This is a genomic window from Arcanobacterium ihumii, assembly GCF_900604515.1.
In the GTDB taxonomy this organism is placed as follows: Bacteria; Actinomycetota; Actinomycetes; order Actinomycetales; family Actinomycetaceae; genus Arcanobacterium_A; species Arcanobacterium_A ihumii.
The window spans coordinates 57,672-173,014 of sequence record NZ_UWOS01000002.1 but is presented as its reverse complement, the minus strand read 5'-3'; the positions used below and the strand labels follow the sequence as shown (position 1 = coordinate 173,014).

The following is a 115,343-nucleotide window of genomic DNA, read 5'->3' as shown; positions in this document are numbered from 1 at the left end:
CGCTTGATCACCGGTTAGAATCGGGTGATACGGTTGATATCATCACCGCTAAATCTGATGACGCGGGTCCCTCACAAGGTTGGATGGACTTTGTTGCAACGCCTCGTGCTCGAGCAAAGATTAAATCTTGGTTTACTCGAAACCGACGCGACGAAGCAATCGAAATTGGCAAAGAAAAGCTAGCAAAGACGATTCGACGAAAGAACGAGCCTGTTCAAAGGCTAATGTCTCACGAGACGTTGAAAGCTGTTGCGCAAGACTTCACCCGTACCGATGTCTCTGATCTTTACTCGGCAATCGGCGAAGGGTCAATTTCGGCGGAGACGGTGGTTCGCCGAATTATTTCTTCACAAGGTGGTCAAGCCGGCGTCGAAGAAACGATGTCTGAGGCAGTTACACCAACTCGGATCCAGCATCGGCGTGAGGGAAATGCGTCCTCGGCGGTTGTTGTTTCAAATTTGGACGACGTCGATGTTCTAGTCAAACTTGCTAAGTGCTGTACTCCGGTACCACCGGATAAAATTGTTGGATTTGTGACTCGCGGTAAAGGAATTTCAGTGCACCGTGCAGACTGCCCGAATGTGGATTCCTTGCGTCGCGAACCTGATCGTTTCATTGATATTGCATGGGACGGTACTCCTGAGGGAGTATTTTTGGTTCAGGTACAGATTGAGGCACTCGATCGTAAGGGACTGTTGGCAGATGTTACCAAGGTGCTTAGTGAGCACGATATTAATATGATCTCTGGGTCTATTAACACTTCTAGTGAGAGGATGGCACGTTCGAATTTCATTTTCGAAATTTCGGATCCACGCCACCTCGACCGGGTATTAAAGGAACTTCGAAAGATCGAGGGCGTCTACGATGCATATCGTATTACTGCATCAAAGAAAGACGCTCACCGTCGCGTCATGTCTTAATGACGCCACGTATTTTCTGAATATTGTAGCCTCATTTCTTGATAGTTCCACGTGCATTGAAAGTAAAAATATCGCGGGGGAGCTGCCTTAATATCGCTTGTAGGCGCCGTTTACCCGGAACGGAATGGATTTCGCTTGCTGCATTTTCTACGCCGTCGTAGGTGGCACCTGCACGTATTAACTTCGGTAAATAACTAATTCCGGATTCTAGATCGGCTACTAGGAGTTCGACTACTGTTCGATCGGCGCTCATCAGTTCAACTCCCGCTAGTGTCAGGGTGTGACAACCGGGGATTTTGCGCCTTGAGCATGATGTTCGATGCTTTGAATCTCGACGTACTACGAAAGGTCCTTGTGCCAATTGAGGAGTTACTAAGCCGGTGTGAATCCAAAGTGCTGAATACTGGGTAAGAATATCACCTGGATGTATAAGCGACCTGTATGCGAAAGCACGGAACTGGGCTGAGGAACAGTACTCCAGCAGGGCAAAATAACGCCCCGAAGAAAGCTCTACAAAGTGATCACTGCGGAATCGAAAGTCGTTGAGGTCAGCTAGGTTTTTAGCCTCGATAGTTGGAAACTCTGCCATTTCCAACTTATATCAAAGTTACTAATATGGGTGGGGTTGGTTTCCACAACTGTGGAAACCAACCCCACCCGAAAATTTACAGGTCTAAAGAAACCGCTCGTGGTTTACTAGTCGCTGTTTAGTTCTCGAGAACAGCCTTGAGCCATTCTTGACGAGCTTTAAGAGCATCTTCGTATTCCTTGACCTTCTTGGTGTTACCTTCAGCTTGAGCCTGAGCTAATTGAAGCTGAAGCTCAGCAATAAGCTGCTCGAGCTGCTGCGCCATACCAGAGGTGCGCTCTTGCTTGTCCGGGTCCGTCTTTGCCCACTGTTCGTTTTCAGCATCACGAATCACGCGTTCAATCTCACGAAGCCGGCCTTCGGTGCGAGCAACATCTGCGCGAGGTACACGACCGATAGAATCCCACCGCTCACCAATGTTGCGTAGCTGTTCCTTAGCGGTTGCTACGTCTTCGATCGGGAGGAGTTTCTCAGCTTGTTCAAGAAGGACTAGTTTCTGCTCAAGGTTGGCGGTGAACTCTTCATCCAAAGCTGCGTTGTGCGAGGTACGGGCATCGAAGAATACCTGTTGTGCTGCGCGGAAGCGCTCCCAGAGGCGATCGTCGTCTTTGCGAGTCGAACGACCAGCACGCTTCCACTCATCCATCAGTGTGCGGTACTGAGCAGCGGTTGAGCTCCAGTCCGTTGAGGTCTGAAGGGCTTCTGCCTCCGCGATTAGTACTTCCTTGCGATGAATGGTCTGTTTGTGCTGGGACTCAAGATCGGAGAAGTGTTGGCGACGGTGACGATCAAACTGAGTACGTGCTGAAGAGAAACGCTTCCAAAGGGCGTCTTCAGTTGGTCGATCGATTCGTGCGCCGTGACGCTGGGCGTGCTTCCACTGGTCAAGGAGCTGATTGAGCTGCTCGCGTGAATTGCGCCAGTGAGTTTTTTCTGGGTCTTGATTTGCAATTGCCTCTACTTGTTCAACAATCGCGGTGCGTTTAGCAAGGGCTTCGGCCTTTGCTTGCTCGCGCTCAACGGCAACTTCGGCAGCGCGTTCCTCGATCTTGGTGTCGAGTGCAGCCACTCGTTTTTTCAGATCTTCTACGTCACCAATAACTGCGGGCTCTACAAGCGAATCGTTGAGCGACTTCAATGACTTTCGTGCTTCTTCAGGTGAAATCTTCGCTACTCGTGACTCAAGCAACGTCACCTGAGCTTTGATATCTAGAAACCTGCGTACGTAAAGCCCAAGGGCATCTTCTTCGGTACCACCGGCAGCATATTGCCCAACGATGCGTTCTGGCTCTGAACCAGAAGAACGTAGCCAGACGTTACCTTCGTCGTCGACTCGTCCCCATTTAGCTGCGGCAGCTGCGTCTGCGTCGTCAACGTGCGGCACCGGCGCGGCAACTTTAGCTTCCGGGCGTGGAAGTGGAACTGGGATCTTTGGACGGGCATTTTCCGTGGATTCGGTCATCTTTGATGCTCCTTAGAGGACGGGGTTGGCTTCGCCACACCGTACGCGTAATTCTCAGAAATTATTGTACGCAGATTTTCGGGTAAATGCAGTCAACCACGCATTTCAGGTACGGTTATCTTATGATCATCTTGCGTTACAGTGAAACCTTCCTCGAAGCGAATACCTATATAATTGCCGACGATGCCGAAAGAGTCGCGCTCGTCGTTGATACCGGAGCTGGATCTGCAGCATGGATTCAGGCGGCGCTAGAGGAGCACGAACTGACCCTTGGCGCTGTTCTTTTGACGCATGGTCATGCTGATCATGTGTGGGATGTGTCCGCTGTTGCTGGTGATGAGCCTGTTTATGTGCCAAAGCCAGATCTCTATTGTCTTGAAAATCCACTTGAGTACTTGGGAATGCCACAGTTTGCAATTGCCTTTCCTCGAATGGGGATTGATGAGTGGAAGAAGCCGGAGAATCTTCAGTCGCTTCCAGAGCAGTACTATTCTGAGTCGATTGAGATCGTCCCAGGGGTTACCATTCGTGCAATCGCGACACCCGGTCACACGGAAGGATCTTCGGTTTTCTTGTTCGCGGGGCGTGCGAGCTTTGCTGGACCACATGGCATCGGAAATACGGATCGCGACGAAACTTATATGCTTTCGGGCGACGTCATCTTCAACAACGGAATTGGGCGGACTGATCTACCTGGGGGTGATGACCAGAAAATGGCATCATCGCTGCGTTTCCTGGTTCAGGTAATTAAGCCTGAAACCATTATTTTCCCAGGTCACGGACCGCAAACCTCAATGTTCCATGAAACGCGCCACTCAGAATTTCTGCATGCGGCAATGAGCTAAGGCTCATGAGCAAACTTCGCAAATCCGATTTAGCTCCGCAACCGCATCATGATTTTGTACACTGAATTAATAACGGAATGTTCCAGATTCCTCGATCTCTCTAAAGAAATGAAATAATAGCACCATGGCAAAAATTGCACCTTTATCAGGATTTCCAGAGTGGTTACCAGCAGGTCGAATTGTAGAGCAACAGGTATTAGATACCTTGCGTTCAACTTTCGAACTCCATGGATTTTCTGGGATCGAAACGCGCGCGGTGGAACCCGTTTCGCAACTGCTCAGCAAGGGGGAGACCTCTAAGGAGATATATCTTCTTAATCGTCTTCAAGCGGGAGAAAACGATCGTGATGCACAACTCGGTTTGCATTTCGATCTCACAGTGCCACTTTCACGCTATGTTCTTGAGCATGCAGGGCATCTGGACTTTCCTTTCCGTCGCTATCAAATTCAGAAGGTTTGGCGCGGTGAACGTCCGCAAGATGGACGCTTCCGTGAATTTGTACAGGCAGATGTGGATGTGGTTGGCCAAGACACCCTATCTTTCCATCATGAAGTTGAGCTTCCACTCGTTATGGTGGATGCGCTTTCTAAGCTTCCGATTCCGCGCGTCGTCATTAAAGCATCTAACCGAAAACTTGCTCAGGGGTTCTACGAGGCTATCGGGATTGAAGACGTTGAAGAAACTTTGCGTGTGATCGACAAGCTGGACAAGGTTGGTCCACAGGTAGTCGTTGAGATGCTTGCAGAGCGCGTGGGGGCATCGGAAGAACAAGCGAAGCTAGCGCTCAAGCTTGCTGAGATTCGTGCAACCGATGGCAGTTTTGCAGATGAAGTGAAAGCACTTGGATATACCAGCGAACTGCTTGAAACCGGTCTTGAAGAGCTCGTGAACCTAGTTGAAGGTGCAAACGAGCTCATTCCAGGAGCGATCGAAGCGGATCTAAAGATCGCTCGTGGCCTTGACTACTACACGGGTTCAGTTTATGAATCTGTTTTGCTTGGTCACGAAGACCTCGGCTCGGTTTGCTCGGGTGGTCGCTATGACTCACTAGCTAGCGATGGTAAGCGAAGCTTCCCAGGAGTAGGGCTTTCCATCGGTGTCTCGCGTATTTTGGCACGAATTATTGGACGGGGCGTCGTTGAACCTACCAGAAAAGTACCGACGACAGTTTTGATCGCTGTGAATGATGAAAGCGAGCGTCGGCACGCGGAAAAGACGGCAATGAGTCTGCGTGCACGTGGTATTTCCACCGAAGTCTCACCGAACTCAGCAAAATTTGGCAAGCAGATCAAGTACGCCGATAAGCGTGGTATTCCATTTGTTTGGTTTACCACCGACGACGGTGAACAGGTTAAGGATATCCGCAGTGGCGAGCAGCTCAGCGCCGATCCAACTGCTTGGGTGCCAGCAACCGAAGATTTGCATCCATGTTTGATAAACCCGGAGCTCTAAATGCTTGACGCTTCTGTACCAGATTCAGCCGAAAATCCGGTTCCGAGTGTGCTTCATGATTTACGAAGCACACTCAATCTGGTGCGCTTTCCTTTTGCGATTGTAGGTAGTGACGATGCGCAAGAAGCGTGGAGAGATGTCAATCATCAGCTAGATGACTATATTCTTCCACGTTTTTCCTCGCTCGATGCTCCGTTGCTTGCAGTGGTTGGAGGCTCTACAGGATCCGGTAAATCCACGTTGATTAACTCGCTCCTGAAGGAGAACCTGACGAAGGCATCTGCGCTTCGCCCAACGACTCGCATTCCCACACTTATTTGCCATCCTGATGAAGCTCATTGGTTTGAGTACGCTCGAATTCTGCCAGATTTGGCGAGGCGCACGGGGAGCGATGCCGAAATGGCGGACGACGCCGGTGCGGGTACCGACGTTTCGCAGCGCGTCTTAGCAAATGGTAGCGAGATTTCAGTAAACGCGGACGGTGAACGTGCGATTATGGAAATTGCGGTAAAGACCTCAACTCTTGTACCGCGGGGGATTGCTCTGCTTGATTCGCCTGATATTGACTCGGTTGAGCGTGCAAATCGTGTTTTGGCTGCGCAATTGATGGCAGCAGCTGATTTATGGATTTTTGTTACCACTGCGCATCGGTACGCCGATGCGATTCCATGGGTGATGCTCGATGATGCAGCGCGGCGAAACTTAGTAATCGCTGTGCTTCTTAACCGAGTACCGATTGGTGTAGGCGTTGAGGTGCGAGCGGACTTAGACCGCAAACTTAGCGAACGTGGTCTTTCGCACGCTCCCTTATTTACGATTGCTGAATCTGATCTAGGGGAGCACGGGCAACTTCCTGAGCTGGATATTGTGGCGATCCGCGATTGGATCGCTGGGATTGCACGAGATACCGCTGGGCGGAGTCTTGTGGCACGGCAAACCCTGATGGGCGCGGTTACGCAGCTTGCTGACCGCGTCGAGGAGGTTCACCAAGGGTACGAAGAACAACTTTTACTTTCACGGAAACTCACAGACACGCTCGATGGTAATATCGAAGAAGCGCGCAGAGCTATGGTTGAAGAACTCGGCAGTGGAGTCTTGTTGCGCGGTGAAGTCCTTCGTACCTGGCAGGATTTGGTTGGTGCCGGGCAAATAACGCGCAAACTCGAAACCCAAATTTCGATGATTCGCGATCGTATCACCAGCTTCTTTACTACAAAGAAGCCGAGTGTTTCGAACGTCGAAGCAGCTGTTGAAGAAGTAACCTACACGATGGTTGTTGCCCATTCACAGCAGGCAGTGTTGCGCACTTTTGAGACTTGGTCGAAGCACGAAGGCACGGATACTCTGGTCGAGACGGTTCGTAGCAGGGTTCGCAGCGAAGACGAGCGAAAGAAAACCGCTGAAAGACTTGTGCGTGATTGGCAGGTGCAACTTTTGGCGATGATTCGTGAACGCGGCGAGTCCAAGCGAGCCATGGCACGAATTGTCTCACTTGGCATCAATGCGGTTGGTGTGGCACTGATGATCGTAGTCTTCGCCTCGACCGGTGGTCTGGTGGGCGGAGAAATCGCTGTGGCGGGTGGAACGGCTGTTGTCGCACAGCGAGTGCTCGAAGCGATTTTTGGAGACGATGCAGTTCGAAAAATGACGGCAGACGCCCGTGATGATTTTGATCGGCGCGTTAGTGAGTTCTTAGCGACGGATAAGAATGTGTTTATCGATGAGCTTGCTAAGCGAAGCGTCAGTGAGCAGGTTTTGGATAAGTTGAAAGAAAACATGGAGGATCTTCATGGCGCGATAACGACGAGGAAGATTCGATCATGAGTATTTCGTTTGCAGAAGGGATCACAAATTTAGAACAGATCCTTGAACTTTCTCAAGGTCGAATTGAAGCGAAGAAGACGGACGATATTGAGGCGTTTTTGGACTATAGTGCCAAGCGTCGTGAACACGGAGTTGAGCACGCCGTCGTTGCCTTCGCTGGTGGTACCGGTGCAGGCAAGTCCTCGCTGTTTAACGCGGTCACAGGGATAGAACTTGCAAGGGTTGCTCCAACGCGCCCAACGACCTCCGAAGCCCAAGCAATTTGCACGAAGCCAGTACCTGAATTACTTGATTGGCTGGATGTTCGGATCCGGCACGTTGATCCAGCATTTTCGAAAACTCTTGGGCTTCCTACCGGCAAGGGTTCGGCATCGGTAATTATGCTTGATCTTCCTGATATTGATTCAACCAACGATCACAACCGTATGATTGCTGGCAAGCTCGCCGAAAAAGTCGATGTTTTAGTTTGGGTGCTTGATCCACAAAAATATGCGGATTCGATTGTGCATGACGATTATCTTTCGTCGATGAGGCACCACGCCGAAGTTACGGTTGTGGTCCTCAACCAGATTGATATGCTCAAGCCGGCTGAAGCTCAGGCAGTAGTGGCTGACGCTGAACGCCATATCCGTGCCCACGGCATTAATGTTGAGGTTGTTCCTACTTCTGCTGTGCAGGGAACTGGGATAGTACAGTTACGGTCAAAGATTGGAACCGTAGTTCGGCGCAAAAATAATGCTTATTTGCATATGTGTGCACAGATCAGGGATATTTCTGAGTCGCTTTTAGAAGAAAACAAAGGACCTGATTCGGGTATTGAGACTAAGAAGATTACAGTTCAAGGAAGCACCTTGGTGAATCCTCTGGGTAAAGCTCTGGGAATTGACCGAGTGGCTGACATCCTCTTCGATTCTTGTGTATATCGTGGTCAAAAGAAAACGGGATGGTTCTTTACCCGCTGGATCCTTAAAAATAAAGTCGATCCACTTAAACGTTTCCGGCTCGATCTTGGTACCAGTTCACGTACAAAGAACGACGGCGGTGAGAGTGATGATCCTTTGCTTAAGATACCTATCATCGAAATCAATCCTGCTCATCATGCACAATTTGATAATAGCGTTGGTGAGTTTGTTCGAAATTCTTTGGAAGATCTACCACGCAACTGGCGAAACGAAGTGATTGCTGATCTTAAGGCAAAAGGGGAGGATCTTTCTTCGAAGCTAGCTTTGATTGTTAAGAACTCGAACTTTGCTGATCAACGCAACCCAGGTTGGTGGATAATGGCAAGCTTCGTGCAGTGGCTCTGTGGTCTGCTAACGATCGCAGGGCTTGCTTGGATAGGTTTGCTGGTCTTTGGACCCCTCATCCAAATTCAGCTTGCTGATCCACCAAAGGTAGATATTGCTGGAATCGTAAAGATCGGTGTACCTCTTTTGGTTTTGCTTGGTGGAATCTTAGGAGGGGGACTAGCTGCTTTGATTTCACGCATCCTAGTTAGGCGCAGGGCACGCAGAATCAAACGACGCTTCATCAAGAACACTCAGAATGCTCTGCGTGTGGAACTTGATAAAGAGTTGTTTGCACCCCTCTTTGCCTCAATCGAAGAGTTCAATGAGTTCCTTATCCTGGCGCGGTCTTTGGCGAAGGTAGGTAAATAATCCGCTACTAGGTTGACTATTGAGCAGATGAACTTTTTCAAATACTGAATAAAACCAGTGGTGGGGTGAGAAGATTTGGGCTGTTCAGCCCAAATCTTCTCACCCCACCACTTCCGATTAAGTATTGCTTAAGCTAGAGTTTCTCAAATCCAGCTTGAGCACATCACCAGCGGTCGTTATCACGGAAGGAACGACGTCCACCACGATCATTTCCGCGATCATTGAATCGCGAACCGCGTCGATCACCACGGCCGAATCCGCGCTCACGATTCTCATCGCGGAATCCACGGCTCGATCGCCTGTCTCCAGCTTGTTCACCTCGACCAGAAGAACGTAGCTTACGGCGGTCATCACCGAATTTACGGTCTGCGCGGTACTTGCGGAACTCAGGATCGTCATTACTTGACCCAGCAACTGGGCGATGGCCAGGTCCGTGATCTTCTGCAATATTAAGCATGCGTCCGGCTACGCGCGCCTTACCAATGCGGCGGCGAGTCTGTTCATCGAGTTCATGTTGAAGTTCAACGAGTGAGAACGATGGGAAGATATCGATCTTTCCGAGCTGTGATCCAGCAATTCCACCTTCTCCAGTGATTGCACCAACAATGTGTCCTGGAGAAACGCCGTCACGGCGGCCAACTTCGATACGGTACATGGTGCCGGTTCCCTCAAAGGTGGGCTTGCGTTTGTCTCCGCGACGCTCGCGGCGCTCACCACGGTCATTTCCACGTGAACCGCGTTCGCGACCGCCGTCGTCGAACTTAGCGGTAATGAACTCAGGTTCGTCGTTAGCCTGCGGCCCTGGATCGCGAACTGCAAGAGCCAAGAGCGCCTTGATTAGGTCTTCCTGGGAAAGTGGAGATTCGGACTCGCTCTGAGTCTCATTAAACTTTGCAAGAACGTCTTCGTAGACGTGGAGGCGTCCAACTGCGTGGCGCTCAATAGCCTTATCAACAATACGCTGAGCACGAAGAGAGGAAACTTCAGCAGGAGTTGGAAGCTCAACTTCAGCCATTCGGGCACCAGTAACCTTTTCGATGCGGCGAAGGCGGGTACGTTCCTTAGGAGTTACGAAAGTAAGAGCAGTTCCTTCGCGGCCGGCACGTCCAGTGCGGCCGATACGGTGAACATAAGTGTCGATTTCGCGAGGAACGTCAAAGTTAACAACAAGTCCAATGCGCTCAACGTCAAGACCACGAGCTGCGACGTCGGTTGCAACAAGTACGTCAATCGTTCCGGCGCGAAGACGCTCAACTAACTTCTCGCGATCCTTTTGCTGTACGTCACCTGAGAGTGCCGCTGTCATTACACCGCGGGCGGTGAGCTCAAGAGATAGTTCTTCGGCTGTTGCGCGGGTACGAACGAAAACGAGCGCAGCATCGGCGTCGGTAGTTGCAAGTACGCGAGAAAGCGCACCAATCTTGTGGCGCATAGGAACGACCGCGAAAGTTTGGGTAATGGTGTCAACTGTCGAAGCCTGGCGCGATACAGTGACTTCCACCGGGTCTTTGAGGTGGGACTGTGCAACACTACGAATCGAACCGGGCATCGTGGCGGAGAACAGGGCGGAGATACGCTCATTGGGCAATCCAGAGGCGATCTTCTCTACGTCTTCAGCGAAGCCCATGCGAAGCATTTCGTCTGCTTCGTCTAGAACGAAGTAGCGAACCGTTTCGAGCTTGAGCGCACCACGATCGATAAGGTCCATTACTCGGCCTGGGGTACCAACAACTACCTGGGCACCACCGCGAAGCGCGCCGAGCTGTGGACCGTAGGAGGTTCCACCATAAACAGCGACGACGTCAAGTCCACCAGTCTTGGAAGCGAAAGTTTCGATTGCTTCGGCACCTTGCATCGCAAGTTCGCGGGTAGGTGCGAGCACGAGTGCCTGAACTTCGCGAAGCTCAGGGTCCGTGTGTTTGAGCATCGGGAGCGCGAAAGCAGCAGTCTTTCCAGTACCTGTTTGTGCAACGCCGACGACGTCACGTCCATCGATGAGGTGTGGAATAGCTTGCTGCTGGATTGCGGTTGGGGTTTCATATCCCATCTCGGTGATTGCCTGCAAAATTGTTTCGGGCAGGTTTAAGTCAGCAAAAGTTACGGAATTATCCGACATTAATACGTCCAAACGTGATTGATTTTCGGGCCTTGGCGGATTCGAGGTCCAAGCTCGCCGCATTGCCGAAAAACACACACATTACACACGCAGTCGGCAAAGGCCATGCGCCACTTTGGCGCGTTACAAGCATATAAGGCAGATAACGATAAATGCGATAATTGCCGTGGTGAATTGCCGCACGTAAACAATTTTTGCTTGGATATGGACCTTTAATTGGCGCAAATACCGCCGCTGTTAGGCGTTTTCATCTGAAACCGGCGTCACGGGTGTGATGCGTCTAACGAGCCACAAGGCAATTAAGAGCATCGAACACGAAAAGCCTATTGCCCACGTAAACGCATGGTTATTAAAGGACTGCGTAAGAGAGAACAGAATTCCTGCGTAGGCAATCAAAATTGCCGATCCCAAGGTATCAGAGATTTGCAGTGCAGACGATGTTTTCCCGTGAAGCTTTTGAGGGGTGAGAGCTAGGGAGTGGACCGTCATCGCCGGATAGGAGATTCCCAATCCGGTACTTGCGATTAGCCAGCCAATGAAGACGACTTCACCCGGCAGAGAAGGGAAAACACCCAAGATTGTAAGAAGCATTCCAACCAGCTGTAACACGGCGCCGACCAGCGGAAGCCGATTGCGTACTTGAGGGTTATGGACTCGTCCCTGCCACCATGAACCTGCAGCCCAAGTAATTGATCCAACCGTCATAACAAATCCGGCGGAGGTAGGAGAGAAATGGTGAATTTCTTTAAGCATGAGCGGCAAGAAAAGTTCAACCGTTATGTAGGTTCCATTAATAAGCCCACGGAAGAAGATCGAAGCTGGTAGCCCGCGTTGCCCGCTGAGCGTTCCGGTAGGTAGAAGCGGACGGATAAATCCGAAACACGCCAGTGAGCTTGCAATGATGAGCGCATAAGTAAGGGGAGTGAAGCCTGTGGATTCTGTTCCCGAAAGGACCTGTAGTAATGCCACTGAGATTCCGGTGAGCACTGCAAAGATTGCGATACGAGGAAGCTGAGGTACTCGAAGCGGATCATTGATCGGTGGGAATTGCTTTACCTTCGAATATCCAAAAGGAGCAGCCAGTATAATCAATACAGGCGTGATTCCAAATACCCAGCGCCAGTGGAAGTAGTCAACAAAGATACCGGCAATTACCGGGCCGATAAGAGAGGGAAGTACCCACGCAGCTGCAAATGATGCAAAAACTGCCGGTTGTTTCGGTCTAGGGATATAAGCACTCACCATCACGTATAGCGGAACAATTAACAGCCCAGAACCAAGACCTTGTACAGCACGTCCAACCACAAGGATCGCGCTACTAGTTGCAATAGTTGCAATTACTAGACCCGCTACAAAAAGCATAATTCCGGTATAGAGAACTTTTTTAGGACCGCGAGCATCGCACCAAACACCAGCAATCGCCGTCGTAATTAATTGGGAAGCCAGAGCGATTCCAGAGGTGAGTGCGTAATAGCGAACGCCCCCGAGGTCGGCAACTACGTAAGGCATCGCCGTCGCAACAGCGATAACTTCGAAGGCCACCAGGGTGATCAAAGAAACGGAAATAACACGTAACCAGAATTCTAAGTTTTCGGTAAGGCGAGGAGCCGGCTTACGGAGTCGGCGTGAGATTCGGCGGCGCGCTGAAACATCGGAGCGCGAGCGGGAAGGTAAATCCTGTGATGATTTGATACCGTGCTTCCGACTTTTCTTGAGTACGTGCTGATCTTCTTGACCGTTGAACTGAGAATTAGTCACTCTTCTATTGTCTTGGGAAAACAAAAGGTTTAGCAAAGGCATAGCTTGTGACTTATAGCTCCCTAGACGGCAAACAGGAGTACAAGTTTTGTGGTCAAAGCGCGGAAGCGTAGAGTTTATTTCGTGCACGTTTCCCGTCTCGATACGTGCTGTAACCCGCTCGTCTCGCGGGTGATAACGAATAACTGAAAAGAGGTCGATGTGCTTCGCACACGAATGGCAGGATCACTGCGAAAAGAAGATATTGGCTCAACCGTTACGCTCACTGGTTGGGTAGACCGACGCCGTGACCACGGTGGAATCGCGTTCATTGATCTTCGCGATGCTTCTGGAATTGCGCAGGTGACGATCCGTGCAGAGGTCGCTCACGAACTGCGATCCGAATACGTTATTAAAGTTGTTGGCGTAGTTAACAAGCGCCCTGAGGGGAACGCCAATGCTGCGCTTCCTACTGGTGATGTTGAAGTAGAAGCCACCGATATCGAGGTTCTGAACTCAGCAGCTCCACTTCCGTTCCAGGTATCTGATCACGCCGAAGACGCCGGATCCGTGAACGAAGAAACTCGCCTCAAGTACCGCTATCTTGATCTGCGTCGCTCCTATGAACAGAATGCGATTCGTCTTCGCGCCAAGGTTTCCCAGGCTGCACGCCGTGTGCTTGATGGTCACGACTTCGTTGAAATAGAAACTCCAACTTTGATTCGTTCCACTCCGGAAGGCGCACGTGACTTTATTGTTCCAGCCCGCCTGGCTCCTGGTTCGTGGTATGCGTTGCCACAGTCTCCGCAGCTGTTCAAGCAGCTCTTGATGGTTGCAGGCATGGAGCGTTACTACCAGATTGCTCGTTGCTACCGCGACGAAGATTTCCGCGCGGATCGCCAGCCTGAATTTACTCAGCTCGATGTCGAAATGTCCTTCGTGGATCAAGACGACGTAATGGAAGTTGCGGAGGATATCCTCAAGAACATCTGGTCGCTTATTGGGGTAGAGCTTACAACTCCTATTCCACGGATGCCTTTCCGTGAGGCGATGGAGCGTTTCGGTTCAGATAAGCCAGATCTTCGTTTCGGATACGAGCTCGTTGATCTCACCGAATATTTCGCGAATACGCCGTTCCGCGTATTCCAAAATCCATATGTTGGTGCAGTTGTTATGCCTGGTGGTGCCTCGCAACCACGCCGTACTTTTGACAAGTGGCAAGAGTGGGCAAAGGCTCGCGGTGCTAAGGGCTTGGCGTATGTAACGATTGCCGAAGACGGAACACTTGGTGGTCCGGTTTCTAAGAACATCTCCGAAGAAGAGCGTGCCGGACTTGCTGAAGCAACCGGAGCGAAGCCAGGGGATTGCATCTTCTTCGCAGCTGGTGAGCCAACGGCTTCGCGCGAATTGCTTGGCGCAGCACGACTCGAAATAGGAAAGCGTTGCGATCTTATTGATCCAGATGCGTGGGCATTTGTGTGGGTTGTTGATGCTCCGTTGTTCAAACCAACTAAGGATGCTGAAGCAGAAGGCGACGTTGCCGTTGCAGGTGGCGCGTGGACCGCAGTTCACCATGCCTTTACTTCACCAAAGCCAGAGTGGCTCGATGAGTTCGATAAGAACCCAGGTGAAGCACTCGCTTACGCCTACGACATCGTATGTAACGGAAACGAAATCGGTGGTGGCTCAATCCGTATCCATCGCCGCGATGTACAAGAGCGAGTATTCAAGGTAATGGGCTTGGATCAGGAAGCCGCTCAGGAGAAGTTCGGCTTCTTGCTCGATGCGTTCAAGTTTGGTGCACCACCTCACGGTGGAATCGCTTTTGGCTGGGACCGTATCGTGGCTTTGTTGACCAAGGCTCCTTCGATCCGTGACGTCATTGCTTTCCCGAAGATCGGTAACGGTTGGGATCCGATGACGGACGCTCCGGCACCAATCACTGCTTTGCAACGCAAGGAAGCCGGAATTGACGCTAAGCCAAAGAAGAAGGACAAGGAATCTGAAGGTTCCAAAAAATAGTCTGTTTCTGAGGAACATTCGAAGTTGAAGTAAACTTCTTAACACTCAAGGGCGAGGGTTTTCCTGTGTGCATGAGCACTGGTAGGAAACCCTCGTCTTATAGTTCTAACAAGGAGAAATATGGAACTGTTGGCCGGAATGCGTAGCCCTTTTTGGCAGTTTGAGATTCAACCAGAACTTAATGATGCGCAGGATCGGATCATCTTTTCCTATGGTGACGAGCACTGCGCGGTGACGATCCTTGAGACACGCGAATCAAATGAATCTGGGACTAAGTATGAAGGAACTGCATTCGGCCAGCCACAACAGGTTATTGAACAGCTCAAGCAGATTCCTGAGCAGTTTCTCGGTGATCTGGAACTGATGATGAATCGCGATGTTTATGAAGCAATGGACGATGAGTTGCGCGCGAAGTTTGGCACCCACTGGGGCCACGAGTGGGAGTTTTTCTTTGCTACGGAACCGATTCCGTCTGTGAAGGGAGACGACGCCGTTCGCGTTATCAAATCTGGTACGGAAGAGTATCTACATGAACGCGAAGCAATTCTGGCTGTTTTGAAGAAAGCTAATCCGATCTCCGAAGCGGTGCAAAACGTCGATAAGCTTGACTGGTTCGTGATTCCGGCTGACGGTGGAGCTCAAGACTCCAAACTTGCCTGCGTTATGGGAGCTCACGAAAATGACGGAAAGATGCATTTTGCGGGCCTTGCCACGGATCAAGACTATCGCGGGCGAGGCTTGGCGAGTGCCGTCATGGTTGCCACTGTTAACTACTGGCTTGAGCAGGGCAAAGTCATTCACTTTGGTATGTGGGGCTGGAATCACCAGGCTCGTAAGCTTTACTTACGTCTAGGGCTTACTCGGGGAGCGCGCCTCATTATTGGTGGCCCACGCCCGTTTAAGGATTATTCGAGCCTGGCCGTTTAAGCGTTGTTAGAAGCCGGCTTTAAGCCGTTACGCGCGTTGTTTGTAGTGGTCAGTGTACGATCTTGAATCGTTCGTAGAACTTCATCAGGAATTTTGGTGCCCACCAATTCCACTTACCTAGTAGCGTCATAAGAGCCGGTACTAGCAACATTCGAACTAGGGTTGCATCAACAAATACGATGATTGCCAGTGCAACTCCGATCTGCCTGATTGGGAGCAGATCACCGAAAATAAAGCCAATGAATACCGCTATGATAATTGCGGCGGCTGCGGTGATGATACGACCCGAACGTTGCAGTCCCTTCTCTACGGCGGCATCGTTTGAATTGCCTGCATCCCAATATTCTTTGATCCGGGCAATCAGGAATACTTCGTAGTCCATGGCGAGTCCGAATCCGAACGCTGCTGCACACGCCACCACGAAGGTTTCGATTCCTAAGGTCTGGGGGAGTCCCAAGAGTCCGTGGTCAAAGATAAACACGGTGATTCCGATCGATGCTACCAGCGAAAGTGTATTGATTAATAACGCCTTGAGTGGTGCGATCACTGATCCAGTAAGAAGGAAGAGCAATACAAACACTGAAACCACGATGATCGCGATTGTGTAAGGTGCACCGCGCGTGATTTCATCGATAAAGTCTTTCTGGACTGCCGCGGCTCCTCCAACATGGGTGGGATATCCGGCGTCGTACTCACGCAAATCTTCAACGACCTTGGTGACTTCTGGACCGACCGGATCTTCGGTGTTGACGAACAAGTTTATAATCGTGCCTGCATCAACGGTGATCGGTGTGGCAACTTTGGAAACTCCAGGGATGGCTTCGATGTGTTTGACTAGGTTTTGGACATCCTTTTCTGGTGCGTCGGCTAGGACGGTGACAGAAGGGGTGCGTAGGGCAGGGTAGTCGGCTTCAATCGTGTTGAGAACCGCCATTTCTTGACCGACTGGAATGTACTCAACGAAGTTTGAGCGCATCTTGAGATCACCGATCGGAATTGCTGCAACTATGAGCAACGTGGTTATTCCGATCAATACCGGCCACGGCCGTTTGTGAACCCATTTTGCGAGGTTAGAGAAGAATCCAGTTTCAGTAGTGGCGTCTCCAAAGCGCTTGAAGAGCCGGTTAAAACCAGGGACTTGGTTGAGTGGCGAAGGATGCAAGAGCTTCTCGCCGGCAACTCGGATTAGTGCAGGGACAAGCGTAACCGCTGTAAAAACGGCAAAGATTGTTACCACGACGCCACCCACCGCGATCATTTTCAGCATTGGTGCGTCCATGACGAAGAGTGATGCAATTGCGAATGCGATGGTGATTGCAGAGAACGAAACTGTTCTGCCGGCGGTGGCAATTGTTGTTTCGACCGCTTGGACGATGATTGAGCGGGTCTGCTCGGGAAGCTCTTTTGACTGGGAATCATAACCGTGGCGCGCGAAGGCAAGGAAGATTTGTTCGCGATAGCGCGAAACTACTAGAAGGCCATAGTCGATTGAAAGTGCAAGTCCAATGATCGTGATGATGTTTAACACGAAGGAATCGACGTTGGTAAAAAACGTCACTCCCCAGACGATTCCCATGGTAATGGCAATTGATGCAATGGCTGATCCTAGGGGAAGACCTGCGGCAATCACACCCCCGAAAACGAATAGCAGTAAGAACAGCGCAACTGGAAGGCCAATTGTTTCGCCTCGCACGAGATCCGATGCGACTTGGTCTAGGATTGCGCGTTTAATCAAAGTGCTGGAAATATAGCCGAGGGATCCATGGGGATCAGCTGCTTTCACTGTGGTTTCGAACTCGTTAAGTTTATCGACGACGGCGTAGTGAGCTTCAGTTTGTGCGCCCGGTTCGAGTTGAATGACTAATGCGTAACCATGCTGCGTCATGAAGTCATTTGCAGGGTTTGGAATCTGGGCGAACTGTGCATCAATTTGTGCGGTGGCTTGAGGTGATCCGCCCGCGGCGGCGAGCGCACCGACGCGTTGTTGTTCTAGTTCTGCCTTGAACTTTGCATCAATCGAAACTGGGTCGATAACTTCTTTAACGCCGTCGATCTTCTTGACGCTGTTTCGGAAATCGGTGATATCGGCCTGCATTTGAACAGTGTTTACGCCGGTAATGATCGCGGTGATGGTCTCGCCATTCTTTTCGGCAGACTGAGCCTGAATTACGGTATCGGATTCCGAACCTGGAACCATGGATTTTGAGGATTCCATGCGCTCAAATAGATTTCCCTGGCTGAAACCCCACAGTGCACTGGTTGCTCCAGCTACCATTAGTATCAGCCAGAGAATGATAAAGAACAAGGGCTTGCGAGACACCTTGCGACCTAGGAATCCGAACATGTTGATATTCTATAGGCGGGCGACCAAATGTGACTACAGCTTAATTAGATTTTTTGGGTTTCAAACTTGTCTTTTGATGTTATCGGTTTGATGATATCATCATCCTGTGCGTGGTAAACGGAGGTGGTTGTGATGGCTGAGCAAATATTGATACGTGATCTTCCAGCAGGTACGAAGCAGGCGCTAAAAGCGCGTGCTCGGCAAAATCGTACCTCGATGGAAAATGAAGCAAGGAGGATTTTGTCTTCGGTTTTGTGTGCTGAACGCCCATCGATTGCTTCATTACTTGCGCAAGAAATTCCTAGTTGCGAGGCGGATTTTGATTTCGATCCACCGCGGCTTGGCATTGGCTCACGTGAGGTTGCTCTGTGAAGTATCTTTTTGATACCAATGTGATTTCTGCTTTGCGTCGCCCTGAGAAAAATCAATCGGTGTTTGATTGGGCGAAAAATGTTCCTCCAGAAGATACATATATTTGTTCGTTAACTGTGGCAGAAATTGGTAGGGGAATTAAAGCTATTTCGGCAAAGGACGAATTGCAAGCCCGAATATTGACCCAATGGTTCGAAGGTCAGGTTTTACCAGCATTTTCGGGTAGGATACTTAGTTTTGATCTTGATGCAGCCTTGATATTTCGTAATTTTGATGTTCCGGCAAAAGCTCCCATTGATGATGCCTATATTGCGGCAATTGCACAAGCGCATGGGTTAACAGTTGTGACAAGAAATACGAAACATTTCTTGTCACTCGGGATTGATGTTATATGCCCGTGAGTTTATACGAGTTTTATCGGAATTAGTCGGTATCATTTAGTCGAACGTGGAGCTAAGGGCCGTGATAGGCGATAAACTCTGTTCCTAAAGATTGTTTGATTCTTACTTTGATACCGATGACGAAAAGGTTGCACTATGGTTCCGACCACCCCTGAGGCACAACGCGCCGAACTCCACAAAATGATTTGGCGAATTGCTAATGATTTAAGGGGAAGCGTTGACGGTTGGGACTTTAAGAGTTACGTGCTCGGTATGCTGTTTTACCGCTTTATCTCTGAGGATATGACCCAGTACCAGGAGAAACTCGAGCACGAGGCTGGAGATGTATCTTTCAAGTATGCAGAATTACCAGATGAACTTGCCGAGCAGGTACGTAAAGACACGGTTGAAGAAAAAGGCTTCTTTATCCTTCCTTCGCAGTTGTTTGAGAATGTGCGTAAGTCTGCACACCACGACCCAAATCTCAACGAAACTCTGTCGAAAGTATTTAAGAGTGTCGAAGGTTCCGCACTCGGCACGAGTTCGGAAAGCGATCTCAAAGGCCTCTTTGACGACATTGACGTAAACTCAGCCAAGCTTGGAAATACTGTAGATCGCCGAAATGCGAAGCTCGCTAATATTCTTGATGCGATTGGCGATCTTCCGCTTGGGAACTTGCAGGATAATTCAATTGACTTGTTTGGTGATGCCTATGAGTACCTGATGCAGATGTATGCCTCGAGCGCCGGCAAGTCTGGTGGCGAGTTTTTCACTCCGCAAGAAGTTTCTGAAGTGCTAGCGCGTATTGCTGCCCACGGTAGGAAACAATTGAATAAGGTTTATGATCCAGCGGTTGGTAGCGCTTCTCTGCTGCTTCAGTTCGCGAAGCTTCTTGGTGTTGAAAATGTGCGTGGATTTTATGGCCAAGAAATTAACTTGACCACCTATAACCTTGCTCGTATCAACATGTTCTTGCACAACGTAAACTTCGAAAAGTTCAATATTGCATTGGGCGACACGCTTATCGATCCTCACCATTGGGACTATGAACCTTTCGATGCGATCGTTTCGAACCCTCCGTACTCGATTAAATGGGCTGGCGATGCAAATCCGCTTTTAATTAACGACGAACGATTTGCCCCGGCAGGTGTTCTTGCTCCAAAATCTAAGGCGGACCTTGCATTTACAATGCATATTTTGAAGTGGCTCGCGGTAGACGGCACGGCAGCAATTGTTGAGTTCCCTGGAGTACTTTATCGCGGTGGTGCAGAGCGCAAGATTCGTAAGTACCTTATCGATAATAACTATGTTGACGCCGTTATTCAGCTTCCGCCTGATTTGTTCTTTGGAACCACGATTGGTACCTGCATTATCGTGTTACGTAAGTCTAAAACAGACAACTCGGTTTTGTTTATTGATGCTGCAGATATGTTCTCAAGGATAGGGAATAAGAACAAGCTGCTAGCCGAGCATCGCGATGCGATTGTGGAACGTTATTTTTCGCGTGACGACGTCGATTACGTTTCGAAGCTTGTTTCCAACGCGGACATTGGCGATAACGACTACAACATTGCGGTGTCTTCTTACGTTGAAAAAGAAGACACTCGCGAAGTTATTGATATCGAGAAATTAAATGCGGATATCGAGCAGATTGTTGCGCGACAAATGGAACTTCGGACTGCGATTGATGCCATTGTTGCGGACTTAGAAGGTACAAAATGAGCAGGATTGACGATCTAATCAAAGGCCTCTGCCCAAATGGTGTAGAGTTCCGTCGCTTGGCAACTTTAGGTACACGCAACGCCGGAATTTCAATTACTGCGGCGAAGATGAAAGAAATAACTGTTCCTGATGGTGAAATACGCGTTTTTGCTGGGGGTAATACGATTGCCGATGTCTCATATAATAGCGTACCAAGTGATCGCGTAATAGAGTCTCCGAGCATTATAGTCAAGTCAAGGGGGCATATTGGTTTCACTTATTACGATAAACCATTTACTCATAAATCGGAGTTGTGGTCATACTCGTTAAATGATCCATGTATCAACCAGAAATTCGTATATTACTACCTGCTAACCCAGGTAGATTTCCTTTCCAAGAAGGCAAAAGCTACCTCGGTTAAATTGCCACAATTATCGATTACCGATACGGACGATTTGAATATCCCAATCCCTCCATTGGAAGTCCAAGAAGAAATCGTCCGAATTCTCGACTCTTTCACGCAGCTGGAAGCGGAGCTGGAAGCACGGAAGAAACAGTATGCCTACTATCGTGATTCGCTATTGACCTTCCCTGAATTCGGGGGGGGGCAGCTGACATTGGCTGATATCGTGACAAAGGTTTCAAGTGGAGCAACACCAAAAGCAGGATCAACGAAGTATTACTATAGTGGCACTATTCCTTGGCTGAGGACGGGCGAGGTCGATTTTCAAAATGTATACGATACCGAGATAAAAATAACCCAAGCTGCCGTTTCTGAAACCGGCGTAAAATTGGTTCCATCTAATACGGTCGTTGTCGCAATTTCAGGTGCAACAGCTGGAAAATCTGCTGTTATTAAAGTACCGATGTATACGAATCAACACTGCTGTAATTTGCAAATAAATTCAAAAGTTGCGGAATATCGGTATGTATTTTACTGGCTGGCGGCGCATTATGAAGAGCTCAAATCTTTAGGTAGAGGGGCACGGAAAGACTTGAATGCGTCAGTTATTAAGAGTTTCCCAATTGTCTTACCTACTTTGGAGGATCAACATCGGATTGTTTCTATTCTTGATAAATTTGATGCTTTAGTGAATGACATTTCGTCTGGTTTACCTGCGGAAATTGAGGCGCGCCGCAAACAATACGAGTATTATCGCGATAAGTTACTAAGCTTCGAGGAGCTTCCGGCATGATTGAAGAAGTCCAGCAAACCCCTGGCGCGGCGCGAAAATATGATCCGATTGCTTCGAGTGACGAATCGACCATTGTTGCTGAATACGTACCTGACTCCAAGGCTGAGAAAACCTATCAAAGTGAAGCTCAACTAGAGTCTGAATTTATTAAGATTCTTGAGAGCCAAGCATATGAGCGTCTCGTGATTACTTCGGAATCAGATCTGATTGTCAATCTTCGCAAACAACTCGAAATCTTAAACGGCATCATTTTTTCTGATACTGAATGGACTCAGTTCTTTCAAAAATCAATCGCTCGTGCTAACGCAGGAATCGAAGAAAAAACACATACTATTCAAGAAGACCATGTGAAGATTCTTGAACGCGAAGATGGAACGATTAAAAATATTTCGTTGATCGATAAAGAAAATATTCACAACAATCGGCTTCAAATTATCAACCAATACGAAGTTCCTAGTGCAGTGGAAGACACTCTTCGAGGCGGTCGCTATACAAACAGATATGACGTAACGATATTGGTAAACGGATTGCCCGTCGTCCACGTTGAATTAAAGCGTCGGGGTGTAGACCTACGCGAAGCGTTCAACCAAATTAACCGCTACCAGCGCGATAGCTTTTGGGCTGGTTCGGGATTATTCGAATATATCCAACTTTTCGTGATCTCTAACGGTACGCTCACCAAATACTACTCGAACACGACTCGCAATAGTCACATTAAAGAGAACCAAAAGCGCGGTTCTGGGCGTAAAACGTCCAATAGTTTTGAATTCACTTCATGGTGGGCAGATGCAAGTAACAAACCCATCCAAGAATTGACTGATTTTGCAAAAACCTTCTTCGCAAAACACACAATCCTCAACATTCTCACCAAATATTGTGTGCTTACCGCAGATAAGACGCTTCTCGTGATGCGGCCATACCAAATTGTTGCTGCAGAACGAATCCTGCAAAAGATAAAAATCTCAGTGAATTATCCAAAAAAGCTGGGCACCCCAGATGCAGGTGGATACATCTGGCATACCACCGGATCAGGAAAAACGCTAACATCCTTTAAAACAGCGCAACTAGCAACAAAGGTTCCCAGCGAGACAAGGTACTTTTCGTCGTCGACAGAAAAGACCTCGACTACCAAACCATGCGTGAATATGAGCGATTCGAACCCGGAGCGGCGAATTCGAACGCAAACACCGCCGTCTTAAAACGCCAGCTAGAAGATCCAAAAGCTCGAATCATCATTACGACTATCCAAAAGCTATCGGGATTTATCAAGAGCAATAAAAACCATGACGTTTTTGGAAAACACGTGGTCATCATTTTTGATGAATGCCACCGATCGCAATTTGGTGACATGCACGTAGCAATCACCAAATCGTTTAAAAAATACAATATGTTCGGCTTCACGGGTACGCCAATCTTCGCAGCAAATGCGGGTAGCGGGGGAGGAACAAACCTCCGAACTACCGAACAAGCTTTTGGCGATAAGCTGCACACCTACACGATCGTAGACGCGATTACTGATAAGAACGTTCTTCCATTCAAAATCGATTACATCAATACCGTTAAATCCGGCTTGGTGGAAGACAAACAAATTTCGGCTATCGATACCGAAAAAGTATTGCTCTCGCCTGAACGAATTAGCCAAATCGTTCAGTACACGCTGGAGCATTTCGATCAAAAGACTAAACGGGAAACATCGTACCAACATTCCGTTGTGGTAAATGTTCCTGAGTCCACGCGAAATAGAAAGCAACAAGAAGCAATTAGCCAAAAGAAACGTGTATATGGCTTTAACGCTATATTTGCAACCGCTTCTATTCACGCTGCGAAGAAATACTACGAAGAATTTGCGCGGCAACAAGCCAATCGGCCTGACGACAAACGTTTAAAAATCGGCATGATTTACTCGTACGGAGTGAATGATGAAGTTGATGGACTGCTTGAAGATGAAGCCTTTGATGCTGAAGAATTAACGCCAGATGCACGTGTATTTTTAGACAACGCAATTGCGGATTACAACGCAATGTTCGGTACCTCCTACGACACTAGCGCCGATAAATTCCAAAACTATTACAAAGACCTATCGATGCGGCTCAAGAACCGCGAGCTTGATTTAGTAATTGTTGTGAACATGTTCTTAACAGGCTTTGACGCAACAACACTAAACACACTTTTTGTGGACAAGAACCTGCGAGCACACGGACTCATCCAGGCATTTTCACGAACCAATCGAATCCTGAACTCGGTTAAGACATGCGGAAATATCGTTGCGTTTAGGAACCTAGAACCCGAAACAAATTCGGCCCTCGAACTTTTTGGAAATAAAGATGCTCGAGGAATTGTGCTGTTGAAGTCGTTCGCAGAATATTACGATCAATATTCGCAAAAACTTGCTGAATTCACTGAACGATTCCCGCTTGGAGAGCAAATTATTGGGGAAGAAGCTGCAAGAGAATTCATTAATGAATTTGGAGCTATTCTGAGGCTCAACAATATTTTGACTGTCTTTGATGAATTCGCGGAGCAAAACCCACTTAGTGAACGCGATTTCCAAGACTATCGCAGTATTTACTTGGATATCTACGCGGAGATGCGGCCTCGAATCGAAAAAGAAATCGTTAACGATGACGTAGTTTTCGAAATCGAGCTCGTTAAGCAAGTCGAAGTAAATGTTGACTATATCTTGTTGCTGGTTGAAAAATATCGTGCGAAGAAAGGCGACGGAGAAGATAAAGAAATCCGAGCCGAAATCTCGAGAGCATTGGCTTCTAGCCCGTCGCTTCGTAACAAACGTGACTTGGTGGAAGAATTCGTCGATTCCATATCTGCAAAGAGTGATGTGGACACCGAATGGGCCGCTTTTATTGCTACACGGAAGGTGGCAGAACTCGAAGATATTATCGAGCGTGAAAATTTGAAGTCTCAACAGGCTCGAGAGTTCATGAATTCAGCTTTTACATATGGTGAGCTTCAAACTCGCGGTACCGAAATCATGAAGATTTTGCCTCCTGCGTCGCGGTTTGGAAATACCTCAGGTGAAAGCGCGAGCGACAAGAAACGCCGCGTAGTAAGCGTGTTGACGGATTATTTCAACCGGTTCTTTGGGTTGAGTGAGAGCTAAAATTTTAATATCGAGCTGAAGGATCGGAATTATGGCTGAGTTGCAAGACCTTGATGTGCAGGAATTTGCAAGTACTCGTGATGATCCAAACCGTTCAGCAAAACGAACCTATAACCGATTACTGAATTCCGGATCTTTACTTTGGATAAATGAGGCTCTGGGTGCTGATCCTTACCGTGTAAAAGAAGCGGCGAATGCAGCTGGTAAAGTCACCGACTACCGTGCTCGTTGCAAAATTGTACGTGAATACTTTCCATGGGATTCTGTGATTGAACTAGTGAATCAATTCTTGTTGGACAATCCAAATCAAAAACCTGTTTCACGAAACCGTAACATTATGCGGCAGGCTCGTGAGCACCGTCGTCGTAGATAGAGAGCAATAATTGGGTAGGTATTATCTTTAGTATCCCTTGTTTTTAGGCGGAAAAGCCCTTATTGTAGAAACGTACCTACAATTAGGAGGCTCGAAATGACAGTCACCATTTCTGCGCGGGAATTTAATCAAGACGTAAGCGCCGCGAAGCGTGCCGCGGCTGACGGGCCAGTAGTGATTACGGACCGTGGAAATCCCGCTTTCGTTTTAATGTCGATCGACGATTATAAGAAAATGTCTGTGGTGGAAGACAACCTCATTTCTTTGCTTTCTATGCACGAGGCTTCGGAAATCGAAATCGAATTTGAAAAAGCTCAGCTCGATTTGAAAGTTCCCGAATTCTGATGTTCCTACTAGACACGAACGTGATCAGCGAAATTAGAAAACCACAATCACGTATTGATGCAAACGTTAAGCAATGGTTTGAAGATAAGTCACCGCTCGATTGCTACCTTTCCTCAACAACTATCTACGAAATCGAAATGGGAATCGTGCAGGTGAACCGTAAAGATAAGCCTCAAGCTGCCATCTTGCGGTACTGGTTGGAAAACCACGTTCTTGCGGCTTTCGAAAATCGCATACTTCCAATGGAGACTGCGGTAGCACGCGCAGCTGCTAATCTCCAGAAACGCAGAACTTTGCCGTACCGTGACTGCATCATTGGAGCTACTGCGTTAGTGAACGGTTTAACGATGGTTACGCGAAATGTGGCGGACTTTGAATCGATGCCAATTTCCTTAGTGAATCCTTGGATCGGTATAGAAGAGAATGATGAGGATGTTCGTTCCGTTTCTGAACTTGCCGGAAGCCTCTTCAGTGGCTCTAATGCGCCTAGGATTGAAGAAATCAACGAAGCCATTGAGCTCGGTGCGATTTCAGGTTTCGATAAGGATGAAGCTAACTGACGCCTAACTACTAGATAGGCATTTCTAAAGTTCCTTAACATCCCAAACCAGCTACTATTGAACCGTGGATCTTTTTTCAGACGCAGCACTTGATGATTCGGGCGTGCCTAACCATAAGCATGCCCCTTTAGCTGTGCGTATGCGTCCGCGCTCGATTGACGAGGTCCTCGGGCAAGACCACCTCCTCAAACTAGGCCAACCACTGCGCCGCCTGATCGAAGGAAACGAAAACGGTGCGCCGTCGTCGATCTTCTTGTGGGGGCCACCCGGAATCGGAAAAACCACTCTCGCATATTTGTGTGCTGGGGCGTCTGGCAGGGCGTTCAATGAAATCTCCGCCGTCTCCGCCGGAGTGAAAGAACTGCGCGCCGTGATCGACGATGCCAAACACAGGCTCTTCATCGACGGCAAAGAAACAATCCTGTTTGTGGACGAAGTTCACCGCTTCTCGAAAACCCAGCAAGATGCGCTACTCCCAGCCGTCGAAAACCGCTGGGTGATCCTGATTGCTGCAACCACGGAAAACCCGTCCTTCTCCGTGATCTCACCGCTCCTTTCGCGCTCACTGCTCCTCACACTCCATCCGCTGTCCGAAGCCAACATTGAAGAACTGCTTACCCGCGCACTCACCGACGAACGCGGCCTTAACAACAAATTCTCGATCACCGACGACGCCCTCGATGCCATCATCCGCTTCGCCGGTCAAGACGCACGCCGTTCGCTTACCATCCTCGAAGCCGCTGCTGGTAAAGCCGCGGACAAGCCTAAACTCAGCACCAATGAAGGTAAGCCCGCGTACGAAATCGATATTGCCGACGTCGAAGCCTCGGTTGACTCCTACGCCGTACGTTACGATCGCGACGGTGACCAGCACTACGACGTAATCTCTGCCTTCATCAAATCCATTCGTGGCTCGGATGTTGACGCTGCAATGCACTACCTAGCCCGAATGTTAGAAGCGGGGGAGGACCCGCGGTTTGTGGCACGACGCCTCATGATCTCCGCAGCGGAAGACGTTGGTATGGCAGATCCATCCGCGCTCCAAACTGCAACCGCGGCTGCTCAATCAGTTGCCCTAGTTGGAATGCCAGAGGCGCGAATTATCCTTGCCGAAGCCGTGGTCCACCTGGCAACGGCTCCGAAGTCGAATCGCGCCTACAACGCAATTAATAAGGCAATCGCCGACGTGCGTGAAGGTAAGATCGGACCGGTTCCGATGCACTTGCGCGATAAGTCAGTGAAATCCTCGCGTATTGCTGCTCAGCAGAGTGGAAAAGACCGCGACTATATCTATGCCCACGACGAACCGAACGCAATCGCTCGCCAGCAGTATCTTCCGGACGAAATGGTGGGCACTGTATATTACGAGCCAAGTGATCGCGGATATGAGGCAAACGTCACCAACCGTTTGGAACGGATCAATAGAGCGCTAGGTAAGCAATAGTGCTAAAATGTACGAGTTGCTCTCCGTACAGGAGCACAACAAACCTGGGGTCTTAGCCAACTGGGTTGACCCCACAGCTTAGGCTGTGCCAATTAGTCGACAGGAGATCTAAAATGGCTGGAAATCGTTCCCGCAAGGCTGTTCGTCAGTCCCGTGCGCTCGGAATTGCTCTCACCCCAAAGGCTGAGAAGTACATGCAGCGCCGCCCATACCGTCCAGGTGAGCACGGTCGTGGCCGTGTCAAGGAATCCGATTACTCGGTTCGTTTGAAGGAAAAGCAGCGTCTGCGCGCTCAGTACGGCATTCGTGAAGCTCAGATGCGTAAGGTCTGGGAAGAAGCACGCCGCGCTGAAGGTATGTCCGGTGAGAACCTCATCGAACTTCTTGAAATGCGTCTCGATGCTCTTGTGCTTCGTGCAGGCTTTGCTCGCACCATTGCACAGGCACGTCAGGTTGTTGTTCACCGCCACATCTTGGTTGATGGCCAACTCGTTGACCGCCCATCCTTCCGCGTAAAGCCAGGACAGATTGTTCAGGTTAAGCCACGTTCACAGGCGTCGTCGCAGTTCATGGTAGCTGCTCAGGGACAGCATGCAGATGTTCTGCCACTCGTTCCTGACTACCTCAAGGTTGAACTTGAGAAGCTTCGCTTCGAACTGGTTCGCCGTCCAAAGCGTGCTGAAGTTCCAGTAACGTGTGACGTACAGATGGTCGTCGAGCACTACTCTCGATAAGATCTTCATAACAGCGCGCTACGGATTTGTCGTAGCGCGCTGTTTCATATCTATTTGCAAGATAAGGTTAGGTACATGGGACCGGTTACGCTTGGCCAGATTGCAGGAATAATCGCTGCACTTGGTTTTCTTGTACTTGTTTACTTTTCGATTCGCCCGCTTATTAAGCTGGGTGGAGTTTTAGATCGCCTTTCGGAATCGCTCAAAGAGCTCACCGAACACACTTTGCCTGCGATCGATGAAGCTGCCAAAACGGTTGCCGAGGCAAACAACCAGGTGAAGAAGCTGGACGCGATTACCGACGCCGCCGCTCGCACCTCCGAAGATATCTCGGCTATGACGACGCTCGTCACCTCAACGGTTGGCGCACCATTCCTTGCGGTTCGTCGCGGTGCGGAGAAGATGAAAGAAGCTTTCGGCAAGCCCGGTGAAGCGACTGCGAAGCCGAACAGGGATACCCAAAAGATGAGGGAACCGGTTCGCGAACCTGCTGATCAGGGAGAAAAACCACATAACGCGTCCGCATCGGGTTTCAACGAAACCGTAGCGCCGTCGTCGTACTAGAATTAGTCTCAGTTTGAGCTCAGAGCCTTTTAGAAAAATCGAGGAAATAAATGCGTAGTGCAGAAATTCGGAATCGCTGGTTGGAGTACTTCCGTAAAAACGACCACGAGATCGTAGACAGCGTTCCTTTGGTATCGCCAGACCCGTCGATTTTGTTCACAATCGCCGGAATGGTTCCATTCATTCCTTACATCGTGGGCACCGAACCTGCGCCATTCCCTCGAGCCGCCTCGGTCCAAAAGTGTATCCGTACCAACGACATCGACAACGTCGGCCGAACCACCCGCCACGGCACGTTCTTCCAGATGTGTGGAAACTTCTCTTTCGGCGACTACTTCAAAGAAGGCGCAATCGACCTCGCTTTCGGCCTTCTCACCTCATCAATCGTCGACGGCGGTTATGGTCTTGACGGCGATCGCCTGTGGGTCACGATCTGGGAAGAGGACCAGGTATCTTTCGATGCCCTCACTAAGAAGGTTGGACTCGATCCTAAGCACATCGTTAAGCTCAAGCGTGAAGAGATCTTCTGGTCTACTGGCCAGCCAGGTCCAGCAGGTCCATGCGCCGAAATCCACTACGACCGCGGTCCAGAATTCGGCCCTGAAGCCATAGGTGGAACCGTTGATCCAGGTGGCGATCGTTACCTGGAAATCTGGAACCTCGTATTCGACGAATTCTTACGCGGCGAAGGTGAAGGCAAGAACTTCCCACTGCTTGGCAATCTCGATCAGACCGCGATTGATACTGGCGCCGGTCTCGAACGCATTGCTTACCTGCTCCAAGGCAAGCAAAACATGTACGAAACCGACCAGGTTTTCCCAGTTATCGCTGCTACCGAGGAAATGACCGGCAAGAAGTACGGCGCCAATGAAGAAGACGACGTTCGCATGCGTATTATTGCCGATCACGTCCGTTCTTCGCTTATGTTGATTGGCGACGGTGTTCGTCCAGGTAACGATGGCCGCGGTTACGTTTTGCGCCGCCTTATCCGCCGGGCGGTTCGTTCGGTTCGTTTGCTCGGTGTTGATGAAGTTGCACTTCCACATCTCTTGCCTGCTTCGATGAACGCGATGAAGGAAAGTTACCCAGAGGTAGGGATCGACTTTGATCGTATTTCTCAGATTGCCTACGCAGAAGAAGATGCTTTCCGCCGCACGCTCAGCTCCGGAACTCAGATCTTTGACGTAGCAGTTGAGAAGGCTAAGAAGACGGGAACTGGGCTTCCAGGCGAAGCTGTCTTTACTCTCCACGATACTTACGGATTCCCGATCGATCTAACCCTTGAAATGGCTGCTGAAAAGGGCATTAATGTTGACGAGCAGGGTTTCCGCTCACTCATGCAAGAGCAGAAAGACCGTGCTCGCGCCGATGCCCAGGCTAAGAAGAGTGGTCACGTTGACGCGACTGTTTATCACGAAATCCAGGAGAAATCCGGTGGAGCAACCGAGTTCTTGGGCTACACCGACTCCGCTGCGGAAGGCCGCGTTCTTGGAATCTTGCTTGACGGTAAGCCAGTTGCTGCCGTCGAAGGACCTGCGGAAGTAGACGTCATCCTTGACCGCACGCCATTCTGGGCGGAACAAGGTGGCCAGCTCGCTGACCGCGGTGAAATCTCGATTGCCGGTGGCGGTTTAATGACCGTTGATGACGTTCAGATGCCGATCAAGGGTCTACACGTTCATCGAGGCACGCTGAACGAAGGCAAAATCGTCTTGGATGACGTCGTCTACTCACAGATCGACACCGACCGTCGTGGGCAGATTGCTCGTGCGCACACCGCAACTCACATGATTCACAAGGCGCTTCACGAACACCTTGGAGAACAGGCAACTCAGGCAGGTTCGGAGAACTCACCGTCTCGCCTGCGATTCGACTTCCGTCACGGTTCGCAAATCCCTGCGGATGTCATGGCCTCAATCGAAGCACGCGTTAATTCCCAGCTTCAGAACAACTTGGAAGTCACTGATCAGCAGATGAGCATCGACGAAGCTCGCGAATCGGGTGCTATGGCTTTGTTCGGTGAGAAATACGGCAAGGTTGTGCGCGTCGTTTCTGTTGGTGGAGACTGGTCGCGTGAGCTTTGTGCAGGTACGCACGTTGGTAGTTCAGGTGAGATTGGTTTGGTTTCAGTTCTTGGCGAATCCTCCATCGGTTCAGGGGTTCGTCGCATCGAAGCTTTGGTTGGCCGCGATGCATTCGCCACCGCAGCTAAGGAGCGTGCTTTGCTTTCCCAGCTCGGCACCCTCACCCACGTTCGTCCCGAAGAGCTTCCAGAGCACATCGATTCTCTTCTCAACAAGCTGAAGAATGCTGAAAAGCAGATCGCTCAGCTTCGTAAAGAGAAAATGAAGGCCTCCTATGCGTCGATCCTTGAGTCAATTGAGTCCATTGGCTCGACGAAGTTCGCAACCTATAACTTCGGTGAAGTTTCCTCGGCTGACGAAATCCGCAACGCTACCACCGATTTACGTAACCAACTCGCTCAATCCAGCGCAGTTGTTGCTCTCTTCGGCATCGTAAAAGATCGTCCAATGGTTGTTATCGCAACCACGGAGCAAGCGCGTGCAGCTGGAATCAAGGCTGGTGCCTTGGTCTCGGTAGCTGCCAAGATTCTTGGCGGTGGCGGTGGCGGAAAGGATGACCTCGCCCAGGGCGGTGGCGCCGATTCAGCTAAGATCAGTGAGGCAGTTACTGCTATCCAGGACCGATTGGCCAATTTGTGACGGAAAACGTTGTATATCCGCCCGTACGTCAGCTACGCCGAGGTGTTCGAGTCGCAGTTGACGTAGGCGGAGTGCGCGTAGGCGTAGCTAAAACCGATTCAAGTGGGATTTTGGCAACGCCGGTGGGCACCTTCCAGCGTGGAAAAAACGACTTAAGCGCCGTCGTCGATCTGGTCAAAGAGTCAGACACCCTTGAAGTCTATGTGGGCCTTCCCAAAAACATGGATGGAACCGAGGGGAAGACGGCGAAAGACGCACGTAAGTGGGCGCGCCGAATCTCGCGTATGGTTGCTCCGGTTGCTGTTCGTCTAATCGATGAACGACTAACAACGGTGAGCGCACACCGGCTCCTCCACGAAAGCGGCAGACGTGAAAATACACATAGAATTGTTGTTGATCAGGTCTCTGCAGTTATTATTTTGGAAAATGCATTGGAATTTGAGCGCAATACCGGCGGACTTCCCGGAATAGCTCTGAACGGAGAGTCTCATGACTGACTTCTTTAGCGGTCACGAAAGTGAAGCCGATAAGCGACGCCACCGAGCGGAGATCATGAAACGTCGTAACCGACGTCGAATCCGTACTGGTATTTCGCTCGCAATTGTGACCGGACTTGTGGTATTTGCTGGTGTAGTGGCGTGGCCATATGTTGCAAACGTATTTTCTAGCTCATCTCAAGAAGACTACTCGGGTCCGGGGGAGCAAGCCGTCGTCATCACCATTCCTAAGGGTGCCAGCGGTTCAGAGATTGCAAAGATCATGAAGGAAAAGGATATCATTGCCTCTGAATCCGCATTCGTAGAAGCGTTCAACAACAATCCGCGTTCGGGATCAATTCAGCCGGGAAGCTACTCTATTAAGAAGAAGATCTCTGGTGCAGATGCAGTAGCTGCACTGCTTGATCCCGCTTCGAAGGCAGAAATCAAGGTCACGATTCCTGAGGGCTTTACAATTAAGCAGACTAAGGATCGACTGTCCAATGTACTCAGCCTTGAGAAGGCTGAGGTCGAAAAAGCTATGGCAGACACCAATGCACTTGGTTTGCCACCCGAAGCTAAGGGAAATCTTGAAGGCTGGATTGCGCCACTAACCTACACCTTTGCTCCAGGAATCAATGCTCAAGATGCGCTCAAGCAAATGGTTGCCAAACGCGTAAAAGAACTTGAAGGCTCTGGAATTGCCAAAGACCAGTGGGAGCGCCAGATTATTATCGCCTCGATTATTCAGCGTGAGGTTAACTGGCCAGATTACTATGCGCAGGTTGCACGCGTTATTGAAAACCGTTTGAATGACCATACCCAGGTAAACGGATACCTCCAGATGGACTCAACCGTGATGTATGGAGTGGGCAAGACTTCGGGCATTCCAACGAATGCGGATATTCAGAATGATAATCCGTTCAATACATATAAGCATCCGGGTCTGCCAGCTGGTCCAATTTCGAATCCGTCAATCGCTGTTATCAAGGCAACGATCAACCCACCAAGTGGAAACTGGCTGTACTTCGTGACTGTTAACTTGGACAACGGTGATACGAAGTTTGCTGCAACTCTTGAAGAACATAACAAGAACGTTCAGGAATTCAGGCAGTGGTACTCCAAGAACAAAGGCTGATAGTGCCAAATCATGACTGAGCTGAAGAAAGCAGGCGTGGTTGGCTCTCCGATCAGCCACTCAATGTCACCTATTTTGCATCTAGCTGATGCCGAATACCTCGATTTTGGGCGATATGAGGTTGCCAAGGGTGGTCTTCGTGAATTTGTTGTTCAGTGCGATGATTCCTGGGCAGGCTTAGCTGTGACGATGCCTCTCAAGCAAGAGGCACTTGCCATGTGTGATATGGTTGATGGCCTTGCAAAAGCAGTAGGTTCTGTTAACTCAGTTGTTTTTCAACCGACAGGTACGACGACGATGCTTGTAGGTTTCAACACTGACGTGGCAGGTATCGTTCAAGCTGTTCGTGAAGCTGGCGGATCGACCCGAATCTACGAGCGTGTTGCAATTTTAGGCTCTGGAGCGACGGCGAGTTCAGCTTTAGCCGCTGGCATCCAACTCGGTGCTAAAGAAATCACAGTGTGCGCAAGGCGTCTCGGTGGTCCCGGTGTTTTTACGGCTGCACATTCGCTGAATATCGATATTTGCTCGGTATCGCTTGATCACGCTGCAACACACCTAATCAACTGTGATTTAGTTATATCTACTTTGCCTGCTCATGTAGCAGATTCACTGGCTCAAGAACTACGCGAAATAGACAGTTCAGTTTCATTTGTGCTTTTAGATGCAGCCTACGATCCTTATCCAAGCGCGCTCGTTTCTGTAGCACAGGAGCGAGGGGCAGTGATTGCTCCGGGGTGGCTAATGCTTCTCCACCAAGCGGTAGATCAGATCCGGCTCTTTACCGGGAAAACTCCAGATGTTGACAAGCTTCGGTTAGCTTTGTCAGCTGAATTAGCTTCGCGTGGAGTAACTGACGTTTACTGCGGCTAACCTCGTCTATGGTTCATATAGCTTGGTTCTTAATCAGCTAATGCTCTCTACACAGCCTGCGAGTGCTCGTAGTTATCCACAGTTACCAAACAAGTACGCATACTGCCTACCTCTGTGGATTCTTTATGTTGAGGCTAATCCAGATTCATAGTCTGGATTCATGAACACATTTCCCCTAAATGTCCAGGTAAGTCAAGTGCTATCGGTTAATACCATGGTTATAACCGGTTCTCTCGGATTTTGGTGTACCGTTCTAGGATCTTATCTCAATGGGGTTGGCATAGCACCATCTATTACCCTCGGTTTCTTCTTTATACCGCTGATAATTAACGCGCTTATAGATTTCAAAACACGTGAGCTTGTAGTGGCATTTTCCAATCTGGCCGGAGTTCTGGCAGTTATCCACCTGGTCATCCTTGCAAACCTAAATTCTATAAATTTTGTGACGTTGTTTGTTGATATAGGCGAAAGTATTGTGCTGATCTCGCTTCTCTATTTGCCCACGATATTCGTAAGCAGAGCTCGCAGTGATATGCCGGTGCTTGGCAGAGGCGACGTTCGCCTATTCTTCGTTAGCGCAATTGCACTTTCGGGCTATGGAACAAGCTTGATTCTTGTCTTTTACATAATCTGTTCTCTCGCTGTGCTCACTATTTTCGGGGTGCGTTCTGCGGTGAATCTTCTACTGCGAGGGCGGTCAGGTTTCGCACAGTCGTATCGGTTGGCTTTCGGACCGGTAATTATAGGATGCCTTTGGGTCCTATTAGTGGCGATTATTCCGAACTGGAGCAGCCTTTAGGATCTCTTTGAACATTCCTAAGCAGTGCATAGAGACGCCCTTTAAATCTCACGGAACGACTTGTTAAGAATCGAGGTGTATTACATGGCAGAATAATACTCATGATGCGTTGGAGTACTGCAGGTGAATCACATGGCCCGTCACTCGTTGCCCTCATTGAGGGTATCCCAGCAGGGGTGGAACTTACCTCGGCTGATATTGCTCACGCACTTTATCGTCGTCGTCAAGGATACGGACGCGGTAGCAGACAGAAGTTCGAACAGGACGCTCTACGAATACTTTCTGGCGTAAGACATGGAAAAACGCTCGGTTCTCCAATTGCTATTGAAATTGGAAACTCTGAATGGCCTAAGTGGAAAATCGTTATGAGCGCCGATCCTGTTAATTCGAAAGATTTGTTGATCGACGCTGGTACGGGTGATGAACGCGAAATCGCTCGCAATAAGAAGCTAACTCGTCCCCGCCCTGGTCATGCTGACCTTGTGGGTATGGAGAAATTTGGTTTTGACGATGCTCGAAACGTCTTGGAGCGAGCTTCCGCACGTGAAACTGCAGCGAGGGTTGCCCTCGGAAAGATAGCAAGTAATTATCTAGAGCAAGTTGCTGGGATTACTGTGGTCTCACACGTTGTGCAGATCGGAACAGTCAAGGCAGAAGATGGCGCTCGACGCCCAGGTCCAGACGATCAACGAAAAATCGATTCATCCGAAGTCCGCACCCTTAATCCTGACCTCGAACAACGGTATATTGACGAAATCGATGCTGCACATAGCGATGGAGACACCTTGGGAGGCGTCGTCGAAGTGATCGCCTATGGGGTACCGGCGGGAATCGGCACATACACAGTTGATGACCAACGCCTAGATGCAAAAATCGCAGGCGCGATGATGTCTATACAGTCGGTAAAAGGCATCGAAATTGGTGATGGCTTCGCATCTGCTGGTCGACGAGGAAGCCAAGCACACGACGAAATCATAATTAAAGACGGTGAACTATCGCGGCTGTCCAATCGTGCGGGAGGTATAGAAGGTGGAATGGCGAATGGTGAGCCTTTATTCGTACGTATTGCTTTGAAACCGATTTCGACGGTGCCACGTGCGCTTCGTACAGTAGACCTTGCCACCGGCGAACCGGCAACCGCACTACATCAGCGTTCAGACACCACAGCGGTGGTTCCGGCGGCAGTGATCGCCGAAGCAATGCTGTCACTCGTTTTAGCTCAAGCCGTGCATGAAAAGTTTGGTGGAGACTCTGTTGCCGAAACCAAACGAAATATCGAAGCTACATTGAACGCAAACGCAAAGATTAAGACAAATGCTAATGCGGAGGTGCGCAAATAGTGGCACCACGAGCTGTTTTGATTGGCATGCCCGGAGCAGGGAAGTCGACCGTTGGCCGGCTACTCGCTGAAAAACTCCACGTTCCATTCGCTGATTCTGACTTTTTGATTCGCCAGCAAACTCAACGTTCGATTGATACGATTTTTAAGGAAGACGGTGAAGCTGCGTTTCGCGAACTCGAAGCTCAAGTGATTGTCCAAGCTCTACGAGATTTTGATGGGATCCTTTCCCTTGGTGGTGGCGCGGTTCTAAGTGAGGCTGTTCGCGAGGCACTGACGGACGCAAGAGTTCTCCTGATAAACGCCTCAGACGAAGTACTTGTACAGCGAATAGTTAATTCGCGAACCGTGCGACCGCTGCTTCAACGAGAACCTGAGGAAACGATTAAGAGATTGCGTAAAGAACGAATGGGACTTTATGTAAGCTTGGCGAGCCATACTATTTTCTCCGATTCGAAGCCAGTTGCACACGTAGTTAACGATGCCTTCCGAACTGTAGTTGGAGCAGAAAGAACTGTTTCGGTAGGCGGATCCATCCCGTATAACGTCCACGTTGGTTCACATTTGTTGCCGCGCTTAATCAGTGAAGCAAGCAAATTCGAATCAGTTATGATTGTTTGCTCTCCCGACGTCCTGCATTTAGGAAATCGTCTCGATTCCACGTTGCGTGAATCGGGGGTGAAATCATGTTTGTTTGAAGTTCCTCGTGGCGAAGACGCTAAAGAATCTCACGTGCTTACTCAAGCGTGGGATTTTGCTGGTGAACATGGAATCGGTCGTGACGGCGTCGTCGTTGCAATAGGAGGGGGAGCGACGACGGATCTGGGTGGATTCGTTGCTGCCACCTGGCTACGGGGTATCGGTTTGATCCAGGTGCCAACCACTTTGCTGAGCATGGTTGATGCGGCGGTCGGAGGAAAAACCGGTATCAATACGAAGTTTGGGAAGAACCTTGTGGGAGCTTTTTATCCACCTAAGACCGTATTGTGCGATGTTGATTTGCTTTTGACTCTTCCTCATGAGGAATTGCTCTCTGGCTTTGGTGAAATCGTTAAATGTGGATTTATCTCTGATATGAGTATCCTTAACTCGATTGCCGAATATGGAACTGCGCTTGTAAGCGCGCAGCATCCGGCTTTGATCTCGATAATTGAGCGTGCAATTGCAGTTAAAGCGCGAGTTGTAAGTGAAGATCTACGAGAATCCGGTTTACGCGAAATCCTTAACTATGGACATACTTTGGCACATTCCATCGAACTAGCTGAAAACTACACGTATCGACACGGATTTGCGGTGTCAATCGGATGTGTATTCGCCGCCGCTTTGGCTGAAGCTGAGGGGATTGCAGAACCTGGATTTGCCGAACTGCATCAAAATGCTTTTGCTTCCATCGGCTTGCCTGTGAATTATCAGAATGCAGATCCACAGACTTTGCTTGCCTCTATGTATTCAGATAAAAAGGTTCGCGGTGGAAAACTCCGCTTCGTTGTGCTTTCTAATATCGCTCAACCACGTATTTTGGAAAATCCAAGTAAAGAAGCTCTGGACTACGCGTTCAAGATGGTCACGCAGTAAACATCGCAATTACGTCAATAATGAATTTTATTAGTTGAACCTAGCTTTGGCTATTAAGGTGGAGTGGTGATCGTCTTTATTATTGGTGCACCTGGCACTGGAAAAACATCCGTTGCAACTGAACTTCAGAATTCTGGTTGGACGGTTGCGGATCTTGACGATAATTTGTTGGCACAAGGTATCAGCCCAGCAGAATTCGTGCTGGAAGGTAAACACACAGAACTAGAAGCTAGCTATCATCAGCTGCTGACTTCCTTAATCGAAGACGTAAAACGTGAACCTGGAGAAAAATACGCCATTGTACTGCCTTCTAATTTCGTAGTTACGGAAGGATCTAGTGACTGTAATCCAAAGTTGCTTCAGACCTTGGCACGCATTCGGGATACGACGCCGATGTACGCCGTGGGCCTCGAAACAAACCTTTCCAAGCTCGTCCTCCGGAACGGATTAATAGGAAACCGCGGTGTAAATCCTGTGATGCCGCGAAAGAGCTTGCGCAACCTCTACGAGCGCTTCAGCGAGGCGGTTTCGCCACTGGTTAACTTGTCCTTAGATTCTTCAACGCAGAGCGCAGCGGAGCTTGCAAAAATTATCGACCAGGAATATAGATGCTAACGGTCACATGACCAAAACAACCCTTGGTGAAGTTGTTTAGAAGGCAGATTAATCGCCGTTGCGTTATTCGCCACTCATTTTGACTGGAATTTCCCACTTTTCGACGTGAAACAGTTATTCTAGTAAAGGAAATTTTTCGGCATGCGCTCCGGGCGCAGAAGAGTAAGGACTCACATGGCTACAACCAACGATCTCAAGAACGGTATGGTGCTCAAGATTGATAACCAGCTTTGGCAGGTTGTGGAGTTTCAGCACGTTAAGCCAGGTAAGGGCCCAGCTTTCGTGCGTACCAAGCTCAAGAATGTTCTTTCTGGAAAGAACGTAGACAAGACTTTCAACGCAGGCGTTAAGGTTGAAACCGCTACCGTTGACCGTCGCGATATGCAGTATCTCTACAATGACGGTACCGACTACATTTTCATGGATCTCGAATCCTACGAGCAGCTTCCAATCTCCGCTGAAGTTGTAGGCGAGGCAAAGAACTTTATGCTCGAGAACCAGAACGTTGTTGTTGCAACCAATGAAGGTGTTGTTCTGTTTATCGAACTTCCTTCTTCAGTTATTCTCGAAGTTACCCACACTGAGCCTGGCCTTCAGGGCGACCGTTCCAATGCTGGTACGAAGCCTGCAACTTTGGAAACCGGATACGAAATCCAGGTTCCTTTGTTCCTTGAAGAAGGTGTGAAGATTAAGGTTGATACCCGTAGCGGCGAGTACATTAACCGCGCTTAAGTTTGAGAACGGTTGACTCTAAGTGAACAAAAAGCATATTAATCCAAAGCGTAAAGGTCGTTCATTGCAGCGCCAGCGCGCTCTGGATGTTCTCTTCGAAGCAGACACGCGCGCAATTCCGGTTTCAGAATTAGGTCAGCTGCTTTCCGAGCGTAAAACCATCTCAACCGCTCAGCAGCCCATTGGTGAATACGGCATAAAACTGGTTGAAACCTATATTGAGTGGTCGGAGGAAGTTGATTCGATGATCGATGCAGCGTCACCTTCGTGGTCTCTTGACCGCATGAGTGGGGTTGATCGAAACCTATTGCGTCTCGGGTCCGTAGAAATTATGTTCCTCGACGTTGATGTTCCGGTTGTCGTGAAAGAGATTTCTTCCTTGGCGCGAGATCTTTCAACGGATAAAGCAGTCGGCTTTACGATGGGCGTTTTGAACCGAGTTTCGGAAATTCATAAACTTGAGCGTTCGGGTCTTGAGGGAAACAACACGGACAATTCGGGTGAAAATGCGTCGAGTTCGTCTGGAAAATCGGGAATTTTCTAAGAAATCGCAAGAAATTGCGGTAAAAACCATATCTCTGAACAGGGCTTGTGCAATAATAAAGGTGCACAAGCCCTGTTAGTACTCTGAGTGTCAGAAAAATTAGAGCGCGGTCAGGGCTCATCGCAAAGTACGATTCATAGCCGGACACTACGGTTTGATTCGGACCGACCATAATGTAATGCACTATCAAGGAGGTAGTGATGGCCCTTCCAACCCTTACTGCAGAGCAACGCAAGGCAGCACTAGAAAAGGCAGCTGTCGTTCGGCAGAAGCGTGCTGAGCTAAAGAAGAATTTGAAAGATGGCTCAGTAAAGCTTTCCGACGTTATTGATAAGGCGAAGTCTGACGACATCGCTGGAAAGCTCAAGGTTTCTGCTCTGCTTATGTCGATGCCAGGTATTGGCCAAGCGAAAGCTAAGGCAATCATGGATCAGATTGGTATTTCAGAATCCCGTCGCGTTGCGGGTCTAGGACCACACCAGGCAGAAGCTCTCATCGAACTTTTCAAATGATGTGATCTATCCTTAATAAGTCAAGCTCAGTTCCTATCCATCTGAGCTTGACTTATTTTTATCCCTAGGGAAAATGGAAAGCATGGGATTGAATGAAGGATCGGCATTTGTTGTTAGTGGCCCGACCGCGGTTGGTAAGGGGACAATACTAAAGAACGTGCTGAGTAAAACAGATAAGCTATGGTATTCAGTCTCGGCAACCACGCGTTCACCTCGGCCGGGGGAAGTAGACGGTAAAGATTATTTCTTTGTAAGCTCCGAAGAATTTGATTCGCTGGTTGAGAGTGGGGGAATGCTCGAGTGGGCAACGGTTCATCGTGTTCACCGCTATGGAACTCCACGCAAAGCAGTTGAAGAAGCAATGGCAGCCGGTAAAAAGGTGATACTTGAAGTCGATCTGGACGGAGCCCGTCAAATCCGTCACTCGATGCCAGAAGCGCTTCAGATCTTTATTGCGCCACCGTCGTGGGAAGAACTTAAGCACCGATTAGTTGGTCGTGCTACTGAAGGTAAAGAAGAGCAAGAGCGTCGACTTGAGACTGCGAAAACTGAACTTGCGGCGCAATCGGAGTTCGACGTCGTCATCATCAATGATTCAGTGGCCGATGCCACCGCTCAGATACTGCAAATTCTTGGTATTTCAGAGTAGTATAAGATCTTGCACGCTGTGTGCATGACTAGATTGTTTTGAGAGGTTTACATGTTCGGAACCAAGCCTAATCCCGAGGGAATCACCAAGCCGGCTATTGATGATTTGTTGAGCAAGGTGGATTCCAAGTACACCCTCGCGGTATTTGGTGCGCAGCGCGCCCGTCAGATCAACTCGTATCGTCAGGAAATGAAGTCTGGCGACGGAAATATCACGAATGTTGGTCCACTTGTTCCTTCAGCACCAGAAGACAAGCCACTTTCGCTTGCTCTCGAGGAAATTGCGGACGATAAGCTGAATCTGACCTACGGCGAATGATGAATAATGCTTCGCAGGCCTCTCATAATCAAATGGGGGGCCTGATCCATATTCAACCTCGGAAATCTGAAGCACGAAAGATCGTTGTTGGTGTGACCGGGGGAATCGCAGCCTATAAAGCGGCGACTTTGGTCCGGCTTTTTAAAAAAGCTGGTCATGATGTGCGAGTGGTACCAACCCACGCCGCTTTATCGATGGTTGGAGCAACCACTTTTGAAGCCCTAAGCGGTAATCCGGTGTTTGTAGACGTTACCGACGACGCGTTCGATGTAGTTCACGTCAATACCGGACAACAAGCAGATCTAGTTGTTATTGCACCGACTACGGCGCATACCATGGCAAAAATTGCCAATGGAATGGCGGATAATCTTCTCACTGCAACGGTTCTAGTTGCTACGTGCCCAATTGTTCTTGCACCTGCGATGCATACTGAGATGTGGAACAATCCAGCAACGCAGGTAAATGCTAGGCAACTAGAACGTCGCGGTTTCCATTTTGTTGGTCCGGTGCGCGGCGCACTCACCGGACCCGATACTGGAATAGGCCGGATGGCCGAACCGGAGGAAATTTTTGACTATTGTTGCCGGGTACTTGCTAATAACGATGAAGCATCGCGTGGCAAAAACCCATCTGAAAATAATGCACAAGCTGAGGATTCGCCAAGCTTGGCAGGGCGCACTGTACTTGTAACCGGTGGCGGAACACGAGAGCCGATCGATTCAGTTCGCTATATTTCTAACCGTTCCTCGGGGTCTATGGCGATCAATATTGCTAATAATGCGGCGTTAGCTGGTGCGAATGTAATTTTTATCAGTGCAAACATCGAACGTCATCGGCTTGAACAACTGAACAAATCGATATCTGTTCATGAAGTTGAAACCGCACGTGACCTCCAAACAAAGGTTAATCTTTTTGTTTCGGAAGCGGACGCCGTCGTCATGACCGCAGCCGTTAGCGATTACCGAGTTGAAACGCCGAGCGAAACAAAAATGAAACGTGAAAACGAGGAGATGTCTCTGAAACTTGTGGCTAATCCGGATATCTTGGCAGATATTGCGCACAATCGCCGTCGTACAGGACAAGTAATCGTGGGTTTTGCCGCTGAAACTGGGGACTCAACTACAAGCTATCTAGAATTTGGTAAGCGAAAAGCACAACGGAAAAATGCAGATCTCTTGGCGATCAACTTGGTTGGTCAGAACGTAGGCTTTGGGGACGTGGAAACTCGTTTGACCGTGGTCAATCGCCAGGGCGAAGTCCTCGGTGATTTCGAGGGATCCAAGGCTGCCGTGGCACGGGAATTAATCGTGGTCATTGCCTCATTAATGAATGGTCAATGAGCCAAAAACACCACGTAAAATGTAATAAGAAATTATCGAATCGAAAGAACAGAGACTACTGTGACGTATCAGCCGTTTACTTCTGAGTCCGTAACTGAGGGACACCCTGATAAGGTTTGTGACCGTATCTCAGATACTATTTTGGACGCGCTATTGGATCAAGATCCCCAAGCGCGAGTAGCTGTTGAGACGGCAGTGACTACCGGTTTAGTGCACGTCTTGGGTGAAGTGACTACGGACGCCTACGTTGAAATTCCGCAGCTGATTCGTGACACATTGCGCGATATTGGCTACACCTCATCGCGGATCGGTTTTGATGCCGATTCGTGTGGAATCTCGATTTCGATCGGCTCGCAGTCTCCAGATATTGCCGGTTCGGTTGATAACTCACTTGAAGTCCGTACCGCTCAGGAAACTGATCCATTAGATCGCCAGGGAGCCGGGGATCAGGGGCTTATGTTCGGCTACGCCTCGAATGAGACAGACGTATATATGCCGCTACCGATTCACCTTTCGCATCGTCTCGCTGAGCGTTTGGCTTTTGTACGTAAGAACGGAATCGTTGCCGGTTTACGTCCTGATGGCAAGACTCAAGTTACCGTTAATTACGACGACGCTGGCATTCCTTGTGGTGTAGACACCGTCGTCGTTTCTACCCAGCATGACGAAGATTTGAGTCAATCCGACCTTCATGATCTGTTGACTGAGCACGTCATCGCGCCAGTACTTCGTGCAGAATCACCTGAGCTTTTCGGAAGCGATACTCGAGTTCTTGTCAATCCATCTGGACGTTTCGTTGTAGGTGGACCAATGGGTGATGCAGGACTGACCGGTCGTAAGATCATCGTCGATACCTACGGTGGTCTTGCTCGTCACGGTGGGGGTGCTTTCTCTGGAAAAGATCCATCGAAGGTTGATCGCTCGGCCGCTTACGCGGCTCGCTGGGTTGCAAAAAACGTAGTTGCAGCAGGTCTGGCTGATCGTTGTGAACTTCAGGTTGCGTACGCAATCGGTCGTGCGCATCCAGTATCAGTTCGTCTAGAGACCTTCGGAACTGAACAAGCAGAGATTAGTGCAATCACTAACGCAGTCAATAAGGTTTTCGATCTTCGTCCAGCGGCGATTATTCGTGATCTTAACTTGCTTCGCCCAATTTATGCAGCTACATCTGCATATGGTCACTTCGGCCGCGAGCTTGATGAATTCGAGTGGGAGAAAACCAATCGAGTTTCCGATCTTTTGGCCGCATTCTAGAGCTAGATTTGGTGCAGGGTTTAAAACTCTGCACTAGGTTATACACGCTGGCTTCGGTTTTAGGTAGGAGCGGTGTGGTTGAATTGAGATATGAATAGAGATAGCTTCGATGCTTCAAATGAGCACTTGCTAGGGCTTTCTGATTTTGGTCATCAGGATGCCCTTATCTCTATTTCTCCTGAATCACATCTCTTCGAAAGTACTTTCGAAGATCCAATTGCGCAGGTCCTTCTTGATTTGCCGGTGTTCCATATGGACAGGATCTTTGAATATGAAATTCCGCAGCGTTTTTCCGATTTAGCGGTTGGCACACGCGTTGTTGTTGAGCTTGGGAATCGCAAAGTTGACGGATTCGTAATAGGGCGTACCAAATACACCTCGCATATGAATAGGCTCCGCCCTATAACAAAGGTGATTTCACCGATCCCCGTTCTTCAGCCGCAGGTTCTAGCAATGGCACGGAGGATTGCTGATTCCCACTTCGCTGTTTTGGCAGACGTATTGCGTCTAGCTATTCCACAGCGTCATGCACGTGCAGAAAAAGAATTTCTTGATCTCCCCGAATTTGATCATCCGTGCTGGCAACACCCAGAGATTCCTGATTTTTTCTCCGATTATGACGGTGCTCAGGCACTTTCGTTAATCGGTACGGATCGTATTGGAGGCGTTGTCCATGTGCTTCCGAAACATAGGGAATTTGATTTCTTGGCATTTGCCACGCAACAGGCGCTGGCATGTGGCAAGACTGCATTAATCGTGGTTTCGACTCCTAAACAGGCTTATGATCTCGCTAAACAGCTTTCAGAGCAGCTGGAAAATGAACCGATTGCGGTATCAACATCTCAAGATTCTCATGAGGTACGCTACAAACATTTCCTTGCTGCCCTGTTCGGAAAAACGAGGGTAGTAGTAGGTACACGTAGTGCGACGTGGACTCCACTCAAAGATCTGGGGCTTTGCGTGCTTATTGATGACCACCACGGTGCTTTCCAAGAAAAACGAACCCCCTATGTAAACGCCCGAGATATTCTCTACGATCGCTTCACAAATGAAGGTTCTTCGTTTTTGATTCTTAATCACGGACCGAGTCTCGAAGGGAGCTACTTGTTCCATGACGAACCTATCCAGATTTCCGCGTCTGTTAAAGCTCGCAGGCAGGGGACTCCGCAGATATTAGCTGCCAATAAGTTTGCATTCGAAGGTGCACAGTGGTCACGGATGCCAGATTCTGTTTTTAAAGTTGTTCGAGATGGCTTAGCACGCGGTCCAGTTTTAGTTGTGGTTCCTCAAGCAGGATATATCCCAATGGTTAAATGTGTGCGTTGCGGGGAAATCCCAGTGTGTACTGAGTGCGGTGGTCACCTTCATATTCCTGCACCTGATCAGCCACTGCGCTGTGAACGTTGCGCAAAAGAATACCGTGATTTTACTTGTTCTAACTGTGGTTTTACAAAGACTAAAGCTATAAAGATCGGTTCACATCGAACCGCACAAGAAATAGGTAGGGCGTTTCCGCGTACGTCGATTAACTTGATTGGTCCCGAGAACTTTGACAGGGAGATCTCAGATAAACCAAAAATCGTTATTTGCACCCCGGGCTACGAACCCCGCACTAAAAATGGATTTACTACAGCAGTTGTTCTAGATGCAGGATATTTGCTGAGGTCGCATCACTTAGAGTCGGAGTCATATTTCTTACGCACAATGGCAAAAATAGCGTCACGGGTTCGCACGCGCAACAACGATGGCAAATTGCTTATCGTTGGTGATGTAGCGGAGCCTTTGCTTGATGCTGTAGGTCGCTGGGATTTTGAAACTTGGGAGCAACAAACTCTCGAAGAACGCCATCAATTACAGCTCCCTCCTCAACATGCTTGGATTGACGTGCGTGGTAGCTGGGAGGAACTGCGAGTATTTTTATCCTTGCTTCGCCTAGCAAGGAAACGCTTCGAAGCTACTAATAATTCCAATTCAAAGTCAAAGGACATAAACGATTTAGTTCCGCTCGATTCTTTGCTTCTTGGCGGAATAACCAGTATCATTCCTGGAATCGCGGTGTTGGGCCCTAATCATGTTGACTCAGGTAATGATCAAATCTATCTGAGGATGCAAGGTGGAGACACCGAAGAAACCTTCGAAACGATTCGAGCGGTGTTGAAGGAAGGATCTATTAATGGAAGTGTGCGTGGTCTACGTATCAGCATTAATCCCGAGCTGTGATTCTTCGGATCTTTAGTAAAAGCTAGTGTGTGTTCTAAGCACAATATTTGAAAATGGAAGAAAGACCGTTGGGATTCAACGTTCTTTGTTAAGACGAAAGAAAGAAATAGACTGAGACCGTGCGTATTATATTTGCCGGAACACCCGAAACTGCTGTTCCATCCTTAAAGAAGCTTAACGACGAACACTCCATCGTTGCTGTGCTAACTCGTGCACCGGCCAAAGTTGGGAGAAAACAGGAATTACGTAATTCTCCAGTACACGAAATGGCACTTGAACTCGGTCTTCCGGTGCTCACGCCGTCATCTCTCAAAGGGCCAGAGATCGAAGCTGTGATTACTGAACTCGCACCGGAAGCGATCGCCGTCGTTGCCTACGGTCTATTGATTCCAAAAAATCTACTTGACGTTCCAACCCATGGCTGGTTCAACCTACACTTTTCTCTTCTACCTAGGTGGCGTGGCGCATCGCCGGTTCAGGCTGCACTTGCGGCGGGAGATGAGGTAACCGGAACTTCCGTATTCCGAATCGAAGCGGGCCTTGATACCGGTCCAATTGCATCGATGCTAGAAGAAAAGATCCCTGACGACGCAGATGCTGAAGCTATGCTCAAGCATCTGTCGCATACGGGTGCCCAGCAGCTTACAGACGTATTTGAGACTATGTCCGAAGGCAAACTTGTACTTACGGAGCAAGAAGGAGAGTCTACCTATGCGGGACTACTTAGAGCGCGTGATGGGGAAATTAACTGGCTCAAGGATGCTACTGCAATCAGAAACCAAATCCGAGGCTTGAACCCAGAACCGGGAACCTGGTCTACACTTCATGGTCAGCGCATTAAGATTCGTGGAGCTCGAATCGACGGCACAGCACTCGAACCTGGGCAGATACTTCTGGGTAAGAAAGTGTTGGTAGGAACGGGTTCTCAGTCGATCGAACTAGATATGGTTGCGCCAGCCGGGAAACGATGGATGGAAGCATCTGCTTGGGCACGCGGACTTAAGGGAGATGCACTTATCTTTGACATCAAGAACGAAGATGAAGGATCAGATCAATGAGTAACTCTCAACCGACTAACTGGAGACCGGGCAGAAGTTCTTCAGATCCTGCGCGCGAAGTCGTCTTCGAAACACTTCTAGCTGTATTAGAAAATGATGCTTATGCAAACCTCGAACTGCCTAAAGCTATTAGGCGTGCTCGGCTAAATAAACAAGATGCCGCATATGCAACGAATCTTTGCTACGGAACACTCCGTTTGCAAGGACGATGGGATGCCATTATCGCTGAAGGTACTGCTGGCCGTGACTTAGCTTCGATTGATCTACCGGTATTAATCCTGTTACGGATGGGTGCACACCAACTTTTAGAGCTTCAAACTCCGCCTCATGCAGCTATTTACGAAACCGTGAAGCTGGCAAGGAATATTCTTGGTTCAGGTGCGTCAGGCTTCGTCAATGCCGTTCTTCGCCGAGTTTCTGAACGTAGCTTGGCTCAATGGCAACGCATCTTAAAAGAACGTAGCGCTAACGGTTCATCTTTGAGTTTTATCTCTACCTGGTATTCTCACCCTGAATGGATCGTCAGAGTTCTTGCAAGGTCGCTTCTTGAGAACGGTCGTTCGAAAAAGGATATTCTCAGTGTTCTGAAGTCGGACAACACTCCTGCTGATGTAGCGCTCGTTGCTCGCGAAATTACGATCGATGATCTTCAAGCTGATATTAAACGCGGAAAAATGCACAGTGAGCGCGGAAAACTCGTAGATTCCGCCGTCTTACTCAGTGGAGGCGACCCGCATCGAGTATTCGCGGTACAGGATCTTAAAGCTGGAGTTCAAGATGAAGGTTCACAATTGGTAGCGCGCACACTAGCTATGGCTCCACTCGATGGTCCAGATAAACTTTGGCTAGATATGTGTGCTGGTCCAGGTGGAAAAACTGCGACCTTGGCGGCTATCGCTGCGCAGCGTGGAGCGCGAATCCATGCCAACGAACCTCACGAACATCGCCTTGATTTAGTCACCGAAGCGGTTGCACCGTGGGATGATATCGTTGATCTCAGGCTCGGAGATGGTCGTGAAGTAGGAGATTTAGAACCGGAATCGTATGACAGAATCCTTGTGGACGCGCCATGCACGGGAATCGGAGCACTACGGCGTCGACCTGAGGCTCGTTGGAGAAAATCTGCTGGCGACGCCGTAGACCTAACCAAACTCCAAGGCGAGTTGTTGGAGTCTAGTTGGAAGGCCCTTCGCATAGGTGGGGTAGTAGCGTATTCGACCTGTTCACCGCATTTATCCGAAACCCACGAAATCATTGATGCATTCCTAGGTGAACACGCAGATGCTGAGCTTCTCGATACGCCAGCAATTGCCGAAAAAGAAGCGTTGATAGGTGACCTCGGAACAAATGGACACCTGCAACTATGGCCAGATTTGCATTACTCGGATGCTATGTACATGGCGCTTCTTAGAAAGATAGGATAGACAAGTGGAAATGCGAATTAGCCCTTCGATTTTGAATTGTGACTTCTCTGATCTGAGAGGAGAATTGGACAAAATCAAGAATGCCGACTGGGCGCATGTTGACGTGATGGATAACCATTTCGTTCCGAATTTATCCCTCGGTTTGCCAGTTGTTGAATCCATTTCGAGAGTTTCTCCGATTCCGATCGACTGCCATCTTATGATCGAAAATCCCGATGTATGGGCACCCCAGTACGTTGATGCCGGTGCGAAATCAGTAACCTTCCACGCTGAAGCTGTAACAGCACCACTTCGCCTTGCTCGTGAGCTTCGTGCTCAGGGCGCACGCGCAGGAATAGCATTACGCCCTGCTACTCCAATTGAACCGCTTATTGACATCCTAGATGAATTCGACATGATTTTGATTATGACCGTTGAACCTGGATTTGGCGGGCAAAAGTTCATCAGCTCGATGATGAATAAGCTACGTAAAACCCGTGAAGCTGTAAATAAATCTGGACTCGATGTATGGATCCAAGTAGATGGCGGTATTTCGCGCGATACTATCGCACTGGCCGCTGAATCAGGCGCTGATACCTTCGTAGCAGGATCGGCTGTTTACAAGTCTGACGATGCTTTTGCCGAGGTAGAGACGTTACGTTCGCTCGCGCAGGCTCACCATCACGTGTGATCTTGGCTCCAAATAGTTGAAGGATTGCGAGTTTCTTAGTCTCAATTTTTTCGTATCGCTCCATGTTGTGGTATTAATTGTTTTGTACAGAAGTGCTCCAGGGTCAGTGAAAGTCTGAACCGGCGGTGATAGTCCGCGACCCGTATTCCGATTTCGGTTTACGGTTGAAAAGGTGAAATTCCTTTACCGACGGTTAAAGTCCGGATGGGAGGCGCACGATTCGGCGAAGAAATTCGCTTTTTTGTGGTCCATTCCTGGCGCTCTATGGAAAATTGAGAAACAGGAAATGATTAATGCCGGATCGGAAGTGGCTTGGACCAACAATCCTTGGTCTTGTGTTGCTCTTACTCTGGGGTGCGGTAACTACTGGTGGAATTATTGGACCATATGCTTTGCCTACTCCACAGTCAGTAGTGGGTAACCTGGCGGGTGGTCTTAGCGACGGATACTTGCTGGCATCGCTTTGGCAAACCGTAGTTGAAGCAGCATGGGGCTGTATCCTCGCTGCTCTCATCGGTATTCCACTCGGGTTCACAATCGCCCATTTTTCTACTCTCAGTTCCACCATTGAGCCCTATTTGGCGATGTCTCAAGCGATTCCCGCAGTAGCAATTGCGCCACTGCTTGTTATGTGGATTGGCTACGGAACAGCACCGATCGTCACTTTGTGCGCGATTATGGTTATTTTCCCCGTCATCATTAACACCGCTGTAGGTATCAGGTCGCTCGATCGAGATATCGTCGACGCCGCAAAACTTGATGGTAGTCACGGTTGGTCGTTAATTACCAAGATCGAACTCCCACTTGCTGCGCCAAATATCCTGGCAGGTCTTCGTACCGGCTTCACGCTCGCAATGACAGGTGCAGTCGTGGGGGAGATGGTTATTGGTGGAAACCTAGGTTTAGGCATTGAACTGGTTACAGCTCAACACTTGAACGATACTCCGGCAATGTTCGCCACGATCGCACTCCTTTCCATTGTGGCAGTAGTCGTATATTTAACCCTTTTAGCTGTAGAAACAAGGATAGTCCGCGCTGTTTCGGACCGTCGTAGCTGATCGCAGTTATCCTCGTTATGCTATAGCTCAACTTGATAGGATCGACGATGAAAAAAATTTCTTCCTTAATCGCAGGAGTAGCACTTCTTGCGGCTGGATGCTCAACCGTTGGCACAGGTGCCAGCGAATCAGCGTCTTCGAATTCAAATTCTTCAACCTCAAATACAATGACGGTGGGTCTTACATACATCCCAGACGTGCAGTTCGCACCTCTCTATGTTGCTGAGAAAAAAGGTTATTTTAAGAGTGAGGGTCTCAATGTGAAACTGCGTCATCACGGTGCCCAAGAGAATCTGTTTGGTGCTCTGTCCGCTGGTGAAGAAGACGTGGTATTTGCTGGTGGAGATGAAATGATGCAGGCGCGATCGACTGGTATCGACGTCGTTAACTGGGCAACGATGTATCAAAAGTATCCCGTGGTTGTTGCTACAGTAGCGGAATCGGGCATCAAGAGCTGGAAAGATCTTCAAGGAAAGACGATCGGGCTTCCTGGCCCATACGGCGAAAACTACTTTGGTTTACTTGCCGGCGCTGAGCTCAATGGTCTACAAGGAAAATTTCAAACCAGTTTCATTGGCTATACCCAAGCTGCAGCGCTTAAGGACAAGAAAGTTGATGCCATTGTTGGTTTTGCGAATAATGATCCGGTCGCGCTTGAGAAAGCTGGTTTTTCCGTTAATATCTTCCCAATTGCCGACGACGTTCGGATACCTCTTGTAGGTGTAGGGTTTGGTTCTCTTTCGAACAATATTCGCCCGGAAGCATACGCGAAGTTCCTCAACGCTGTCGAAAAAGGAGTGAAGGATGCAAAAGAAGATCCTGAGGGAACTTTGGATATTGTTGCGAACTATGTTCCCTCACTTTCTGGATCTGAGCAACGAGCAACTGCTAAGGAAGTGTTAGCACGAACCGTCCTTCTCTACGAAGGTACCAAGGGATTCGGAGTTCAAGATGATGCCGTTTGGAAGAATATGGCGGAGTTTATGAAAAGGGCCGACATCACGAAGACTTTAGTGGAGGCTACCGAGGCTCATACAGATGTTGTTCTTAAGAAACGGAACGAGTAGTTAGCTTTTTTCTGGAAAGAGTATTGTGGTTCTTGTGAAAGACTTTGAAGACCTCTACCAAGAGTTAAAAGAAAAAGCGGATCAAGCTGACCCACAGTCAGGTACTGTGAAAGAACTTGAAGCCGGAATCCACTTCATTGGCAAAAAAATTGTTGAAGAAGCTGGCGAAGTGTGGATTGCGAGCGAATATCAGAGCGATGACGAACTCGCTGAAGAGATTTCGCAGCTTATCTACCATGCCCAAGTGATGATGATTGCCCGTGGTCTCAAGCCTGAAGATATCTATCGATTCCTATAAGCCTCAAGGATCGATACCTATAAAAACAAGAAGGGGTGGACGCAATGCTAAGAATTGCTGTCCCTAATAAGGGAGCACTGTCCGAACCTGCATCACAGATGCTTCGCGAAGCCGGCTATCGTCAGCGTCGTGAATCTCGTGAGCTCGTGCTAGTTGATGAAGAAAACGATGTTGAGTTTTTCTTCATCCGCCCGCGCGACGTGGCAGTTTATGTTGGTGCCGGAACTGTTGACGTCGGTATCACCGGTCGAGATCTTCTTTTGGATTCAGGTGCACATGCAATTGAGCATCGTTCCCTTGGCTTTGCCCGATCCACCTTCCGTTTCGCGGGGCCTTCAGGTCAAACCCGTCAAATCGGGGATCTCGCTGGTAAACGCATAGCTACATCGTATGACTACCTTTTGAAGAAATACTTAGTAGATAATGGTATCGAAGCAACAGTTGTTCATTTAGATGGAGCGGTTGAGTCTTCGGTTCGCCTAGGTATCGCTGACGCGATTGCTGACGTCGTCGAAACTGGATCAACGCTTCGTGCAGCGGGTCTAGAAGTTTTCGGAGAGCCTTTGCTTCGTTCCGAAGCTGTCCTTATTCGAAATGCCGACGCCGAGATTTCACGTGAGCTTAAAATCCTCGATGGGCGTCTCGAAGGTGTGATCGTTGCCAGAAGCTATGTACTTATTGACTACGATTGCAAAGAAGAGATTCTTAGTGAAGCCGTCAAGCTGACTCCGGGATTCCAGTCACCAACCATTTCGCCATTGCACGACGATGGTTGGGTTGCGGTACGTTCAATGGTACCGAAGCGAGATATGAACCGAGTTATGGATGAGCTTTATGCTGCTGGGGCCCGAGGAATTATTGTCACACCGCTTTTAACGTCGCGTATATAGAACTTGATACTCGAAATTTCTAGCCCATGAACCTCCAACGGTTCATGGGCTAGAATCGTTTCTCGAGTGAAATAACTGAGTAGAAAGCTACCTATACGCTATGTGTTCATCTCGTTTTATGCTGACTGACCTGCTGTTTAACGCTGCACAATGAGCCTGCCAACACATCGTCCCGCAGCAGCTGCAGCAATGAAGTTTATGGTGTCTTGGTCTAGGTTTCTACCCATCGTGCGAAGCGAATACGGCGATCCTGCCAGCACATCATAGAGTCCATTAGCGTCGATTTCATGAACCTCTAAATTGCCCACATCGCGAAGTTCATCTAATTGTGCCGTGACGGTCTGGATGAGCTCTTCTGACGTTGTCCCCTCGAAAGAAGAGTCGAAACTTGGGGAAGGAATGACGCAAGGTACGTGGACGATATCATGGAGGATACGCAGGGTGTGATGGGAAATTCCAAAGTGGCGTGAGCGATTATCGGCTTGGGACATACGCAGAACTGCAATCGGTATTCCGCTCAGAATACCGGCTGCATTAATTGCTTCCCCAATAGTCGTTCCGGAAAAGCCCCACTTTGTACCTGTGCCAAGGTTTCCCGGTCCTTGAGCAACGATTGCAACGTCTGCATTCCACACGTGTTTAGCAGCCAACAAACCAGTGTAGATATTGACGGCTTCTAGATCTCCGCCAAACGCTTGACCGTAAGAAATTATTCCTAGGATATCGCCGTTATCGACCATCTTCGTTGCGGTTTGTGAAAACCATGCGGGGAGAGCGCCACCGTCGCCCATAACATAGGCAATCCGAGCGTGTGGTGATGCTTCGCGAATACCTGCCACAATTGCAGGTAAAGCTGAATGCAAGTCCGCCGCAACCACGTACATACCTTCGAGATCATCGGCGTCTTCAAGAACGTCGTGGTAAGGAGACTCTTGTTCATCGACGCCTTGAACCATGAATTGAGTTGGTGTGTATCGATTCTTAACTATGTGTCCAGGTTGAGGAGGTGGATCAGCAGGTAAGCGATCCGGGATTGCAACGATAAACATGTATCCGCCCGTGCCAAGACCGCGTTTGACAGCGGCGGTGGAGAGCAACACGGAGTCCCCAACCTGTGGTTGCCCCACCATCTGGTAGTAAGCTAGCCCCTTGCCGAGCGTGCCATCCTCGAGCTCTACTCGGTATTCGCCCGACTGCCCCCAAGAACCTAAGAATTCTGTTACTTTGCCTTGCCGCCAAATAATCACATATTTAGTTTAGTGCACTAAACTAAAACACATGGCAAACCACGAAGATAATCGCACAGGAGAGCGCAGAATCACTCTGGCGCTGTATCTGATGCGAGGAAAGGCCTCTTTAGACGATATTCTTCGTTTACCAATTTATTCGGCTGCAGTGGCTAATAAATCGCCGAAGGCAGCTCGCGAGCTGGTTGAAAAAGATATTAGAATCTTGCGAGATTCCGGCTATAGCGTTGAACAAGCACTGAGCCCTATGAATGACTACGAGTACTGGGTTGACCAGTCTAGCAATATTGAGGTGAACTCCCACGGACTAGACCTTAGCGTGCTCAAAGGAGTGCTCGGGCATAAAGGTAGAACGAATACAGAGCAAATTATGCAATCAGGTATGAATAAGTTGCTCGCTGATGCCGCCCAGAGCCAGACTTCACAGGCTTACCGTACCAACGTTCCAACCGGGGAATTTATCGGAAACATTGCCAATGCATTGCAGCGATCACAACGTCTGTCTTTCACTTACCAATCGACCTCAAAGCAAGGCGTGGCTACATACGTAGTTGATCCTCAAAAATTACACGTTTACTTTGACGCATTCTATTTTTCGGGTTGGGAAATCAGTGTGGATGGGAAACCGACTGGGGCTCCGAGGATTTTTAAAGTAGACCGCATTGTTTCAGCTCCTAAGACCATAGGGGAGCAGGCAGTGCACGATGCCGTAGATATTCCCGATTCAGAAGCATTCCAACTGGTGAGAGCTACGTTGCTGGTGAAAGAAGGCACAGCTGTGCCACTTCGAAACCTTGTATCTTTGACATTAAGTGGAGACCCACATATTCGTCGTGAGGGCTTCGATCGACTAGATGTCAATGGTGTTGATAAACACGACCTCTTTGATTACCTTCTTTTCTACGGCACCGATGTTTACCTTGAATCACCTGATTGGTTGCGTGAGGAATTCTTAACCAGGCTGAGGCACATTAACGAAATGCTTAGTACAGAGGTAAACAATGATTGATCTTTCCCTTGCCCGAAAGATCTCAATTCTTTCGTATCTTTATTCAAACGGTCCTGTTGAACTTGGTAAATTAGCAAAGCACTATCAAATGTCGGTTGCAGACCTTCACAAAGAACTCTTTGAGCTCTTTGTAGTCGAATTCGTTGATTCAGGAGGCTGGTATGAATCGACGTTGGCGATTTCCATTGACGATGATGCCGATCCCGATAGCTTCGTCTCCATCAACGATGTATCGAATATGGAAAGTCCGTCCTTCACATTGGCGGAAGTCATTTCCCTGATCGGAGCAATTGATTTCTTGCTTAACGCAGTGGAAGAACCACAGTATTCTTCCCTTTACGATCTTCGATCGCTGTTGGTTGATTCAACGAACAGAGCCGGATACGGCGCTGTACTTTGGCAGCCTCCGGCTCTGGTCCGTGCTCATGGCGTCACATCAACTATTGATCAGGCGATCGAGACGCGCTGTGAAGTATCTTTTCAATATTGGAAGACCACTCAAGAAGGCAATGCGTTACCTGTATCTGTACACGGTTATCCAGTGATGCTGCGGTCTGGACATCATCCAATAGTTGAAGTTTTCGATGGTGAAGTGAGTATCCGTTCTTTCCGCCTTGATCGCATGGCGGATGTGGAATTGGGATTAAATATTCTTGCAGTAAAGATCTTCCAAAAAGCACAGCGCCAGGCGAAGAATCTAGGTCAGGATTTCGACGGTATCCGAGTAACATTACATTGCGATTTCCGTGCTCGGTGGGTACTTGAATCTGTGCCGGGCGTAGAGGCAAGTCTCAGCGAGGATGAACTAGTGTTGACCATGAATGTGAAGAATCGAGCATGGTTCATGAGTCTATTGGTGCGGCTGGGGGAGTCGGTGCATTCAGTTGAGCCCTATTCAATCGTTTCCGCAGAATACGAGGGTATCGATAGAGTTTTGCAACATTATGCGAGCTTTGAGGAAAGATGTTAATTTTTTGGATTTTATTTATCGGCTTGATTGCTCTGGGGATATATTGCTCAATGTTGCTTTGGCGGCTGTGGAAGTCCCTTAAGGCGCTATTATTAGCTGGTGGAGCCTTTGCACAAGCTTTCTCTATCCACGCGCTTCCGCATTTGAAAGAATACGTCCGCTCGGCAAACGTCTATGACGATCCGCAGCGCCGGATTTCAGCGGCGAAAAAGCATCGCGAGTTGGTCGGAGAGCGCACCGACATCCGCACATTGAGGCTGTCACGTGCTACACAACGTTGGAGTGATGACGTCGACTTCGAGACTAGGTTTAGCCAGGAACGGCGTGAACAAGCTCGGAGAGTTCGAGAGGAAAACAAAAAGTGATCATTGGGATTGCACTTAACCCTGAGTCAGGGGCTGGGCGAGCTGAAAAGTATCGAACACAGCTCCTTAAGGTCGTGAACGAATACCCGGTAGACGTCGTCTGGCTCGATGCTGAGAGCGCTAGCGAAGCCGTAAATAATATGCAGGCTAGCGTTAATTCGGGCGAAATCGATGCCCTTGTAGTCGTCGGTGGGGATGGAATGATTCATCTTGGCGTTGAAGCAGTCGGTGACTCCGGTATCCCACTAGGAATTGTTGCGGCTGGTTCGGGAAACGATATCGCCCGTGAATTTAAACTTCCAATTCATAACCTCGAGGACTCACTTCACCAAGTCATCGCGTCTCTCTTCGCTCGGCGTTTTTATGAGGTTGACGCTATCGAAATTGAATCCGAAGAAGGAATAAAACGAGCGATGGCGATTGTAAGCCTCGGTCTGGATGCGGATGTCAACGAACGCACCAATCGTATGAAGTGGCCAAAGGGAAATATGCGCTATATTCGAGCCATTGGTCAAAGTATTCGCAACTATTCTCCCTACGGCGTGAAAATTCATGCCAATGGTCATTCTGGCTCAGGATCAATGACTCTGCTCTGTTTGGCAAATACGCGTTATGCAGGAGGCGGTTTTGCACTTGCACCCGAAGCGAAGCCAAACGATGGACTGCTCGATGTGGTAATTACTAGGGGACTATCACTCAAGGAATTCGGTTCGCTTTTGCCCAAGCTTACACTTGGTAAGCATACTTTAGATCCGCGTGTTCACCGTTTCCGTACACGAGAGATTACCGTGGAGCCCGATGTCAGCCAAGGAGATTTCCCGCCGGCTGTAATGGCCGACGGTGAGTATATATGCACCTTGCCAGCCACGATTCGCGTTAAACAAAAAGCCATCAAATTAGCTCTGTAGGAAAAGATGCAAAATTTCGTCATCGACAACTTCGTTGATTCATTGGGGTATCGTGGCATCGAGCTCGATAATTTTCAATCTGAAGCGATTCACGCTCTAGCATCAAAATCCGATGTGTTAGTTTGTGCTCCAACCGGTTCCGGAAAAACCATTGTGGCTGAGTTCGCTGTCGAATTAGCGTTGGCCACCGGTATGAGGTGTGTTTACACAGCACCAATTAAGGCGCTTTCAAATCAAAAGTACCGTGAGTTTGCGAAGGTTTTCGGTGACGAAACGGTTGGGCTTCTCACCGGTGATACCACCATCAATCGAGATGCCCCGATCATTGTTGTGACCACCGAAGTTCTGCGCAATATGCTCTTTCAGCACGAAGTGGGAATTCCAGATATCGGCTATGTTGTGCTGGACGAAGTTCACTATCTTTCAGATAAGGTCCGTGGCCCGGTGTGGGAGGAAATTATCCTGCAATTGCCTGAACACATTAGGCTTGTTTCGCTTTCTGCAACGATCGCAAACGTCGAAGAATTTTCACAATGGCTTAAATCTGTTCGTGGTAGAACGACGACGGTCACTAGCTTCCACCGTCCGGTTCCGCTACAACAGTTCTTACTTGACCGGTCGGAGATCACTTCGATCCTTGATCGTAATGGTGAATTTAGCAAAAATGCAGGGCGAGTTCTGAGCCGTGCACACGAACGGTCACGTAATGATCACCGAAGCCGGACAAAGAAAATCGGACTTGCGCAACGCAAAAGAATAATTTCGGTTCTTTCAGAACGTAATTATCTTCCAGTGATCGAATTTATTTTTTCTCGAAAAGGTTGTGATAACGCCGTTAAAGATCTATTGGATTCAGGGATTGACCTAACTAATTCTGAACAAAAAGTTCTTATTAAAGAGGAGCTTAATAAGCTACGGCAAACGCTCAGTGATGAAGATGCTCGCGCAGTGAGATTTGGATTGTGGTCCAAAGCCCTGCAACGCGGCTTTAGTGCACATCACGCAGGAATGTTCCCAGCAATTAAAGAGTTAACTGAGCGCCTTATGGTGCGTGGCCTGATTAGGCTGGTTTACGCAACCGGAACGCTCTCGTTGGGTATCGATATGCCGGTACGGGCTGTCGTCGTTGAAGAGCTGCGCAAATGGGACGGAACTGGATTCTCAGACCTAACCGCTACTGAATATACTCAGCTTATTGGACGTGCGGGACGTCGAGGAAAAGATGACCACGGTTATGCCGTTGTCGTCGCTTCGGGAGACATCGATCCAGAGACGCTGGCACGGCTCGCTCATGGGGCTGTGGAGCCTTTAGAATCGGCATTTTATCCGTCATACAACACTGTCGTGAGTTTGCTTGCAAGCTATGGACGTGAACAAGCTCGTGCCATTATGGGGACCTCCTTCGCTCAGTTCCAAAGGAACGCCGATCTCGGCCAGATTCAAGGTCGTATCCAGCGAATTCTGCGAAAGAAAGCTGAGCTACAATCTGAATTAGAAGCACAGTACCCCGGTGTTGACGTCGTTGGATACCTCGAGCTCCGGCAAAAGTCTGGGAGAGCCTCAAAGGCACAGCGTCGTGTAGCAAAAGAGGAATACCGCAAGGTTGTAAAGCAAAGTTGGAAAAGTGCAACTACGGGTCACCTTTATGCCTATGCGCGTGATGGGGAACTTGAATACGGCGTTGCGCTCTCGGTTTCCCCATCAAAAATTCGCTTCATCAATATTTTCGCGGAGCTGGTTTGGCTCCATGAACGTGAGGTTTCCTCTGAACTTCGTGACCTCGGTGTGATCGATATGCCTTTCGGTGTTTCGCCTAAAGATCCACAGGTGCGAGAAGATATTGCGGAATCGATTATCGAAGCAGTTGAAGATCGAACTGAGCTGGGAACCGACCGCGACTTGATGGACTCTTGGGATCGGTTTGCTGTTCGGGAAAATTCTGAGTTAGTCACGCACCCTGTTCACACGAATAAAGAACTGAAAAACATCTTGAAATCGGCTACGGAGTTCCTCTCTCTTGATTCGCGTCTTGCAGAAATGGAAAAACTTGCTGGCGAGTTCGAAGATTCGGTGGCGCGAGAATTTGATGCTACCGCTGAAATTCTCAGTTATTTAGGCTATCTGCAAGATTACAAGTTGGCGGGAGGCGCTCATTTACTTCGTGGGATTCATAACGAATCGGATCTCCTCATTTCACTTTGTCTCAACGAACAATCCTTCGCAAAGCTTACTCCAGCTGAATTTGCTGGGATATGTTCGGCATTTCTTGGGGACCGTCGCTTGGGCAAAGGATTTCCGCGTAAACCGACTCTTCGGGCTGCGTGGGCGGCGATCGACCGTAACTTCGAGTACCTGATCGAACTAGAAGATGGATTCGGAATCAAACGAACCATCGAGCCGAACCCCGGAGGGATAGAAGCTTTCGAAAATTGGGCAAACGGTGTGAATCTTGAAACCGCGCTACTTAAGTCGCATATCGATGTTGGTGATTTTATCAGTGCTGCACGTCGCCTTGTTGATCTATTAGGCCAGTTCACGATAGTAGGATCAGGTTTTTGGCTGGGTGATTTAGCTGCTCAAGCAATTACGAAAGTTCGGCGTTGGGAATGGCTGTAATTAAGGAAATGACTTGCTAATCGTGCTTTGATTCTCTAGCGTAGATGGGGACGCAGTTCATTTTTATGTGTTCGCAAGCTCTAAGGTATTCCGATAGAAAACGTCGTTGACGGTCCGAGGGAATGTTTTAGAGCTTGTGTCATTTAACCGTTCTTTCTATGCTGACGTTAGAATTAAGTTGTGAATTTTCCGCGCAAATACGGTTTTTTAGCCTCGTTATTGTTCAGCCTCGGTGCTGGGGGACTACTGTATTGCGCGGCTCCGCCACTTAATCTGTGGCTACTGGGAATTATTGGAATTGCCCTTCTATGGTTACTCTCCACCGGTGGTGTGTTCTCGCGATTTTGCTGTGGAGTGCTTAGTGGCTTCACCTATTTTTACCTTCTTTTCGACTGGGCAACTATTGCTTCGAAAACCGAGCTAGCTCGCGTGGCTCTAGCTCTAAGCCAAAGTATTTTTATAGGCCTACTACTGGTCATATGGACCTTGTGGCACCGCTTGGTTAATCGAAGTAGCCGCCACCAAGCCATAATTTTATCGGTCACTCTTATTCTCGATGCTTTTGCTTGGGTGCTCGTTGAACAGTGCCGTAGTTCCTTTCCTTTTGGTGGAATGCCATGGGGAACCCTTGCATTTTCGTTAGTTGACTCGCCTTTAATCAATTTAGCCTCGTTTGGTTCTACGCAACTTGTAGGTTTTTGTGCCGTGTTGAGTGCCGTGCTCATAGCTCAAGCATTCGTTTCACTCACTAGGCTTCGATTCTTCACAGTGATTACGACGGCGGTGACTGCGGTTGCGTTGATCCTTGCTCCAACGTTTATTGGTCAATACGCGCTGCCAACTGGCGAAGTCAAAGTTGGCGTAGTGCAAGGAAATGTACCCGACGAAGAAAAGCTAGGTCCTAAACAATCGCGAGCTTTAATCGTTACTCAAAACCATGCTGATGTAACCAGTAAGATTGTGCGAGATAAGCCCGACCTAATTATTTGGCCTGAATCTTCGTCTGATAGAGACATTCGTTCCGACTCGGAAGCAAAGGCAATTCTCGATGCTGTTTTGGAGGAAACTACGGGTACACCGATGCTGCTGGGGACCCAGAAGTACATGGGGACTACACGTACGAATGATGTCCTAGCCATTGAGAACAGTGAGGTTGTTGGCACTTACTCAAAGCAGCACCCGGTTCCTTTTGGAGAATATCTTCCTTGGCGCTCTTTTATTGAAAAAATAGTGCCGGAAGCCAAGAAAATCTCGGTTGACATGGTGTCAGGGGATTCACCTGCATATTTATCAGTGAAGACGGCGAATGGGGTAGTACGAGCAGCAGTTCCGATTTGCTTCGAAGTTGCCTATACCTCAATCGTTTCAGAAGGTGCTAAAAATGCGAATCTGCTGGTAGTGCCAACAAATAATGCGTCTTTTGGGTACTCAGGAGAACCTTTACAGCAATTAGCCATGACTCGATTCAGAGCTGTGGAACTGCGCAAATCAGCTATACAGGCCTCTACGTCCGGCACTTCAGCAGTGGTATCGGCAAGGGGAGTGGTACGCTATCAATCCGACTTATTCGAACAGGCTGCCAAAACTATTAACGTCCCGCTTTATGAAACTCTTACTTTTGCTGTAAGGAGTGCAAAAATTCGCGAAACTGGAATTTTTATTGCCGGAATAGCGATGATTATCGCAATGTTCGGAATTTCTTTGCGAAATAGACAGCGTAACCGCTGATTATGCTGTGGTTAATTGGTTGTGGGTGTGGAAAAACCTCCGTTTTTCCACACCCACAACCAATTAGAGATTTGACAAGGAAAAGTCCTAGCGAATTCGCTTGTATAGCTTTCCTTCACGTAATAGTTTAAGTCGTTCATCAAGAAGCTCTTGAAGTTCTTCAGTGGTGCGGCGTTCAAGCAGCATGTCCCAGTGAGTGCGCACAGGCTTCTGGTTTTTCTCTTCTTCGTCCACATGTGCGCCAACCAAATGTGCTTCAGAGCCGCAACGGCATTCCCATGTTGCAGGTGCTTCGGCGTCAGCGGCTAGAGTCACTATAAAACGCTGTTGGTTTTCTAGGCACTCATACGTTACCTCGCGACGATCTACCAGAGCGACGCCGATGTCCGACTCTAAAGAATTCGCGCCAATTTTCATGCCACGTAGTGAGCGTTCAACCATAAGTCTATTTTTTCTCTCTCTACAAATTTGTTTAGACTGTACGTTGCCTACAACGCACAACTAACCGCATTTATTTCATCGATACAATTTTGTATCTGCCTAGAACGTCGAACGGATCGTTTCTTGAGCGTCTACAGTCTATCGTATTTGTTGCATCGGAAAGAATTAGATGCCCGCATAGTGTTAGTTCTAACGAAGTCTTTGAGACAGTAAAAGAAAAATACGGCACGCCGATAATGTATATTATGTCAGAAATTCTAATGGCTGTGCCGGATGGCAAATATTGTCTGATTCGAGCACTCTCCTACATGATGAAGGACAGCGATTTTGGAGCGTTGACAAAAGAAATGATCCTTCACCGTTGTGGACGAAGGATCATAACTATGTTTCAAATTGCTATTCACATTGCGCTGCGAGCTGCACGTCGCGCTGCGAGTTCGTCAACAATAGCAACATCCGATGTTCCAGAAAGACGTTCGGTTGGAAGCTCTGATAGCGAGCCCTCGACTTCACGCCAAACACGACTGAGGGCGATTCCGAAGACACCTTGTCCAACATTGATAAGGTCAATTACTTCATCATTCGAGGTGCACAGGTAAACCGATGCCCCATCGGACATCAGAGTGATGCCAGCGAGGTCATCCACACCATGAGTCGAAAGTTGTTCAACTGCGGTGCGGATCTGCTGAAGGGAAACACCTGTATCGAGTAGGCGCTTAACGACTTTCAACACGAGAATATCCCTGAACGAATAAAGACGTTGAGAGCCTGATCCCTGCGCGGAGCGAATAGTTGGTACGACTAGACCGGTACGATCCCAGTAATCAAGCTGACGGTAGGTAATACCGACGGCGCGACATACAGCCGGACCACGATAACCTGTTTCGTTATCTAGATCTGGTAAGTCGTCTCCGAAAAGCATCTGCTGTGCCCGCTGCGGATGGACGCCATGCGCGGTTGCGTCACTTGTCACGTCAGCCCTCCTTGTTGGTCTACTAGGTTTAAGGTTAGACCGTAATCCCTACTATTTCAACGCTAAAGCTCTAACTTTAGTTGGCGTGTCGTAGCGGAGTGTCTTAAGTATTACTTTAACTTCTGTGAGATAAGTGAAAAGCATTAGCGCAGTTCAACATCTATGCTTTCGAGTAAAAGCGCTCGATAATAATTGGTGAGCATTGTACTGAGCTCCCCTGTTTCAGCAATTACTCTTTCCCTTGCAACAGAGGATTTCTTGGCTCGTTCATTCGCAAGGAGATTCACAATATTGACTGCGTGGGAATGGGCGGAGTTGCGTACGGCGCGTAAGTTCCTAAAATCGACGCCTTCATTTGCCAAAAGTAGCGCGTATCGAACGATATCGACTGCTTGGGCAGTGAGCCTGCCACGCGAATCAACAGCTAGGAGGCCGGCATTGACGAATTCGTCGATCTGTATGATCGAAGCGCCGGTAAGCGTGGCCAGTTCTTCTTTGCGTAGACGTGTACCAGGTCTTGGCGTATGGATATCAGTTTCACGAATAATTCGCATCTTGCCCGGATGCTCAGACTTTGCCTCTCCCATATCGAGTTGCTTAAGCATTTCTTTAATTTGAGGAAGCCGAGCGTAGCGATCGCGCTGCTCAATCAGAATAAAACGAAGCCTCTCCACGTCTGCGTGTGAGAAAAGCCTTTGATTAGAACCCGTGCGATGTGGTTCTACCAATTCTTGACTTTCGAAATATCGAATCTTCGATGCGGCTAAATAAGGAAACTCACTGTTTAAAGCTGCCAAGACCTCCCCTATCTTTAGAGTCGGCTCATGGGAGACATTTTGTGGCCAGGTAACTTGTTCCGCGTTAAATTGCTCTGCCTTTACCTGAGGCGTCATTGAGTTGCCTTTGGAGATGCGAAAAATGTGAGTTGATACTTCCCGATTCGTACTTCATCTCCATTAGAAAGAAGAGATTCATCGGTAAGCTTTTGGTTAACGTAGGTGCCATTCAAGGAGTGAGCATCACACACATAGAACTGATTACCTTTGCGAATAAAATGAGCGTGACGGCGCGACACCGTGACGTCATCTAGGAAAATATCGGACTTAGGGTGGCGTCCTGCAACAGTCAGATCCGAGTTGAGTAAGAACCGAGCTCCATAGTTTGGTCCACGACGCACAATAAGAAGCGCAGATGATTCTGGAAGAGCTTCAATTGCTGCGCGGTCATCAGCATCTAGCCCTTTAACCTCACCAAGCGGCTGAGAATTGCTAGTAACAGTAAAACGCGACGTCGACGAAGGATCCTGCGAATTAGAAGTCAAATGTGCATTAAATTCCTCGGTCGACATTTCACTCTCCTCACCATGGTCTTTTATTTCTTCTATCTTAGGCGGAGAACCACCTAGAATGCATCTTTGTTCAAGAAGTTACTTGGGCGAATTTAACTGCTGGTTTTTAATTTTCCGCTGGTGTTCGTCGCGACAGTCAAGAATAATTTTCCGCAAAGCAGCTGGAGCCTCAGCGTTATCTAGCCAGTGATTTGCGGCGTCGAGCTCGCTGCTCGTCGTAGCCACAAAGTTCCAATCGGTACTCGGATATAAACCGTAGATAATTCGCTCAGAAATCTCTTGCGAATATCGATTCCAAATAGATTCGATGTGGTTAAAGTAGTTTGGGAAGGCTTCATGTGCTTCATCAGAATGGAGAGGATGTGCAAAGCCGTCCACCATGGCTTGAACATGGGTGTTGGACATCAAATTTGCCGACTCAAGTAAGGTCTCAATCGTCGTGGAGCGGTCTCCAGGCAACGTAGCCATCGCTAGGCGATGCGAAACTGCATCGGAAGCACTTCCGCTCATCGCGAGTTCCGCATCGAGATCTGTTCTTGTGATCTCGTTGTGTGCAGCGAGTGCCGATAAGAATTGCCACCTAAGATCTTGATCTTTAAGTTTTTCAAGTTGGTTGCGCATGGTAGGAACAGTTTCTGGAAGCAAACTTCCAGTTGTAGCCATAATCCGTAACCAAGTCAGTGATTGGTCACTCTCCCCCATTCCAGCGGACGTCACTTCGTCCTTTGCAAGCTCGAAAAGCTCACGGAGCAAAGTCACGCGTGTTTGTGCAGGTTCGTAGTTTCTAATTGCGAATAAAGCGGTTTGAGACCGCTGCGCGAGCAGAGCTGAGTCCCTCAAGCCAGGTACCAATGCCACAAACGAAAGGTAATCGCGTGGCGAGATGGAACCGTCACGAACAGCTTGCCAAATCGCCGTCGTAACAACTGAACGTGACAAGTCGTCGTTAACATCGTGGTGAAGGAAACTCTGGAGGGAGACGTCGTCGAAAATAATTTTTGCGTAAGTTAGAGCTTCATCATTAGGAAGAATTGCGTCTACCTCTTGCCCGCCGAGCTCATCCCACGGGATAAAAGCTGTGGTTGAGAGGTCAACGTCCACAGAAGAGACCTTATGCAGAACGGTTCCTTGAGTCTTCCAAGCTGAAACTTTGATGTGATGAGGACGGGTTATTTGCTCACCGGTCAAAGGCTCATTTCCTACTTGGCGAAGGTGAACGCCATCGGCACCGCGTTGGACTTCGATACTGGAGACACCCGCGCTTTGTAGCCATTGACGTGCCCACTCACGTACGTCTTTACCAGAAGATTTTTCAAGAGCAACCAACAAATCATCAAGAGTGGCGTTGGAGAAAGGATGCGAAGCAAAGTAAGCGCGTGCGCCCGCGAAGAAGGCGTCCTCCCCTACCCAAGCAACGAGCTGGCGTAAAACAGCTGCGCCTTTGGCGTAAGTAATCCCATCGAATACTTGGTCTGCTGCTTCGAGGTCTGGGACATCAGCAACTATTGGATGGGTGGTTGGATATTGATCGTTTTGTAGTGCCCATGCGAGCCTGCGCCCTGCAAAACTCTGCCAAGCTTCTGTGTATTGAGTTGCTGTCGCACATCCCCATGCACCCATGAACTCGGCAAAGGATTCTTTCAGCCAAAGATCATCCCACCACTGGGGAGTGGTGTAATCGCCGAACCACATATGGGACATCTCATGCAGAATTGTATTTGCTCGGCTTTCACGCTGAGCACGGGTCGATTGCCCTCGGTGGATATAGATTGCTTCATTAAAAGTTACACAACCAGGGTTTTCCATCGCGCCGAGATTATATTCGGGAACAAAAACAGAATCGTATTTTCCCCACGGATAGTCGACGCCGAAGGCCACAGGGAAAGTGTGAAGCCCTTGCTTCGTGACAGTCGAAATATCTTCAATATCAAAGTATTCGGCAAGGGTAGAACGACAATAGAAACCAAGGTCAATATGTTGAGAGTCAGTCTCCACCGAATCTTTGAACGAAACATATGGGCCTGCGATGAACGCGGTGAGGTATGTAGATATCCGTTCGGTTGGCGCAAAGGAACGAATAGAACACGGGACTGCGAGTGAGTTAACTCCGTCTTCACGAGAATCGACTTCGACTCCATTTGATAAAACAACCCAGCTACGGGGAGCTCGAATTGAGATATGGAAAGAAGCCTTAAGATCTGGCTGTTCAAAGTTTGGGAAAACTCGGCGTGCATCTGCCGGTTCGAATTGAGTGTATAGGTAAGTTTCGCTGTCGAGAGGATCCTTAAAACGATGCAGACCCTCTCCAGAAGTTGAATAGATACCGATAGCTTCAACTTCGATACTATGTTCACCTGATGTGAGGGGCGAGAAAGTGATTCGTGCGCCGTCGAAATCAAAAGCTCGGGCCTCGCCGTCAACGTGAACAGATGTTACAGATTCGCCGATGAAATCAATGAAGGTCGGCGCATCGTTGTGTTTGGTGAAGTTGATTTTTGAATATGTGTTAAATGTCGTCTGATCGCTTTGTGCCTCCCCCACATCGAGTCGGATTTCGTAGGAGTCGATTGTTAGCGCGTGGCTACGCAATTGTGCTTCAGGGCGGGCAAGATTCTCAGACATATCTCAATTCAATAATGTTTCTCATCTGTATGCAAATCTCCAAATCAATTGGCATTACCAAGCGCCAATGGGCTATTATCGATGAGTCACAAGACTACGGCTCGAATGGATATTTAAGCCGGCGGGCTATGGCGCAGTTTGGTAGCGCACTTGACTGGGGGTCAAGGGGTCGTGGGTTCAAATCCCGCTAGCCCGACGATAAAGCAAGAGCTCAGAGGTTTAACTCTGAGCTCTTTAATTATTTTAGGAAACATGATGACTAGATTTGTTTCAGTTTCCAAAATGATCAGCCACGCCTACTTCAACACTATGACTTAATTCTTTATCTGATTCTTCACGTACCGAAAGTACCTTCAATCCGATCACTGCGAGCACTATTCCTGCTAAGAACATGATTTTTAGTGCGGTGGGATTTTCTTGCTCGAAGGCAAAGGCAGTCAGCATAGTTAGGACTGAGCCAATCCCAACCCAAACGGAATACGCCACCGAAATTGAGATGGTTTTGCTTGCATATCCGAGCCCGAGCATTGAAGCCGTGAGCGCGAGGAAGAAAACCATCGTCGGTGCGAAACTGCTCAAACCATTCGAAAAACTGAGTGCGGTTGCCCAAATTGCTTCACATACTGCGCTTAGGATCAGCACTAACCAAGGCATTAGGCCACCGCCTTTAACCCGACTACGCAACCGATGAGAAGCATCAGTAAGAGTATCTTGAAAACCGAAGTTTTTTCTTTACCACGAAGAATCGAAACGACGACGGTCACCGACGCTCCAATACCGGTCCACACCGCATACGCTGTTCCAGTAGGTATAGCCGTCATCGCAAATGCCAGACCAAGCATAGATAACGCTAGAAAAACAACGAAGATGGCGGTTGGGATCCGTTTTTTAAATCCATCAGACTCCCCGAGTGCCAAAGCCCATATGGATTCAGCAAAGCCGGAGAGTACGAGGATTAACCAAGACATGGTTGTGCCACTTTCCTATAGCTTAAAATCAGGTTAGATCTAACTCTCGGTACGGGCTCATTTGCGCTTGCGCTTTTCGCGCACACGAACTGAAATCTGGATAGGGCTGCCTTCGAATCCAAATTCTTCGCGTAGGCGCCGCTCCAAGAATCGACGGTAACCGTGCTCGATGAAGCCAGATGCAAAAAGAACGAATTTCGGAGGACGGTTTGCAACTTGAGTTCCAAACAGGACGCGTGGTTGTTTACCGCCGCGTACAGGATGCGGGTTGGCGGCTGCAATTTCGCCCAGGAAGGAATTGAGCTTTCCAGTAGAAATACGCTTGTCCCAAGATTCAAGCGCAGTTTCCATGGCTCGCGTAAGGCGGTTGGTGTGCCACCCAGTTGCTGCCGAAAGATTTACACGTTCTACCCATGGCATCTGAACAAGCTCGCGATCAATCTCACGATCAAGCATAAGTCGGCGTTCTTCATCGACCAGATCCCATTTGTTACAAACGATGACCATAGCTCGCCCAGAGTCGATTACCTGCTGCATTACGCGAATATCTTGCTCTGTGAGTTCCTGGGAGGCATCAATCAGGACCAAACCAAGCTCAGCCTTTTCCAGCGCACCTTGAGTACGAAGCGAAGCGTAGTAGTCAGCTCCGTGAGTGAGGTGAACACGACGTCGGATACCTGCGGTATCGACGAACATCCACTGCTGTCCGTCGAGCTCGATAATCTCATCGACTGGATCGCGCGTCGTTCCAGCTAGTGGATCAACCACGACGCGATTTTCTCCTGCGAGGCGGTTAAGAAGTGAAGACTTACCAACATTTGGCCGGCCAATCAGTGCTATCCGGCGCGGACCATTCTTCGGGCGAAGCGTAGCGGTTGCAGAAACTTCGGGTAAAATATTGATAACAGCGTCAAGAATATCGCCTGTACCACGACCGTGAAGCGCTGAAATCGGGTATGGCTCCCCTAGCCCTAGTGACCACAAATAAGAGGCATCGGATTCTTGTCCAGGTGCGTCAACCTTATTCGCAGCTAAAATAACTGGCTTTCCACTCTTACGAAGAAGTCTAACGATCTGTTCATCTGTATCAGTTGCGCCGACGGTTGCGTCTACAACTAGGAGTACAGCGTCTGCCTGATCAATGGCGTATTCAGACTGTTCTGCAACCGAACGATCTATACCTTGGACGTCGAGTTCCCAACCACCTGTGTCTACCAGTGTAAAGGTACGGCCGTTCCATTGAGCATCGTAGCGTACGCGATCACGAGTAACTCCAGGCTCGTCTTGCACAACCGCAACACGTTTTCCAACAATGCGGTTAACCAGCGTAGACTTACCGACGTTTGGACGGCCGACAACGGCAAGAACTGGATATCCAGGATCTTCGTTTTGCGAAGAAAACGCGAAGTCTTCTTCAAGATAAGTAAAGTCTTCATCGTCTAGTTCGTAGTCCTCTAAAAAGGACTTCATCATTTCCGCGCGTTGCTGCGCTTCGTCGAACTCCATCTCATCGTCGAATTCTTCGGTAAAATCATCAGCCACGTGGGACCTCCGTTGTTAGCGCTTCGATGGTAGCGACAACCTGATCAATCGTTAATTCCGAAGAATCGATCGTCGTGACGCCATCTTGAGCAGTCATAAAATCAGACACCGTAGAATCATCGCGATCACGGCGTATCACTTCGTCACGCGTTGCAGCAAGAGTGCTTTCGTCATCGCTACCACGGACTTCAAGTGCACGGCGCCGCAAGCGGGCATTTTCTGACGCCGTTAATAGAACTCTCACATCGGCATCGGGCGCTACAACAGTGGTAATATCTCGACCTTCAGCGACGATACCCTTTCCACCTGATGGGCCTTGAGCTTGAGTAGCTTTCTTGATGAGGTCGCGCTGACGCTGTTTCATATTCGCACGAACCTCGAGGTTCGTGGCCACCTTAGAAACAACTTTTGAGAGTTCTGAGGTGCGGATATCGGAAGAGATATCATGACCATCGCAGAAGAATTGGGGTTCTTCAGGGTCTAAGCTGATGTCAAGTGGCATGGTCTTGGTAGCTTCAGAAACTGCTTGGACATCGTCGAGGCTAATGCCTTGGTTTAGAGCCCACCATGTTGCCGCGCGATACATAGCACCGGTATCGAGGTAAGCCAAGCCTAATTTCTTAGCTAAATTACGCGAAACTGTAGACTTACCAGAACCGGATGGTCCGTCAATAGCTACAACCAGAGGCATGATGTCCTTCCTAGACATGTTAATAACTTGCCATCCCCGCTTTTCAAGTCCTAATTCGAGGTCTCGAGCATAAGCCGGCAACACGGAAAGTTGTGCTCGTCCAGCTGGTTGCTGCGGTGAATGTTCGAGTGCAAAATCTTCGATATTAATGCCGATTTCACCTACTTCAGTGAACAATCGACCAAGCTCGGCAGGCTTATCAGGAACCAGTACGATGACTTCTGCATATTGAGCAGGAGCTCCTCCGTGTTTGCCTGGAATCCTAAAAACTCCTTCGTTTCCACTGGCAATGGTCTCAGAAATCACGTGGAGGCTCGACGGTGAATCCACCGCATTGATCAAAGTCGATAACTTGTTTTCAATGGAGTGCAGAACCGAGGAAATCTCCTTGCGATTTTCCGAAATAATTGAGGTCCAGAGCAGGGGATCAGATTGTGCGATACGAGTAACATCTCGAATCCCCTGACCAGAGAGCCCAAGTGCGGTAGCAGGCTCATTAACAAGTGAAGCTGCAACTAGCGAACTCATTATTTGTGGTACATGAGAAACTACTGCAACGGCGTGATCATGTTCTTTAGCGGACATGGTTACGACTGAGGCATCCATATCAAGCGCGAGGTCGCGTATTGTACTGATCGCCACTGCCGAGGAGGATTGGCATGGCACAACCACCCACGGACGTCCGATAAAAAGATCAGAATCGGCTGCTATCGCACCCGATCGCTCTTTCCCTGCCATTGGATGCGAACCTACCCAGCGGTTGGCCCCAGGAAAACCTTCGATTTCTCCAACAATTTTTGATTTGACTGAGGAAACATCGGTGACGATTGCGTTGGGGTACTTGGCTAGAGTGTTTGAGATCGTCTGAGTGGCGACATCTGGCGGAACTGCAATGACGACGAGGGAAGGGTCTTCAACCGGCTCAATTATTCCTGCGCCAAGGTCCTGAGCTAATAGTGCAGCGATCGGAGAGATATCTTCAAGGTGAACCTGTACTCCCCTAGTCCTGAGTCTCAGCGCAATTGAGGTACCCAAAAGACCGGTACCGATAATAAGCACCGGAGATTTTGTAAGAGCCGGAGAGTTGATGCACATTAGAGTTCAACCAAATTCATTAGCGCACTGAGCTCAGTACCACCGATAATACGTGTCTGACCAGGTTTAAGGCGACCAACCGTGATGTTTCCAAACCGGGTACGAACTAGTTCCATAACCGGGTGCCCAACTTCTTCCATGATGCGTCGAACAATTCGATTACGCCCCGAATGCAAAGTTACTTCAATAATCGAGTTTTTCCGGGCTGCTTCCCGCAATACAAAGCTATCGACCTTGACGGGTCCGTCTTCAAGGGTAATACCTTTTTCGAGCACCTTTCCAAGACCACGCGTTACTGTTCCCTCAACACGCGCAATGTACGTCTTGGGCACTTCGAAGGATGGGTGGGTCAAACGATGCGTGAGTTCGCCGTCGTTAGAAAGAAGAATGAGACCTTCGGTATCGACGTCGAGCCTTCCCACGTGGAATAGGCGTTCGGTGCGATCCTGAACGAAATCTTGCAAGGTTGGGCGACCCTGATCGTCGTGCATGGTGGAGACGACCCCTGGCGGCTTATAAAGGGCAATGGTAAGTTTTGATTCGTCGCTTTGAATCCTATTGCCATCAACGTGGATGACGGCGGTTTCCGGATTGACGCGGATTCCGAGCTGTGAAACGACGTGACCGTCGACGGTCACGCGTCCTTCTTCAATGAGGTCTTCGCATGCTCGGCGTGAGCCGACACCCGCGTGAGCGAGTACCTTTTGGAGACGCTCCCCTTGGGGATCGTGGAGATTCTGTACAATTCGACTCATCTTATTTCCTTTTCGACGTCTTCTAAGTCTTCATTCTCGGGCAAATAGGGTGCAAGCGGAGCCAATTCCGCCAAAGAATTCATACCCATTCGTTCCAAAAAGTAATCAGTTGTTCCATATAGACCGGCACCGGTAGCAGCCGTGGTTCCTACCTGCTCCACGAGACCTCGCGTTTGCAGAGTTCGAACCACCGAATCTACCTCAACTCCGCGAATAGCCGCAATCTGCGCACGAGTGACAGGTTGACGGTAGGCTATCACAGCAAGTGTTTCTAATGCCTGTACCGAAAGTTTATTTGATTGACCGGCAGTTACAAAGTTCCCTACTAAATCGGCATAACGAGGGTGTGAGTAGAACCGCCAGCCTCCTCCGACTTCACGAAGCGTGAAGCCACGAGGCGTAGTACTACCGGACTCGTATTCATGAGCAAGAGCACGTAGTAGAGAGTCTGTTTCAGCTTCAGAAATTCCTAGGGAATTAGCTAGAAGCGCCGAAGAAACGGGCTCGCTGGCAACCATGAGGATCGCTTCTAGAGCGCCTCGGAAAAACATCGAGTCGTTCATTGACGTCCCTCGTCTCCGTTTATACTTTCCGACGGCGCTGAGGCGCTGCCTTCATTCGGTTTCTTTGCTTGTTTCTCCGAAGGTATTTGCGAAGAAATAAACGATTCTTTCAACAGCGAACTTGCTGATTTTGCAGGGCTGATCCTGTGAATAATCAACGAACCAAGTGGAGAATCTTGTTCAATTTTAATCTCTCCTGATCGAATAAGCTCAAGAATCGCTAGGAATCGTGACACTACAGTTGGGACATTTTGAGCATCTTCACAAAGGTGAAGAAAAGAGATTCTATCTCCGACTATTAATTTTTCTCGAATTAAGGTCACTTGGGAGTCCACTGAAACTAAGGGATCATGCAAATGATCAAGCGTAACTCCATCCGCTTTCCTTGAAAATGCCCGAGCAGCAAAGATCGCCAAATCAGTCCGATCGGCATTTAATTGAAGTTCTGGAAGCATCTTTTTGAACTGTGGCTCCAAATCAACTTCACGCGCAAAAGCCAGTCCTTGTCTCTCCATACGAACAAAAATATCTGTTGCCACGTCCTTGAACGCTTTGTATTGCAGGAGTTTCGCAAAGAGAAGGTCGCGCGCTTCGAGGAGTTCAAGTGTTTCTGGATCGTCTTCAGAATGCGGAAGTAGACGCGCGGCTTTAAGATCTAGGAGCGTTGCCGCAACCACCAGAAATTCTGAAGCTTGGGAAAGATCTAATTCATCATGTAATGAAACAAAAGCTAAAAAATCGTCTGTGACCTGAGCAAGCGCTACTTCTGTAATATCCAATCGATGGCGTGCAATTAACGATAAGAGTACGTCAAAGGGGCCTTGGAAAATATCTAGATCAACGGCAAATTTATCCCGTGATTCAGCAAAGAGGTCATCTTGAACGAGAGAATCGTTATGCGCTTGCGCCACGTGCAATCAACTCTCTAGCAAGCCGTTTATAGGCAAGAGAGCCAGCGTGGTTTGGCGCATACGTGGTAATTGGTTCCGCGGCGATGGTGGCATCGGGGAACTTTACGGTGCGCGCGATCTTAGTATCGAAAACCAAATCGCCGAATCGCTCTTCGACCAACTGAATTACCTCACGGGCATGGATCGTTCGGGTGTCAACCATCGTGAGCAGAACACCGTCGATGTGGAGTTTCGGATTAAGCCGATCTTGGACTCGTTCGATTTGATCGACTAGCAAAGCCACACCGCGCATCGCGAAAAACTCGGCTTCGAGTGGAATCAACACTCCATGAGCGGCAGTGAGTGCATTTACCGTGAGGAGACCAAGCGACGGTTGGCAATCAACGATGATCACATCGTATTCGCCCATGACTGGACGAAGAACCCGGGCCAGGGACTGCTCACGGGCGACTTCGTTAATTAGTTGAATTTCAGCGGCCGAGAGTTCAATGTTTGCTGGAACAATGTTTAAGTTTGGAACCGATGTTCCGCAAATAACCTCGCGAACATCAGGCTTCACAGCAATCATCTCGTTGTAGATGGTACGCTCCAAAGCATTTGCATTAATTCCTAATCCTGCAGATGCAGCTCCTTGGGGATCAAAATCAACAAGGAGAACCTTACGCCCATAACCTGCTAAAGCGGCAGCGAGGTTAATCGACGTCGTCGTTTTACCAACGCCACCTTTCTGGTTACACATGGCAATGATGCGGGCGGGACCATGCTCGGAAATATCCGATGGTAGTGGGAAATCCCGTTCCGCGTTAATTTCATTAAGGATTGAAGTTTGTTCTGCGCTCACAGTAATAATCTACCTGAAAATCTCTGATTCCTCATTTACGCCGTGCTCTTGGATGAGCATTTGCATATACCTCTTGGAGTGTTTCCCTCGTCACTTTCGTATAGATCTGAGTCGTAGTTACTGAAGAATGACCGAGCATTTCTTGGACAATACGTACGTCTGCCCCGCCTTGTAGCAGGTGCGTCGCAAAGGAGTGACGGAAGGTATGTGGTGAAATACCTTCTAATCCCACTTTTTGAGCAACATTTTGGATCGTTTCCCATGCAGATTGCCTAGAAAGCGTCTGACCCCGTTTGTTCAAAAAGAGAGCTGGTGTTCCTCGGCCCTTCCGTGACAGCACTGGTCGAGATCTAACTAGATACGCATTCAAAGCATCGATGGCGAAACGACCAAGCGGCAGAATTCTTTCCTTATTCCCTTTTCCGAAAAGTCGAATAGTCGCCTGATTGAAATCGACGTCGTCAATACTTAAACCGACGGCTTCGGATACTCGGGCTCCAGTACCATAAAGCAATTCAAAGAGAGCTCTGTTCCTCAACGCGATTACTTCTTCTTCCGCCATTGTTGCCTCAATAAGTCGTTGCATCTGAGCAATTGAAATTGCTTTTGGAAGACGCTGAGGCATCTTTGGTGGTTTGATATCCGCGGCTGGGTTATTGTGAACGATGCCTTCTAATACTAGAAATTTGTGAAGCCCTCGAATCGAAGCAAGCATGCGGTTCACACTGGATCGAGAAAATGGTTTTTTACACTGCGAGCTTTGAAGGTCGTCGATGAATTCCTGAATAGTTGTTTCGGAAACATCACAAAAATTGCCTATGTCTTGCTGTGTAAGGTGTTCCACGTAGTAGTTAAGGTCTGAGGTATAGGCATCGACGGTATGTCGAGAAAGAGCGCGTTCTACCCGCAAATGTGCCAAATATTGCCGGCAGGGTTTTGCCAGCATATCTGATATTTCTTCTGATAAACCTCTCACCAGACACACCTTTCAATACTTGACGTCCTACACAATTTGATCTCAAAGACTATATTCTTGACAGTGGAAGACACTTATTTCTAACGCTAATTTAACCAGCAAAATTGTATGGTTGTAAGGAGCAAGTAAATGGAAAACCTTAACTGGACCACTCTCGATCAACGCGCCGTAGAAACCGGTCGTGCCTTAGCTGCTGACGCAGTGCAAAAAGTAGGCAACGGTCACCCGGGTACTGCGATTTCACTCTCCCCTCTCGCCTACACTCTTTTCCAAAAAGTAATGCGCCACGATCCTTCAGACGACGAATGGCTAGGTCGCGATCGCTTCGTGCTTTCGGCAGGGCATTCCTCGCTAACGCTCTACAACCAGCTTTACTTTGCAGGTTACGGATTAGAGCTCGAAGATCTTGAAGCTCTCCGAACCGAAGGCTCGCTTACTCCCGGACACCCGGAATACAAGCATACTAAGGGCGTCGAAATGACCACCGGTCCGCTCGGACAAGGTCTCGCTTCCGCCGTCGGAATGGCGATGGCGGCACGCCGCGAACGTGGATTACTTGATCCAGATGCACCTGCCGGTGAGAGTCCATTTGATCACTTCATCTATGTAGTTTCTGGTGAAGGATGTCTTCAAGAAGGCGTAACATCGGAAGCATCCTCACTTGCGGGTACCCAAAAGCTTGGTAACTTGATCTTTATTTTTGATGAAAATGAGATTTCTATCGAAGACGATACCAAGATCGCATTCTCAGAAGATGTTCTCCAGCGTTACGAATCTTACGGCTGGCATACACAGTCAGTGAACTGGCGCCAAGCCGACGGTTACAATGAAAACCTTGACGCTTTATACAATGCAATTCTCGAGGCTCAGAAGGTGACCGATAAGCCTTCTATCATTAAGCTTTCGACCATTATTGGTTGGCCAGCACCAACAAAACAAAATACGGCAAGCGCACACGGCAATGCGCTTGGAGACGAAGAAATCCGCGCACTTAAGGAAGCAATCGGATTGGATCCTGAAGTTTCCTTCAACGTCGCTGATGACGTTATCGGTTACACGCGTGAACAAGCAGCAACGCGCGCTAAGGAAGCTCGTGATATTTGGCAGAAGAAGTTCGATGCGTGGAAGAACGACCGCCCTGAAAAGGCACGTTTGCTTGAGCGCCTGCTGAAGAAGGAACTTCCGGTGGGCTGGGAGGACTCCCTTCCAATTTTTGAAAGTGGAAAGTCAATCGCAACTCGAGCCGCGTCAGGCGAAGTTCTTACCGCAATCAAAGATGTTTTGCCAGAACTCTGGGGTGGGTCTGCTGATCTCGCCGGATCGAATAACACTACTATGAAGGGCGAACCTTCGTTCTTTCCGGCAGATCGTTCTTCAAAGGTATTTACTGGTAACGAATACGGCCGTACTCTCCACTTTGGTATTCGCGAACATGCTATGGGCTCAATTCTTAACGGAATTACGCTCCATGGTCTGACCCGAGTTTATGGCGGAACCTTCTTCGTCTTTGCCGATTACATGCGTCCCGCGGTTCGCTTGGCCGCAATCATGAACGTTCCTTCAATCTTCGTCTGGACTCATGATTCCATTGGCGTTGGTGAAGATGGCCCAACTCATCAGCCTGTCGAACACCTATGGGCATACCGTTGCATTCCTAATTTCGATCTCGTTCGTCCAGCAGATGCCAATGAAACTGTATATGCATGGCGTGGTATCTTAGAGCGTACCGATCGTCCGGCAGGAATCGTTCTTTCACGTCAGAACCTTCCCGTCATCGAACGTGGTGAAGGCGCATATGCAAGCGCTGAAGGTGTTCTTCGTGGCGCTTACGTAGTAGCTGATGGCGAGGACGTGATACTAATCGCGACGGGATCGGAAGTATCCGTAGCACTCGAAGCACGTACCAATCTTGCTACCGAAGGTATTTCGGCGCGCGTGGTTTCGATGCCGTCACTCGAGTGGTTTAATGATGAGTCGGCTGAGTACAAGGAATCCGTTATTCCGAGTGCAATGAAGGCCCGAGTATCCGTGGAAGCTGGCGCCACTTTCGGCTGGGCAGGAATAGTTGGCGATGCGGGACGATCGATCGGTATCAATCATTTTGGCGAATCGGCAGCAGGAACGCGGTTGTTCGAGAAGTATGGAATCACTGCTGAGGCCGTGGTCACAGCAGCGAAAGAATCAATTACTGCAGCCCAGCAGTGAAAGGCTGGTCAATCGATATGAGTACAATTGATGAACTTCATAACGAAGGCGTTTCGGTATGGTTAGATGATTTGTCTCGCGAACGTCTGACCTCTGGAAACCTGCAAAATCTAGTGGATAATTCTGGAATCGTCGGCGTTACGACGAACCCATCGATCTTCCAAGCAGCTATCTCCAACGGTATCGGGTATGCATCGGACATCGCTGCTCTAGCAGCTAAAGGAAAGAATGCTGACGATGTGATCTTTAAGCTCACTACCGACGACGTTCGCCAAGCTTGCGATGTTTTTGCCCAGGTTTACGCTGAAACCGGTGGAGTTGATGGCCGAGTATCTATCGAAGTTGATCCTCGCCTTGCTCGAAAAGGTGAACAAACTTTCATTCAGGCGCAGAAGCTGTGGGAGACGATTGATCGTCCTAACTTGATGATTAAGATCCCCGCGACGAAGGAAGGTCTACCGGCTATCACCCATGCGATTGCACATGGTATCTCAGTGAATGTCACTTTGATTTTCTCCGAGAGACGGTACCGCGAAGTAGCTGCAGCTTATATTGAAGGTCTTCATAAAGCATACGAGGCGGGGATTGACCTTTCTGTGATTCACTCGGTGGCTTCGTTCTTTATCTCGCGGGTAGATACTGAAATCGACGCCCAGCTTGAAGCTATGGGTTCACCCGACGCACTCGCTATGAGAGGGCGTGCAGGTGTAGCGAATGCTCGCGTTGCTTATGGTGCATACATGGAGATCTTCGAAGAATCCAACGAGTTCCTAAAGCTCCAAAAGCTTGGTGCTAACGTGCAGCGTCCACTGTGGGCATCGACGGGAGTTAAGAATCCCAACTACTCCCCCACGCTCTATGTTGACCAGTTGGTTTCGAAGAACGTCGTCAATACGATGCCTGAGAAAACTCTTCATGCAACGCTTGATCGCGCTGAGATCACCGGTGATACGATCCGGGATTCAGTGTATGCAGGCCAACGCACGATTGAAAAGATTATTCGGCTTGGCGTTGACTTCGATAAGGCAATGATCAAGTTGAAAAATGAAGGTGTTGAGAAGTTTGAGATTGCTTGGAATGAGCTCATTGAGACTGTTGAAGAAGCAATGAGCTAAGGTTTGGCAATCGGAAACCAGAATGGGGCGGGTATCTATCAAAGATACCCGCCCCATCTTTTACATTGGCACAAATAGAAAACGAGTGCTTATGCTTAAGTTTAAAAACAGCGAAGCCAGTTTTTAGGATCAGGAACCGAATTTCATGATCAGACCGATCAACGAAATGACGATGATCCAAGTAATGGCAACGCCAATAGTTATGCGGTTTAAGTTCCGTTCAGCAACCCCTGATGAACGCATGGACGTTGACAATCCTCCACCAAACATATCTGAAATTCCGCCACCGCGTCCCTTGTGAAGGAGCACCGTCGCAATGAGCAAAAGGCTGGTGATGACGAGGAGGACTGAGCAGATAATCAATATGGTTTTCAAAGTTTGCTACTTTCAGATTGCAGTCTATGCGCTGACTAAAACAATACTAGGCACATCTTACAAGAAGTTTGTGGGTTACGAAAATTAATTCGTAACCCACAAACTATCGAAAATCATGCCTGGTAGGTGACGATCTTTGCGAATTCGTCCGCTTGCAATGAAGCTCCACCAACGAGTGCGCCGTCAACGTCTGGCTGAGACATAATCTCTTGCACGTTAGAAGACTTCACCGATCCACCGTACTGGATACGAACTGCTTCAGCAGTAGGTCCATCGTAAAGGTCAGCAACCTTGGAGCGAATTGCTCCACAAACTTCTTGTGCGTTCTCTGGGGTTGCAACTTCGCCGGTACCAATAGCCCAGATTGGTTCGTAGGCAATAACGGACTTGGCAACTTCTTGGGCAGAAAGACCAGCAAGCATCTCTTCGATCTGCGAAAGAACGTACTCAACGTGAGTACCTTCTTTACGGATCTCAAGCGCTTCGCCGCAACACATGATGGGAGTCATACCCGCATCAAGGGCTTTCTTAGCCTTTTGTCCAACAAGTGTGCTGGTTTCACCATGGTACTCGCGACGCTCTGAGTGTCCTACGACGACGTAGGTAACGCCGAGCTTCGTGAGCATAGCAGTGGAAATTTCACCGGTGTATGCACCTGCATCGTGGATCGAGACGTCCTGAGCGCCGTACTTTAGCTCCAGTTCATCAGCTTCGATCAGTGTTTGTACAGAACGAATGTCAGTGAAAGGAACGATAACAGCAGCTTCTACTTTCGAGTAATCATGCTTGAGATCCTTGAGAGTCCAAGCAAGCTTTTGAACAAGAGCGGTAGCTTCAAGATGATCAAGATTCATCTTCCAGTTTCCAGCCATAAGTGGGGTGCGTGTCATGATTAATCCTCCAAAACGGAAATTCCAGGAAGTACCTTGCCCTCGAGATATTCAAGGGAAGCACCTCCACCAGTTGAAATGTGGTTGAACTTGCTTTCATCAAAACCGAGGGTACGGACCGCGGCTGCGGAATCGCCACCACCTACGATCGTAAATCCTTCAGCGTCCTGCATAGCCTGTGCAACCGCACGAGTTCCTGCAGAAAATGCTTCAAATTCGAAAACGCCCATTGGTCCATTCCAAACGATTGTCTTCGACTCGGCAATAGTTTTTGCGTATAGCTCAGCTGACTTTGGACCAATATCCAAACCCATCTCGTCGGACGGCATACTTTCAGAATCATAAACCGATGCAGGAGCGTCAGCCTTAAATTCCTTAGCAGTTACGTTATCAACTGGAAGGAGTAGATCAACGCCGTTTGCCTTTGCTTTATCGATGTAAGACTTAGCGGTTTCTACCTGGTCCTCTTCAAGCAAAGAGGAACCGACTTCGTAGCCTTGTGCCTTAAGGAATGTGTATGCCATTCCTCCACCGATTAAAAGACGGTCGGCCTTTTCGATAAGGTTATCGATAACCCCGAGCTTGTCTGAAACCTTTGATCCGCCGAGGACGACGGTGTATGGACGTTCTGGGTTGTTGGTGGCTTTGGATAGAGAATCAATTTCCTTGAAAACCAATTCGCCGGCAGCTGACGGAAGTTCCTTTGCAATGTCATAAACCGAAGCCTGCTTGCGGTGAACAACACCGAATCCGTCGGAAACGAAAACATCTGCGAGCGAAGCATATTCTTTTGCTAGGGCTTCGCGTTCGGCGTCGTCCTTAGAAGTTTCACGCTTGCCAAAGCGAACGTTTTCGAGCAGAACGACTTCACCAGCTTCCATTTTGGAAACGAGAGCGTGGGCATCTTCGCCAACGGTATCAGCTGCGAGCTTAACTTCCTTACCAAGAAGTTCTGAGAGGCGACCTACCACAGGAGCGAGCGAGAACTCTGGGTCCACTTCACCCTTTGGACGGCCGAGGTGAGCTGCAACGACGACCTTTGCACCAGCGTCGAGAAGCTTGTTGATAGTTGGCAAAGCCGCACGAATACGACCATCATCGGTGATGTTCTTGTTGGAATCGAGCGGTACATTAAAATCTGAACGGACAAATACGGTCTTTCCGTTGAGATCGCCGAGGGTATCGATAGTCCTCATAAAAATCCTTAATCAATTGACCTAAGATGATGAGTGCCCGCACAAAAAGCACGGGCACTCATACATTTTTCATGACAGTAGGTGATCAGAGCTTCGAAGCAACGAGGGAAGTAAGATCAACGAGGCGGTTGGAGTAACCCCATTCGTTGTCGTACCACGAAACAACCTTGACCTGGTTTCCGATGACCTTGGTGAGACCAGCATCGAAAATCGAGGAGTGAGGATCGGTTTCGATGTCCTTCGAAACGATTGGATCTTCGGTGTAAGCGAGGATACCCTTGAGTTCACCTTCAGCTGCCTTCTTGACTGCTGCATTGACTTCTTCAACAGTAACTTCACGCGATGCTTCGAAGGTGAGGTCCGTTGCGGAACCGGTTGGGGTTGGAACACGAAGTGCGTAGCCATCGAACTTGCCCTTGAGTTCTGGAAGTACGAGAGCAACAGCCTGTGCTGCACCGGTCTTGGTAGGAACGATGTTCAGTGCAGCAGCACGCGAACGGCGAAGATCCGAGTGAGGACCATCTTGAAGGTTCTGATCAGCGGTGTAAGCGTGAACGGTGGTCATAAGACCCTTCACAATACCGAACTCCTCATGAAGAACCTTGGCTAGAGGTGCAAGGCAGTTAGTGGTGCAAGAAGCGTTCGAAATAATGTTGTGCTTCTCTGCGTCATAGTCCTTGTGGTTTACACCAAGAACGAACGTTGCGTCTTCGTTCTTTGCAGGAGCAGAGATGATGACCTTCTTGGCTCCAGCTTCGATGTGAGCTTTTGCGTCCTCAGCGTTTGTGAAACGACCGGTAGACTCGATAACGATGTCCACGCCTAGTTCACCCCAAGGAAGATCGGCAGGATTGCGCTCAGCAAGAGCCTTGATCTCCTTGCCACCGATGGAGATAGAGTCTTCGGTGTAGGTTACATCTTCGTCAAGCTTGCCGAGGATTGAGTCGTACTTAAGCAGGTGTGCAAGAGTCTTGTTATCTGTGAGGTCGTTTACAGCTACGATCTCAAAATCTGCACCCGAAGCCAATGCTGCACGGGTGAAGTTACGGCCGATACGGCCAAATCCGTTGATTCCAACGCGAATAGTCACTCTTAATCCTCCTTGTACACGTAAATGTACGTAGTATGAGATTTTCATCGCGGATTGATCCCGCGACCTCACGAAAACTTCCCCGCAAAAATGCAAGATCGTTCTCGATCCGAAGATAATTCTACCTTCATTGACATCTATATAACAGGACCAAAGGGAATTTCTTCGAGCGTCTTTCACAATTAGCTGATTCTTGCTTTGCTAATTATTGTTCGGCGGGCGAAATGTCGGAAAACGTGGGTTTCACTTTGGATTCAGCTCAGATTTTCAGGTCTAAATTGATGCCAAGATAATGTGGTTGATAACGCAGTTTTTGCTAAAAGGCGTCGGCTCCGGACTCGGCAACAACGTCCATCGTTGTTGGGATGCCGAGCTCAGTGGCTTTTTTATCCGCCATTGTATTAAGACGACGCAACCTACCAGCCACTGCATCTTTCGTCGCAGGCGGATTAAGCCGTTCCCCTAGCAGATTCAACGAATCTTCAGGATACTGGATGCGGTATTCTCCGGCTTCGCGCAGGTTTGCCGGCACGTCGTCGCCAAGAATCTCAAAGGCACGTTTAACACGAATCACAGCAACTACAGCAGCGTCGGCACTTCGACGCATATTGGCATCGTCAAAATTCGCTAGCCTATTGGCGTTTCCGTTAACTTCACGTTCGGTTCGTAACTCTTCCCAGCGAATCACGGCATCGCTCGCTCCCATGCGTGCAAGCATGGCTGAAATCGCATCCCCTTCACGGATGTCGACGCGGTGTGCGCCACGTGATTCGCGGGCACGATAAGGAATTTCGAGACGCCGAGCAAGCCCACCAATGGCGTATGCCGCTTCGAGAGACGGGCACGTAATCTCAAGAGAAGCGTTTCGACCCGGTTCAAGCAAAGTGCCACGAGCTAAGAAAGCTCCACGCCAAGCTGCAGCAGCATCTGCTTTAGATCCGCCCACGATCTGCGGAGGAAGGCCGCGAACAGGGCGTCCTTTGGGATCGAGAAGCCCGAGCCTACGTGCAATCCGTTCGCCATTATTCACAATGCGAAGGATGTAATGGTTACCGTTGCGCATGGAGTTTTTGACGGCAATGAGCTCAGGTTCAATTCGATAGATCTTATGAACGAGCTCCCAAAGATGGCGAGCCGCACCTGGATGAGTAAGCTCAGCTTGGAGTGTTACAACCCCTGAATTAATGTGCAGACCACCGGCGAACCGAAACATTGTAGAGATCTCGGCGACCATAGACGATGCAAGTTGAGGATATATACCTGCAATTTCATCCTTGACAGGTTGAGTTAATGCTGGCATAGCCCTCTGGTTCCCTTCGTGAAATGCGAATGAATGTTGTGTCTGACGATTATTATTTAAGAAATAGCGAAATACTTAAAGTAGATTAGTCAGTTCAAGACAAATCTACAAACAGCTGCCGGTAAGCCGCAGCTAGATTGAGATGATCATGGCAACCGCGTCGATGCGGATCAGAAATATTTTTGGCAACCACTTTCGCACCACACAACTGTGCAGCTGCCGATAAATCAGTCCAATCACACTCCGCGCTACGATCCATAATAACCGCATCGAGCTGAAGATCGGGTGCATGATCATGAAAACTCCGTACATGATCGGCGGGAGTCATCGTCGTCGTTTCTGCATCTGCCACCAAATTAATCACAAGTGCTTTGCGAGCTTGAGATTCAACTACGGCTTTGCGTAAATCTGGGACCATGAGATGTGGAATGACCGAGGTATACCACGATCCTGGACCGAAGATTACCCAATCAGCATCGTTAAGTGCTTTGATTGCTTCTGGTTCTGCAGGCGGATAAGGCGGGTTAATTCGGATAGATTCGATATCTGCATGGGATTGGGCAATAGACACTTGTCCATAAATTGTTTTCATGCCTTCATCTGTGCGAATATCGGCCTCGATATCAATCGGAACCGTAGCCATTGGCACTACCCTGCCCTTAGTATCGAGTAGCCGCCCAACCCAGTCGAGCCCCTCCATCGAATCGCCAAGCAATTCCCACAATCCAGAGATCAACAAATTTCCCAAAGAATGACCGTTGAGTGGCCCCTCTGAGCTGAAACGATGTTGGAGAACGTCACGCCAGGTTTGCCCCCATTCCCCATCATCGCAAAGAGCTGAAAGAGCCATGCGAAGATCGCCGGGTGGAAGAACTCCGAGTTCTTCGCGGAGGCGTCCCGATGAACCACCGTCATCTGCAACAGTAACAATAGCCGTGATATTGCGTGTAAGAATTTTTAGCGCTGAAAGAGAAGCATAGAGTCCGTGACCGCCACCCAGTGCAACGACACGTTGCCCGCGCGAACCAATGTACGAATTCGGCATATGTTCACTCTCTGCCAAGATCGCGATGGATCGTACGGACTGGAAGACCAAGGGTACCGAATTGAGTTGCGATCTCTTCGGCCATCGCAACGGAACGGTGCTTTCCACCTGTACATCCGATCGCGATCGTTACATATGGCTTGAGCTCGCGTTCGTAACCATTAACGATTCTAGAAAGTAGATCAACGTACTGATTTGCAAAAGCTTGGGCACCGTCAATGGAAAGGACGAAATCACGAACCGGTTCATCTTTACCTGTTAAATGCCGAAGTTCAGTTACCCAATAGGGGTTTGGAAGAAAACGAACGTCAGCGACGTGATCGGCATCGACGGGAAGACCGTATTTGAAGCCGAAGGACATAACGGTTAAATGGACGCGCGCCTCACCGTCGGCGGTTACTAGGTTGCGTACCTTTCGAGCGAGGTCATGGATAGACATCGTGGTGGTATCAATGACGACGTCGGAACGTAACCGCAGTCCTTCGATAACGTTCCGCTCGTACATGATGCCATCGAGTAGACGACCACCGCCCTGGAGCGGATGTGGGCGGCGAACAGATTCATAGCGACGAACAAGCTCTTCATTGCTGGCATCGAGGAAAAGAATACGGTAATTCGTGTTGTTATCGTCAAGTTCTTTGAGTATGCCCATAAGTTCTTGGAAGAACTCGCGGGTGCGAACATCAACCACACAAGCAAGCTTCTTTACCCCGCTTTGTGCTGTAACAAGTCCAGCCATTGCCGGCAAAAGACGTGGTGGAAGATTATCGATAACGTACCACCCCAGATCCTCGAGTGTTGCACCTGCACGAGTGCGTCCCGCTCCAGACATCCCAGTAATTATAATAATTTCAGGCACATCGACGGCGGGAAGATCGGTTTGCCCATCTAACTTCGCGATGCCAACTGGGATTTTCGCAGTGTCGTTAATATCGAATATTTCACCCATATATCTATGTTGCCATGTAAATGCCGCAGGTGCCTATCTAGATTAAGCCCACGGTTGTTCCAGTGATTACATCACGCTTGCCGTGGATCTCCCGGTTCGGTTGGTTTCGCCAAAAAATTGTAGATGGTTGTAGCGTAAGTGGATCCGATACCTTTAACGGCACTAAGATCTTCTACGCTAGCTTTCCGAATGCGTGAAACGGAACCAAAGTGTTTAAGCAAAGCTTTCTGCCTTACAGGCCCAAGACCCGGCACATCGTCCAAGATTGATCGCGTCATTGCTTTTGATCGTTTCTTTCGATGGAAGGTGATAGCGAATCGGTGCGATTCATCTCGCAAATACTGGAGCATTCGCAAAGAGGGTGAGGTGCGCGGAAGAATGAGTGGAAAATCCTCGTTTGGTATCCAGATTTCCTCTAATCTTTTTGCCAATCCGATCACTGGGATATCTGCTCCAAGTTCATCGACCACTCGTTGCGCCGCATTCACCTGCGGTAAACCACCGTCAACGACAATGAGATCAGGTCGATATGCAAACCTGTGTGGCTTTCGATCAGCTTCTGTCTCCGGCCCAGACGTCGGTTCATCATCGGAGGCATCGGCAGCGTCCGCTCCACTTGCGAGGCGTTGAAGGCGCCGGTGTAGGACTTCGTCCATAGCCGCAGTATCATCTCGTGCACCATTTCCGTCAGGACCGCGCACAATAAAGTGCCTATAATCTTGTTTTTTGGCTAGGCCATCTTCAAAGACAACCATAGACGCCACCTGATGGGTGCCTTGGGTATGTGAAATGTCGTAGCATTCGATTCGAAGTGGTGCTCGATCCAGGGAAAGCCCAGACCGTAATTCTTCAAGAGCTTGTGAGCGTTCAGTAATATCTCCCGAGCGGTGTAGTTTGTGGCGTCGCAATGCCTGAACCGCGTTGAGATGAACCGTGCTCATCAGCTGAGCTTTCAATCCTTTTCGGGGGGTGCGAATTTCCACCTTCGCTCCGCGTAATGAAGTGAGCCATGTCTGTAGGGTTTGCGCATCGGATGGAATTGATGGTAGCCAAATTTGACGCGGAATCGCCTTTGTTGCAGTGTGGGCGACGTCGTCCACCGATTTCGCATCTTCTTTAACGTTCATACTTCCAGCGTTCGAGTAGGTTCCATAGACTTGGATAAGAAGCTCAGAAAGCAACTCTTCGGGGCCCGTACCCGAGGTGTCAGTAACCCAACCTCGCTGCCCTCGAATCCGTCCACCTCGAATATAGAAAACTTGTACGCTTGCTTCTATCTCATCAAATTCGAGTCCAAAAACATCGGCATCGATATTCGCATCAAGCACCACCGTGTTCTTCTGAGCAATTGTTTGGAGTGCCTGAACTTGGTCCCGTAACTTAGCTGCTAATTCAAATTCGAGGTTTTCTGAAGCCGACTGCATTGCTAGAGTTTTTTGCTTGATTAGAGCTTCTCCGGTTCCATCTAAAAATTTCACGATGGAGTTCACAAGTTCTCTGTGTTCCTCCGCTGAAACTCGTCCTACACAGGGCGCACTACATCGATCAATATACCCGTTGAGGCATGGACGCCCACTCTTCTTAGCGCTGTTAAACACTCCCTTGGTACACGATCGAACCGGAAAAACTCTTAACAACAATTCAAGAGATTCGCGTACCGCCCACACCTGAGTATATGGACCATAATATCTAGTACCGCGTTTATGCGAATCGCGAGTAACCATTAATCGAGGAAACTCTTCGCTCATTGTTACCGCAAGATATGGATACGATTTATCATCGCGATACATGACGTTGAATCGTGGGTTATATTCTTTAATCCATGCGTATTCAAGCGTGAGTGCCTCGAGCTCTGATTTCACTACCACCCACACCACGCGTACAGCAGTAAACACCATTTGCCGAGTGCGTGGGTGAAGGACGACGGGATCACGAAAATAGGAAAGCAACCTCTTACGAAGGTTCTTTGCCTTACCGACGTAAATAACGCGACCGTCGTCGTCGATAAATCGATAAACGCCTGGGTTCTCCGGAATATCCTGAGTTCGTGGACGATAGCTTTGAGGATCAGCCATTGTTCCTTAAGACTTTTTCTTTTTCGAAGTGAGTGTGCCTGCCTTGTTAAGAATCGGAGCGAGGTATTGCCCGGTGAAAGATTCCTTAACTCCGGCAACAACTTCTGGAGTACCTTCGGCTACCACAAGACCTCCGTGTTTTCCTCCTTCAGGGCCGAGATCGATTACCCAGTCAGCAGTCTTAATGACGTCGAGGTTGTGCTCAATCACTATCACGGTATTGCCCTTATCGGTGAGCCCTTGTAAAACCTGCAAGAGCTTTCGTACGTCCTCAAAGTGGAGTCCGGTGGTGGGCTCATCGAGAAGATACACTGTTTTACCCGTCGAGCGTTTGTGAAGCTCCGAAGCAAGTTTTACACGCTGTGCTTCACCGCCCGATAATGTAGTTGCAGGTTGACCTAGACGGATGTATCCGAGTCCAACCGATTCTAGTAGTTCGAGGTACTTGGTAATACGTGGAACGGATGCAAAAAAGTCCTTTGCTTCGGAAATCGTCATATTGAGAACTTCAGCCACGTTCTTGCCCTTGTAGTGTACTTCCAAAGTTTCACGGTTATAACGTGCACCGTTGCAAACTTCGCACGGAACATACACGTCCGGAAGGAAATTCATCTCAATTTTCAAAGTTCCATCGCCGTGACAGGCTTCGCAACGTCCGCCCTTGACGTTGAAAGAAAATCGACCAGGTCCATAACCGCGGATTTTTGCGTCAGGTGTCTGAGCAAAAAGCGTTCTAATTTGGTCCCACATGCCTGTATATGTAGCTGCATTTGAACGAGGAGTCCGCCCGATCGGTGACTGGTCAACGTGCACAATTTTATCTAGTTCGTCGAGTCCCGTGACACGCTTATGCTTACCGGGAAGATGCCGTGCCCGATTAAGTTTATTAGCGAGCACCTGGTAAAGGATCGAATTTACCAAGGAAGATTTTCCTGATCCGGATACACCAGTAATGACCGTAAAAACACCAATCGGGAATTTTACAGTGATGTTTTGAAGGTTGTTTTCCTCTGCGCCTTCAACAGTAATCTGTCGCTTCTTATCAATCTTCCTACGGTTTCGTGGAACAGTGATGTCACGCTTTCCAGATAAATATGCACCGGTTATCGAACGCTCTGCGTCCACAATTCCTTCTGGCGGACCCGAATAGATGACTTCGCCACCGTGTTCGCCGGCATAAGGACCGATATCCAAAAGCCAATCGGATCGGCGGATCGTGTCTTCGTCATGTTCTACGACGACGAGAGTGTTTCCTAAGTCTCGTAGCCGGAAAAGAGCCTCAAGTAGCTTATCATTGTCTCTTTGGTGAAGACCGATCGAAGGTTCATCAAGGACGTAGAGTACACCAACCAGACCTGATCCGATCTGGGTGGCAAGTCGAATTCTTTGCGCTTCTCCACCGGAAAGGCTCCCAGCAGAACGCGAGAGAGTAAGGTAACCGAGCCCGACGGTTACAAGGAAGTTTAACCGCTCTAGAATTTCGCGCAAGATTTGAGAAGCGATCTTTTGTTCACGTTGACCAAGCTCGAGATTCTGCATGTATTCTAAAGATTCGGAGATTGGCATATTAGTGAGCTCAGAGATATTCACCGAGCCAACACGTACAGCGAGGACTTCTTGCTTCAGTCTCGCTCCCCCACAAGTTTTACATGGGATATTGCACATAAAGCCGGCATAGCGCTCCTTGGCATAGTCGGACTCCGTCTCGTTAAATTTCCGTTCAACAAAGTGCATGACGCCTTCGAAGCCGGATGAATACATCTTCTCGCGTCCCCAACGATTTCGATATTTCATCTTCACTTTAAAATCGTGACCGTGAAGGATCGATTCTTGTGCTTGAGCAGGGATGTCCTTCCATGGTGTCTTCAAATCGAAACCGAGTTCTTCACCTAGGGACTCCAACTGCCGTAAGTGGTATTCCCTTGCTTGTGAAGAAGCCGTGACGGACCAAGGGACGATTGCGCCATCAGCAATGGAAAGTTCTGGATCTTGGATAACGAGGTCTGGAGAAACCTGTGCTTTGAATCCAATGCCTTCGCAGTCGGGGCAAGCACCGTATGGAGCGTTAAAAGAAAAGGTACGAGGTTCGATTTCTTCAAGTTCGAGCGGATGATCGTTAGGGCAAGCACGCTTTTCCGAGAAACGCATCAACTTATTCGGATCGTCTTCTCCAAGATCTACGAAATCGACGACGACAATACCATGCGACAACCGCAACGCAGTTTCGATGGAATCATTGAGGCGACTTCTAATACCTTCTTTTAATCCGATTCGATCAATAACGACGTCAATCGTGTGCTTCCGAGTCTTAGCAAGCTTCGGAATGTCAGTAAGTCGCGTTGGTTCACCATCTACGATGACTCGTGAGTAACCGTCTTTAACGAGTTCCTTAAATACATCAACGTGTTCGCCTTTTTGACCACGAATAATCGGCGCGAGAATCTGAAAACGCGTGCCATTTTTAAATTTTTCTAATCGATTAACAATCTGTTCAGCCGATTGAGCCTCAATCTTTTCCCCGCATTGTGGGCAAAGCTGGGTTCCAGCGCGCGCAAAAAGAAGCCTCAAATAGTCATAGACTTCAGTGATGGTACCGACGGTTGAACGCGGATTTCGGTTCGTTGATTTTTGATCGATAGATACTGCAGGCGATAGACCCTCAATGAAATCAACGTCAGGTTTATCCATTTGCCCGAGAAACTGGCGTGCATAGGCACTGAGGGATTCCACATACCGACGTTGACCTTCGGCGAAAATGGTATCGAAAGCAATTGAGGATTTGCCCGATCCGGAAAGACCGGTGATAACGACTAGCTTGTCTCGAGGAATATCAACCGTAATATTCTTGAGGTTATTTTCTCGGGCACCTTGAATATGAATCGAATCATGCACAAGTAAAGCTTAATCTCCTAACGATATACAAACAAACGTTCGAGAGAGTTCTATTCTGATCTCACAAAATATCCCCAAGAGCGTAAAAATTCTAACCGTCCAACACCTATTCGGACTATCATGGGGGCATGTCTATGAATATTGCCTCTGTGTTTTATACCTACGATCCAGCTCGTCCAGACGACCTCGCCCGTGTACGACCAGCTCATCGCGAGTTCTTACGTGCTCTTTTGAACAACGGAGAATTGCTCGCTTCTGGTCCATTCCTAGACGGTGGAGCAATGCTAATTGTTCGTGCTGAAGATGCCGACGCTGCACTTGCACTTCTAGATAATGATCCGCTCAATGTGGATGGCATTATCCTTGAACGTAAGGCTTTGATGTGGGATCCTGTTTTGGGTCCTTGGGCGTAATTTTCAAGCTAATTAGCTCTTAACCACATTAGCTATAGAGTAAATTAACTACGTGCGTTATCGTTTCAAACCAGATTTTCTTGTTTCGGGAATTTTAATAGCGTTTGTGGTGGGAATACTTTTCCCACCCGATGTGCGCTATGAACAGTCGTTATCTCTCATTGGAGATGTGGCCGTAGCATTAGTTTTCCTTTTTTACGGCATGAGGTTGCACTCATCCGAGGTTATTCTTGGGCTCAAAGATCTCAAGCTCCAGCTTTCTGTACTAGCAAGCACATACCTGCTCTTTCCAATAATTGGATGGGTGCTGTACTTCATTTTGCGTGGGTTTATAGGCGAAAATTTTGCTCTTGGCATCTTATTTCTCAGCCTTCTGCCATCTACGGTCCAGTCCTCGGTAACCTTCGTCTCAATCGCAAAAGGAGATGTTGCCGGTGCGGTTTGTGCAGCAACCATTTCGAATATTTTAGGGATTTTCATTACCCCTCTTCTGGTGTTTATTTTCATTGGAGGTATGGCGAGCAACAGTCAAGGCTTTAATTCAGTACTTGTTAAGCTTTTACTCCCTTTTATTATTGGTCAAGTCCTGCAACCACTCCTAGGAAATTTTATGCGTAAGTACCGGTCGATTACGAAGATCACCGATAACTTAGCTATCATAATCGTCGTATTTTCGGCGGTCACCAGTGCAACGAATGACGGCGTATGGACAAGCGTTACCCTAGGTCAACTTTTTGTGCTCTTCATGGTTCTGGGCGCGCTCCTTATCCTGATGCTATCTGCTACCTGGCATGGAGGAAGAGCTTTACACTTAGATCGTGAGCGTCAAATTGTGCTGCTCATGTGTGGTTCGAAGAAATCACTTGCCAGTGGTCTTCCGATAGCAAAAGCACTTTTCACAGGCTCGGCGGTTGCCACCTTAGTTGTTCCAGTAATCCTCTTTCACCAGTTACAACTTTTTGTTTGTGCCATCATTGCGCGGCGATTATCCAATAAGTCTATCTAACAGACATGGTGGGGCGGTTTACAGTTTTGAAACCGTAAACCGCCCCACCAGATAATTTTCATTGTGACCGAAACCTATATAAAACAGATCCTGGTCAATTACTCATCTTCTGCGGGATCGTCCTGTTTGCCTAAGTGGGCTTCTATTTTTCTTGCACCGATTACTGAAACAATCACAGTAATAATGATCGAGAAAACAATGAACAAGACTGAGAACAAGATCGATGGCTCTGGAATAGCTTCCAAGTAACCGTATCCGTGTGAAGCATGAACGATGAGTTTAACCGCTATGAAACCGAGAATTGCTGCAAGGCCGAAGTGAAGGTAAATTAGCTTTTCGAGCAAACCATCAATTAAGAAGAACAGCTGGCGTAGACCCAACAGCGCAAAGGCGTTAGCTGCAAAGACGATAAACGGTTCTTTAGTAAGACCGTAAATTGCAGGAATTGAATCCAACGCGAACATAAGATCAACTGAACCAATAGATACGATGCAGAGTAGAAGTGGCGTGATCATTGTCTTTCCCGCGTGCCGTGTGATAAGGCGATCGCCTACGTAGCCGTCCGTCGTGGGAATGTACTTTGAAATTAAACGAGTGGTGAAGTTTGGTTCGTATTCTTCACTAGGCTCGAGTTGAGAGTCACGTTCACGTGCTTCGTTTACGCCGTCAATAACCTGTTTTATCGAGGTGTAGAGCATCCAAGCACCAAAGATGAAGAATACCCAAATATAGCGTTCTACAAGTGCAGCACCTAGCAAGATAAATACGAATCGCAAGGTCAAAGCAATTATAATTCCGTACATCAATACTTTTTGCTGATAGATACGCGGAACTTTAAAGGCTGAAATGATGATGATAAAGACGAAGATATTGTCTAGTGACAATGAATATTCGGTGATATAACCCGCGAAGTACTCCGTGGCGAATTGCGATCCATGGCGCACAAGCAAAGAGATGCCAAATATAATCGCTAAGGAGATATAGATGCTACTCCAAATAGCGGCTTCTTTGATTGTTGGTTCATGTGCCTTGCGAACGTGACCGAGCAGATCGAACAAAATGAGTGAGAGCACAAAAGCTCCAAGTGCAAACCATTCCCAAAGATATACGTGCATATCAGACAATGAATTAGTTTGGGTAGCTTGGAACATCTGTTGTGCCCAGGAATGTGATAGTAAAGATGACAGCGTCACAATCGCCCTTTCCGGTACTGGTAAAGTCAAATACCGGAGGTCTCTTCCCGCCATGCGAGGGCTACGACCCGGATGGCAGAACCATCGTACTGACGAGCCGTTATTTCGTGGGAATACTCCCCTCCATTGTTTATATTCTACAACCTCGATTTTTAGATCCGCAGTTTTGAATACATGATCCTAAACACGCAAAGGTGTGTTGCCGATCTCTATCGATTTAACCGTTACGGATTTTACGGAGTTCTTTCTTAACGTCGTTGATCTCGTCACGTAACCGGGCAGCTAATTCGAACTGCAGATGTTCGGCTGCTTCGTGCATTTGAGCGGTGAGATCTTCGAGTAGCTCCGCGATCTCCACGCCATCTGGCGCGGACGACGCTGTTTGCTTCTTTTCTTTGCGGTAGCCACCTTCGAGCAGTTCTTTGGTGTCAACATCTTCCCGTGCGAGCATATCTGTTACATCCGCGATTTTCTTTCGTAATGGTTGCGGATTAATGCCGTGCTCAGTGTTATAGGAAATTTGCTTTTCGCGGCGCCGATTTGTTTCTTCGATTGCATCCTTCATATTGGGCGTAATCGTGTCCGCATACATATATACCTGACCCGAAACGTTTCGAGCCGCACGTCCAATAGTTTGGATGAGGGATGTTGTAGATCTAAGGAAACCCTGCTTATCGGCATCCAAAATTGCCACCAAAGAAACTTCAGGAAGATCAAGCCCCTCGCGTAACAGGTTGATACCCACAAGCACATCAAATTTGCCAAGTCGAAGCTCGCGTAAGAGTTCTACACGACGCAGTGTATCGACGTCGGAATGAAGGTACTCTACCCGTACGCCGCGATCGTGGAGATATTCTGTTAAATCTTCTGCCATTTTCTTTGTCAGCGTGGTAACAAGTACACGTTCGTCTTTATCAACACGTTCATGAACAGCTTCAAGAAGGTCATCAATTTGCCCCTTGGTGGGCTTAACAATAATTTCAGGATCGATCAGACCAGTTGGTCGAATAATCTGTTCGACGAAGCCATCCGATTGCTCAAGCTCATACTTACCCGGTGTCGCCGAAAGATAAACAGTTTGACCGATTCTCTCGAGGAATTCGGTCCACTTGAGCGGACGGTTGTCCATTGCTGATGGCAAACGGAAGCCGAAGTCTACGAGTGTACGCTTACGAGACATATCCCCCTCATACATCGCACCAATCTGAGGCACGGTGACGTGTGATTCGTCAATAATCAACACGAAGTCTTCAGGAAAATAGTCAAGTAGTGTGTTTGGCGGAGTTCCCTGGGCACGACCGTCAATATGGCGCGAATAGTTTTCGATACCGGCACAAGTACCGAGATTTTTCATCATTTCGATATCGTACGTGGTTCGCATTTCTAGGCGCTGAGCTTCGAGCAATTTATTTTGTTCACGCAGCTGAGTTAACCGAGCCCCAAGTTCGGCTTCAATTGTGCTGATCGCACGTGACATTCGTTCTGGTCCGGCAACATAGTGCGAAGCCGGGAAAACATGAGCGTGGTCGGTTGTTTCTATGACGTTTCCGGTGAGCGGATGAAGGTAGGAAAGCGCGTCGATTTCGTCGCCGAAAAATTCGATACGTACTGCAAGTTCCTCGTATACCGGGATAATCTCTACAGTGTCTCCCCTAACGCGGAACGTACCACGAGTGAATGCAAGGTCATTTCTGGTGTATTGCATTGTCACGAACTTCTTTAAGAGCTCGTCGCGCTCGATTTCTTGCCCAACTTCAAGCCGGACCATTCGATCAACGTATTCCTGTGGAGTGCCAAGACCGTAGATACACGACACAGATGCGACGACGACGGTATCGCGCCTAGTAAGAAGTGAGTTCGTTGCCGAGTGCCGCAAGCGCTCGACTTCGTCGTTTATTGATGAATCCTTTTCAATAAAGGTATCAGTTTGAGGTACGTATGCTTCTGGCTGGTAGTAATCGTAGTAAGAAACAAAATATTCAACTGCATTGTGTGGGAGAAGCTCTCGGAATTCTGCAGCCATCTGGGCCGCAAGGGTTTTATTCGGCTCTAAAATGAGAGTTGGGCGCTGGATCTGTTCAATCAGCCAAGCAGTTGTGGCCGACTTTCCTGTACCGGTTGCGCCAAGTAAGACGACGTCCTTTTCTCCGGCGTTAATACGTTCGGTGAGCTCTTTAATTGCTTGAGGCTGATCACCAGAGGGAGAGTATTCGGAGATGACTTCAAACTTTGAATCTTGCCGAACGATATCCGAAATTGGCCTCATAAACTACTCTTCTTCCCAGTGAACTAGCCGAAGTTTAAGTCTAGTCACCGGATTGGCAGATTCAAAAGATTCTCCTGAGGGCACAAAACCGGCTCTTGCTAGCCTTTCTCGTATGTCTTGAATACTCCCTGAAGGATTTCGTGCCTCTATCATGTCATCCGCAAGTTGTTTGCAATCGAATCCGCGACGTTCTAACCGTTCCAAGGTGGTGCTTAAATTGGGGTGCATTCGGATCTCGACTGGCATCAATGCGGCGGACGATACGTGTGTTCTTGATCGAGAACTCAAGTTTTTTTCAAAGGGCATCACCCAACGGTTCCACAGGCATTCGAGGATCTGCTCGCTGTGCTCCACATTCGAATTATCAACAACGACGTCGGCGTGACGCGCGAGCTCTACGTTCGAAAGTTGTTGGGACATACGCAAGCGAGCGTCGTCGGTAGTCATACCACGTTCCCGTATCATCCGTTCGAGTCTCACATTTTCGTCGGCAGCAATAACCACGATACCCTGTGCTCGTTTTTCAATGTCGCTCCCCCTGAGCAATGGAATATCATGAACGATGACGACGCTCGGGTTCCGTTTCTGTGCGGCTTGCTCGGCTTCGTATGCGAGTTCAGTAATTCGTGGGTGAGTTATTGAGTTGAGTAATTCTAAATCATCTGATGAAGAGAATACGATCTGAGCAAGTTTGGCGCGATCAAGTGTCCCATTAGGCAATAGAACTTCTCTCCCCCACGTTGCAGCAATCTTCTCTAGTGCAGGCGAACCTAGCTCAACCGCTTTTCTAGCGAGAACATCGTAATCGATAATTTGTGCACCAAAGTGCGCAAGTGCCTTGGCGAAATAAGATTTTCCGGCAGCGATACCGCCTGTTAAAGCGAGAACTAACATCGAACACCTCCCCAAGTACTCAATTATTATTTCTGGACTAAGAGGAATTATCCAAAAGGCTCTTTCATGGAACTCGAAGCCAGAGTAGCTCATCCCTCTCAATTGATGGTGATTTCAATGTGGGGTTAAGCATTCAGCAGCTTGCGCACAATCCATCGAATAAAATCAAGATTGGTTTCTAACGAAGAATATTCCTGTGGCGGGATGTGAACAAAAACTGCTGAACGAGATGTTTGCAAAGCGGTGTAATAAACAGTGTTACACACGTAGAGACCGGCGGATAACGATTCAGCTACATCGAACCCAGTTTGACGTGCTGCTTCCACTAGAGCGGGCACATCAATCGAAGCTTCAAGAGCTAAAACGCCGTCGTCAATGGCTTCGTTATGCGCAATGTATCCAGTCATATCTGCAGTTCGGGAATCTTGCTTATTCATAGCAAAACGCTCGATTGTGATTTTTCTACGATCTGCTGCCAAGCCAAGTGCAATATGTAAATCGTATGTTCCGAGTTCTTCTAAGCGTTGCCTAGCTCTGGCGTATTCAACCGGTAAAATTTCGGCATCGATAGTTAATGGGTGTCCCCGCGTTAGATCGTCTAAGTTGAGCAGTGACGCAGGATTTTTGGTCTGAGAAATGCTAGAAACTAGAGTTTCTGTAGGGTTGTGGGTGTTATTCGCAAAAACTCCGAAACCGGTAATCAATATACGCATAACACAATTCTACTTTACTCAGCCTAATTCAGGTTCGTTCGGATCAATAGGGTCATGGTGGGAGCGTCCCGCAATACCCTCTTTCCAATAACCGTCGATCTTCATATTTTCCTTTGGCACTACGGAATTAGTTCGGAGCCATTTACGCGCTTTGATCAAAGTAGTTGCTTCGCCGGCAAACCAAATATAATGATCAGGATATAAGTAAACCGACTGAATAGCCTGTAATAAAGTTTCGCCCGAGTGGTCGGGGCTAATAACATTGAATTTAAGGTTCTGACGCTGCCAATGTTTGCCGAAATACTCTTGGTTTTGATCCCAGTCAGAGATTAAGAAAATGTCTACATCCTCATCTTCTCCAAGCAAATCTAACCAGCGAGTTAATGCGGGATATGCTGCATGATCAACCGCGATTACAAGGTGATCGATTTTAGGAAGAATAATTGAGCTCTTGGGCCCAAGAAGCAAGATTTCTGAAAGCTCTTGTGGATACTCGTTGCCTTCGTATTTTTGTAGTTTCGAGATCCAAGAATACAGTTCGCCACCGGCATGAAGGGCGACTTCGATTTCGACTCCACCAAGGATCGAACGCTTTGCGGTAATATCGCGTGTAATTTCTCCACCAAGGAACTTCAACGATTGTTCGTCAAAGGTTAAACACGAACCGTCGGTTCGTGGCAATGCAAGTTTAAAATGATCGCACGGACCCTCGAGTGACATATCGTCAAAATCTTCACCGACCACAGCAATCCGAGCGAATCTGTTGTCAATGGTGCTAATTCCGGTAACGTTACCACGCCGCATTTTTAACTTGTGCTTTTTCTTGGTTTTGCCAAAAATTTCAACCATAGTTTCAGTCTAGCAAAACTTAGGTTAACCTAAAACTGCTCAATGACGTGGTAAATAAAAGGGTGGGGCGAGATCGTTTGATCTCGCCCCACCCTAGAAAACTAAGCTATTCAGTTTCCAGTAAGCTTCTCACGAAGAGCCGCAAGTGCTTCGTCGGAAGCAAGGGTGCCGGATGCATCGTTACCTGAAGAGTAGGAAGCAGGAGCTACTTCTTCTTCAGCTGCAGGTGCTGCGGACTCAGCAGCTGCACTGGCATCTGCTTCGAGAGCCTTTGCAACCTGGGTCTTGTGTGCCTGCCAACGAGCTTCAGCCTGTGCGTACTCGTTCTCCCAAGCGGCCTGGTTAGCTTCGAAGCCTTCCATCCACTCGTTGGTCTCTGGATCGAAACCTTCTGGGTACTTGTAGTTACCTTCTTCGTCGTACTCTGCAGCCATGCCGTAAAGCGATGGATCAAAGTCTTCAGAAGTTGGGTCAACACCCTCGTTGGCCTGCTTGAGCGAGAGGGAAATGCGACGACGCTCTAGGTCAATATCAATAACCTTAACGAATGCGTCGTCGTTAACCTTAACGACCTGCTCAGGAAGCTCAACGTGACGCTGAGCAAGTTCGGAGATGTGAACGAGGCCTTCAATGCCATCTTCAACGCGAACGAATGCACCGAACGGAACGAGCTTCGTAACCTTGCCTGGAACAACCTGTCCGATAGCGTGGGTACGAGCGAAGGTCTGCCATGGATCCTCTTGGGTTGCCTTGAGCGAGAGCGAAACACGCTCACGATCGAAGTCAACGTCAAGGACCTCAACGGTAACAGGGGTTCCAACTTCAACGACCTCTGATGGGTGGTCGATGTGCTTCCAAGAAAGCTCGGAGACGTGAACAAGACCATCTACGCCACCAAGATCAACGAATGCACCGAAGTTAACAATCGAGGAGATAACGCCCTCACGAACCTGGCCCTTCTGAAGGGTGTTGAGGAAGTGGGAACGAACTTCAGACTGGGTCTGCTCGAGGAATGCACGGCGTGAAAGAACAACGTTGTTGCGGTTCTTATCAAGCTCGATGATCTTAGCTTCGATCTGCTTACCAATGTAAGGCTGAAGATCGCGAACGCGACGCATTTCAACAAGCGAAGCTGGGAGGAAGCCACGAAGACCGATATCAAGGATAAGACCACCCTTAACAACTTCAATGACGGTACCGGTAACGACGCCGTCTGCTTCCTTAACACCCTCAATTTCGGTCCAAGCACGCTCGTACTGTGCGCGCTTCTTCGAAAGCATAAGGCGACCTTCTTTGTCTTCCTTCTGCGTTACGAGTGCTTCTACCTTGTCACCAACTTTGACGACGTCCTCAGGATCGATGTCATGCTTGATGGAAAGTTCCTTCGAAGGAATTACACCTTCGGTCTTGTAGCCGATATCGAGAAGAACTTCGTCTCGATCGACCTTGACTACGGTACCCTCGACGATGTCCCCGTCGTTGAAGTACTTGATTGTTTCGTCAACGGCGGCAATGAGATCTTCTTTGGTGCCGATGTCGTTGATTGCTACCTCCGGGAACGTGGAGGATGTGTTATTAGCGGTCATAGAGTTGGTGACTCCGTTACGGATAAAACTAGATTTGATTTCGGACAATGGTGTGAGGATATAGTTCCGGCACACCAATAGATCACTTTACGGTGAAAACGCACTAGAAAGCAAGCTTTAAAATGCCGTGTGGTGATCAGTGCACCACATATTTAATTAACAGAGTCGATACTATTAACTCATCCAGTTCTAAGCGGAGTTTTTACCTTCCTATTACCGATTGCTCGTCTTCTAAGGAGATTCCATATGAAATTTGCCGGCCGAATGCCCATAGAAAACTGTGATGATCCGGTCTCTGCAAATCGGGAGTGGTGGGATGCAAATGCCAGCGATTACATAAGGGAGCATGGAAGCATTCTCGGTGCCGCAGAATTCATGTGGGGACCAGAAGGCATCTTGGAATCTGATCTCCAGTTCTTAGGATCACCCACCCAGTTAAAGGATGCCCGAATTTTGGAAATTGGCTGTGGCGCAGCTCAATGCTCACGCCACTTGGCGCGCAAGGGATTTAACGTCGTCGCCTCAGATCTTTCAGGGCGCATGCTGGAACAAGCAAAATCACTCAATAGTGATTATGAAGTAGATTTTCCACTTGTGGAAGCCGATGCTCAAAACCTGCCTTTCGACGTGGCACAATTCGATGTAGTTTTTACCTCCTTCGGAGTCATTCCGTTCATCGATAACCTTCTTACCCTTCACAAGGAAGTAAATCGAGTTCTTGTGCCAGGCGGATTATGGGCATTTTCAGCTATACATCCGGTTCGCTGGATGTTTCCAGACGACCCTACTCCACGAGGTATGAAGGTAACGTCTTCGTACTTTGGTGATGATCCATACCTAGAACGCAAGGCATCCGGAAAACTCGAATACGCAGAATTTCACCACACTTTCGCCGACCACATAAATGCATTAGTGGAAGCCAATTTCCGGATTGATGAAGTTATCGAGCCAAAGTGGCCAAGCGATCGCACTGTGGTCTGGGGAGGCTGGGGTCCCCAGCGCTCCCCTTATATTCCGGGAACTCTACTGGTGCGCGCATTCAAAAACTGAGCATCCCATATGAGAAACTTCAACACAGATTGAATCAGTGTGCCGCTGCACGCCAGCTCTTACCGGTTCCAACGCCCACGGAAAGAGGAATAGACAGTTTTTCAGCGCTGCCCATCTTTTCGCGTACGATCTTTTCGACCTTATCTGCCTCAGAATCAAGGATCTCGAGGATGAGTTCGTCATGAACTTGAAGCAGAATTCGCGACTTTAAGCCGGTCTCAGTCAATGCGTTTTCTACATCAAGCATCGCAGCTTTAATCAAATCTGCGGCTGAACCCTGAATTGGTGCATTGAGAGCCATACGCTCGGTTGCTTCACGCAATTGACGATTGCTAGATGTGAGCTCAGGTAGGTACCGACGGCGTCCTCGAATCGTTTCCGTATAGCCTAGTTTTCGTGCTGTTTCAACTACGCTATCCAAGTATTCTTTTACCTTGCCGAATCTGGAGAAGTAGCCTTCCATCAACCTAGATGCTTCGGGCACCGAAACATGAAGCTGTGCCGAAAGACCATAAGCCGAAAGACCATATACTAAACCGTAGCTCATCGCCTTAATTTTTGAACGCTGAGCAGGAGTAACTTGATCTTCGGGCACGTTAAAGACGCGGCTTGCTACAAAGCTGTGAAGGTCTGCACCCGCATTGAAAGCATCAATCAGAGCTTGGTCTTCAGAAAGATGGGCCATCAATCGCATTTCGATCTGCGAATAGTCGGCCGTCATTAAGGAATCAAATCCCTCACCCGGTACAAAGACTTCACGAATTTGTTGACCTTCTTCGGTGCGGGCATGAATATTTTGAAGATTCGGATCAGTCGATGAGAGTCGCCCAGTAGCCGCAACAGTTTGCTGGTACGTGGTGTGGATACGTCCATCATCTTGGATAGACTTAGCCAAACCTTCAACTGACTGAAGCAATTTAACGGCATCTCGGTGATCGAGCAAAGCCGTAAGGAAGGCTTTACCCATCTGGGCGTCATCGTCCTCTCGACTGTCAATCTTGACCAAAAGTTCGGCAAGCGCATCAGCATTAGTGGTGTAGCCTGACTTCGTCTTCTTCGTCTTGGGAAGATTGAGTCGATCAAAAAGTACGCCTTGGAGCTGCTTCGGGCTTGAAAGGTTAACTGAATAGTCGCCAATAGCCATAAATGCACGTTGAGCTGCGTGATCAACTCTAGCCGAAAATTCTTCAATTAATTCGTTTAGACGATCAGTATCGACGGCAATACCACGATTCTCCATATCGAAGAGAACTTGGGAAACCTTCAATTCAAGATTCAAGATCTCATCCGTCATTGCCTGCTTCTTCATTTCAGCAGAAAACCGATCAGCCAAGTCCAAGATAGCCACGGATTTTTGTGAAATATTATCTGCTAGTAGTTCTCCATTGAGCGTGATCCCAAGGGAATCATCTGCTTGCTCCACGAGATCAATTGCTAAGTATCGTTGAACTAATTCGGAGAAATCGTATTTACGCTGGTCTGGGTGAAGAAGATAAGCCTGGAGTTCAACGTCAGTCTGGACACCAAAAAAGCCGAAACCTACGCCATTCCATGCGTGTGCGATACCCTTGGCTCCGAAGACAACTTTCTTCTTGGAGTCATCTGCGAGCCATGCTCGAAGTGATGATTTATCAGTATCATTCAGAGCGCTTAGATCTGAGGTGTACGTCTTACCTGAATCGTCTGAGATAGAAAAACGTCGTACAGTACCTTTACCGGGTGCAAAATCACCGTCGACGTACAATCCTGAAGTCGTTGACAGTGAGGTAAGAAAATCTGCCAATGCGCCATCAACTAGCTTAGTTGAACGGCTTGCATCGATGGTGTCACAGGTATCTTGATCCCCCGAATCAGACTTGACATTTAATTCGTTGAGAACTCGGGAACGGAGGCTGGAAAAATCTAAGGCATCACATAGTTCGTGGAAAGCTTTACGGTCAACGCCTCGAGGAGTGAACTCGTCGAAGTCTTCGCCAATGGGAAGATCACGGACCAGATCGTTGAGTTTACGGTTGAGTCGGACCTGGTCAAGGTGGGCGCGAAGAGCCTCACCAACCTTTCCTGATATTTCATCGGCGTGCTCTAAAATTCCTTCAAGGTCACCATATTTTTTAATCCATTTGACCGCAGTTTTTGGGCCGACACCAGGAACTCCAGGGATATTATCCGCACCCTCCCCAACTAGCGCAGCAAGATCGGAATACAGCGTAGGGGGCACCATGGTGCGTTGCTCTACTACCTCAGGCGTCATTAGGAGCATTTGTGATCGTGGCATTGGATAGAGCACAGACACATCACCGTTTACGAGTTGGTACGAATCCTTATCTCCAGAAGCGATGTAGACTCGCATACCCTGAGCAGCACCCTTATTTGCTAGCGTTGCAACGATATCGTCGGCTTCGTAGTCTTCGACCGTAAGCCACGAAATACCTATCGTATCGAGCAACTCTTGGATTAGCGAAATCTGCCCTTTGAACTCTTCGGGCGTTGCTTTGCGACCTCCCTTGTATTCTGGGAATTCGCGCGTGCGGAACGTACCGCCTGGCAAATCGAATGCGACGGCAATATGACTCGGATCGTAATCCTTGATTAACCGCAACAGGGTGCTAAGAAATCCGTGAACAGCATTGGTGTAGGTTCCTTGTGGAGTCCTAAAAGATTGCGCAGGAAGCGCAAAGAACGAACGAAATGCCATCGAGTGGCCGTCAATAAGGAGCAAATTATTCGAGTTCACAATGTGAGTCTATCGAAAAATTCCGCCAAGACCGACCGTATCTTTCCTAAGAAAGAATTATCTCAGTTCCCAACCTGTTCGACTACAGCGTCAGCTACTTCGCGCATGGTAAGACGACGATCCATGGAGGTCTTCTGAATCCAACGGAACGCTTCCGGCTCGGTTAGTCCCATCTTCTCTTGGAGCAGACCCTTAGCGCGATCCACGCGCTTGCGAGTTTCAAACTGCTCTGTCAAAGATGCAACTTCGGATTCAAGTGCAGCGATTTCTTGGCTACGCGAAATTGCGATTTCAACGGCTGGAAGTAGATCTGCAGGAGTAAAAGGCTTAACCACGTAAGCCATTGCGCCTGCGTCGCGAGCCCGATCCACAAGATCTTTTTGCGAAAATGCAGTTAGCATAACTACAGCGCAGTGACGTTCAGAGAGAATACGCTCTGCTGCAGTGATGCCATCTGTTCCAGGCATCTTGATGTCCATGACAATTAGTTCTGGTTCAAGTTCGCCGGCTAACTTAATGGCTTCATCGCCATTAGTTCCTTCACCAACGACGTTGTATCCAGCGTCTGTCAAAGTCTCTACGATATCAAGCCGAATAAGTGTTTCGTCTTCTACAACGAGCACTCGCACGGACCGACGATCCGTAGAATCTTCGATTTTTTCGAATTCCGCACCAGAAATGGCGTCACGTGCTGCGTTTTCTTCAACTGCCATCGTTTGCCTCCTTCGGCATCTGGTTTATGAACGGTTAAAAGTAAATCCGGATATCAAACGGGTAATCCGTTGATATCCGGATATACAGTGCTCCCGGCGGGACTCGAACCCGCACGCTTTGTGGGCGCTGCATTTTGAGTGCAGTGTGTCTACCAATTCCACCACAGGAGCATGACTGGACAATCAAAGTTTATAGATCTAATCGCCCAGCTTCAATTCCATTTGACCAGTGTTTTCGTCACAAATCTCACAAACTTAGCCGAGATTCGTAAAGGTCTCACCCATCTTATGAATTCGAATCGTGTTTGTGGAGCCTACCTGTCCAGGTGGCATACCACAGATGATAACTACGCGGTCACCATCTACAGCCAAACCAAGCTCACGCAGTGAGTGGTCAACCTGGTCGACCATATCGTCGGTATGTTTCACCGGCGGAACAAGAACGGACTGTACTCCCCACGTCAAAGCAAGTTGCTGACGAATATCTTCATTCGGGGTAAATACAAGCAATGGAATGCGTGCGCGTAGTCGAGCCATGCGTCGCGCTGTTTGACCAGACGAAGTAAATACCGAAAGATACTTAACGCCGAGTGCTTCGCCAATGTCCATGGCAGAGCGCGTCATTACACCATTGCGAGTACGGTGGAGGTTTCCAATCTTTGGAATGGATTCCAAACCATGTTCTTCGGTGAACTCAATGATCGAAGCCATCGTTTCAACACAGCGAATTGGATACTTACCGACCGAAGTCTCACCGGAAAGCATAACTGCGTCAGCACCGTCAAGAATTGCATTAGCACAGTCAGATGTTTCCGCGCGAGTAGGAGTCGGAGCATTAATCATCGATTCCAAAACCTGTGTAGCGACGATGACTGGCTTTGCATGGCGACGTGCAATCGCGATAGCGCGCTTCTGGACAATTGGAACTTGCTGTAGCGGTAGCTCAACGCCCAAATCACCACGAGCGATCATAAAGCCATCAAATACCTGAACTAAATCTTCAAGAACAGTAACAGCCTGCGGCTTCTCGATCTTGGCGATGACTGGAACGCGCCTTCCAACCTTGTCCATAACTGCATGAACATCTGCGGCGTCTGCTGGCGAACGGACAAAGGAGAGCGCCACCAAGTCACAACCGTATTCAAGCCCCCATTCCAGATCAAGCTTATCCTTCTCAGAAAGCGCGGGAACCGAAACCGCAACACCAGGGAGATTAACACCCTTGTGATCCGAAACTGTACCGCCAACAATGACTTCCGTGCGTACCCGAGGACCGTCTACCTCAACGACGCGCACCTGAACCTTGCCGTCGTCGATAAGAATAGTGTCACCGGGGTTGCAGTCTCCCGGCAGCCCCTTGTGGGTGGTTGACACTAGATCTTTATCTCCTGGTACATCTTCAGTTGTGATGGTAAAGATGTCACCATTCTCAAGCAGAACTGGTCCTTCTGCAAAGTTACCGAGGCGAATCTTCGGTCCCTGCAGATCAACAAGTACTGCCACCGGAGTATCAAGTTCAGTGGCTGCTTCACGTACCCAATTAATACGCTCTTCATGTTCGGCGTGCGAGCCATGGGAAGCATTAATCCGGGCAACGTTCATGCCCGCCTTAACAAGTTCTACAATTCGTTCTTTGCTGCCCACTGCTGGGCCCAAAGTACATACAATCTTTGCTCTTCGCATATTTCCATTCTACCTGATCAAATTCATTTCTATATCAGCTTCAACTATTAGTTTGGCGATATTAAATCGCTACTTCGACGAAAGCTGGGATTCTTCGCCGTCCTCGCTAAGATTAGTTTGAGTTTCGGCACTTGAAACTGTGCCAGCTTTGTCGATTCGAAGGCTCTGATTTTGATCGATTTCTTTCTTCGGCAAATAGATATCGTCTACTGCCGGGTTTTTTCTAAGGTTTCGAGTAACAATAACAAAAGCAATAACTGCACCGATAAACACCAAGATGGATGTCCAAACGTTTAAACGCAGTCCTGCTACGATCTCTGCCTCGTCAATTCGAAGGTTTTCAATCCAAACTCGACCGAGGGTGTAGAGCAACATGTAGCAAACAATTGCTTGCCCTCCACGCAACAAGAATCGCTTCTCTAAATAAATCAGAAGTACCGCCATCGCAAGGCACCACAGCGATTCATAAAGGAAAGTTGGATGAAACGTTGTTCCTGGTGGGTATCCACCCACAATGTGCTCCGGCGAAATCTCTAAAGCCCACGGAAGGTCTGTCGGTCTACCGTAAAGCTCTTGATTAAACCAGTTGCCCAGTCGTCCAATCGCTTGAGCAATCAGAATTCCCGGTGCAATCGAATCGGCGAAAGGAGCAAACCTCAGGCCGCGTCTATGTAAGGCGATATAAATACCTAAACCACCTGCGGCTACCGCGCCCCAGATTCCAAGGCCACCTTCCCAAACACGAAAAATTTTGGAAAGATCGCCGTTTTCCCCGAAGTAAGGTGCCGGCGTCGTAAAAATATGGTAGATGCGAGCACCAACGATACCGAAGATGACCGCCCATACAGCCACGTCTACAGAGGTATCCTTGGGGCCGCCCTTCTTCGTATACCTACGGTCAAGAATATAAACAGCAACAATGATTCCTGTAATGATTGCGAATGCGTAGGCACGAATCGGAAGTGGGCCCAGATACCAAACTGATTCAGGCGGAGAAGGAATTGAGGCAAACAATTTTGCTCCTTATTTTTGAACAACTCCGTCTATCTTAGCGTTAAGCGACGTGGCGCGCTTGTTCCACTCCGCTAAAGATGTCAGACGTAACCTTTGAGAGCCGATCTAATGACTCTATGTAATCATCGCCTTCGAGTGCTTTGACAAGTGCCGAACCTACGATCACACCGTCAGCAAATCTTCCAACTTCTTTCGCCTGGTCTGGAGTGGAAACTCCTATTCCGACGGCGACTCGCCGAGCTCCCTGCTTCCGCGCACGTTCCACTAAGTTTTCAGCGTCACTCCCTACTGAACTCTGTACACCGGTGACTCCCATTCGTGAAGCAGCATATACAAATCCCCTACTTGCCTCCGCAGTTAGGCGGATTCGTTCATCCGTTGATAAAGGCGCAACTAGGAAGATCCTATCAAGGTTATAAGAATCCGAAACTTCCATCCAATCTGTGGCTTCTTCTGGAATAAGGTCTGGGATAATCAAACCAGCTCCCCCAGCTTGAGCTAGATCGCGCGCAAAGTTATCAACTCCGTATTTAAATACAAGGTTGTAATAAGTCATTACTACGACGGCGGCACCAGAGTCCGATACTTTTTCTACAGCGCGGAAAATGTCACCACGCTTTACGCCGTTATCCAACGCTTGCTGAGCAGCATGTTGGATAACTGATCCATCCATAGTTGGATCAGTGTATGGGAATCCGAGTTCCACAACGTCGACGCCGGAAGCAACGATTTGCTTAGCCGCTTCAATCGAACGATCAACCGTGGGAAATCCTACTGGAAGATAGCCAATAAATGCCGGGCGCCCATTGGCCAAAGCGGCATCAATAGTTTCGCCTGTACGAATCGCCATCATCGACCTTCTTTCATAATTCCAAAGTAACGCGCCGCGGTTTCAACATCTTTATCGCCTCGACCAGATAGCGAAACTAAAATAACCGGCGGAGTTTTCTTTCCTGTGCTCTGTTCACGCTTAAGTTTTTCTTCGCGGCCGTACTTCATTGCACCAGCCAAAGCGTGCGCCGATTCGATCGCCGGAATGATTCCCTCCGTCTTACACAGAAGATGGAATGCTTCCATCGCTTCGGCATCCGAAATTGGGACATATGATGCTCTGCCAGTCTGCGCAAGCCACGCATGTTCCGGTCCAACACCGGGGTAATCAAGACCGGCAGAAATAGAGTGAGATTCGATGGTTTGGCCATCCTCGTCTTGGAGCACAAAAGTTTTAGCACCGTGCAAGACACCCAGACTTCCACCGGAAATCGAAGAAGCATGCCGATCGGTGTTAATGCCATCACCTGCGGCTTCACAACCAATCAAGGCAACTCCGTCATCGTCTAGGAATCGATTGAAGATACCTATCGCGTTTGAGCCACCGCCAACGCAGGCGATAACGGCATCAGGGAGTTCACCGGTAAGTTCCAATACCTGTGCGCGCGCTTCTTCGCCAATAATCTTCTGCAAATCGCGAACGAGAGCAGGGAAAGGATGCGGACCTGCGGCAGTTCCGAAGATGTAGTTCGTCGAATCAACGTTCGTCACCCAATCACGAAAAGCTTCGTTGATGGCGTCTTTCAACGTGCGTGATCCATGCTCAACTGCAACTACAGTTGCCCCCAGGAGTTCCATTCTCGCAACATTCAGAGCTTGACGTTCAGCATCAACCGCTCCCATATAAATTGTGCATTCCAGCCCAAGTAAAGCAGCCGCCGTCGCAGTAGCTACCCCGTGTTGACCAGCGCCAGTTTCGGCAATAACGCGTTTCTTTCCTAGACTGCGTGTTAGCAAAGCTTGTCCAAGCACATTGTTGATCTTGTGTGATCCTGTGTGATTGAGATCTTCACGCTTGAGAATAACGCGAGCGTCACCGCAGTATTGTGCAAAACGGGGAACTTCGGTGATGATTGATGGTCTGCCTGAATACGTTCTTTGCAAAGAATCAAGTTCGGCAACGAATCCGGGATCCACCTTTAACTTTTGCCACCCTTGTTCCAAGTCCTCTAGGGCTTTCATCAGGGCTTCAGGAATAAACCTTCCGCCGAATTCGCCAAAGTATGGACCCTGAATTTCAGATAACTTTTCCATTGTTTTCCTTAACGTTGCATTGCGGTAAGAGAAGGGTGTTCGCCAATAGCTACCATGTCCCGAATAGCTTGACCTGGGTTTCCATCAGTTACAAGTGCTTCGCCCACAAGTACAGCATCTGCTCCGCTTCGCGCGTAGTTAAGTACATCTTGTGGCGAGCGAACGCCTGATTCTGCTACTCGTACGATTTCACGTGGAAGGACGTCGACGACGGAATCAAAAGTATCGAGATCAACCTCGAGCGTCTTAAGGTTACGTGCATTAACACCGATTACGCTGGCACCGGCGTCCACCGCACGGACCGCTTCTTCACGGTTATGGGTTTCCACGAGCGCGGTCATACCCAATGACTTAACACGCTCAACAAAGGACTCAAGTACTGTTTGTTCAAGTGCAGCCACAATTAGAAGGACAATATCAGCCCCGTGGGCCCTTGCTTCCCAAATTTGATATGGGCTCACAATAAAATCTTTTCGCAAAATCGGGACATCAACTTTACGTCGTACCACATCAAGATCCGCTAATGAACCACCAAATTTCCGCTGTTCAGTTAAAACGGAAATCGCGGCAGCACCCCCGTCTTCATACGTCTTAGCAAGTACTTCTGGATTTACGATATCTGCTAGATGACCTTTCGATGGGCTCTTGCGCTTTATCTCTGAAATGATTCGAACTGCTCGATGATCATCGGTTTTCAGTGCTCGATACCCATTAAGAGCAGGAGGAGTTTTCATCGCACGTTCTTTTAATTTATCGAGTGGAATCCGCGCTTCACGATCTGCAAGGTCGATTCGAACACCTACGATAATTTCATCTAGGACAGTCATTCTTCCTCCATTCGCCTAACACCATCCTAACGAATCACGCTTAGCAATCATCAGATGACCAGCTTGTGAAATAGCGATTACTTATTTGAGAGAGGACGCAAGGTTTACCGCTCTCACCACTGCAGCACCCTTGTTCCGAGTTTCCACATACTCGGTGTAAGGATCAGAATCGGCCACAATACCCGCACCAGCTTGAATGTGGGCAGTTTTTCCTTCAATCACAGCAGTGCGAATTGCAATGGCAAAATCGGCGTTCCCACTAAAATCGAAATACCCAACTACGCCGCCATAAAATCCCCGCCGTACGGGTTCACATTCATCGATTATTTGGATAGCTCGAGGTTTCGGTGCACCCGAAAGTGTACCCGCAGGGAACGTCGCCATTAAACAATCAAGCGCAGTTTTACATTCACTAAGTTTGGCAGTAACGGTAGAAGTTATGTGCATGATGTGTGAAAAACGTTTAATCGCCATGAGCTCATCAACACTAACTGAACCTGGAATCGCGACTTTTGCTAAGTCGTTTCTCGCTAAGTCAACTAGCATAATGTGTTCGGAGCGTTCTTTCGGATCTTTCACAAGCTCATCTGCAAGTCTCTGATCATCACTGTAGTTTTTTCCGCGCGGGCGTGAGCCAGCAATCGGAAAAGTCATGATATCGCGGTCTACTACTTTCACTAAGGTCTCAGGAGACGCCCCTACTACAGAGAATTCTTCGTTACGATCGGGATCGTGTAATTGCAGATAGTACATATATGGACTTGGGTTAATAGTTCTCAAAACACGGTATACGTCGAGCGGATCTGCCTGGCACTCAACATCGAGTCTTTGAGAAATAACGACTTGGAAAACATCGCCATCAACGATGTGCTTCTTAGAACGAACTACCGTATCTTCAAAATCTTCCTGCGGAAAGATATGTGTAACCGATTCTTCTTGTGGCACTCCACTTTCCGAAATATGGAGCGTATCTGGCTCAACTAGCCCGGCAGACATCTGCGAGATCCTCATTAGGGCATCATCATAGCGTTGGTTGAGCAGATCTGGATCAACCTCATCCATGTGATTGATCGTATTGGCTATCAACCACACTGCGTTTTCTTTATGGTCAATAGCCACTAGATCATCAACCAGATTCAACGAAACGTCTGGAAGATCGATATCTTTGCGCCCATGCGCTCTAACAGAAGGTTCCCATTCCGAAATTATTTCCCAGCCAATTGCGCCAACAAGACCTCCTGTAAAAGGAGGTAAGTGTGAAAAGCTCTCAGTTTTGAGCACGCCTAATACAGATGCAAGGAGATCTATTGTAGATCCAGATCTCAGAATACCCTTAGGTACGTCTCCAATCCATTGAGCTTTGCCATCTTTAGAAGTCAACGATGCGCTTGACCGTACCCCCACGTATGACCAACGTGATGTTAGACCATCTTGCTCCGCCGATTCAAGAAGAAAAGTTCCTGGTAATGATTTAGATAGAAGGCGATAGATACCGATTGGAGAAGTGTCATCCACAAGAAGTTTTTTGACAATCGGAAGTACCTTGTGGGTAGTAGCCATCTTGCAAAAAATATCCCGAGCTGGCCAGATATCGCCCCACGCCAAGTCATACGTCATGAAATTTACGCTCCTTTCACACGCCATCGATTTTTGGCGGGATTACGATCGGGAGGTCCCCTCCAGAAATGAAACAGGTGCGCTCTCCCGTATGACAAGCACTACCTCGTTGTTCAACGAAAACTAAAAGCGAATCGCCGTCGCAATCGACCTGTACTCGGTGGACTATCTGAATATGACCAGAGGTATCGCCTTTTCGCCAATACTCTTGACGCGAACGTGACCAAAACCAAACCCGACCGGTTGTGAGTGTCTTGGCTAGAGCGACGTCGTCCATCCAAGCGACCATCAAAACATCTTTGTTAATGAAGTCTTGAATCACAGCCAAAATCAATCCCTGATCATTGAACTTAAGTCTTTCTTTGAGATCGGGATCAAGCTCAGTATCCGAAATATTGTGATGCTTTTCCATCAACGAACCTCAATTCCCGCCGCACTTAAACCTGCCTTCACATCCGCAATCGTCAAAACACCATAGTGGAATACAGAAGCCGCTAGGACGGCATCGGCGCCGGCTTGTACTGCTTCTACGAAATCGGATACTTTTCCTGCTCCTCCCGATGCAATGATCGGAACGGAAAGCTCTCGCCTAAAATCTTTAATCATTGAAATATCGAAACCCGCGGTGGTGCCATCTGCATCCATGGAATTCAAAAGGATTTCGCCTGCGCCCCGTTCGACCGCATTAACTGCCCAATTGAGGGCATCAATTCCTGTTCCCTTTTTGCCTCCATGGGTGGTTACTTCATATCCCGATGGGGTTAACCTTCCAGCTTGCACGCGACGAGCATCAACTGACAACGTGATGACCTGGTTACCAAACTCGTCTGCGACTTCATCGATAAGGTCCGGTCTGCTTACCGCTCCGGTATTGATGCCCACCTTATCTGCTCCCGCTTGAAGTAGCTGCGCAACATCCGAAACTTCACGTACACCGCCACCTACTGTAAGTGGGATAAAAATTTGGTCTGCTGTGGCAGAGATCGCATCGAGCAATGCCGATCGTCCTTCTACTGAGGCGGACACATCCAAAAATGTAAGCTCGTCACATCCCATATGACCATATAACGCAGCCATTTCAACTGGATCACCAGCATCGCGAAGGTTTTCAAAATTAACACCTTTGACAACCCGCCCATGCGAAACATCCAGACATGGAATAACTCGAATCGCAACGGGCATAACGGCCTCCTTGGTAGTTAATTAGCGTCTCGTTCTAAGAGGCTAATCGAAAACTTATCTTTGGTTTAATCTTCTGCTTTCTGTGTGATTGCAAGAATATCAATAATTGCATAGAGGTCACGATTACCTTGCGCATCTTGGGACGGAATGGTTATCGCGATTCGTGATCCAACCCGCTGATCGACTATTCCGGCTTGTAGACCCGAAAAAATCTTATTGACTTCAATATAGGCGGGTTGTGGTGATTGCCAGGTATTTTCGACGACGTTTCCCCATGCATCAACTAAAATATAGTTCGCAAATATCGCATCCGTATTACCAACTTGGGCACCGTGGCCAGGGATCAGCTCGCTCACCGAAAGAGTTGTTGTGGCTTGCCCAATAGATGCAAGTGCAGGCTGATTATTAGGATCGTAGGAAATAGACGGAAACGGCACTCCACCATCAAATGCTTTGGATTGGCCCTGAACCGTCGTTGGAAGAATATCCACAACCACGATTTCCACTGAGGATTGATTTTCGTCCGTGTGGATATAAGCAACTCGGGATCCTTCGGTCTTTCCGATGATTGCTTCTGAGATCTTTCCTAAACTCTTCGTGCTAGCAGTACCGGCGAAAACTTGATCGTGATTATTATTGGTTAGGTTTTCGTCCGAATCATAAGTGTAGGACGATGCCTGATAGAGAAGCTGTTTACCTTCTTCTATCACTCTTCCCTTGCCTTGAACTAATTCCTTAATTCCTTTGTCACTTTCTTTTACGCTACCCGTGACTAAAAGTGAAATTGGTGCACCGACGTCGCCGTGTGAGGAAATCTTGAAAGCAGTATCAGAGGAGGAACGATGCCCATGAAAAATCCCTGTCATTATCCCTAAAACGAGGGCAATGAGAAAAGCGATAACTAGATGATTTTTTCGAATGATCACCGTTCAAGCTCTTCCATAAGTGAATCAACCCTCTCATCAACACTTACAAAAGGATCCTTTAATAGTACCGTTTGTGAACCTTCTGCCGTAATTAGACGCAAGTTCATCCAGTCCACCATGTAATCGCGATGAGCATCCATTGCAGCGGCGACGAAGTCTCCGCGCAGTTTAGCTCGAGTCGTCTGCGGAGGAATGCTTATCGCTGTAGTGATCTCATCGTCGGAAACTAGCTTCTTCAAACCTGCTGATTTCTCAAGAGAGGCGCGCAGACCAGCGTCGGTAATGTCATGCCAAGCGAGGTCAAGGCGCGCAATTCGAGGATCATCTAGCCCAACACCAAGGCGGTCTTGATAGCGATCCAATAGACGCTTCTTAGCTATCCAATCGATCTCGGTTGCGAGATTATCAAGACTGTGATTGGAAAGCCCTTTCAAAGCCCGTTCCCACAAGTCAAAGACATAGAGCCGGATTGGATCTAAATCTGCAAACCACCCATTTGTACGGTAGTGGTCGATAACTTGTTCGTACACTGAGGTTTGGATCTCCAGTGCGGAAGCTGTTGTTCCACTAGCAAGGTTGATGACGGCGCTACCGCTAAGATCTCGCGAAACCTTGCGAATTGCTATAATAGGGTTATCTAACTCGAAGTTTTTAAAACGCACGCCGTCTTCCAGACAGTTAAGAACTGCCTCCGTCATTCCAACTTTCAACGCTGATGTGGAGTCAGAAATATTGGAATCTCCGACGATCACATGCATGCGTCGATAGAGCTCGGCATCGCCATGCGGTTCGTCGCGCGTATTAATCATTGGTCGTGATCGCGTAGAGGCGGACGAAACCGCATCCCACATCTGATTGGCGCGCTGTGAAATTTCGAAGTGACAGCCTACGTCGGTTCTTGCTATGTATCCAGCTCCTACCAAGATTTGGCGGCTCACGAAAAATGGTACAAGCGATTCAATCCGGGCACGGTAGTCACGACGACGACGCACCAAATAGTTTTCGTGGCACCCGAAAGAATTTCCCTCGGAGTCAACGTTATTCTTGAAGAGGTGAATTCGTCCTTCGATACCTTTTTGCTGCAAATCCGAATTCAATTCCATAGCCATTTGCGCGAACGTTGCGTCGCCTGCCCGATCATTTGTAATAAGATCCTTGAGTTCATCGCATTCCGCAGTTGCATATTCGGGATGCGCGCCAACGTCTAGGTATAGTCGAGCACCGTTTGCTAGAAAGGTATTTGTTGACCGGTTTTTCTCAAGAACCGGAGTGAAGAGCTGTTGCGCTGATTCCTCGGGGTCCAACGGTGGGGTTCCCCCATTGAGGGAAGCACACATCAAACCATATTCGGTCTCAATGCCAAAAATTCTCCGATTCACTGTCCACCCTTTTGCACGAATCCTTGTACGAAAGATGTTGCATTCGTTTCTAGGATTGAATCGATATCGTCAAGCAAAGAATCGACGTCAAAATCGGTTGATTGTGGCGTCAAAAGCTCTGATTCTTCGGTATGGATATCTTCGCGCTTACGCGGTTGCATTTGTTCTTGTTGAGACATTTTCACCCTTTACCTTTACTTCTTCATAGTCTAGTCCGCGTGCTCATGGAACACTAGAATCGTGCTAGAGTGCACCAAGTTTCTCCAAGAAATCTTCGATCGAAGTTGCGTTTTCGAGCATCTCGCCAACCAATTCTTTCGTCGCTCTCTCTGGATACATCAAAGGAATACGGAGTAGAGCATCGCGTCCTGGAGTGTCTACTGTGATACCGTCCCATCCAGCCGACGCAATATGAACAGGGAATTTCCTAATCAATCCTCCTCGCAAATATGCACGGGTTGAAATAGGTGCATGGCGAACCGCCCACTCAATTTCAGAAGGCGAAAACAACCGCGTAACCCGCCCAGCGTCGTCGATCTTTTGCACAATTGAGCGTGATTGACGCAGATCATGCCATTGAAGGTCAAGGGCACGAAGTTTATCGGCATCCCAGCTCAAATGTCCACGCTCGCGCAGGCTTGAAAGCATCTGATATTTAGCTACCCACTCGATACGCGAAGCTGCCGCAAATATATCGTGGTTCAGGACGTCGATGACGTCCTGCCATTGTTCGATGATTTCGCGGGTATCATCATCAATTACACCGCGCCTCTCAAGCGCTTCACGAATAACATCCAAGTAAATTTGCTGGATTTCTAAGGCAGTTTTACGAGTTCCATCGTGCATATCAACTGCAATTTTAAGGGATGGATCGTGGGAGATTTCCCAAGTAGCAGCAACTGGCTCATACATGACCAAAGAATCAAGGGCCAAAGGCACCTCATCTTGTTCAAGTAGCCACAAGACAAGCGAAGTAGTTCCAACTTTGAGCAGGTTTGAATAGTCGAACTGATTCGCGTCTCCACCGATTACATGAAGACGCCGATATTTCGCGGAGTCGGCATGTGGTTCGTCGCGCGTATTGATAATGGGTCGGTTAAATGTGGTCTCGAGACCGATATCATTTTCTACGTAATCGGCACGTTGTGAAATCTGGAAGCCAGGTTTTTCTGAGTGGGGTCCAAGTCCAACTCGACCAGCTCCACAAATCACTGGTCGAGTCACGAAGAATGGAGTCAGGTAGCGAATGATTTCGT

100 protein-coding genes, 2 tRNA genes, 1 pseudogene and 1 riboswitch (2 of these 104 cut by a window edge) are annotated in these 115,343 nt (G+C 48.6%); of the genes and pseudogenes, 53 read left to right on the top strand and 50 right to left on the bottom strand.

The window, feature by feature from the left end; all coding sequences use genetic code 11:
• Positions 1 to 920 carry the 3' portion of a RelA/SpoT family protein gene (locus tag EIH22_RS05860; RefSeq protein WP_124054881.1) on the top strand. 1,372 nt of this gene lie to the left of the window's left edge, so 920 of the gene's 2,292 nt are visible here — the last part of the coding sequence; its start codon lies beyond the left edge, outside the window; its stop codon occupies positions 918 to 920.
• Between the two features lie 31 nt (positions 921 to 951).
• On the opposite strand, the gene EIH22_RS05855 is transcribed toward EIH22_RS05860, so the two are convergent.
• Both EIH22_RS05855 and EIH22_RS05850 read right to left on the bottom strand, forming a co-directional pair.
• Positions 952 to 1,509, bottom strand: coding sequence for a hypothetical protein (locus EIH22_RS05855; protein ID WP_124054880.1), 558 nt, complete (start codon positions 1,507 to 1,509; stop codon positions 952 to 954).
• 118 nt (positions 1,510 to 1,627) lie between these two features.
• Positions 1,628 to 2,971, bottom strand: coding sequence for a DUF349 domain-containing protein (locus EIH22_RS05850; protein ID WP_124054879.1), 1,344 nt, complete (start codon positions 2,969 to 2,971; stop codon positions 1,628 to 1,630).
• Positions 2,972 to 3,093: 122 nt separating this feature from the next.
• Between EIH22_RS05850 and EIH22_RS05845 the strand changes: the two genes are divergently transcribed.
• The 4 genes from EIH22_RS05845 (at position 3,094) to EIH22_RS05830 (ending at position 8,751) form a co-directional block, all read left to right on the top strand.
• On the top strand, positions 3,094 to 3,816 hold the full coding sequence (locus EIH22_RS05845; RefSeq protein WP_124054878.1) for an MBL fold metallo-hydrolase: 723 nt from the start codon (positions 3,094 to 3,096) through the stop codon (positions 3,814 to 3,816).
• 124 nt (positions 3,817 to 3,940) lie between these two features.
• Entirely contained in the window at positions 3,941 to 5,269 is a 1,329-nt protein-coding gene (gene hisS, locus EIH22_RS05840) for a histidine--tRNA ligase (RefSeq protein WP_124054877.1), read from the top strand.
• On the top strand, positions 5,270 to 7,093 hold the full coding sequence (locus EIH22_RS05835) for a dynamin family protein (protein WP_124054876.1): 1,824 nt from the start codon (positions 5,270 to 5,272) through the stop codon (positions 7,091 to 7,093).
• Positions 7,090 to 8,751: a GTPase gene (locus tag EIH22_RS05830; RefSeq protein ID WP_124054875.1), complete on the top strand. Its 1,662-nt coding sequence runs from the start codon at positions 7,090 to 7,092 to the stop codon at positions 8,749 to 8,751. Before EIH22_RS05835 ends, EIH22_RS05830 begins: the two co-directional genes overlap by 4 nt.
• Positions 8,752 to 8,914: 163 nt before the next feature.
• Here EIH22_RS05830 and EIH22_RS05825 read toward each other — a convergent pair whose 3' ends face one another.
• Both EIH22_RS05825 and EIH22_RS05820 read right to left on the bottom strand, forming a co-directional pair.
• Positions 8,915 to 10,867 (bottom strand): DEAD/DEAH box helicase, encoded by a 1,953-nt coding sequence (locus tag EIH22_RS05825; RefSeq protein ID WP_235001793.1) that lies wholly within the window; start codon positions 10,865 to 10,867, stop codon positions 8,915 to 8,917.
• Positions 10,868 to 11,104: 237 nt separating this feature from the next.
• Entirely contained in the window at positions 11,105 to 12,625 is a 1,521-nt protein-coding gene (locus EIH22_RS05820; protein ID WP_160149030.1) for an MFS transporter, read from the bottom strand.
• 201 nt (positions 12,626 to 12,826) lie between these two features.
• Between EIH22_RS05820 and aspS the strand changes: the two genes are divergently transcribed.
• Together aspS and EIH22_RS05810 are read left to right on the top strand one after the other, a co-directional pair.
• A complete protein-coding gene (gene aspS, locus EIH22_RS05815) occupies positions 12,827 to 14,626 on the top strand; it encodes an aspartate--tRNA ligase (RefSeq protein ID WP_124054873.1) in 1,800 nt (599 codons plus the stop codon).
• 120 nt (positions 14,627 to 14,746) lie between these two features.
• Complete coding sequence (locus tag EIH22_RS05810) at positions 14,747 to 15,553, top strand: GNAT family N-acetyltransferase (protein WP_124054872.1); 807 nt, start codon at positions 14,747 to 14,749, stop codon at positions 15,551 to 15,553.
• A gap of 49 nt (positions 15,554 to 15,602) precedes the next feature.
• Here EIH22_RS05810 and EIH22_RS05805 read toward each other — a convergent pair whose 3' ends face one another.
• A complete protein-coding gene (locus tag EIH22_RS05805; protein ID WP_124054871.1) occupies positions 15,603 to 17,897 on the bottom strand; it encodes an MMPL family transporter in 2,295 nt (764 codons plus the stop codon).
• A gap of 132 nt (positions 17,898 to 18,029) precedes the next feature.
• On the opposite strand from EIH22_RS05805, the gene EIH22_RS05800 reads away from it, so the two are divergent.
• The 34 genes and pseudogenes from EIH22_RS05800 (at position 18,030) to hisG (ending at position 52,256) form a co-directional block, all read left to right on the top strand.
• Positions 18,030 to 18,269, top strand: a complete 240-nt coding sequence (locus tag EIH22_RS05800) for a FitA-like ribbon-helix-helix domain-containing protein (protein WP_124054870.1) — start codon at positions 18,030 to 18,032, stop codon at positions 18,267 to 18,269.
• Positions 18,266 to 18,670 (top strand): type II toxin-antitoxin system VapC family toxin, encoded by a 405-nt coding sequence (locus EIH22_RS05795; RefSeq protein ID WP_124054869.1) that lies wholly within the window; start codon positions 18,266 to 18,268, stop codon positions 18,668 to 18,670. The genes EIH22_RS05800 and EIH22_RS05795 overlap by 4 nt, the downstream gene beginning before the upstream one ends.
• A 135-nt stretch (positions 18,671 to 18,805) precedes the next feature.
• On the top strand, positions 18,806 to 20,371 hold the full coding sequence (locus EIH22_RS05790; protein WP_124054868.1) for a type I restriction-modification system subunit M: 1,566 nt from the start codon (positions 18,806 to 18,808) through the stop codon (positions 20,369 to 20,371).
• Entirely contained in the window at positions 20,368 to 21,546 is a 1,179-nt protein-coding gene (locus EIH22_RS05785) for a restriction endonuclease subunit S (RefSeq protein WP_124054867.1), read from the top strand. Before EIH22_RS05790 ends, EIH22_RS05785 begins: the two co-directional genes overlap by 4 nt.
• A pseudogene (locus EIH22_RS09110) lies at positions 21,543 to 23,815 on the top strand (type I restriction endonuclease); the annotation flags it as partial. The gene EIH22_RS05785 and the pseudogene EIH22_RS09110, both read left to right, overlap by 4 nt.
• Before the next feature lie 69 nt (positions 23,816 to 23,884).
• Positions 23,885 to 24,664 carry a type I restriction endonuclease subunit R, EcoR124 family gene (locus tag EIH22_RS09015; protein ID WP_235001815.1) on the top strand — a complete coding sequence of 260 codons (780 nt, stop codon included), beginning with the start codon at positions 23,885 to 23,887 and terminating at the stop codon, positions 24,662 to 24,664.
• A 31-nt stretch (positions 24,665 to 24,695) separates the two neighbouring features.
• Complete coding sequence (locus EIH22_RS05775) at positions 24,696 to 25,037, top strand: hypothetical protein (protein WP_124054866.1); 342 nt, start codon at positions 24,696 to 24,698, stop codon at positions 25,035 to 25,037.
• A gap of 96 nt (positions 25,038 to 25,133) precedes the next feature.
• Entirely contained in the window at positions 25,134 to 25,382 is a 249-nt protein-coding gene (locus EIH22_RS05770) for a type II toxin-antitoxin system Phd/YefM family antitoxin (protein ID WP_124054865.1), read from the top strand.
• Positions 25,382 to 25,942, top strand: coding sequence for a type II toxin-antitoxin system VapC family toxin (locus tag EIH22_RS05765; protein ID WP_124054864.1), 561 nt, complete (start codon positions 25,382 to 25,384; stop codon positions 25,940 to 25,942). Before EIH22_RS05770 ends, EIH22_RS05765 begins: the two co-directional genes overlap by 1 nt.
• Positions 25,943 to 26,006: 64 nt before the next feature.
• Positions 26,007 to 27,386: a replication-associated recombination protein A gene (locus tag EIH22_RS05760; protein ID WP_200829192.1), complete on the top strand. Its 1,380-nt coding sequence runs from the start codon at positions 26,007 to 26,009 to the stop codon at positions 27,384 to 27,386.
• Positions 27,387 to 27,499: 113 nt separating this feature from the next.
• On the top strand, positions 27,500 to 28,120 hold the full coding sequence (gene rpsD / locus EIH22_RS05755) for a 30S ribosomal protein S4 (protein ID WP_124054863.1): 621 nt from the start codon (positions 27,500 to 27,502) through the stop codon (positions 28,118 to 28,120).
• Between the two features lie 75 nt (positions 28,121 to 28,195).
• Positions 28,196 to 28,684 (top strand): DUF948 domain-containing protein, encoded by a 489-nt coding sequence (locus EIH22_RS05750; protein WP_124054862.1) that lies wholly within the window; start codon positions 28,196 to 28,198, stop codon positions 28,682 to 28,684.
• 50 nt (positions 28,685 to 28,734) lie between these two features.
• Positions 28,735 to 31,407: an alanine--tRNA ligase gene (gene alaS, locus EIH22_RS05745; RefSeq protein ID WP_124054861.1), complete on the top strand. Its 2,673-nt coding sequence runs from the start codon at positions 28,735 to 28,737 to the stop codon at positions 31,405 to 31,407.
• Entirely contained in the window at positions 31,404 to 31,904 is a 501-nt protein-coding gene (ruvX, locus tag EIH22_RS05740) for a Holliday junction resolvase RuvX (RefSeq protein ID WP_124054860.1), read from the top strand. The genes alaS and ruvX overlap by 4 nt, the downstream gene beginning before the upstream one ends.
• Positions 31,897 to 33,021 carry an endolytic transglycosylase MltG gene (gene mltG / locus EIH22_RS05735; protein WP_124054859.1) on the top strand — a complete coding sequence of 375 codons (1,125 nt, stop codon included), beginning with the start codon at positions 31,897 to 31,899 and terminating at the stop codon, positions 33,019 to 33,021. The genes ruvX and mltG overlap by 8 nt, the downstream gene beginning before the upstream one ends.
• A gap of 12 nt (positions 33,022 to 33,033) precedes the next feature.
• Positions 33,034 to 33,894 (top strand): shikimate dehydrogenase family protein, encoded by an 861-nt coding sequence (locus EIH22_RS05730; protein WP_124054858.1) that lies wholly within the window; start codon positions 33,034 to 33,036, stop codon positions 33,892 to 33,894.
• Between the two features lie 900 nt (positions 33,895 to 34,794).
• Positions 34,795 to 36,033, top strand: a complete 1,239-nt coding sequence (gene aroC, locus EIH22_RS05725) for a chorismate synthase (protein ID WP_124054857.1) — start codon at positions 34,795 to 34,797, stop codon at positions 36,031 to 36,033.
• Positions 36,033 to 37,607, top strand: a complete 1,575-nt coding sequence (gene aroB / locus EIH22_RS05720; RefSeq protein WP_124054856.1) for a 3-dehydroquinate synthase — start codon at positions 36,033 to 36,035, stop codon at positions 37,605 to 37,607. Before aroC ends, aroB begins: the two co-directional genes overlap by 1 nt.
• A gap of 66 nt (positions 37,608 to 37,673) precedes the next feature.
• On the top strand, positions 37,674 to 38,222 hold the full coding sequence (locus EIH22_RS05715; RefSeq protein WP_124054855.1) for a nucleoside/nucleotide kinase family protein: 549 nt from the start codon (positions 37,674 to 37,676) through the stop codon (positions 38,220 to 38,222).
• Positions 38,223 to 38,396: 174 nt separating this feature from the next.
• On the top strand, positions 38,397 to 38,954 hold the full coding sequence (gene efp, locus EIH22_RS05710) for an elongation factor P (protein WP_124054854.1): 558 nt from the start codon (positions 38,397 to 38,399) through the stop codon (positions 38,952 to 38,954).
• Between the two features lie 22 nt (positions 38,955 to 38,976).
• Positions 38,977 to 39,498: a transcription antitermination protein NusB gene (locus tag EIH22_RS05705; protein ID WP_124054853.1), complete on the top strand. Its 522-nt coding sequence runs from the start codon at positions 38,977 to 38,979 to the stop codon at positions 39,496 to 39,498.
• Between the two features lie 200 nt (positions 39,499 to 39,698).
• Positions 39,699 to 40,010, top strand: a complete 312-nt coding sequence (gene mihF / locus EIH22_RS05700) for an integration host factor, actinobacterial type (protein ID WP_124054852.1) — start codon at positions 39,699 to 39,701, stop codon at positions 40,008 to 40,010.
• Positions 40,011 to 40,092: 82 nt separating this feature from the next.
• Entirely contained in the window at positions 40,093 to 40,659 is a 567-nt protein-coding gene (gmk, locus tag EIH22_RS05695) for a guanylate kinase (RefSeq protein ID WP_407640828.1), read from the top strand.
• 51 nt (positions 40,660 to 40,710) lie between these two features.
• Complete coding sequence (gene rpoZ, locus EIH22_RS05690; protein WP_124054850.1) at positions 40,711 to 40,977, top strand: DNA-directed RNA polymerase subunit omega; 267 nt, start codon at positions 40,711 to 40,713, stop codon at positions 40,975 to 40,977.
• Positions 40,978 to 41,009: 32 nt separating this feature from the next.
• On the top strand, positions 41,010 to 42,317 hold the full coding sequence (gene coaBC / locus EIH22_RS05685; RefSeq protein ID WP_124054849.1) for a bifunctional phosphopantothenoylcysteine decarboxylase/phosphopantothenate--cysteine ligase CoaBC: 1,308 nt from the start codon (positions 41,010 to 41,012) through the stop codon (positions 42,315 to 42,317).
• A 60-nt stretch (positions 42,318 to 42,377) separates the two neighbouring features.
• A complete protein-coding gene (metK, locus tag EIH22_RS05680) occupies positions 42,378 to 43,571 on the top strand; it encodes a methionine adenosyltransferase (protein ID WP_124054848.1) in 1,194 nt (397 codons plus the stop codon).
• A 90-nt stretch (positions 43,572 to 43,661) separates the two neighbouring features.
• A complete protein-coding gene (locus tag EIH22_RS05675) occupies positions 43,662 to 45,791 on the top strand; it encodes a primosomal protein N' family DNA-binding protein (protein WP_124054847.1) in 2,130 nt (709 codons plus the stop codon).
• 119 nt (positions 45,792 to 45,910) lie between these two features.
• Positions 45,911 to 46,849 carry a methionyl-tRNA formyltransferase gene (fmt, locus tag EIH22_RS05670; RefSeq protein WP_124054846.1) on the top strand — a complete coding sequence of 313 codons (939 nt, stop codon included), beginning with the start codon at positions 45,911 to 45,913 and terminating at the stop codon, positions 46,847 to 46,849.
• Positions 46,846 to 48,273 (top strand): transcription antitermination factor NusB, encoded by a 1,428-nt coding sequence (locus tag EIH22_RS05665; protein ID WP_124054845.1) that lies wholly within the window; start codon positions 46,846 to 46,848, stop codon positions 48,271 to 48,273. Before fmt ends, EIH22_RS05665 begins: the two co-directional genes overlap by 4 nt.
• A 4-nt stretch (positions 48,274 to 48,277) precedes the next feature.
• Positions 48,278 to 48,943 (top strand): ribulose-phosphate 3-epimerase, encoded by a 666-nt coding sequence (gene rpe, locus EIH22_RS05660; RefSeq protein ID WP_124054844.1) that lies wholly within the window; start codon positions 48,278 to 48,280, stop codon positions 48,941 to 48,943.
• Between the two features lie 89 nt (positions 48,944 to 49,032).
• Positions 49,033 to 49,163: riboswitch (FMN riboswitch) on the top strand.
• 73 nt (positions 49,164 to 49,236) lie between these two features.
• Complete coding sequence (locus EIH22_RS05655; RefSeq protein ID WP_124054843.1) at positions 49,237 to 50,001, top strand: ABC transporter permease; 765 nt, start codon at positions 49,237 to 49,239, stop codon at positions 49,999 to 50,001.
• Between the two features lie 47 nt (positions 50,002 to 50,048).
• A complete protein-coding gene (locus EIH22_RS05650; protein WP_124054842.1) occupies positions 50,049 to 51,068 on the top strand; it encodes an ABC transporter substrate-binding protein in 1,020 nt (339 codons plus the stop codon).
• Between the two features lie 34 nt (positions 51,069 to 51,102).
• A complete protein-coding gene (locus tag EIH22_RS05645) occupies positions 51,103 to 51,366 on the top strand; it encodes a phosphoribosyl-ATP diphosphatase (RefSeq protein WP_124055146.1) in 264 nt (87 codons plus the stop codon).
• Between the two features lie 44 nt (positions 51,367 to 51,410).
• Positions 51,411 to 52,256 (top strand): ATP phosphoribosyltransferase, encoded by an 846-nt coding sequence (hisG, locus tag EIH22_RS05640; protein ID WP_124054841.1) that lies wholly within the window; start codon positions 51,411 to 51,413, stop codon positions 52,254 to 52,256.
• 137 nt (positions 52,257 to 52,393) lie between these two features.
• Here the strand turns inward: hisG and EIH22_RS05635 are convergent, their stop codons facing one another.
• Complete coding sequence (locus EIH22_RS05635; RefSeq protein WP_235001791.1) at positions 52,394 to 53,503, bottom strand: DUF3866 family protein; 1,110 nt, start codon at positions 53,501 to 53,503, stop codon at positions 52,394 to 52,396.
• A gap of 31 nt (positions 53,504 to 53,534) precedes the next feature.
• Here EIH22_RS05635 and EIH22_RS05630 point away from each other — a divergent pair, with 31 nt between their 5' ends.
• The 6 genes from EIH22_RS05630 to lnt all read left to right on the top strand — a co-directional run bounded on the left by EIH22_RS05630 (position 53,535) and on the right by lnt (position 61,099).
• The gene (locus tag EIH22_RS05630) at positions 53,535 to 54,512 is read left to right on the top strand and encodes a WYL domain-containing protein (RefSeq protein ID WP_124054840.1); all 978 of its coding nucleotides are present in this window, start codon (positions 53,535 to 53,537) and stop codon (positions 54,510 to 54,512) included.
• Positions 54,505 to 55,482, top strand: coding sequence for a helix-turn-helix transcriptional regulator (locus EIH22_RS05625; protein WP_124054839.1), 978 nt, complete (start codon positions 54,505 to 54,507; stop codon positions 55,480 to 55,482). Before EIH22_RS05630 ends, EIH22_RS05625 begins: the two co-directional genes overlap by 8 nt.
• Positions 55,476 to 55,847, top strand: coding sequence for a hypothetical protein (locus EIH22_RS05620; RefSeq protein ID WP_124054838.1), 372 nt, complete (start codon positions 55,476 to 55,478; stop codon positions 55,845 to 55,847). The genes EIH22_RS05625 and EIH22_RS05620 overlap by 7 nt, the downstream gene beginning before the upstream one ends.
• A complete protein-coding gene (locus EIH22_RS05615; RefSeq protein ID WP_124054837.1) occupies positions 55,844 to 56,755 on the top strand; it encodes a diacylglycerol/lipid kinase family protein in 912 nt (303 codons plus the stop codon). The genes EIH22_RS05620 and EIH22_RS05615 overlap by 4 nt, the downstream gene beginning before the upstream one ends.
• A gap of 6 nt (positions 56,756 to 56,761) precedes the next feature.
• Entirely contained in the window at positions 56,762 to 59,371 is a 2,610-nt protein-coding gene (locus EIH22_RS05610; RefSeq protein ID WP_124054836.1) for a DEAD/DEAH box helicase, read from the top strand.
• A gap of 180 nt (positions 59,372 to 59,551) precedes the next feature.
• Positions 59,552 to 61,099, top strand: coding sequence for an apolipoprotein N-acyltransferase (gene lnt, locus EIH22_RS05605; RefSeq protein WP_124054835.1), 1,548 nt, complete (start codon positions 59,552 to 59,554; stop codon positions 61,097 to 61,099).
• An 87-nt stretch (positions 61,100 to 61,186) separates the two neighbouring features.
• Here lnt and EIH22_RS05600 read toward each other — a convergent pair whose 3' ends face one another.
• The 5 genes from EIH22_RS05600 to pepN all read right to left on the bottom strand — a co-directional run bounded on the left by EIH22_RS05600 (position 61,187) and on the right by pepN (position 66,483).
• Entirely contained in the window at positions 61,187 to 61,540 is a 354-nt protein-coding gene (locus tag EIH22_RS05600) for an RNA polymerase-binding protein RbpA (protein WP_124054834.1), read from the bottom strand.
• 400 nt (positions 61,541 to 61,940) lie between these two features.
• On the bottom strand, positions 61,941 to 62,462 hold the full coding sequence (locus tag EIH22_RS05595; protein ID WP_124055144.1) for a MerR family transcriptional regulator: 522 nt from the start codon (positions 62,460 to 62,462) through the stop codon (positions 61,941 to 61,943).
• 194 nt (positions 62,463 to 62,656) lie between these two features.
• Entirely contained in the window at positions 62,657 to 63,406 is a 750-nt protein-coding gene (ftsR, locus tag EIH22_RS05590; RefSeq protein ID WP_124054833.1) for a transcriptional regulator FtsR, read from the bottom strand.
• Positions 63,403 to 63,861 carry an FHA domain-containing protein gene (locus tag EIH22_RS05585; RefSeq protein WP_124054832.1) on the bottom strand — a complete coding sequence of 153 codons (459 nt, stop codon included), beginning with the start codon at positions 63,859 to 63,861 and terminating at the stop codon, positions 63,403 to 63,405. The genes ftsR and EIH22_RS05585 overlap by 4 nt, the downstream gene beginning before the upstream one ends.
• A 78-nt stretch (positions 63,862 to 63,939) precedes the next feature.
• Positions 63,940 to 66,483 carry an aminopeptidase N gene (gene pepN, locus EIH22_RS05580; RefSeq protein WP_124054831.1) on the bottom strand — a complete coding sequence of 848 codons (2,544 nt, stop codon included), beginning with the start codon at positions 66,481 to 66,483 and terminating at the stop codon, positions 63,940 to 63,942.
• 122 nt (positions 66,484 to 66,605) lie between these two features.
• Between pepN and EIH22_RS05575 the strand changes: the two genes are divergently transcribed.
• Positions 66,606 to 66,679, top strand: a tRNA-Pro gene (locus EIH22_RS05575).
• Positions 66,680 to 66,753: 74 nt separating this feature from the next.
• Here EIH22_RS05575 and EIH22_RS05570 read toward each other — a convergent pair.
• From EIH22_RS05570 to xerD, 9 genes are all read right to left on the bottom strand, one after another.
• Positions 66,754 to 67,137, bottom strand: coding sequence for a DMT family transporter (locus EIH22_RS05570; protein WP_124054830.1), 384 nt, complete (start codon positions 67,135 to 67,137; stop codon positions 66,754 to 66,756).
• Positions 67,137 to 67,451 carry a DMT family transporter gene (locus tag EIH22_RS05565; RefSeq protein ID WP_124054829.1) on the bottom strand — a complete coding sequence of 105 codons (315 nt, stop codon included), beginning with the start codon at positions 67,449 to 67,451 and terminating at the stop codon, positions 67,137 to 67,139. The genes EIH22_RS05570 and EIH22_RS05565 overlap by 1 nt, the downstream gene beginning before the upstream one ends.
• Before the next feature lie 57 nt (positions 67,452 to 67,508).
• Positions 67,509 to 68,924 (bottom strand): ribosome biogenesis GTPase Der, encoded by a 1,416-nt coding sequence (der, locus tag EIH22_RS05560; RefSeq protein ID WP_407640832.1) that lies wholly within the window; start codon positions 68,922 to 68,924, stop codon positions 67,509 to 67,511.
• A gap of 61 nt (positions 68,925 to 68,985) precedes the next feature.
• Positions 68,986 to 70,779 (bottom strand): prephenate dehydrogenase, encoded by a 1,794-nt coding sequence (locus tag EIH22_RS09105; RefSeq protein ID WP_327537492.1) that lies wholly within the window; start codon positions 70,777 to 70,779, stop codon positions 68,986 to 68,988.
• Positions 70,779 to 71,534 carry a pseudouridine synthase gene (locus EIH22_RS05545; RefSeq protein WP_124054828.1) on the bottom strand — a complete coding sequence of 252 codons (756 nt, stop codon included), beginning with the start codon at positions 71,532 to 71,534 and terminating at the stop codon, positions 70,779 to 70,781. Before EIH22_RS05545 ends, EIH22_RS09105 begins: the two co-directional genes overlap by 1 nt.
• Entirely contained in the window at positions 71,531 to 72,097 is a 567-nt protein-coding gene (gene scpB, locus EIH22_RS05540; protein ID WP_124054827.1) for an SMC-Scp complex subunit ScpB, read from the bottom strand. Before scpB ends, EIH22_RS05545 begins: the two co-directional genes overlap by 4 nt.
• Positions 72,094 to 73,008, bottom strand: coding sequence for a segregation and condensation protein A (locus EIH22_RS05535; protein ID WP_160149029.1), 915 nt, complete (start codon positions 73,006 to 73,008; stop codon positions 72,094 to 72,096). The genes scpB and EIH22_RS05535 overlap by 4 nt, the downstream gene beginning before the upstream one ends.
• Positions 72,992 to 73,849 carry a ParA family protein gene (locus EIH22_RS05530; RefSeq protein ID WP_124054825.1) on the bottom strand — a complete coding sequence of 286 codons (858 nt, stop codon included), beginning with the start codon at positions 73,847 to 73,849 and terminating at the stop codon, positions 72,992 to 72,994. The genes EIH22_RS05535 and EIH22_RS05530 overlap by 17 nt, the downstream gene beginning before the upstream one ends.
• A 31-nt stretch (positions 73,850 to 73,880) precedes the next feature.
• Entirely contained in the window at positions 73,881 to 74,825 is a 945-nt protein-coding gene (gene xerD, locus EIH22_RS05525; protein WP_327537491.1) for a site-specific tyrosine recombinase XerD, read from the bottom strand.
• Between the two features lie 129 nt (positions 74,826 to 74,954).
• On the opposite strand from xerD, the gene tkt reads away from it, so the two are divergent.
• On the top strand, positions 74,955 to 77,030 hold the full coding sequence (gene tkt, locus EIH22_RS05520) for a transketolase (RefSeq protein WP_124054824.1): 2,076 nt from the start codon (positions 74,955 to 74,957) through the stop codon (positions 77,028 to 77,030).
• Positions 77,031 to 77,047: 17 nt separating this feature from the next.
• Positions 77,048 to 78,145 (top strand): transaldolase, encoded by a 1,098-nt coding sequence (tal, locus tag EIH22_RS05515; RefSeq protein WP_124054823.1) that lies wholly within the window; start codon positions 77,048 to 77,050, stop codon positions 78,143 to 78,145.
• A 129-nt stretch (positions 78,146 to 78,274) separates the two neighbouring features.
• On the opposite strand, the gene secG is transcribed toward tal, so the two are convergent.
• The 9 genes from secG to uvrA all read right to left on the bottom strand — a co-directional run bounded on the left by secG (position 78,275) and on the right by uvrA (position 89,957).
• Positions 78,275 to 78,520: a preprotein translocase subunit SecG gene (secG, locus tag EIH22_RS05510; RefSeq protein WP_124054822.1), complete on the bottom strand. Its 246-nt coding sequence runs from the start codon at positions 78,518 to 78,520 to the stop codon at positions 78,275 to 78,277.
• Between the two features lie 113 nt (positions 78,521 to 78,633).
• Positions 78,634 to 79,410 (bottom strand): triose-phosphate isomerase, encoded by a 777-nt coding sequence (gene tpiA, locus EIH22_RS05505; RefSeq protein ID WP_124054821.1) that lies wholly within the window; start codon positions 79,408 to 79,410, stop codon positions 78,634 to 78,636.
• 2 nt (positions 79,411 to 79,412) lie between these two features.
• On the bottom strand, positions 79,413 to 80,606 hold the full coding sequence (locus tag EIH22_RS05500; protein WP_124054820.1) for a phosphoglycerate kinase: 1,194 nt from the start codon (positions 80,604 to 80,606) through the stop codon (positions 79,413 to 79,415).
• A gap of 85 nt (positions 80,607 to 80,691) precedes the next feature.
• Entirely contained in the window at positions 80,692 to 81,696 is a 1,005-nt protein-coding gene (gene gap / locus EIH22_RS05495) for a type I glyceraldehyde-3-phosphate dehydrogenase (RefSeq protein ID WP_124054819.1), read from the bottom strand.
• A gap of 316 nt (positions 81,697 to 82,012) precedes the next feature.
• The gene (whiA, locus tag EIH22_RS05490) at positions 82,013 to 82,996 is read right to left on the bottom strand and encodes a DNA-binding protein WhiA (RefSeq protein WP_124054818.1); all 984 of its coding nucleotides are present in this window, start codon (positions 82,994 to 82,996) and stop codon (positions 82,013 to 82,015) included.
• A 94-nt stretch (positions 82,997 to 83,090) separates the two neighbouring features.
• On the bottom strand, positions 83,091 to 84,041 hold the full coding sequence (locus tag EIH22_RS05485; RefSeq protein ID WP_124054817.1) for a gluconeogenesis factor YvcK family protein: 951 nt from the start codon (positions 84,039 to 84,041) through the stop codon (positions 83,091 to 83,093).
• Positions 84,042 to 84,045: 4 nt separating this feature from the next.
• Positions 84,046 to 84,990: an RNase adapter RapZ gene (gene rapZ, locus EIH22_RS05480; RefSeq protein WP_124054816.1), complete on the bottom strand. Its 945-nt coding sequence runs from the start codon at positions 84,988 to 84,990 to the stop codon at positions 84,046 to 84,048.
• 71 nt (positions 84,991 to 85,061) lie between these two features.
• Complete coding sequence (gene uvrC, locus EIH22_RS05475; protein WP_124054815.1) at positions 85,062 to 87,065, bottom strand: excinuclease ABC subunit UvrC; 2,004 nt, start codon at positions 87,063 to 87,065, stop codon at positions 85,062 to 85,064.
• 6 nt (positions 87,066 to 87,071) lie between these two features.
• The gene (gene uvrA, locus EIH22_RS05470) at positions 87,072 to 89,957 is read right to left on the bottom strand and encodes an excinuclease ABC subunit UvrA (RefSeq protein WP_124054814.1); all 2,886 of its coding nucleotides are present in this window, start codon (positions 89,955 to 89,957) and stop codon (positions 87,072 to 87,074) included.
• Between the two features lie 128 nt (positions 89,958 to 90,085).
• Here uvrA and EIH22_RS05465 point away from each other — a divergent pair, with 128 nt between their 5' ends.
• Positions 90,086 to 90,370, top strand: a complete 285-nt coding sequence (locus tag EIH22_RS05465) for a YciI family protein (protein WP_200829191.1) — start codon at positions 90,086 to 90,088, stop codon at positions 90,368 to 90,370.
• Between the two features lie 52 nt (positions 90,371 to 90,422).
• Entirely contained in the window at positions 90,423 to 91,376 is a 954-nt protein-coding gene (locus tag EIH22_RS05460) for a bile acid:sodium symporter family protein (RefSeq protein ID WP_124054813.1), read from the top strand.
• Positions 91,377 to 91,474: 98 nt separating this feature from the next.
• Here EIH22_RS05460 and EIH22_RS05455 read toward each other — a convergent pair whose 3' ends face one another.
• The 6 genes from EIH22_RS05455 to rpsA all read right to left on the bottom strand — a co-directional run bounded on the left by EIH22_RS05455 (position 91,475) and on the right by rpsA (position 98,877).
• Positions 91,475 to 92,491 carry a TerC/Alx family metal homeostasis membrane protein gene (locus tag EIH22_RS05455; protein WP_124055139.1) on the bottom strand — a complete coding sequence of 339 codons (1,017 nt, stop codon included), beginning with the start codon at positions 92,489 to 92,491 and terminating at the stop codon, positions 91,475 to 91,477.
• Between the two features lie 295 nt (positions 92,492 to 92,786).
• Positions 92,787 to 94,835, bottom strand: coding sequence for an excinuclease ABC subunit UvrB (gene uvrB, locus EIH22_RS05450; RefSeq protein WP_124054812.1), 2,049 nt, complete (start codon positions 94,833 to 94,835; stop codon positions 92,787 to 92,789).
• A gap of 3 nt (positions 94,836 to 94,838) precedes the next feature.
• Positions 94,839 to 95,729 (bottom strand): dephospho-CoA kinase, encoded by an 891-nt coding sequence (gene coaE / locus EIH22_RS05445; RefSeq protein WP_160149028.1) that lies wholly within the window; start codon positions 95,727 to 95,729, stop codon positions 94,839 to 94,841.
• Positions 95,730 to 95,854: 125 nt separating this feature from the next.
• Positions 95,855 to 96,442, bottom strand: a complete 588-nt coding sequence (locus tag EIH22_RS05440) for a pyroglutamyl-peptidase I family protein (protein ID WP_124054810.1) — start codon at positions 96,440 to 96,442, stop codon at positions 95,855 to 95,857.
• Positions 96,443 to 96,460: 18 nt separating this feature from the next.
• The gene (locus EIH22_RS05435) at positions 96,461 to 97,291 is read right to left on the bottom strand and encodes a siderophore-interacting protein (protein ID WP_124054809.1); all 831 of its coding nucleotides are present in this window, start codon (positions 97,289 to 97,291) and stop codon (positions 96,461 to 96,463) included.
• Positions 97,292 to 97,401: 110 nt separating this feature from the next.
• Positions 97,402 to 98,877, bottom strand: coding sequence for a 30S ribosomal protein S1 (gene rpsA / locus EIH22_RS05430; protein ID WP_124054808.1), 1,476 nt, complete (start codon positions 98,875 to 98,877; stop codon positions 97,402 to 97,404).
• A 246-nt stretch (positions 98,878 to 99,123) separates the two neighbouring features.
• On the opposite strand from rpsA, the gene EIH22_RS05425 reads away from it, so the two are divergent.
• The gene (locus tag EIH22_RS05425) at positions 99,124 to 99,927 is read left to right on the top strand and encodes a class I SAM-dependent methyltransferase (protein ID WP_124054807.1); all 804 of its coding nucleotides are present in this window, start codon (positions 99,124 to 99,126) and stop codon (positions 99,925 to 99,927) included.
• Between the two features lie 34 nt (positions 99,928 to 99,961).
• Here the strand turns inward: EIH22_RS05425 and polA are convergent, their stop codons facing one another.
• From polA to dop, 15 genes are all read right to left on the bottom strand, one after another.
• Entirely contained in the window at positions 99,962 to 102,661 is a 2,700-nt protein-coding gene (polA, locus tag EIH22_RS05420) for a DNA polymerase I (RefSeq protein ID WP_124054806.1), read from the bottom strand.
• A gap of 62 nt (positions 102,662 to 102,723) precedes the next feature.
• Positions 102,724 to 103,374 carry an ANTAR domain-containing response regulator gene (locus tag EIH22_RS05415; RefSeq protein WP_124054805.1) on the bottom strand — a complete coding sequence of 217 codons (651 nt, stop codon included), beginning with the start codon at positions 103,372 to 103,374 and terminating at the stop codon, positions 102,724 to 102,726.
• A gap of 88 nt (positions 103,375 to 103,462) precedes the next feature.
• Positions 103,463 to 103,545 (bottom strand) — tRNA-Leu (locus EIH22_RS05410).
• A gap of 84 nt (positions 103,546 to 103,629) precedes the next feature.
• Positions 103,630 to 105,057: a pyruvate kinase gene (gene pyk / locus EIH22_RS05405; protein WP_124054804.1), complete on the bottom strand. Its 1,428-nt coding sequence runs from the start codon at positions 105,055 to 105,057 to the stop codon at positions 103,630 to 103,632.
• 69 nt (positions 105,058 to 105,126) lie between these two features.
• Positions 105,127 to 106,071 carry a prolipoprotein diacylglyceryl transferase gene (gene lgt / locus EIH22_RS05400; protein WP_124054803.1) on the bottom strand — a complete coding sequence of 315 codons (945 nt, stop codon included), beginning with the start codon at positions 106,069 to 106,071 and terminating at the stop codon, positions 105,127 to 105,129.
• A gap of 40 nt (positions 106,072 to 106,111) precedes the next feature.
• A complete protein-coding gene (trpA, locus tag EIH22_RS05395) occupies positions 106,112 to 106,921 on the bottom strand; it encodes a tryptophan synthase subunit alpha (protein ID WP_235001790.1) in 810 nt (269 codons plus the stop codon).
• Entirely contained in the window at positions 106,921 to 108,156 is a 1,236-nt protein-coding gene (gene trpB, locus EIH22_RS05390; protein ID WP_124054801.1) for a tryptophan synthase subunit beta, read from the bottom strand. The genes trpA and trpB overlap by 1 nt, the downstream gene beginning before the upstream one ends.
• 8 nt (positions 108,157 to 108,164) lie before the next feature.
• Complete coding sequence (gene trpC, locus EIH22_RS05385; protein ID WP_124054800.1) at positions 108,165 to 108,983, bottom strand: indole-3-glycerol phosphate synthase TrpC; 819 nt, start codon at positions 108,981 to 108,983, stop codon at positions 108,165 to 108,167.
• An 81-nt stretch (positions 108,984 to 109,064) separates the two neighbouring features.
• Entirely contained in the window at positions 109,065 to 110,600 is a 1,536-nt protein-coding gene (locus EIH22_RS05380; protein WP_200829190.1) for a chorismate-binding protein, read from the bottom strand.
• 16 nt (positions 110,601 to 110,616) lie between these two features.
• Positions 110,617 to 111,012, bottom strand: coding sequence for a phosphoribosyl-AMP cyclohydrolase (gene hisI, locus EIH22_RS05375; protein ID WP_124054798.1), 396 nt, complete (start codon positions 111,010 to 111,012; stop codon positions 110,617 to 110,619).
• On the bottom strand, positions 111,012 to 111,782 hold the full coding sequence (gene hisF / locus EIH22_RS05370) for an imidazole glycerol phosphate synthase subunit HisF (protein WP_124054797.1): 771 nt from the start codon (positions 111,780 to 111,782) through the stop codon (positions 111,012 to 111,014). Before hisF ends, hisI begins: the two co-directional genes overlap by 1 nt.
• Positions 111,783 to 111,847: 65 nt before the next feature.
• Positions 111,848 to 112,708, bottom strand: coding sequence for an FKBP-type peptidyl-prolyl cis-trans isomerase (locus EIH22_RS05365; RefSeq protein WP_124054796.1), 861 nt, complete (start codon positions 112,706 to 112,708; stop codon positions 111,848 to 111,850).
• Positions 112,705 to 114,087, bottom strand: a complete 1,383-nt coding sequence (pafA, locus tag EIH22_RS05360) for a Pup--protein ligase (protein ID WP_124054795.1) — start codon at positions 114,085 to 114,087, stop codon at positions 112,705 to 112,707. The genes EIH22_RS05365 and pafA overlap by 4 nt, the downstream gene beginning before the upstream one ends.
• Positions 114,084 to 114,266, bottom strand: a complete 183-nt coding sequence (locus tag EIH22_RS05355) for a ubiquitin-like protein Pup (protein WP_124054794.1) — start codon at positions 114,264 to 114,266, stop codon at positions 114,084 to 114,086. Before EIH22_RS05355 ends, pafA begins: the two co-directional genes overlap by 4 nt.
• Positions 114,267 to 114,330: 64 nt before the next feature.
• Positions 114,331 to 115,343, bottom strand: the 3' portion of a protein-coding gene (dop, locus tag EIH22_RS05350) for a depupylase/deamidase Dop (RefSeq protein ID WP_124054793.1). 577 nt of this gene lie beyond the right edge of the window; the window shows 1,013 of its 1,590 coding nt (coding positions 578–1,590); the start codon falls outside the window, past its right edge; the stop codon is at positions 114,331 to 114,333.

Bases quoted from the DNA above. Each gene is read 5' to 3' on its own strand.
- EIH22_RS05485 (WP_124054817.1), bottom strand. From the start codon at position 84,041: ATGCCGAATTCGTACATTGGTTCGCGCGGGCAACGTGTCGTTGCACTG.
- EIH22_RS05455 (WP_124055139.1), bottom strand. From the start codon at position 92,491: ATGCACGTATATCTTTGGGAATGGTTTGCACTTGGAGCTTTTGTGCTC.
- aroC (WP_124054857.1), top strand. From the start codon at position 34,795: ATGATGCGTTGGAGTACTGCAGGTGAATCACATGGCCCGTCACTCGTT.
- scpB (WP_124054827.1), bottom strand. From the start codon at position 72,097: ATGAACGACTCGATGTTTTTCCGAGGCGCTCTAGAAGCGATCCTCATG.
- EIH22_RS05610 (WP_124054836.1), top strand. From the start codon at position 56,762: ATGCAAAATTTCGTCATCGACAACTTCGTTGATTCATTGGGGTATCGT.
- trpB (WP_124054801.1), bottom strand. From the start codon at position 108,156: ATGGAAAAGTTATCTGAAATTCAGGGTCCATACTTTGGCGAATTCGGC.
- mihF (WP_124054852.1), top strand. From the start codon at position 39,699: ATGGCCCTTCCAACCCTTACTGCAGAGCAACGCAAGGCAGCACTAGAA.
- tpiA (WP_124054821.1), bottom strand. From the start codon at position 79,410: ATGACACGCACCCCACTTATGGCTGGAAACTGGAAGATGAATCTTGAT.
- EIH22_RS05465 (WP_200829191.1), top strand. From the start codon at position 90,086: ATGTCTATGAATATTGCCTCTGTGTTTTATACCTACGATCCAGCTCGT.
- EIH22_RS05835 (WP_124054876.1), top strand. From the start codon at position 5,270: ATGCTTGACGCTTCTGTACCAGATTCAGCCGAAAATCCGGTTCCGAGT.
- EIH22_RS05775 (WP_124054866.1), top strand. From the start codon at position 24,696: ATGGCTGAGTTGCAAGACCTTGATGTGCAGGAATTTGCAAGTACTCGT.
- EIH22_RS05625 (WP_124054839.1), top strand. From the start codon at position 54,505: ATGATTGATCTTTCCCTTGCCCGAAAGATCTCAATTCTTTCGTATCTT.
- EIH22_RS05585 (WP_124054832.1), bottom strand. From the start codon at position 63,861: ATGTCGACCGAGGAATTTAATGCACATTTGACTTCTAATTCGCAGGAT.
- coaBC (WP_124054849.1), top strand. From the start codon at position 41,010: ATGGGGGGCCTGATCCATATTCAACCTCGGAAATCTGAAGCACGAAAG.
- tkt (WP_124054824.1), top strand. From the start codon at position 74,955: ATGGAAAACCTTAACTGGACCACTCTCGATCAACGCGCCGTAGAAACC.
- EIH22_RS05600 (WP_124054834.1), bottom strand. From the start codon at position 61,540: ATGGTTGAACGCTCACTACGTGGCATGAAAATTGGCGCGAATTCTTTA.
- pepN (WP_124054831.1), bottom strand. From the start codon at position 66,483: ATGTCTGAGAATCTTGCCCGCCCTGAAGCACAATTGCGTAGCCACGCG.
- EIH22_RS05750 (WP_124054862.1), top strand. From the start codon at position 28,196: ATGGGACCGGTTACGCTTGGCCAGATTGCAGGAATAATCGCTGCACTT.
- EIH22_RS05785 (WP_124054867.1), top strand. From the start codon at position 20,368: ATGAGCAGGATTGACGATCTAATCAAAGGCCTCTGCCCAAATGGTGTA.
- hisI (WP_124054798.1), bottom strand. From the start codon at position 111,012: ATGGAAAAGCATCACAATATTTCGGATACTGAGCTTGATCCCGATCTC.
- EIH22_RS05675 (WP_124054847.1), top strand. From the start codon at position 43,662: ATGAATAGAGATAGCTTCGATGCTTCAAATGAGCACTTGCTAGGGCTT.
- efp (WP_124054854.1), top strand. From the start codon at position 38,397: ATGGCTACAACCAACGATCTCAAGAACGGTATGGTGCTCAAGATTGAT.
- EIH22_RS05730 (WP_124054858.1), top strand. From the start codon at position 33,034: ATGACTGAGCTGAAGAAAGCAGGCGTGGTTGGCTCTCCGATCAGCCAC.
- tal (WP_124054823.1), top strand. From the start codon at position 77,048: ATGAGTACAATTGATGAACTTCATAACGAAGGCGTTTCGGTATGGTTA.
- EIH22_RS05825 (WP_235001793.1), bottom strand. From the start codon at position 10,867: ATGTCGGATAATTCCGTAACTTTTGCTGACTTAAACCTGCCCGAAACA.
- ftsR (WP_124054833.1), bottom strand. From the start codon at position 63,406: ATGACGCCTCAGGTAAAGGCAGAGCAATTTAACGCGGAACAAGTTACC.
- EIH22_RS05650 (WP_124054842.1), top strand. From the start codon at position 50,049: ATGAAAAAAATTTCTTCCTTAATCGCAGGAGTAGCACTTCTTGCGGCT.
- pyk (WP_124054804.1), bottom strand. From the start codon at position 105,057: ATGCGAAGAGCAAAGATTGTATGTACTTTGGGCCCAGCAGTGGGCAGC.
- EIH22_RS05805 (WP_124054871.1), bottom strand. From the start codon at position 17,897: ATGTTCGGATTCCTAGGTCGCAAGGTGTCTCGCAAGCCCTTGTTCTTT.
- EIH22_RS05565 (WP_124054829.1), bottom strand. From the start codon at position 67,451: ATGTCTTGGTTAATCCTCGTACTCTCCGGCTTTGCTGAATCCATATGG.
- EIH22_RS05425 (WP_124054807.1), top strand. From the start codon at position 99,124: ATGAAATTTGCCGGCCGAATGCCCATAGAAAACTGTGATGATCCGGTC.
- trpA (WP_235001790.1), bottom strand. From the start codon at position 106,921: ATGGCGATTCGTACAGGCGAAACTATTGATGCCGCTTTGGCCAATGGG.
- EIH22_RS05355 (WP_124054794.1), bottom strand. From the start codon at position 114,266: ATGTCTCAACAAGAACAAATGCAACCGCGTAAGCGCGAAGATATCCAT.
- EIH22_RS05595 (WP_124055144.1), bottom strand. From the start codon at position 62,462: ATGCTTTTCGGAGACGACTTACCAGATCTAGATAACGAAACAGGTTAT.
- EIH22_RS05830 (WP_124054875.1), top strand. From the start codon at position 7,090: ATGAGTATTTCGTTTGCAGAAGGGATCACAAATTTAGAACAGATCCTT.
- EIH22_RS05855 (WP_124054880.1), bottom strand. From the start codon at position 1,509: ATGGCAGAGTTTCCAACTATCGAGGCTAAAAACCTAGCTGACCTCAAC.
- EIH22_RS05630 (WP_124054840.1), top strand. From the start codon at position 53,535: ATGGCAAACCACGAAGATAATCGCACAGGAGAGCGCAGAATCACTCTG.
- EIH22_RS05770 (WP_124054865.1), top strand. From the start codon at position 25,134: ATGACAGTCACCATTTCTGCGCGGGAATTTAATCAAGACGTAAGCGCC.
- EIH22_RS05665 (WP_124054845.1), top strand. From the start codon at position 46,846: ATGAGTAACTCTCAACCGACTAACTGGAGACCGGGCAGAAGTTCTTCA.
- EIH22_RS05440 (WP_124054810.1), bottom strand. From the start codon at position 96,442: ATGCGTATATTGATTACCGGTTTCGGAGTTTTTGCGAATAACACCCAC.
- EIH22_RS09105 (WP_327537492.1), bottom strand. From the start codon at position 70,779: ATGTGCATCAACTCTCCGGCTCTTACAAAATCTCCGGTGCTTATTATC.
- der (WP_407640832.1), bottom strand. From the start codon at position 68,924: ATGATGAAGTCCTTTTTAGAGGACTACGAACTAGACGATGAAGACTTT.
- hisF (WP_124054797.1), bottom strand. From the start codon at position 111,782: ATGCCCGTTGCGATTCGAGTTATTCCATGTCTGGATGTTTCGCATGGG.
- EIH22_RS05545 (WP_124054828.1), bottom strand. From the start codon at position 71,534: ATGAGTCGAATTGTACAGAATCTCCACGATCCCCAAGGGGAGCGTCTC.
- EIH22_RS05765 (WP_124054864.1), top strand. From the start codon at position 25,382: ATGTTCCTACTAGACACGAACGTGATCAGCGAAATTAGAAAACCACAA.
- EIH22_RS05800 (WP_124054870.1), top strand. From the start codon at position 18,030: ATGGCTGAGCAAATATTGATACGTGATCTTCCAGCAGGTACGAAGCAG.
- EIH22_RS05850 (WP_124054879.1), bottom strand. From the start codon at position 2,971: ATGACCGAATCCACGGAAAATGCCCGTCCAAAGATCCCAGTTCCACTT.
- hisS (WP_124054877.1), top strand. From the start codon at position 3,941: ATGGCAAAAATTGCACCTTTATCAGGATTTCCAGAGTGGTTACCAGCA.
- rpsA (WP_124054808.1), bottom strand. From the start codon at position 98,877: ATGACCGCTAATAACACATCCTCCACGTTCCCGGAGGTAGCAATCAAC.
- coaE (WP_160149028.1), bottom strand. From the start codon at position 95,729: ATGTTAGTTCTCGCTTTAACAGGCGGTATCGCTGCCGGAAAATCTTAT.
- rapZ (WP_124054816.1), bottom strand. From the start codon at position 84,990: ATGGGTGAAATATTCGATATTAACGACACTGCGAAAATCCCAGTTGGC.
- EIH22_RS05570 (WP_124054830.1), bottom strand. From the start codon at position 67,137: ATGCCTTGGTTAGTGCTGATCCTAAGCGCAGTATGTGAAGCAATTTGG.
- EIH22_RS05500 (WP_124054820.1), bottom strand. From the start codon at position 80,606: ATGAGGACTATCGATACCCTCGGCGATCTCAACGGAAAGACCGTATTT.
- EIH22_RS05415 (WP_124054805.1), bottom strand. From the start codon at position 103,374: ATGGCAGTTGAAGAAAACGCAGCACGTGACGCCATTTCTGGTGCGGAA.
- EIH22_RS05620 (WP_124054838.1), top strand. From the start codon at position 55,476: ATGTTAATTTTTTGGATTTTATTTATCGGCTTGATTGCTCTGGGGATA.
- EIH22_RS05655 (WP_124054843.1), top strand. From the start codon at position 49,237: ATGCCGGATCGGAAGTGGCTTGGACCAACAATCCTTGGTCTTGTGTTG.
- EIH22_RS05810 (WP_124054872.1), top strand. From the start codon at position 14,747: ATGGAACTGTTGGCCGGAATGCGTAGCCCTTTTTGGCAGTTTGAGATT.
- mltG (WP_124054859.1), top strand. From the start codon at position 31,897: ATGACTGACTTCTTTAGCGGTCACGAAAGTGAAGCCGATAAGCGACGC.
- EIH22_RS05790 (WP_124054868.1), top strand. From the start codon at position 18,806: ATGGTTCCGACCACCCCTGAGGCACAACGCGCCGAACTCCACAAAATG.
- trpC (WP_124054800.1), bottom strand. From the start codon at position 108,983: ATGACTGTCCTAGATGAAATTATCGTAGGTGTTCGAATCGACCTTGCA.
- hisG (WP_124054841.1), top strand. From the start codon at position 51,411: ATGCTAAGAATTGCTGTCCCTAATAAGGGAGCACTGTCCGAACCTGCA.
- EIH22_RS05380 (WP_200829190.1), bottom strand. From the start codon at position 110,600: ATGACGTATGACTTGGCGTGGGGCGATATCTGGCCAGCTCGGGATATT.
- uvrC (WP_124054815.1), bottom strand. From the start codon at position 87,065: ATGGCTGATCCTCAAAGCTATCGTCCACGAACTCAGGATATTCCGGAG.
- whiA (WP_124054818.1), bottom strand. From the start codon at position 82,996: ATGCCAGCATTAACTCAACCTGTCAAGGATGAAATTGCAGGTATATAT.
- rpoZ (WP_124054850.1), top strand. From the start codon at position 40,711: ATGTTCGGAACCAAGCCTAATCCCGAGGGAATCACCAAGCCGGCTATT.
- gmk (WP_407640828.1), top strand. From the start codon at position 40,093: ATGGGATTGAATGAAGGATCGGCATTTGTTGTTAGTGGCCCGACCGCG.
- rpsD (WP_124054863.1), top strand. From the start codon at position 27,500: ATGGCTGGAAATCGTTCCCGCAAGGCTGTTCGTCAGTCCCGTGCGCTC.
- uvrB (WP_124054812.1), bottom strand. From the start codon at position 94,835: ATGAGGCCAATTTCGGATATCGTTCGGCAAGATTCAAAGTTTGAAGTC.
- EIH22_RS05435 (WP_124054809.1), bottom strand. From the start codon at position 97,291: ATGGTTGAAATTTTTGGCAAAACCAAGAAAAAGCACAAGTTAAAAATG.
- alaS (WP_124054861.1), top strand. From the start codon at position 28,735: ATGCGTAGTGCAGAAATTCGGAATCGCTGGTTGGAGTACTTCCGTAAA.
- EIH22_RS05845 (WP_124054878.1), top strand. From the start codon at position 3,094: ATGATCATCTTGCGTTACAGTGAAACCTTCCTCGAAGCGAATACCTAT.